Here is a 115,343-nt window from a genome sequence, read left to right on the forward strand (position 1 = left end):
GTGGCTTGCGCCCGCGGTGTGGCTTGCGCCCGCGGTGTGGCTTGCGCCCGCGGTGTGGCTTGCGCCCGCGGTGTGGCTTGCGCCCGCGGTGTGGCTTGCGCCCGCGGTGTGGCTTGCGCCCACGGTGTGGCTTACGCCCGCGGTGCGGTTGCGGCTCGCGCCACGGTTTCGGCTCGCCCTTCGGCCCACGCCCGCGCCGCGATCCTGGCCCGCGCTGCGGCCTTGGCTCGCGGTGCGGCCGTAGCCCACGCTGCGGCCCACCGCCTGCTGCGGCCTTCGCTCAGTGCGCTTCCGCGGGCGGCCCTGGTTCGTGCGCGGCTCATCGCCCGGTGCCGCGCTTGCCCGCGCTGCGGCTCTGGCTCGTGGTGTGCCCCGCGCCAGTCCTGCGGCCACGTCGATGGTGTGGGTCACGCCCGCCGCGTTTCGGTTCACGCCCGCGCTGCGGCCCCCGCCCAGTGCGGCCCACGCGCGGGCGTCCCTGGTTCGTGCGCGGCCCACCGTCCGCTGTGATCCACGCCCCCGCCGCAGCCCTCGCCAGGGCTCTCGCCCCGCTGCGGACCATGCCCGCGGTGCAGCCCTCACCCGCGCCACGGCCCTCACCTCCGCCACGACCCATCCCCCCGGCCACGGCCCTCAGCCCGCCACAGCCCCCGCCACGATCCTCGCCCCGCCACGACCCGCACCCTCGCCACGGCCCCCCGCCACGACCCCCACCCCCCGGCCTCAACCCCCCGCCCCGGCCGTGCGTGCGCGCTGTCGTGCCCAGAGCCGCTTCTGGGTGAGGAGGGTGAGGGTGCCGGCCAGGACGATGCCCAGGAGGTTGAGCAGGAGCTGGTCGGCCGAGCCGATGGTCTGGGCGGTGTCGCCGTAGGCGAGGGCGACGGCCGCATTGGCGGCGGCGGGGACCGTGGTGACGGAGATGGCGACGCCCACCAGCGCGCCCGACTTGGCCGAGGTCAGGGAGAGGGTGCCGGCGATGCCGGCGAGGACGGCCACGATGAAGGAGAAGGCGTCCGGGGCGTACACGAACGCCGTGTTGGGCCGCTTGCCGTCCAGCTGCCAGCGGTGGAACAGGCCGAGGGCGTCCATGAGGACGGTGAAGCCGACCGTCACCGCCATCGCCGCCGCGAAGCCCACCAGCAGGGCGGTCAGCGAGCGCAGCGCGAGCCGGGGATGGCGCTGCACCAGGGCGGTGGACAGGCCGGCCAGCGGGCCGAACTCCGGGCCGACCGCCATCGCGCCGACGATCAGCACGGCATTGTCGAGGACCACACCGCAGGCCGCGATCATCGTGGCGAGCGTGATGAAGGCCAGGTAGGTCACCGACAGCGTCGACTCCTCGTGGGTGGCGTCGGCCAGGCCCTCCCACAGCACCGCGTCCGCGCCCTCGCCCGGGGCCTCCTCCTCGGCCTTCTCGGCGCGCCGGGAGAGGGAGAGGTCGATGCTCTCCACCGCGATGGAGCCGGTCTCCTCGAGTCCGAGGCGGCGCAGCGAGGTGAGGAGTTCGTCGCCCGCCTCCCGGGCCACGTCGCACAGCACGACGTCTCCGGCGGGGTTGCGGGCGGCGCCCGGCAGTACGACGAGATGGGCGGTGCCGACCGTCTTCTCGATCAGCCGCACCACCTCGTCGGTCGTGCCGGGCGGGGTGATCAGGCGAAGATGCAGCATGGCGCCCATCCAACCGGACGGGCTACAGCTTGCGCAGCCTCAGCCGCTGCACCTTGTGGTCCGGGCCCTTGCGCAGCACCAGGGTGGCGCGGCCGCGGGTGGGCGCGATGTTCTCCACGAGGTTCGGCTTGTTGATGGTCCGCCAGAGCGTGCGGGCGTAGTCGAGGGCATCCTCCTCCGACACCTGGGTGTACTTGCGGAAGTAGGAGTCGGGGTTCTGGAAGGCCGTCTGGCGCAGCTTCTTGAAGCGGCTGAGGTACCAGTGCTCGATGTCCTCGGCGCTCGCGTCGACGTACACGCTGAAGTCGAAGTAGTCCGCGAGGCCGACCCGGGTGCGGCCGTCGTTGCCGGGCAGGGCGGGCTGGAGGACGTTCAGGCCCTCGACGATCAGGATGTCGGGGCGGCGGACGGTGAGCTTCTCGCCGGGGACGATGTCGTAGATGAGGTGGGAGTAGACGGGCGCGGTGACCTCGTCCTTGCCCGCCTTGATGTCGGCGACGAAACGGGTGAGGGCGCGGCGGTCGTACGACTCGGGGAAGCCCTTCCGCGACATCAGGCCGCGGGCCTGGAGCTCCCGGGTGGGCAGCAGGAAGCCGTCCGTGGTGACGAGTTCCACGCGCGGGTGCTCCGGCCAGCGGGAGAGCAGGGCCTGCAGCAGCCGGGCGACGGTGGACTTGCCGACGGCCACCGAGCCGGCGACGCCTATGACGAACGGGGTGCCGGACTGGGAGCCCTTCTCCCCGAGGAACGTGTTCAGGGCCCCTCTGAGCCCGTCCGTGGCGCCGACGTAGAGGTTGAGGAGCCGGGAGAGCGGGAGGTAGACGTCCCGCACCTCGTCCAGGTCGATCACGTCGCCCAGGCCGCGCAGCTTCTCCACCTCCTCGGCGGTGAGCGGCAGCGGCGTCTTGTCACGCAGCGCGCTCCACTCGGCGCGGGTGAGGTCGACGTAGGGAGTCGCCTCCGGCCTGTGCCGGTGGACGCTCCGGGGCATCGAGGAGACCGGTGAGATCACATCTCATTGTGAACGGAGTTTGAACGACACGGCGGGTGGGCTCCGTCACGCCCGGCGAGACGGCACGGGCGGCACGGAGCGTGATGTCCGCTGCTGGTCCGGCCGGTGCCGATGCCGGTACCGATGGCGGTTCGGGCGCGGGGTGGGCTTCGTACGACGGTGGGAATTTCCGATTTCGGGCAGACGGCGGCCAGTTCGGGCCGTTCTCGCGCCGTAGGCTGCCGCCCATGTGCGGAATCGTTGGATACGTAGGGTCACAGTCGGCGCTCGAGGTCGTGATGGCCGGGCTGAAGCGGCTGGAGTACCGGGGTTACGACTCGGCGGGCGTCGCCGTACTGGCGGACGGCGGGCTGGCCGCGGCGAAGAGGGCCGGGAAACTGGTCAACCTGGAGAAGGAGCTGGTCGACCGGCCGCTGCCGACCGGCTCGACGGGCATCGGCCACACCCGCTGGGCCACGCACGGCGCGCCGACCGACGCCAATGCCCATCCGCATCTCGACAACGCGGGCCGGGTCGCCGTCGTCCACAACGGCATCATCGAGAACTTCGCGGTGCTGCGGGCCGAACTCGCCGAGCGCGGCCACGAACTGGCGTCCGAGACGGACACCGAGGTCGTCGCGCATCTGCTGGCCGAGGAGTTCTCCTCCTGCGCGGACCTCGCGGAGGCCATGCGGCTGGTGTGCCGGCGGCTGGAGGGCGCGTTCACGCTGGTCGCGGTGCACGCCGACGAGCCGGACGTGGTCGTCGGAGCGCGCCGGAACTCGCCGCTGGTGGTCGGCGTCGGCGAGGGCGAGGCGTTCCTGGCCTCGGACGTGGCCGCGTTCATCGCCCACACGCGCTCCGCGATCGAGCTGGGCCAGGACCAGGTGGTGGAGCTGCGCCGCGACGGCGTGACGGTGACCGGATTCGACGGTCAGCCGGCCGAGGTCCGCTCCTACAACGTCGACTGGGACGCGGCCGCCGCCGAGAAGGGCGGCTACGACTACTTCATGCTCAAGGAGATCGCCGAGCAGCCCCGGGCGGTCGCCGACACCCTGCTGGGCCGTATCGACCCGTCGGGCTCGCTGACCCTGGACGAGGTCCGGATCTCGCCCTCGGAGCTGCGGGAGATCGACAAGGTCGTCATCGTCGCGTGCGGTACGGCCTTCCACGCCGGGCTGATCGCCAAGTACGCCATCGAGCACTGGACGCGCATCCCGTGCGAGGTGGAGCTGGCCAGCGAGTTCCGGTACCGGGACCCGATCCTGGACGGCCGCTCCCTGGTCATCGCCATCTCCCAGTCCGGCGAGACCATGGACACCCTGATGGCGCTCCGGCACGCCCGCGAGCAGGGCTCCAAGGTGCTGGCGATCTGCAACACCAACGGCTCCACGATCCCGCGCGAGTCGGACGCGGTGCTCTACACGCACGCCGGCCCGGAGGTCGCCGTCGCCTCGACCAAGGCGTTCCTGACCCAGCTGGTCGCCTGCTACCTGGTGGCGCTGTACCTGGGCCAGGTGCGCGGCACCAAGTGGGGCGACGAGATCCAGGTCGTGATCAGGGACCTGTCCCGGATCTCGGTCGAGGTGGAGCGTGTCCTGGAGACCATGGAGCCGGTGCGGGCGCTGGCCCGGACGCTGGCGTCGAAGAACACCGTGCTGTTCCTGGGCCGGCACGTGGGCTATCCGGTGGCGCTGGAAGGCGCGCTCAAGCTCAAGGAACTCGCCTACATGCACGCCGAGGGCTTCGCGGCGGGCGAGCTGAAGCACGGCCCGATCGCGCTGATCGAGGAGGACCTGCCGGTGGTGGTCGTGGTGCCCTCCCCGCGCGGCCGCTCGGTGCTGCACGACAAGATCGTCTCCAACATCCAGGAGATCCGGGCCCGCGGGGCGCGCACGATCGTGATCGCGGAGGAGGGCGACGACGCGGTGGTCCCCTACGCCGACCACCTGATCCGCATCCCGGCCACGCCGACGCTGCTGCAGCCGCTGGTGGCGACGGTGCCGTTGCAGGTCTTCGCGTGCGAGCTGGCCACAGCCCGCGGCAACGAGGTGGACCAGCCGCGGAACCTGGCGAAGTCGGTGACGGTGGAGTAGGGGAGCCCGCCACCGGCTCAGTGCACCGAGAAGCCGCCGTCCACGAAGAGGGACTGGCCCGTGACGTAGGCGGAGGCGCGGCTCGCGAGGAAGACGGCCGCGCCCTCGAAGTCCTCGGCGAGGCCGTTGCGGCCGGTCATCGTGCGGGCGGCGAGGGCGGCCACCTTCTCGGGGTCGGACGACAGCCGGGCGTTCAGCGGCGTCATCACGAAGCCCGGCACGAGGGTGTTGACGGTGACGCCGTACGGTGACCAGGCCTCGGCCTGGGAGCGGGCCAGCGACTCCAGCGCGCCCTTGGAGACGCCGTACGCGCCGCTCTGCACGAAGGCGCGGTGGGCCTGCTGGGAGGTGATGTGGATGATCCGGCCGAAGCCGCGCTCGGCCATGCCGGGCCCGAACCGCTGCCCCAGCAGGAAGGGCGCCCGGAGGTTCACGGCCATGGTGGCGTCCCAGACGTCCTCGCCCAGCTCGCCCATCGGCGGACGCAGGTTGATCCCGGCGGAGTTGACGAGGATGTCGGGCTCGCCGAAGACACCGGCCGCCTCCTCGGCCGCCGCGAGCACGCCGTCGCGGCTGCCCAGATCGGCCGCGACCCAGCCGGCCCGGCCGCCGTCGGCCGTCAACTCCTGTGCAGTCCGCTCCAGTTGCTCTTTGGTGCGGGCCACGACCACGACGCTCGCGCCCGCCCGGGCGAGCGCTCCGGCGATGGCCCGGCCGATGCCGGAGGTGCCTCCGGTCACCACGGCGACACGGCCGTCGAGCGAGAACAGTTCGGAGAGGTAGGCCTGGGACGTCATGCGCGGAGCGTAGACGGCGTCCGCGCGGCCCGGCGGGGGATTCCAGCAGGCGGGACCGGTACTGACCGTAGGCTGCGGGCCATGAGCATCATCGGAGTGGGGATCGACGTCGCCGAGATCGACCGGTTCCGCGCGTCGCTGGAGCGGACCCCGGGGCTGGCCGAGAGGCTGTTCCTGGAGCGGGAGTTGCTGCTGCCCGGCGGCGGGCGGCGCGGGATCGCCTCGCTCGCGGCGCGGTTCGCCGCCAAGGAGGCGCTGGCGAAGGCGCTCGGCGCCCCGCCCGGCCTGCACTGGACCGACGCCGAGGTGTACGTCGAGGACAGCGGGCAGCCCCGGCTGCGGGTGACCGGCACCGTGGCCGCCCGCGCCGCCGAGCTGGGCGTCCGGTCCTGGCACGTGTCCCTCAGCCATGACGCGGGCGTCGCCTCGGCCGTGGTGGTCGCCGAGGGCTGAGCGGCCCGGCCCCGGGTGTGGGAGAGGGCGGTTCCGGGGCAGACTCGGTGCCATGCGGAGTGCGTACGGCGTGGAGACGGTGCGGGCGGCCGAACGGGCCCTGATGGCGCGGCTGCCGGAGGGCGCGCTGATGCAGCGGGCGGCGGCCGGGCTGGCAGCGGCCTGCGCCGGGATGCTCGGGCGGGTGTACGGCAGCCGGGTGGTGCTGCTGGTCGGCAGCGGTGACAACGGTGGCGACGCGTTGTACGCGGGGGCGCGGCTGGCCCGGCGCGGGGCCGGGGTCACGGCGGTGCTCCTCGCGCCCGAGCGGGCGCACGCCGGGGGACTCGCGGCGCTGCGCGCGGCCGGGGGATCGGCCGCCGGGACGGCCGGCGCCGAGGGGCTGATCGAGCGGGCCGATCTCGTCGTGGACGGGATCGTGGGGATCGGCGGCAAGGGCGGGCTGCGGCCCGACGCCGAGGCCCTCGCGAGGGCCGTCGAGCGGTCCCGGGCCGCCGTGGTGGCCGTGGACCTGCCCAGCGGGGTGGACGCCGACACCGGCGAGGTGCGCGGGGCCGCGCTGCGGGCCGACCTCACCGTCACCTTCGGCACCCACAAACCGGGGCTGCTGATCGATCCGGCGCGGGAGTACGCCGGGGTGGTGCGGCTCGTCGACATCGGTCTCGAACTGCCCGCCGAGCCCGAGCTCGTGGCCCTGCAACACGCCGACGTGGCACGGCTGTTGCCGGCGCCGGCCGCGGAGAGCGACAAGTACCGGCGCGGGGTCGTCGGGATCGCCGCCGGGTCCGCGCGCTATCCGGGCGCCGCCGTGCTCGCCGTCTCCGGGGCGCTGCGCGGCGGTGCCGGGGCCGTGCGGTACGTCGGGCCCGCCGGGGACGCGGTGATCGCCCGCTTCCCGGAGACGCTGGTGTCCGACCGGGGCCCGGCCAAGGCGGGGCGCGTCCAGGCCTGGGTGGTCGGGCCGGGCGCCGGGGACGACGCGGCGACCGTGGCCGAGGTGCTCGCCGCGGACGTGCCCGTGCTGCTCGACGCGGACGGGCTGCGGCTGGCCGAGCGGGACACGGTGCGCGGCCGCACGGCGCCCACGCTCATGACCCCGCACGCCGGTGAGGCGGCCGCGCTGCTGGGCGTGCGCCGCGAGGAGGTCGAGGAGGCCCGGCTGGCCGCGGTGCGGGAGCTGGCGGCGGCCTACCGGGCGACGGTGCTGCTGAAGGGCTCCACCACGCTCGTCGCCGACGCCGGGGGCGGTGCCGTACGGGTGAACCCCACCGGGACGCCCTGGCTGGCCACGGCCGGCAGCGGTGACGTGCTGTCAGGGCTCGGCGGCTCCCTGCTGGCGGCGGGCCTGGCGGCGCCGGACGCGGGCAGCGCGGCGGCCTATCTGCACGGCCTGGCGGGCCGGTTCGCCTCGGACGGGGCGCCGGTGGGCGCGCACGACGTGGCGGACCGCATCCCGCAGGCGTGGCGGGACGTGCGGCACTGACCCGGACAACACCGGCAAAAGGTGCACCCGGTGCGCCCCTGCGCCCCGCCGCCGCACCCGTACGCGCCGGCGCGGCGTCGCGCGACCGGTGCCCGGGTCTGCGGCCGGAGTCCGCACGGCCCTGATGAGACACTGGGGCGCGATGAGTGAGACTGCCACTGTGCCGACCGCCCCGTTGCGTGCCCGCGCCGAGATCGACCTGGGCGCCCTGCGGGCCAATGTGCGTGCCCTGCGCGCCCGGACGCCCGGTGCGGCCGTGATGGCCGTCGTCAAGTCCGACGCCTACGGCCACGGCGCGGTGCCGTGCGCCCGCGCGGCCCTGGAGGCGGGCGCGACCTGGCTCGGCACGGCCACGCCCGAGGAGGCCCTCGCGCTGCGCGCGGCCGGGCTGCCGGGCCGCATCCTGTGCTGGCTGTGGGTGCCGGGCGGCCCCTGGCGGCAGGCGATCGAGGCCGGCATCGACGTGTCGGTGAGCGGCATGTGGGCGCTGCGGGAGGCCGCCCGGGCGGCCCGCGAGGCCGGTCGTACCGCGCGCGTGCAGCTCAAGGCCGACACCGGGCTGGGCCGCAACGGCTGCCAGCCGGGGGCGGACTGGGAGGAACTGGTCGCCGAGTCGCTGCGCGCCGAGGCCGAGGGGCTGGTGAAGGTCACTGGGCTGTGGTCGCACTTCGCCTGCGCCGACGAGCCGGGGCATCCCTCCATCGCCGCCCAGCTCGACGTCTTCCGCCGGATGCTGGCGTACGCCGAGGAGCAGGGCGTGCGCCCCGAGGTGCGGCACATCGCCAACTCGCCGGCCGCGCTCACCCTGCCCGAGAGCCACTTCGACCTGGTGCGCACCGGCATCGCGACGTACGGCATCTCGCCCAGCCCGGAGCTGGGCACTCCGGCCGACTTCGGACTGCGCCCGGTGATGACGCTGTCCGCCTCGCTGGCCCTGGTCAAGCACGTCCCCGGCGGGCACGGCATCAGCTACGGCCACCACTACGTCACGCCCGGCGAGACCACCCTCGGCCTGGTCCCCGTCGGCTACGCGGACGGCATTCCCCGGCACGCCTCCGGCACCGGTCCGGTGCTGGTCGCCGGCAAGTGGCGCACGGTAGCCGGGCGGGTGGCCATGGACCAGTTCGTGGTGGACCTCGGCGGCGACGAGCCCCCGGTGGGCAGCGAGGCCGTGCTGTTCGGCCCCGGCGACCGCGGTGAGCCCACCGCCGAGGACTGGGCGCAGGCCTGCGGCACGATCGCCTACGAAATCGTCACACGCATCGGCACGCGGGTTCCCCGCGTCTATGTGAACGGGCAAGAACCCGGGTAACCGAGTACTCGGGCAACCGTTCGCCGAACGCGAGCCGTATCACGTGTAACACCGGTCATACCCGTTGCGGCGGCGTCAGCGGCACCATCGGTCGCACCGATGACCGAACTGGAGTACGTCGAAGAGGAGCGGTACGTGAGCGAGAGCAGCGCGGAGGCCGTGGCCGAAGCCGTCGCCTCGGCGGCCGCCGCCTCCGCCGCGGGGGCGGCCGGAAGCTGGCGCAGGGCGACCGGTCTCGCCGGCACCGCGATAGGCGTGCTCGCCGCGGGCGCCGCGGCCGGTGTCGCCCTGGAGCGGATGACGGTGGGCCGCGGCATGCGCAGGAAGGCCCGGCTGGCGCTGGACGCCGCGGGCCCCTACGGCACCCTGCGCGGCACCCCCGGCCACGCGGTCGCCGACGACGGCACCGAGCTGTACTACGAGGTCGACGACGCCGATCCCGATCCGGGGCCGAACGTCTCCCCGCGCCGGCGCCGCCTCTTCGGCCGCAAGGCGCCGGCGCCCGTGACCGTCGTCTTCTGCCACGGCTACTGCCTCAGCCAGGACTCCTGGCACTTCCAGCGCGCCGCCCTGCGCGGCGTCGTCCGCACCGTGCACTGGGACCAGCGCAGCCACGGCCGCTCCGGGCGGGGCGTGGCGCAGATCCGGGACCGGGTGCCGGTCAGCATCGACCAGCTCGGCCGCGATCTGAAGGCCGTCCTCGACGCCGCCGTCCCGGAGGGGCCGATCGTGCTGGTCGGCCACTCGATGGGCGGCATGACCATCATGGCGCTGGCCGCCCAGTACCCCGAGCTGATCCGGGACCGGGTCGTCGCCACCGCCTTCGTCGGCACCTCCTCCGGCCGGCTCGGCGAGGTCAACTTCGGGCTGCCGCTGGCCGGCGTCAACGCGGTGCGCCGGATCCTGCCCGGGGTGCTGAAGGCGCTCGGGCAGCAGGCGGAGCTGGTGGAGAAGGGGCGCCGGGCCACCGCCGACCTGTTCGCCGGGGTCATCAAGCGGTACTCCTTCGCCGGGCGCGACGTCGACCCGGCCGTCGAACGGTTCGCCGAGCGGATGATCGAGTCCACGCCGATCGACGTGGTCGCCGAGTTCTACCCGGCCTTCACCGACCACGACAAGACCGAGGCGCTCGCCTGCTTCCGGGACATACCGGTGCTGGTGCTGGCCGGCGTGCAGGACCTGGTCACGCCCAGCGGGCACAGCGAGGCGATAGCCGACCTGCTCCCGGACGCGGAACTGGTCCTCGTCCCGGACGCCGGACACCTGGTGATGCTGGAGCACCCCGAAGCGGTCACCGACCGCCTCGCCGACCTGCTCACGCGCGCGGGTGCGGTGCCCGCAGGAGCTACGGTTGTGGGCTATGGACGCACCAGCAGCACCGCAGAACCCCGCTGAGACCCGGCTGACGATCACCTCGCCCGAGCAGATGCGGGAACTGGGCCGCAGGCTGGCCAAGCTGCTGCGCGCGGGCGACCTGGTGATGCTCAGCGGCGAGCTCGGCGCGGGGAAGACCACGCTGACCCGGGGGCTCGGCGAGGGGCTCGGCGTGCGCGGCGCGGTCACCTCCCCGACCTTCGTGATCGCCCGGGTGCATCCCTCCCTCGGCGATGGGCCGCCCCTGGTCCACGTGGACGCCTACCGGCTCGGCGGCGGCCTGGACGAGATGGAGGACCTCGACCTCGACGTCAGCCTGCCGGACTCGGTGGTCGTCGTGGAGTGGGGCGAGGGCAAGGTCGAGGAGCTGACCGAGGACCGGCTCCAGGTCGTCATCCACCGCGCGGTCGGGACCGCGACATTTCCGGGGGACACCCCCGGACCCCCGGGCCAGGACGAGGTACGGCACGTCACCCTGACGGGTGTGGGACAGCGCTGGACGGACGCGGGCCTGGAGACGCTCACGGCCTGAGCCCCAGGATTCCGACAAGGCGTCGGCAAGGTGTTGCGCGGCAGGCGGCGAGCGTGGTCACATGGGGTCCAGCCAGTGGTGAGGTCTGCCTAACCGCGCCCGGCTCCGCACCGCAGGAGGCGTCCATGCCCGAGCCCCGTGTCCCTGAGGTGTCGGTGCGCGACCTGCTGGCGGCGTGCGCGGCGGCGGACGCGGTGTCCCGGCCGCCGCAGCCCCCCGAGGCTTCGGGCGAGGGCAGCGCGCACACGGTCACCGCAGCGAACCCGGGGCCGGACGAGACCCCCGCGCCGCACCCCCGTGCCGCCTAGCGGATCACCACCACTTTCACCCCGGCCGTCGCGAAGGCCCACATCGCGTCGCCGTCGGCCCGTGTCTCCCGGATGCCCCCGGTCCGCGCGGCGGAGCCGGCCGTCGTGCGCGGACCGGTCGCCGCGCTGAACCCGATCACCACCCCGCCCACGCTGGTGAACCTCACGACGTGCTCGACCGGCACCCCGTCCGTGCCGAGGACCGCGCTGGAGCGGGACGTCACCCAGTAGGCGCCCGGCGGCGGATCGACCGTGCCGGGGGTGACCCGGAAGCTGCGCTGCACCAGATCCCCGCGCCGGACCAGCCAGACCCGGTCGTCGTCGAGCGAGTACACCACCCGGTCACCCGTGCCGGTCCCGGCCGGCGCCGCGCCCGGGCTGTGCCGCTCCCGGGCTGCCGCCGAGGCGGACGCGCCGGGGCCGGGCCGGCCCAGGCCCGGCGGCACATGCGCCTGGGCCTGGTAAGCGAGGAAACCGACCGCTCCCAGGGCCGCCGCGGTGAGGGCGGCCACGATCCCCGAGCTGGTCCCTGCCACGTGCGCCACCTCTGCCCTGCGCTCAGTCCTGTGCGATATGTCGTACTTCGTACCGACCGTAGCAGCCGGTGACCGAACCACCGGGACGGCGCTGCCCGGGGCGCGAGCGCCGTAGGCTGTTCGCGTGCTCTTGCTCGCTCTGGATACCGCAACACCCGCCGTCACCGTCGCGCTGCACGACGGCACGGACGTCGTCGCCTCGTCGAGCCAGGTGGACGCGCGCCGGCACGGAGAGCTGCTGCTGCCGGCCGTGGACCGTGTGCTCGCCGAGGCCGGGCTCCGGCTGGACGCCGTCACCGGCATCGTCGTCGGCATCGGCCCCGGCCCTTACACCGGGCTGCGCGTCGGCCTGATGACCGCCGACACCTTCGGCCTCGCGCTCGGCGTGCCCGTGCACGGCCTGTGCACGCTGGACGGCCTGGCCTACGCCGCCGACATCGAGAAGGGCCCCTTCGTGGTGGCCACCGACGCCCGGCGCAAGGAGGTCTACTGGGCGACGTACGCCGACTCCCGCACCCGGCTGACCGACCCGGCCGTGGACCGGCCCGCGGACATCGCCGAGCGGGTCGCGGGCCTGCCCGCGGTCGGCGCGGGCGCGCTGTTCTACCCGGACACGTTCCCGAGCGCGCACGAGCCCGAGCACGTCTCCGCAGCCGCCCTCGCCTCGCTCGCCGCCGAGCGGCTGGCCGCCGGCGAGGAGCTGCCCGCACCCCGGCCGCTGTACCTGCGCCGGCCGGACGCCCAGGTCCCCAAGAACTACAAGGTGGTCACCCCGAAGTGACCGTACGACTGCGCGAGATGCGCTGGTGGGACATCGACCCGGTCCTGGAGCTGGAGAAGGACCTGTTCCCCGAGGACGCCTGGTCCCGGGGCATGTTCTGGTCGGAGCTGGCCCACGCCAGGGGCGCCGAGGCGACCCGGCGCTACGTCGTGGCCGAGACCGGCGGCCGGATCGTCGGCTACGCCGGGCTGGCCGCCGCCGGCGAGCTGGGCGACGTCCAGACCATCGCCGTGGCCCGCGACCATCAGGGGACCGGGCTCGGCGCCCGGCTGCTGGCCGAGCTGCTGCGCGCGGCGACCGCGTTCGAGTGCCACGAGGTGATGCTCGAGTGCCGGGTGGACAACGTCCGCGCCCAGAAGCTGTACGAGCGCTTCGGCTTCGAACCGATCGGCTTCCGGCGCGGCTACTACCAGCCGGGCAATGTGGACGCCCTGGTCATGCGTCTGACCGACCCCGCCTCATCTGTACAAGGAACCGAGATCAATGGCTGACGAACCGCTCGTCCTCGGCATCGAGACCTCCTGCGACGAGACCGGCGTCGGCATCGTCCGCGGCACCACCCTGCTGGCGGACGCCGTCGCCTCCAGCGTCGACGAGCACGCCCGCTTCGGCGGCGTCGTCCCGGAGGTGGCCTCCCGCGCGCACCTGGAGGCGATGGTCCCCACCATCGACCGCGCGCTGAAGGAGGCCGGCGTCTCGGCGAGGGACCTCGACGGCATCGCGGTCACCGCGGGCCCCGGCCTCGCGGGCGCCCTGCTCGTCGGCGTCTCGGCGGCCAAGGCGTACGCCTACGCCCTGGGCAAGCCCCTGTACGGCGTCAACCACCTGGCCTCGCACATCTGCGTCGACCAGCTGGAACACGGCCCGCTGCCGGAGCCGACGATGGCCCTGCTGGTCTCCGGCGGCCACTCCTCCCTGCTGCTGTCCGAGGACATCACCTCCGACGTACGGCCGATGGGCTCCACCATCGACGACGCGGCCGGCGAGGCCTTCGACAAGATCGCCCGCGTGCTGAACCTGGGCTTCCCGGGCGGCCCGGTCATCGACCGGTACGCGCGCGAGGGCGACCCGGAGGCGATCGCCTTCCCGCGCGGCCTGACCGGCCCCCGCGACCCCGCCTACGACTTCTCCTTCTCCGGTCTGAAGACGGCCGTGGCCCGCTGGATCGAGGCCAGGCGCGCGGCCGGCGAGGAGGTGCCCGTCCGGGACGTGGCCGCCTCCTTCCAGGAGGCCGTGGTCGACGTGCTGACCCGCAAGGCCGTGCGCGCCTGCAAGGACGAGGGCGTCGACCACCTGATGATCGGCGGCGGCGTCGCGGCCAACTCCCGGCTGCGCTCGCTGGCCCAGGAGCGCTGCGAGAAGGCCGGCATCCGGCTGCGCGTGCCGCGCCCCAAGCTGTGCACCGACAACGGCGCGATGGTGGCCGCGCTCGGCGCCGAGATGGTCGCCCGGAACCGGGCCGCCTCCGGCTGGGACCTGTCGGCCGACTCCTCCCTGCCGGTCACCGACCCGCATGTGCCCGCCGACCACGACCATCTGCACGAAGCCGGCAAGGAGAACCTGTACTCGTGACCGTCGCTCTGATGTGGGAGGCGCGGGCGGCCGGGGGCCGGGGCGCCGAACTGCTCGCCTGGGTGCGCGAACAGCCCCTGAACCCCGAGCCGTTGCGCCGCGAGACCTTCCGCGCCCCGCAGGACCGGGTGCTGGTCATCACCTGGTGGGACGCGCCGTACGACGCCGGGATCCCCGAGCTGCCCGAGCCCGCCCCGGAATTGGTGACCCGGCCGGTGCACCGGTGGCGGTTCGAGGCGGTGGCCGACGGCACGGGTTGAGGTCTGCGGCCCGACTGGGCTATGATCATCACACAGCGAACGGCCGGGACCCGGACCTCGGGAAACGGAACCGGACGCAGTGCGTTGGTGGTCCAAGGAAAGACGCCCCGCTTCCTGCGGGGAGATGCAGGTGCAAGGCCTGCCCGGCGCTCCACACGAAAACCCCGCCCAGGGACCTCCCTGGGCGGGGTTTTTCACGTCACCGTCGGCGCGTCACCGGCGCGCCTCCTCCCGCGCCCCGGCCGTCTCCGCCCCGGACCCGGCGAACTCCGGCGCCGCCGCCCGCCGTTCCTTCAGGTGCGCGTACCCCATCAGGCCGAACAGCACCGTGAGCAGCACCGCCGACGAACCGGCCGTACCCAGGTCCAGACCGCCCTTGGCGGTCGGCTTGGTCAGCAGGTCGCCGGCGGTGGCGCCGAGCGGGCGGGTCAGCACGAACGCGGTCCAGAACAGCAGGACGTTCGGCACCGCCGGGACCCTCGTCAGGGCGAGCAGGACCAGCAGCGCGCCGGACACCAGGGCCGCGCCGCCCAGGTAGCCCAGGCCCGAGCTGTCGGAGAGGAAGTCGCCCATCGAGGTGCCGAGGGTGTTGGAGACCAGGATCGCCGACCAGAACAGGGCCTCGCCGCGGAAGGTGACGATCTCGGTGATCCGGAAGGTCATCCCGCTCAGCTTCCAGCCGAGGAAGATCAGCAGCAGGACCGAGAGCAGGATCGCCGCGCCCTCCGGGTAGCCGAGCCCGAGCCCCTGCGGGCCCCAGCCCAGCCGTGTCGCGCCGCCCGAGAGGTACTGGGCGCCGGCGTCCCGGTTCATGAAGTCGGACAGGGTGGTGCCGGCCATGGAGGTCGACAGGATCACGGTCCAGTAGAAGAACGGGTTGTAGCGCGCGGAGCGCAGCTGGACCACCAGCGTCACCACGAAGACCAGGAACAGGGCGACGGTGGTGAGGAAGTAGCCGATCTTCAGGGTCTGGGAGAACAGGTCGCCCGCGGTCTCGCCCAGGGTCGTCGCCGCGATCTTCATGATCCAGAACGCGAGGGTGACCTCGGGCAGCTTCTTCGTCACGGGCTTCGTCGTCTTCGTCGTCGAGAGCGTCGTCAAGGGTGCTCCTGTGTGGGGGACGGCAGGGCACGACCCTCCCAGGGGCCACCGGGACGCGGCCCGGACGCGCGCCGCACCGGGGATGCTTTTTGCCGTTTCTTCGCGGAGCGCCGAGGAAGCCGCGGAAATCGTTCGAACATTTCGGGTCTACAGCCGAATGTTCCGGAATCGATGTGGGCGGCCGACGCCTTCGCTGCGAGGGTCGGTGGGGATACGATCGCGGGCATGAAGCCTTCGAAGTCCGCAGAGACGCAGACCGCGACCCTCGCCGAGATCGCCCGTGCGGCCGGGGTGTCGGCTCCGACTGTTTCGAAGGTGCTCAACGGCCGCGCCGACGTCGCCCCCGCGACCCGCACCCGGGTCGAGGGGCTGCTGCGCGTCCACGGCTACCGGCGCCGGCGCGCCGAGGCCTCCCGGTCCCCGCTGATCGACCTGATCTTCCACGAGCTGGAGAGCGCCTGGGCGCTGGAGGTCATCCGGGGCGTGGAGAACGTGGCCCGCGACGCCGGGCTGAGCGTGGTGCTGTCCGAGTCGGCCGGCCGGCTCTCCCCGGGCCGCACCTGGGCCGACCAGGTGGCCGCGCGCCGCCCGCACGGCGTGGTGCTGGTGCTGTCCGAACTCGACGAGTCCCAGCGGGCGTTGCTGACCAGCCGCTCCATCCCGTTCGTGGTGATGGACCCGGCCGGCGACCCGGGCCCCGACGTGCCCTCCATCGGCGCCACCAACTGGCAGGGCGGCCTCGCCGCCACCCGCCATCTGGTGGAACTCGGCCACACCCGGATCGGCGCGATCAGCGGCCCGTCGCGGATGATGTGCGCCCGCGCCCGCGTCGACGGCTACCGCGCCGCGCTGGAGACGGCCGGCCTGCCCGTGGACCCCTCGCTGATCGTGGCCGGCGACTTCCATCACGACGCCGGCTACCGCCTGGGCCTGACGCTGCTGCGCCGCCCGGACCGGCCGACGGCCGTGTTCGCGGGCAACGACCTCCAGGCGCTCGGCCTGTACGAGGCCGCCCGCGAGCTGGGCCTGCGCATCCCGGAGGACCTCAGCGTGGTGGGCTTCGACGACCTGCCCGTGGCCCGCTGGGTCGGCCCGCCGCTGACGACCGTACGGCAGCCGCTGACCGAGATGGCCGAGGCCGCCGCCCGGCTGGTGCTGGAGCTGGGGCGCGAGCCGGAGGAGCGCGCCGCGACCCGCATGGAGCTGGCGACCAGCCTGGTGGTGCGGTCCAGCACGGTGGCGCCCGCGAGCGCGTGACGCCGGTGGCCGGAAGTTGACGTATTGACGGGTGGGGTGGACGCCCCCACACTCCTCCGAAGTCAGTCGGTTACCAAACCGAAACTTTCGGAGGCCCGCCATGAGATCTCTCAGACTCGGCTTACCCCTCGCGTCCCTGCTGACCGGTGTCGCGCTGCTGTTCACGGCGTCCGCAGCACACGCCGCCGACACTCCGCTGCGCGACCTCGCCGCCGCCAAGGGCAAGGTCGTCGGCACCGCCGTCACCGGCTCCAAGCTCACCGGCACCTACGGCGACATCACCGGCGCCCAGTTCAGCTCGCTGACCCCCGGCAACGCCATGAAGTGGGAGACCGTCGAGCCCAGCCGGGGCACCTTCAACTGGACCGAGGCCGACCAGATCGTGGCCTTCGCCCAGGCCCACCACCAGCAGGTGCGCGGCCACACCCTGGTCTGGCACAGCCAGAACCCGAGCTGGCTGACGAACGGCAGCTGGACCTCCGCCCAGCTCGGCAGCCTGCTGCAGAACCACATCAGCACCGAGGTCGGCCGCTACAAGGGCAAGATCACCGCCTGGGACGTGGTCAACGAGCCCTTCAACGAGGACGGCAGCTACCGCTCCTCGATCTGGTACAACGGCCTCGGCTCCGGCTATATCGCCAGCGCCCTGACCTGGGCGCACGCCGCCGACCCCGACGCCAAGCTGTACATCAACGACTACAACGTCGAGGGCGTGAACGCGAAGTCGGACGCCCTGTACAACCTGGTCAAGTCCCTCAAGGCGCAGGGTGTCCCGATCGACGGCGTCGGCCTCCAGGCCCATCTGATCCTCGGCCAGGTGCCGAGCACCCTGCAGCAGAACATCCAGCGCTTCGCCGACCTCGGCGTGGACGTGGCGATCACCGAGCTGGACGTCCGCATGCAGCTGCCCGCCGACGCCGCCAAGCTCGCCCAGCAGAAGGCCGACTTCAAGTCCGTCGTGGCCGCCTGCGCTGCCGTGACCCGCTGCGTGAACGTCACCGTGTGGGGCTTCACCGACGCCGACTCCTGGGTGCCGAGCACCTTCCCCGGCTACGGCGCGGCGACCCCGTACGACGAGAACTACCAGCCGAAACCGGCGTACTACGGCATCGCTGAGGCGCTCGGCGGCAGTGGCAGCGGCGGCACCACCCCGCCCCCGAGCGGCGCCTGCACCGCCGCCTACGGGGTGAGCAGCCAGTGGGACACCGGCTTCACCGGCCAGGTCACCATCTCCTGCTCCGGCGCCTCGCTGTCGTCGTGGAAGGTGAACTGGACGTTCGGCGCCGGCCAGCGGATCACCCAGGCCTGGAACGCCACCTGCACCCAGTCCGGCACGGCGGTGTCCTGCGCCAACGCCTCGTACAACGGGACGGTGCCGGACGGCGGTTCGGTGACCTTCGGCTTCAACGGTTCCTGGAGCGGCAGCAATCCGGTGCCCACAGTGACACTCGGATGAGAATTTCCCAAGAAGTCCGGCGTTCGGAAGTTCTGCTAACAGTCCCCTAATAATTCGGACTTACGTTCCTCGCGTGACGCGACACATGGAGCACGACGAGGAGCAGGGCGAAGCGGGCAGACGGGTGGGCCGGCGGTCGGGAGCGCTGCGGATCGTCGGCCTCACCCTGGCGGGCGCCCTGGTGCTGGGCACTGCCGTGGTGGGCTGGGCGTACTGGCATCTCAACCACAACATCAAAAGCGTCGACATCGACAGCGCGCTCGGCGGCGACCGGCCCGCGCGCGCGGAGACCACCCCCTCCGCGAGCGCCCCGGCCGCCGCCCCGCTCCCGGCCGGCTCCCTGAACATCCTGGTCCTCGGCTCGGACTCGCGCAGCGGCAAGGCCAACAAGGAACTGGGCGGCGGCGACAGCTCCGGCGCCCGCTCGGACACGGCGATGGTCGTGCATCTCGACGCCGGCCGGACGAAGGCCACCGTGGTCAGCATCCCGCGCGACACCCTCGTCACCCGCCCGTCCTGCCCGCTCGCCTCCGGCGGCTCGACCGCGGTGGCGTACGGCGCGATGTTCAACAGCGCCTACGCGGTGGGCGGTCCGGTGTGCGCGGTGAAGACCGTCGAGTCGATCACGCACCTGCGCATGGACCACTACCTCGAGATCGACTTCTCCGGCTTCGCGAAGCTGGTCGACGCGCTCGGCGGGGTCGACGTCACCGTCCCGCAGGACATCGACGACGACCAGAGCCATCTGCACGTGAAGGCGGGTCCCCACCACCTCGACGGCAAGCAGGCCCTCGCGCTCGCCCGCACCCGGCACGGCATAGGCGACGGCAGCGACCTCGGCCGCATAGGGCTGCAGCAGATGCTGGTGAAGGACCTGCTGGAGCAGATGAGCAGCACCCGGCTGCTCACCGACCCGGCCCGGCTGTACCGGGTCGCCGACGCGGTCACCTCCGGGCTCACCACGGACACCGGCCTGGACTCGCTGAGCGAGCTGATGCGGCTCGGGCAGAGCCTGAAGGGCCTGAGCGCCGACCGGGTGCGGACGGTGATGATGCCGGTCGTCACCGCCCCGTCCGACCACAACCGGGTGATCGCCGAGGAGCCGGCGGCGCGCGAGCTGTGGGCGTCCCTGGCCGCATAGGACGGCGGCAGAGCGGAAGGCGGAAAAAAACCGGTGACCGTGTCGATCCGGGGCCCGGTCCGTTCGACGCATGGGTGAGCGGCGGGGACAGGCCCCGCCGCCCGGCCGAAGGAGTCACCATGCCCCGTTACCTGTCGATCGTGCGCGTCGACGAGACCACCACGCCGCCCGAGGGCCCCAGCCCCGAGCTGATGGAGCGCATGGGCGCGCTCATCGAGGAGATCACCAAGGCCGGCGTCATGCTCGACACCGCCGGGCTCACCCCGCACACCCAGGGCAAGCGGGTGCGCTGGGAGGGCGGCGACCTCACCGTCACGGACGGGCCGTTCACCGAGTCCAAGGAGGTCATCGGCGGCTACGCCCTGATGCAGTGCAAGGACATGGACGAGGCCCTGGAGTGGACCAAGCGGTTCCTCAGGACCCACGAGGAGTACTGGACCGTGACCTGTGAGGTGCGCGAGATCGCCGAGGGCTGAGATGCCTGGCGCTGTGCCGTACGGGGGTGTTGCATGGTGGGCTGTGGAACAGCAGCCCCCAGCAGCACGGCACAGCGCACCCCCGGCCCGCGGGACACGGGAGGCCGCGACGGCCCGCGGTTCCGCGCACGCCCCGGCGGCCCCCGGGTCCGCCCAGGCCGAGGCACCCGCCGGGACCGGCCCCGGGTCCGCCGCCGCCCATGCCATCGAGACCGTGTTCCGGCTGGAGTCACCCCGGGTCATCGCCGGGGTCGCCCGGATCGTGCGGGACGTCGGGATCGCCGAGGAACTGGCCCAGGACGCGCTGGTCGCCGCCCTGGAGCGGTGGCCGCGCGACGGGGTGCCCGACAACCCCGGCGCCTGGCTCATGGCCACCGCCCGGCACCGCGCCGTCGACCTGGTCCGGCGCCGCGAGACGTACGCCCGCAAGCTCGCCGAGATCGGCCGGGACCTGGAGACGGCGGCGCCGCCGGAGGTTCCCGCCGACCCGGACGACATCGACGACGACCTGCTCCGGCTGGTGTTCACCGCCTGCCACCCGGTGCTGTCCCGCGAGGCCCGCACCGCGCTCACCCTGCGGCTGCTCGGCGGCCTGACCACGGCCGAGATCGCCCGCGCCCACCTGGTCCCGGAGCCCACGGTCGCCCAGCGCATCGTGCGCGCCAAACGCACCCTGGCGAAGAAGAACGTCGCCTTCGAGGTGCCCTACGGCCCCGACCGCGAGGCCCGCCTCGGCTCCGTCCTGGACGTCATCTACCTGATCTTCAACGAGGGGTACGCGGCGACCGCCGGCGACGATCTGCTCCGCCCCGGCCTGTGCGAGGACGCGCTGCGGCTGGCCCGCGTCCTGTCCGCGCTGATGCCGAAGGAGCCGGAGGTGCACGCCCTGACCGCGCTGCTGGAGTTCCAGGCCTCCCGCGCGGCCGCCCGCACCGGCCCGCACGGCGAGCCGGTCCTGCTGAGGGACCAGAACCGCCGCCGCTGGAACCGCCTGCTCATCGCCCGCGGCGTGCGGGCACTGGAACGCGCCGGCGCCACCGCGACCGGCGCCCCCGGCCCCTACGCCCTCCAGGCGGCCATCGCCGCCTGCCACGCGCGCGCGTACACGTACGAGGAGACCGACTGGCGCACCATCGCCACCCTCTACGGCCTGCTGGCCGCCCGCGCCCCCTCGCCCGTGGTCGAGCTGAACCGCGCGGTCGCCGTGTCCATGGCCGACGGCCCCGCCGAGGGCCTGAAACTGGTCGACGCCCTCGCCGCCGAACCCGCCCTGCGCGGCTACCACCTGCTGCCCAGCGTCCGCGGCGACCTCCTCGCCCGCCTGGGCCGCACGGCCGAGGCACGCACGGAGTTCACCCGCGCCGCCGCCCTGGCCCGCAACGGCCCGGAGCGCGACCTGCTGCTGCGTCGCGCGGCCGAGCCCGCACCCGGGCCCTAGACCGGCCGCCCCACGAGCATCGCCGGTGCCCCCGCCACCCGGGTCAGGAACACGGTCGCCGCGTTCGGGCCCTGCGGCTTGACCTTCCGGCGCAGTTCCTCCGGCTCGACGGCCGAACCGCGCTTCTTCACGGTCAGCGTGCCGACCTCCCGCTCCCGCAGCAGCGCCTTCAGCTTCTTGACGTTGAAGGGCAGGTGGTCGGTGATCTCGTAGGCGGAGGCGTACGGCGTCGGGCGCAGCTCGTCGGCGGTGACGTAGGCGATGGTGGGGTCGATCAGCCCGCCGTCCAGTTGCTCGGCCACCTCGGCGACCAGATGGGCGCGGATGACGGCGCCGTCGGGCTCGTACAGATAGCGGCCCACCGGCCGTACCCCGGGATCGGGCAGCCCGGTGCCGCGCAGTGCGCGCGGGCCGGGCAGCAGGGTGGCGCGCACCGCGCCCGGCTCGGTGCCGAACCACAGCACCGCCTCCTTCACGTCCCCGCCGTCCGACACCCACTCGGCCTCGGCGTCGGCGGGCACGGCCTCGTGCGGGATGCCGGGCGCGACCTTCAGCGCGGCACGGGGTGCCCTGCGGGCGGCCCCGACTGCCCAGGACAGGGGAGGGGAGTAGGCCTCGGGGTCGAAGACGCGCCCGCCCGTCGCCCGACCACCACCTCTCACCGACGCGCTGCGCGCGGCCCCTCCGGATCGCCCGCCGCGCCGCGACGGGTCGACGAACACCGCGTCGTACCCGCCCGTCTCCACCTCGGTGACGTCCGCCTCCCGCACCTCGATCAGTTCGGCGAGCCCCAGCGCCTCGGCGTTCGCCCGTGCCGTCGCGGCCGTCAGCGGGTCCCGGTCCACGGCGAGCACCCGGATCCCCGCCCGGGCGAACGCGATCGCGTCCCCGCCGATCCCGCAGCACAGGTCGGCCACCGAGGCCACGCCGAGGCCCGCCAGCCGCTCCGCGCGGTACGCCGCCACGCTCGCCCGCGTCGACTGCTCGACCCCGTTCGGCGTGAAGAACATCCGCCCCGCGTCCGCCGCCCCGAACTTCGCCGCCGCCCGCTGCCGCAGCCGGGCCTGGCCGAGCGCCGCCGACACCAGGGCGGCCGGGTGGTCGCGGCGCAGCCGGGTGGCGACGGCGAGTTCGTCGGCCGGGGCGGTGTCGCGGACCTCGTCGAGGAGGGCACGGCCTTCGGGGGTGAGGAGGAGAGCGAGGTCGTTCACCCGGTCATTGTCGGCCAGTCGGTGGACGGTCCGCCGCCGGCGGCGGTGTCGCCGCGGGTTCCGGGGCGGCGCCTGCGAAGATCCGGCACCATGCGAGCCGTCGTACAAAACGATAAGAACCGGACGCATCTCACGCATCTGGTCCTGGTCTGCGGGGCCGTCGCGCTGGCGGGTTCCGCGCTCCTGTCGGGCTGTACCGGCTCCGGCGCGCCGCGCGTCGAGCCCCGTCCCGCGCCCGGTCAGGGCGGTCCCGCTCACTCCCCGAGCCCCCGGCCCCGGAAAGACGCCGAGAGCGCCCGCCGGGCCGCCGAGCACGCCCGGCTGGTCGCCGCCGCCCGGCGCTGGGGGCTCGACGAGGTCCCGCTGACCCCGCCCCCGCCGCCCGTGCGCAAGCCGCTGATCACCGCGCGCGCCGGGTTCGAGGTGAGCCACCAGGAGGACTGGGACCTGCCCCCGGTCTTCACCAGCGTCCCCACCCGGCAGAAGATCGTCTTCCTCACGATCGACGACGGCTCGGAGAAGGACCCCGACTTCCTGCGGATGATGGAGGACCTGCGGATCCCGTACACCGCGTTCCTCAGCAACTACCTGATCAAGGACGACTACGGCTACTTCCGCAGGATGCAGTCCTACGGCCACACCCTGAACAACCACACCCTGCACCACCCGTACCTGCCGGGCCTGTCCTACGAGCAGCAGAGGACCGAGATCTGCGCCATGCAGGACATCATGGAGCGGCAGTTCGGCAGGCGCCCGACGCTCTTCCGGCCGCCGTACGGCAACTACAACCAGGACACCCTGCGCGCCGCCAAGTCCTGCGGCATCAGGTACGCGCCGATCTGGAACGAGGAGGTCTTCGTCGACCACTGGGAGTACCGCGAGGAGGACCAGCGGATCCACCGCGGCGACATCGTCCTCACCCACTTCCGCGGCCGCTCCGACTGGAACGGCACGATGACCGACGACATGCGCCGCTTCCTGAACAAGGTCACACGCGAGGGCTACGCCGTGGCCCGCCTGGAGGACTACCTGTGAGGCCGGGAGCACGAGACAGGAGGGCCCGTTCCGGCACCGCCCGGCGCGCCCTCGCGCTGCTCGCCTCGGTCCTCCTCCTCGCCGGCTGCGCCCAGTCCGTCGACCCCATCGAGCGGCTCGGCCGGAAGGCCGCCGAGGGGGTACGGCCGCACGGCGCCGCCCCGGACGGGAGTTACCGCCGCTGGGGCCTGGCCGAGCCCCTCGCCCGCCCGCCGCGGCCCGACGCCCGCGCCCTCCTTCTGCCCCCGGATACGGCCGGCCGGTCCCTGCCCCGCGTCGTCGACCACATCCCCACCCAGGACCGGGTCGTCTTCCTCACCTACGACGACGGCGCCGACCGGGACCCCCGCTTCGTCGACATGGTCCGCGAACTCGGCCTGCCGGTCAGCATGTTCCTCACCGACAGCATCGCCGGCCCCGGCTACGGCCACTTCGCCCGCCTGCGCCGGCTGGGCGCCGGCATCGAGAACCACACCGTCGACCACCGCGCGCTGGCCGGGCTGCCGTACCCCGGCCAGCGGAGCGAGATCTGCGGGCAGCAGGACCGGCTCGCCGCCCGCCTCGGCGTACGCCCCCGTCTCTTCCGTCCGCCCTACGGCTCGTACGACGCCACCACCCTGCACGCCGCGTCCGACTGCGGCATCTCCGCGCTCGTCCTGTGGCGCGCCGCGATGACCCCGGCCGACCTCGTCTACCTCCACGGCGAGCACCGCCTGCGCCCCGGCGACATCATCCTGGTCGGCCCCGACGAGACGACGGGCCCGAGCCTGCGCGAGCGCACGGCCCGGCTGCTGCGCAGGGTGCAGCAGCGGGGGCTGACGGTGGGACGGCTGGAGGACTACCTGAACTGACCGGCACGGGGCACACCGGCGCACGAAAAACACCCGGCGCGATCCGGAATTCCGCCGACGCGCCGCACGGCATTGGCACTCCGCTTGACCGAGTGCTAATCGCGGTCATAGTCTCGGCTCTGGCACTCCCCCAGGGAGAGTGCCAACAACGCGACGGGCAGGTCCGGCACCCGCGACGACGGATCGACCTGGTCGCCACCTCAGACAGTTAACCCCGTGAGATCTCCGAAGGGGGAGGTCGGATCGTGACGACCACCAGCTCCAAGGTTGCCATCAAGCCGCTCGAGGACCGCATCGTGGTCCAGCCGCTGGATGCGGAGCAGACCACCGCCTCTGGCCTGGTCATCCCGGACACCGCGAAGGAGAAGCCCCAGGAGGGCGCCGTCCTCGCCGTGGGCCCGGGCCGTTTCGAGAACGGCGAGCGCCTTCCGCTCGACGTCAAGGTCGGCGACGTCGTCCTCTACAGCAAGTACGGCGGCACCGAGGTGAAGTACAACGGCGAGGAGTACCTCGTCCTCTCGGCCCGCGACGTGCTCGCGGTCATCGAGAAGTGATCACCTCGAGCACCTTCTGCTCTTGAGCTGCGCCCCTGGCCCCCGCGACCGATAACGAAGCCGGGCGCCCGGGGCGCAGTTGTCTTACCACCCACAGATTTCCGAGAGGGCTCCCGCTGTCATGGCGAAGATCCTGAAGTTCGACGAGGACGCCCGTCGCGCCCTCGAGCGCGGCGTCAACAAGCTGGCCGACACGGTGAAGGTGACGATCGGCCCGAAGGGCCGCAACGTCGTCATCGACAAGAAGTTCGGCGCCCCCACCATCACCAACGACGGTGTCACGATCGCCCGCGAGGTCGAGATCGAGGACCCGTACGAGAACCTCGGCGCGCAGCTGGTGAAGGAGGTGGCGACCAAGACCAACGACATCGCGGGTGACGGCACCACCACCGCCACCGTGCTCGCCCAGGCGCTGGTCCGCGAGGGCCTGAAGAACGTCGCCGCCGGCGCCTCCCCGGCCGCTCTGAAGAAGGGCATCGACGCCGCGGTCAAGGCCGTCTCCGACGAGCTGCTCGCCTCGGCCCGTCCGATCGACGAGAAGTCCGACATCGCCGCCGTCGCCGCGCTGTCCGCCCAGGACCAGCAGGTCGGCGAGCTGATCGCCGAGGCGATGGACAAGGTCGGCAAGGACGGCGTCATCACCGTCGAGGAGTCCAACACCTTCGGTCTGGAGCTGGACTTCACCGAGGGCATGGCCTTCGACAAGGGCTACCTGTCGCCGTACTTCGTCACGGACCAGGAGCGCATGGAGGCCGTCCTCGACGACCCGTACATCCTGATCCACCAGGGCAAGATCTCCGCCATCGCGGACCTGCTGCCGCTGCTGGAGAAGGTCATCCAGGCCGGCTCCTCCAAGCCGCTGCTGATCATCGCCGAGGACGTCGAGGGCGAGGCCCTGTCGACCCTGGTCGTCAACAAGATCCGCGGCACCTTCAACGCCGTCGCGGTGAAGGCCCCCGGCTTCGGCGACCGCCGCAAGGCGATGCTGCAGGACATGGCCGTCCTCACCGGCGCCACCGTCATCTCCGAGGAGGTCGGCCTCAAGCTCGACCAGGTCGGCCTGGACGTGCTGGGCTCCGCCCGCCGCGTGACGGTCACCAAGGACGACACCACGATCGTCGACGGCGCCGGCAAGTCCGAGGACGTGCAGGGCCGCGTCGCGCAGATCAAGGCCGAGATCGAGAACACCGACTCCGACTGGGACCGCGAGAAGCTCCAGGAGCGCCTTGCGAAGCTGGCCGGCGGCGTGTGCGTGATCAAGGTCGGCGCCGCCACCGAGGTGGAGCTGAAGGAGAAGAAGCACCGCCTGGAGGACGCCATCTCCGCGACCCGCGCCGCGGTCGAGGAGGGCATCGTCTCCGGTGGTGGCTCCGCCCTGGTGCACGCCTCCAAGGTCCTCGACGGCAACCTCGGCAAGGCCGGCGACGAGGCCACCGGTGTCTCGGTCGTCCGCAACGCCGTGGTCGAGCCGCTGCGCTGGATCGGCGAGAACGCCGGCCAGGAGGGCTACGTCATCGTCTCCAAGGTCAAGGACCTGGAGAAGGGCCAGGGGTACAACGCCGCCACCGGCGAGTACGGCGACCTGATCAAGGCCGGCGTCATCGACCCGGTCAAGGTCACCCGCTCCGCCCTGGAGAACGCCGCCTCCATCGCCTCCCTGCTGCTCACGACCGAGACCCTGGTCGTAGAGAAGAAGGAAGAGGAAGAGCCGGCCGCCGCGGGCCACGGCCACGGCCACGCCCACTGAGCGCCGCGCTGAACTCCGGCTGACCTGAGCCGACGGTGCCCGGCCCCCTGCGGGGGGCCGGGCACTGGCGCGTTCGAACCCGCTTTCCGTGCCTTGCCGGGCCGGTCCGCGCCGGCGACGGAAAGCCCCTACGGCCTGCCCGGCCGGCTACTGCTCCAACTCGTCCAGCGCGCCGAGCTGTTGCATCAGCCCCAGCTGGTCGTCCTGCCACCACATCTCCGCGATCTTGCCGTCGGCGGTGAACCGGAACAGCGTCATCCCGGTCATGGCGACCTGCCTGCCGGTGGGCGGGATGCCGAGGAAGTCGCCCTTGTGCGTGGCGTTCCAGGTCCAGCGCGCGCACACCCGGTCGCCCTGGGCGAGCAGGTCGTCGACCGTGAACGTGAAGTCGAAGCCGCCCCGCCACATCCGGAACTCGCTGCGGGCGTTGTCCAGCCCGATGGTGTCCTGCGGGTTCACCGGGTCGTGGCTGTGGACGTCCTCGTCCAGCAGGTCGTTGAGCGGCGGCAGTTCGCCGGGGTCCGCGAGCGCCGCGTAGAACCGGCGCACCGTGTCCTCGGCCGGTGTCTCCCGCAGTACGACGTCCAGATCGATGAACGTCGGCGTCTCGTCGCACAGGGCGGCCATCTGATGGAAGATTCTGTCGGTCTCCGGGAGGCGGGAGTTCCGCAGCGCCTCCTCGTAGGACGGGAACTCCACCACTTCCACGATGTGCGACGCGTCCGACCGGTCCTTGCCGACCAGCGCGTGCGTCGCCGTCCGCTTTCCCCTGGTCTGCGCGACCCAGTCGTCGATGAGCCGGTTCATCTCGTCCAGCCGGCTCGTCCGGCACTCGATGAGCTGCACGAAGGTCATGACGCCGCCTCCCGGACCGGCAGAGAACGCCAACCCAGTTTATTCGCGTACGGCTCGTATGTCCCTTTCAGGGAAGCGCCCGGGAACTCCTACTGCGGCCCGTACTTCCGACCCGTCTTCGACGTGATCCCGCCCAGCAGTCCGCGCGGGGTCACCTTCACCAGGCCCATCAGCGCCTTGTAGCGCGGGTCGGGGATCGACAGGGTCTTGCCGCGGGCCAGGTCGGCCAGGGCCGCCGCGACCAGCTTGTCGGCGTCCAGCCACATCCAGCCCGGGATGTTGTCCGTGCCCATCCCGGCCCGCTGGTGGAACTCGGTGCGCACGAAGCCGGGGCACAGCGCCATCAGCCGGACGCCGCTGCCCGCCAGGTCCTTGGCCGCGCCCTGGGTGAACTGCACGACCCACGCCTTGGACGCGCCGTAGGTGCCGCGCGGCACGAACGCGGCCACGGAGGCGACGTTGACGACTCCGCCCCGGCCGCGCTCGCACATCGCCCCGGCCGCCGCAGAGGTCAGCCGGAGCACCGCCTCGCAGTGCACCTTGAGCATCCTCAGCTCGTCGGCCATGGATACGTCGAGATAGCGGCCCTTGTTGCCGAAGCCGGCGTTGTTGACCAGCAGGTCGACCGGGTTCTTCCGGTCGCCGAGGCGGTCGGCGACCGTGTCGATGCCCTTGTCCTCGGCGAGGTCGGCGGTCAGCACCTCCACCTCGATGCCGTGCCGGTCGTGCAGTTCGGTCGCCTGCTCCCGCAGCCGTTTGGTGTCTCGCGCGACCAGGACCAGGTCGTGCCCGTCAGCCGCCAGCCGCCGCGCGAACGCGGCACCGATTCCCGCGGTCGATCCCGTAATCAGAGCCGTTGTCATGACCCAAGGTTAGTGACCCGGAGCCACCGCGTCCGCCGGCCTCGGCCTGCGGGGGCGACGCGTGCGCGAGCGTGGGTGCGGTCCCGTCCGCGGGTGCCCAGGTCGCCCCCACCCGGCCCTCGCCGCCCCTCGGCTGACGCACCGTCAGTGGGCCTGCTGAGCCACGTACTTGCGTGCCGCCGCCAGGGACTCCGGATGCAGCGCCTCGCCCGCCGCGAGCAGCCGTGGCAGCAGCTCCCGCTCGGTGGTGACCGCGCGGAACTCCAGCGTCGCCGTCACCCCGTGGTCCGGCCGGTGCACGATCTCGATCGGGTCGCCCGCCCGTATCTCGCCCGGCTCGATCACCCGGAGGTAGGCACCGGTTGCGCCCTTCCGTGTGAACCTCCTGACCCAGCCGCGCTCGCCCATGTGGCCCTGGAACGTGCGGCACGGGATACGGCCCGAGGTCACCTCGAGGACCACCTCGGAGCCGATCCGCCAGCGCTCGCCGATCAGGGCGCCGGAGACCTCCAGGCCGTCCGTCGTCAGGTTCTCCCCGAAGCAGCCGTTGGCCAGCGACCGGCCCAGTTCGCGCTCCCAGTCGTCGAGGTCCTCGCGCGCGTAGGCGTACACCGCCTGGTCGTCCCCGCCGTGATGCCGCAGTTCGCACACCGCGTCCCCGGCCAGCCCGCTCCCGCCGACCCCCTTGGGTCCCGGGGCCGCTACCCGCACCGGACCGTCGGCCGGCCTCTTGTCGATGCCCGTCACGCCCTGCCGCTGTTCGGTGTACGGCACCGGCTGCGGGCGGCCCAGATTGACCGAGAGAAGCTTCATGGCCGTGAAGGTACGGGACCGAACCTCAAAGCGTCGAGCGAATATCGCACACCGCCCCCAAGAGTCCCTTATGCTCGAAGGGTGATCGAGGCCCGTCATCTCCGCGTCCTGCGCGCCGTCGCCACCACCGGTTCCTTCTCGGCGGCGGGGCGCGAGCTGGGCTGCACCCAGCCCGCCGTCAGCCAGCAGATGAAGGCCCTGGAAACCTCGGTCGGCACCCCGCTGCTGGTCCGTAGCGGCCGCGAGATGCGCCTGACCCAGGCCGGCGAGGCCCTGGTCAGACACGCCTCCGGCATCCTCGCCGGGCTCACCGCCGCCGAGGAGGAGATCGCCGCCATCGCGGGCCTGAGGGCCGGCCGGGTCCGGCTGGTCTCGTTCCCCAGCGGAAGCTCCACCCTGGTCCCCACCGCCCTGGCCGCCCTGCGCGCCGCCCACCCCGGCACCCGCGTCTCCCTGGAGGAGGCCGAGCCGCCGAGGTCCGTGGAGCTGCTGCGCGACGGCGACTGCGACCTGGCCGTGGCCTTCCGTTACGAGGGCGCGGCCGTCGCCGAGGACTGGGACGACCTGGTCGTACGGCCGCTGCTGATGGACCGCCTGGTGGCCCTGGTGCCGGAGCGGCACCGGCTCGGCCGGGCGGAGAGCGTCGCGATCGGGGAGCTGGCGGGGGAGCCCTGGATCGCGGGCTGCCCGCGCTGCCGCGGCCAGCTGGTCGAGGTGTGCGAGGGTGCGGGCTTCACCCCGCGCATCGACTTCGCCACGGACGACTATCCCGCGGTGGTCGGCCTGGTCGGCGCGGGCCTGGGCGTCGCCGTACTGCCCCAGCTGGCCGTGGAGTCGGTACGGCCCAGGGGCGTGCGCACGGTACGGCTGGAACCGGCGGTACGGCGCGAGATCGTCGCCCTCACCCTGCCCGACCTGGCCCGGGTGCCGGCCGTCGCGGCCACGCTGGAGCAGCTGGCGCGGGCGGCGGGTCGTCCGTCGTAGCGGATCCGGGCGCGGGGCCGGCGCGGGGATCCGGACGCGGGCGCCGGCAGGGGAGCCGGAGGCGGGGTCCGGGCCGCCGGCGCAGCGGGCCCGGGAGCCGAGGCCGGGTGGGGGATCACAGGGCGGGCCCGGGCGTCCGGAAGCGGGGTCGGGCTTCCGAAGCGGGCCGGAGGATCCGGAGGCAGAGTCGAGGGCACGCACGTGACGACGTGACGTGCCCTGGGGGAGGCAAGCGCACCCGGTGATCCACGGGTGCAGAATCGTTCCTTCAGTGATTCCGGGCCGCGTCCGTGCCGGTGGCCGAGGCGGTCACCAGGCGGTTGCGCGCGCGCCCCATCAACTCCTCACGCTCGTCCTCGGTCAGGCCGCCCCAGACGCCGTACGGCTCGCGCACCGCCAGCGCATGCGCCGCGCACTCCGCGCGGACAGGGCACCTCATGCAGACCTCCTTGGCCGAGTTCTCGCGAGCGCTCCGAGCCGCCCCGCGCTCGCCCTCGGGGTGGAAGAAGAGCGAGCTGTCCACGCCGCGGCAGGCAGCCAGCAGCTGCCAGTCCCACAGGTCCGCGTTCGGTCCGGGAAGGCGGGAGAAATCTGCCATTACGTGACCCCTTGTAGCCGTTCTGAGCGGATACGGTGCCATCGACCGTACATCTCCGGTCTAAGGAGATGAAAATATGACTCATTGCGAATCTAGCCGCGGACACCGCGAAACGGGAAGAAATGGATCCAAACGGGGCATAGTTGTGATGAAAAGTTGAGGGTCTGCCGTCCATGTCTGCGCCGTGTCGGAACCCTCACGTAGAGTGCCGAAGACGGCATGTAGCCCCGTAACTCTTTCGAGTGACCGTCGTTGAGAGTGCGGAGGCGGTTGAAAACACAAGCGCTCGGGCAGGCGTCCGAGACGGTCGACCGCACAGGTGAGATTCCGTACCAGCCTGGAGGCTCAAGGTGACGCGCATCAGCTGCGGAGGGCGGTCATGACATCCGTCCTCGTCTGCGACGACTCCCCGCTTGCCCGAGAAGCGCTCCGTCGCGCGGTCGCGACCGTGCCCGGCGTCGAGCGCGTGACGACGGCGGCCAACGGCGAGGAAGTCCTCCGCCGCTGGGGCGCCGACCGCTCCGACCTCATCCTGATGGACGTGCGCATGCCCGGCCTGGGCGGCGTGGAGACCGTGCGCCGGCTGCTGTCCGCCGACCCCGGCGCGCGCATCATCATGCTCACCGTCGCCGAGGACCTGGACGGCGTGGCCCTCGCGGTCGCCGCCGGCGCCCGGGGCTATCTGCACAAGGACGCCTCGCGCGCCGAGCTGCGGGCCACGGTGACGCAGGCCCTCGCCGACCCCACCTGGCGGCTGGCCCCGCGCCGGCTGCGCTCGGCCGAGATGGGCGCCGCGCCCACGCTCACCGCGCGTGAGATCCAGGTGCTGGAAGGCATGAGCCACGGCCGCTCCAACGCCGAGATCGGCCGCGAGCTGTTCCTCTCCGAGGACACCGTCAAGACGCACGCGCGCCGCCTGTTCAAGAAGCTCGGCGCCTCGGACCGGGCCCACGCGGTGGCGCTCGGCTTCCGCTGGGGACTGGTCCGGTAGACAGTGCCCAGCCCTGCGGGGCAGGCGGGACCGCCCGGCACCGGGCGCGCGTCCGCCTCCCCGGCAGCAGCGCATCCGGGCGCGGACCCGTCCGCCGGCGCGACCACGAGGGCGTTACGGCACCGTGCCGGGCGCCCGGGGTGCGCGGGCGTACGCGCCGGGCCCTGGCCGGATGCGGCTGGGCGGACGCACGCGCTCCACGCTTCCGGTGGGCGTCCCGGTGGATCCGGGGCGTGTCCCACGGTGGGCCGACACGCTCGGCAGCGGCGCGGCGGCCCCGATGACGCCCCGAGCCGGCGGCGGCCTCGGCGCCGGTGGCGTGCCGGGGTGTCCCGGACGGGCGGGAGACGGCTGCCCGTCCCGCGGCTCCATGCCCCTGTCGGCCGGTCCCGGGTCTGCGCGGCTCGGGCGGAAGCATGCCCCGCACGGGCGAAGCACGGCCCGGCCAGGGGGCCGTACCGCCACGCGTTCGGGGCACGCGCGCGCCGCGCTTTCTCATGTCCCCCCGCTCCGCCGGCGCACGGGCGCGCTGCGCTCGCGTGCGGCGGCGGGCCGATGACCCCGACGACGGCGCCCTCGTTCCCGGCGGGCGCCGGTGAAATGCCGTACCGGGTGTCGCGGTTGCCCTCGGACGCGCCCGTGAGGCGTCCACGAGGGGCGGACCCGGAGATGGTCCCCGTCACATCCGCGGAACCGCGCGGCAGAGCGCGCGCCGGGCGCGGCGACGGACGCGCGCGCCGTGAACACCCGTGGTCGGCGTGGCCCGGCGGCGGGCCGGGAGGCACAGGGCGGGGCCGTCCGTGCCACCGGCGTGAAAGGGCGCGGGACGCCTCGGCGGGCGCCGCGCAAGGAGGCCCGCCGGACGGGCGCTGCTCGTTTCCGCGCGGATGCCGCATCCTTGAGATGTGGAGTCTCTCGGGGACGAGTCGGTCGAGCGGAAGGGGAGGGCGCAGGGAATGAGTGCCGGCGCACCTGCTCATAACGCTTCGGTGCACAACCACGAGCACAATGCGACGGACCGGACGGCCGCAAGGCACCATGGACCGATGCGCGACGACGAGGCGGGCACGGCCCACGGGGCGATCGGTGCGCTCGTCCATCGCGCCGTCCACGGGGACGAGCAGGCCACGCACGATCTGCTCGCCCACGTCCACCCGCTGGCGCTGCGCTATTGCCGCACCCGGCTGTCCCGGCTCCCGGGCGACGCGCGTCACTTCGTCGAGGACCTCGCCCAGGAGGTCTGTGTCGCCGTCCTGCTCGCGCTGCCCCGCTACCGCGACACCGGCCGCCCCTTCGAGGCGTTCGTCTTCGCCATCGCCTCCCACAAGGTGGCCGACCTGCAGCGCGCCGCCATGCGCCACCCGGGCTCCACGGCCGTCCCCTCCGACGAGATGCCGGAGCGTCCCGACGACTCCCTCGGACCCGAGGAGCGCGCCCTGCTCAGCAGCGACGCCGAGTGGGCCAAGAAGCTGCTGGCCAGCCTCCCCGAGAACCAGCGCGAACTGCTCCTGCTGCGCATCGCCGTGGGCTTGACCGCGGAGGAGACGGGGCAGATGTTGGGAATGTCACCCGGCGCGGTCCGGGTCGCCCAGCACCGGGCGCTGAGCCGTCTGCGCGCGCTCGCCGAGCAGTGACGCCCGTGCGTGGAGCCTGAGCGGCTCCCCTTGTTGAACAGGCCTGCCGTCCGTTTCCGTACGAACATACGAAGCCTGAAGTTACCCCGTACCGTGGAATGTGCTGACGATGCTTCCCGTTAGCATGGACATCCGCACCGATCAAGGCCATTTGGGGAAGGTGTCATGACTGCCAACGTCGACGGAGTGCCCGAGAAATTCGCGACACTCGGGCTGACCTACGACGACGTGCTGCTGTTGCCGGGCGCATCCGAGGTGCTCCCGAGCGCGGTCGACACCTCGTCCCGTATCTCGCGCAACGTCCGCGTCAACATCCCGCTGCTGTCGGCGGCGATGGACAAGGTGACCGAGTCCCGGATGGCGATCGCGATGGCCCGCCTCGGCGGTGTCGGCGTGCTGCACCGCAACCTGTCCATCGAGGACCAGGTCAACCAGGTCGACCTGGTCAAGCGGTCGGAGTCCGGCATGGTCACCGACCCGATCACGGTGCACCCGGACGCGACGCTCGCCGAGGCGGACGCGCTGTGCGCGAAGTTCCGCATCAGCGGCGTCCCGGTCACCGACCCGGCCGGCAAGCTGCTGGGCATCGTGACCAACCGCGACATGGCCTTCGAGAGCGACCGCACCCGCCGGGTGCACGAGGTCATGACCCCGATGCCGCTGGTCACCGGCAAGGTCGGCATCTCCGGCCCGGACGCCATGGAGCTGCTGCGCAAGCACAAGATCGAGAAGCTGCCGCTGGTCGACGACGAGGGTGTCCTGAAGGGCCTGATCACGGTCAAGGACTTCGTCAAGGCCGAGCAGTACCCCAACGCCGCGAAGGACGCCGAGGGCCGGCTGCTCGTCGGCGCCGCGGTCGGCGCCAGCCCCGAGGCGCTGGAGCGCGCCCAGGCGCTCGCCGACGCCGGTGTGGACTTCCTGGTCGTGGACACCTCGCACGGCCACAACAGCAACGCGCTGAGCTGGATGTCCAAGATCAAGTCCAGTGTGTCCGTCGACGTGATCGGCGGCAACGTCGCCACCCGTGACGGCGCCCAGGCGCTGATCGACGCGGGTGTGGACGGCATCAAGGTGGGCGTGGGCCCGGGCTCCATCTGCACCACCCGGGTGGTCGCCGGCATCGGCGTCCCCCAGGTCACCGCCATCTACGAGGCCTCCCTCGCCGCCCGGCCCGCCGGCATCCCGCTGATCGGCGACGGCGGCCTGCAGTACTCCGGCGACATCGGCAAGGCGCTGGCCGCCGGCGCCGACACGGTGATGCTGGGCAGCCTCCTCGCCGGCTGCGAGGAGTCCCCGGGCGAGCTGCTGTTCATCAACGGCAAGCAGTTCAAGTCCTACCGGGGCATGGGCTCGCTCGGCGCCATGCAGTCCCGCGGCCAGGGCAGGTCGTACTCCAAGGACCGCTACTTCCAGGCCGAGGTCGCCTCCGACGACAAGCTCGTCCCCGAGGGCGTCGAGGGCCAGGTGCCCTACCGCGGCCCGCTGGCCAACGTGCTGCACCAGCTCGTCGGCGGCCTGCGCCAGACCATGGGCTACGTCGGCGCCGCCACCATCGCGGAGATGGAGTCCAAGGGCCGCTTCGTGCGGATCACCTCGGCGGGCCTGAAGGAGAGCCACCCGCACGACATCCAGATGACGGTCGAGGCGCCGAACTACAGCAGCAAGGGCTGAGACGGCGTCCCCACGCGCGCGTGACGGGCATCGACGGCGGCTTCCGGAGCATCCGGGGCCGCCGTTGTCGTACCCGTCGGCGATACTGGGAGGCGCTGCAACGCATCAGGGAAAGGCCACAGACGTGACTGAGATCGAGATCGGGCGCGGCAAGCGCGGCCGCCGGGCGTACGCCTTCGACGACATCGCCGTCGTCCCCAGCCGCCGTACGCGGGACCCGAAGGAGGTCTCGATCGCCTGGCAGATCGACGCCTACCGCTTCGAGCTGCCCTTCCTGGCCGCCCCCATGGACTCGGTCGTCTCCCCGGCCACCGCCATCCGCATCGGTGAGCTGGGCGGCCTCGGCGTGCTCAACCTCGAGGGCCTGTGGACGCGGTACGAGGACCCGCAGCCGCTGCTGGACGAGATCGCCGAGCTGCCCGCCGAGCAGGCCACCCGCCGTCTGCAGGAGATCTACGCGGCGCCCATCAAGGAGGAGCTGATCGGCGCGCGCATCAAGGAGGTGCGCGACTCCGGCGTGGTCACCGCCGCCGCGCTCTCCCCGCAGCGCACCGCCCAGTTCTCCAAGGCGGTCGTGGACGCGGGCGTGGACATCTTCGTCATCCGCGGTACGACGGTCTCCGCGGAGCACGTCTCGTCCTCGCACGAGCCGCTGAACCTGAAGCAGTTCATCTACGAGCTGGACGTCCCGGTGATCGTCGGCGGCTGCGCCACCTACACGGCGGCCCTGCACCTGATGCGCACGGGCGCCGCGGGCGTGCTCGTGGGCTTCGGCGGCGGCGCCGCCCACACCACGCGCAACGTCCTCGGCATCCAGGTCCCGATGGCCACGGCCGTCGCCGACGTGGCGGCCGCCCGCCGTGACTACATGGACGAGTCCGGCGGCCGGTACGTGCACGTGATCGCGGACGGCGGCGTCGGCTGGTCCGGCGACCTGCCCAAGGCGATCGCCTGCGGCGCCGACGCGGTGATGATGGGCTCCCCGCTGGCCCGCGCCACGGACGGCCCCGGCAAGGGCAACCACTGGGGCATGGAGGCGGTCAACGAGGAGCTGCCCCGCGGCAAGAAGGTCGACCTGGGTACGGTCGGCACCATCGAGGAGATCCTCACCGGCCCGTCCCACACCCCCGACGGCTCGATGAACTTCTTCGGCGCCCTGCGCCGTGCGATGGCCACCACCGGCTACAGCGAGCTGAAGGAGTTCCAGCGGGTCGAGGTGACGGTCGCCGACAGCCAGCACCGCCGCTGACGCACACGACGCACAGGGGCCCGGTCACCGAGGAGGTGGCCGGGCCCCTGTCGTGTGCGGGCAGGCGTCGCATGCGGGCAGGCGTTACGCGGCGGCCTTCTTGGCGCCGGAGAACGCGGCGAACGCGGCGATGGCGAAGAACAGGAAGGTCAGCGGATCGGCGTCTTCCTTCCACACCTTCTGGACCACGTCGATGTGCTGGAAGAACAGCTCACCGAAGCTCACGTGCAGCTGGTCGGCGCCGATCATGGCTTCGCCCACCAGCTGGCCGACGTACACCGAGCCGAGCGCCAGGATCGCGCTGACGACGGGCAGGACCGGGTTGCGGCCGCCCGCCTTGCCGGCCGCGAGACCGACGACGAAACCGACGCCGACGGCCGCGTAGCCGATCTCGTGCTTGGTGGCGCCGATGACGAGGCCGTAGAGCGCGGCGGTGACCACGGCGGCGATGACCGCGGCGACGATGCCGAGAACGGCGTTGTTCCGGGCCGGGGCGGCCGGCGCCGGCGGGGCGAAGGCGCCCGGCTGGGCGGCGTGGGCGCCGGGCTGCGGCGGGTACGGCGCGCCGGCCGGGGCCTGCTGGGCGTACGGGCTGGCGTCGACCGGACCCGGCTGCGGCGGCTGCGCAGGCGGAACTGACTGGCTCATGACAGAAATCCCCCCGATGTGGATCCGATACGGATCACGACTGACCAAGGAAAACGACGAAACCCCGGCACGCGCGTGTGCCGCGGGTCCGGGGGAGACTAACAGCCGGGGACGACAACGCCCCCGGCCGTTTTCCGTTCGTGACCGGGCGGGGCCCGGCGGCGCGGGGCTCAGAGCCGGTGCGCCGCCCCCGTGGGCGTGGCCCCGCGGGTGTCCAGCAGCAGCTGGGCCTTCACCGACAGCCCCTGCAGGTCGTACGTCCGGTGCTGCTGGAGCAGGATCGTCAGGTCGGCCTCGGCGGCGGCCTCGTAGAACGAGTCCGCGCGCGGGACCGGACGGTCCAGGACGGTCCAGGAGGCCACGTACGGGTCGTGGTAGCTCACCGAGGCGCCCAGCTCCATCAGCCGGACCGCGATCTCCCGGGCCGGAGTGCCCTGCAGGTCGGCGAGGTCGGGCTTGTAGGTGACGCCGAGCAGCAGCACGCGCGCGCCGCGGGCGGACTTGCCGTGCTCGTTGAGCAGGGTGGCGGCGCGCTGCACGACGTACCGGGGCATCCGGCTGTTGACCTGCTGGGCCAGTTCCACCATGCGCAGGGTGCGGGTGGCGTGGCCGGTCAGGTCCTGCGGGACGCCGTGCCCGCCGACGCCGGGTCCGGGGCGGAACGCCTGGAAACCGAAGGGCTTGGTCTCGGCGCACCGGATGACGTCCCACAGGTCGACGCCCAGCTCGTGGCAGAGCACGGCCATCTCGTTGACGAGCGCGATGTTGACGTGCCGGAAGTTGGTCTCCAGCAGCTGGACGGTCTCCGCCTCGCGCAGTCCGCGCGCGCGGACCACCTTGTCGGTGAGCCGGCCGTAGAAGGCGGCGGCCGACTCGGTGCACGCGGGCGTGAGGCCGCCGATGACCTTGGGCGTGCCGGCGGGGGTGTGGTCGCGGTTGCCGGGGTCGACCCGGCTGGGCGAGTAGGCGAGGTGGAAGTCGCGGCCGGCGCGCAGCCCCGAGCCCTTCTCCAGCAGGGGGCGCAGGAAGTCCTCCGTGGTGCCGGGGAGCACCGGCGACTCCAGGATGACCGTCGTGTGCGGGCGCAGCCGCTCGGCGAGGGCGCGGGCGGCCGCCTCCACCTGGCCGAGGTCGAGTCCGCCGTCGGCGTCGCGCGGGGTCGGCGCGCAGATCACCGCGGTGCGCACCCGCCCGAGCTGGGCGGGGTCGGTGCCGGGCCGGAAGCCGCCCGAGTGCATCCGGCGCAGCTCGGCGGGGCTGAGCGAGCCCGTCTCGGGTCCGGTGGCGTAGCCGATGGTGGAGATGCCTGCGGCGACTGCGGCCTGGGCGAGCGGCAAGCCGTAGGGGCCGAGTCCGATGACGGCGAGGTCTGCGGGCATGGCGTGGGCCGTCCTTCCCGATAGCCGAAGCGGGACAGTTGCGCAACCGCTGTGGACGAGATGAGCGCGTGCGATGCCAGGCTAGATACACATATGACTGTTATGTGTGATTGTGTTCGTGTGTCTTCCGAAGGGTTGTGCGCGAGTTGCGTTGGAGTTGTCCACAGGTTCGGCTGCCGTGGTGGCTGAAGTCGGGCAACACGGTCAGAATTTGGGCATGAGGAGGGGATGAACCGGGCTTCGCCCACCGGGTGCGGCCGACGCGAGCGAGTCTGCGACAGCGGGAGGCAGCGTGAGGACAGCGACTCTGGGCCCGGCACAGCGCGCCGAGGCACTGGCGGCGATGGCGGAGCGGGAGCTGGACGTGCTGGTGATCGGCGCGGGAGTCGTCGGCGCCGGCACCGCGCTGGACGCCGTCACCCGCGGTCTGTCCACCGGCCTGGTGGAGGCCCGCGACTGGGCGTCCGGCACCTCCAGCCGGTCCAGCAAGCTGATCCACGGCGGTCTGCGCTATCTGGAGATGCTGGACTTCGCGCTCGTCCGCGAGGCCCTGAAGGAGCGCGGTCTGCTCCTGGAGCGGCTCGCCCCGCACCTGGTCAAGCCGGTGCCGTTCCTGTACCCGCTGCAGCACAAGGGCTGGGAGCGGCTGTACGCGGGCTCGGGCGTCGCCCTGTACGACGCGATGTCCATGGCGCGCGGACACGGCCGGGGCCTGCCCATGCACCGCCATCTGACCCACCGCCAGGCCCTCCGGGTCGCCCCCTGCCTGAAGAAGGACGCCCTGGTCGGAGCCCTGCAGTACTACGACGCCCAGATGGACGACGCCCGTTTCACGGCCACCCTGGTGCGCACGGCGGCGTCGTACGGCGCGAAGGCGGCCAACCGGGCGCGCGTGACCGGATTCCTGCGCGAGGGCGAGCGCGTGGTCGGCGCCCGGGTGCGGGACGTGGAGGGCGGCGGGGAGTACGAGATCCGCGCCAAGCAGGTCGTCAACGCCACCGGCGTGTGGACCGACGACACCCAGGCCATGGTGGGCGAGCGCGGCCAGTTCCACGTCCGCGCGTCCAAGGGCATCCACCTGGTCGTGCCCAAGGACCGCATCCACTCCACGACCGGTCTGATCCTGCGCACAGAGAAGTCCGTCCTCTTCGTGATCCCCTGGGGCCGGCACTGGATCATCGGCACCACCGACACCGACTGGAACCTGGACAAAGCCCACCCGGCCGCGTCCAGCGCCGACATCGACTACCTGCTGGAGCACGTCAACTCGGTGCTCGCGGTGCCCCTCACCCGCGACGACGTCCAGGGTGTGTACGCGGGGCTGCGCCCGCTGCTCGCCGGCGAGTCCGACGCCACCAGCAAGCTGTCCCGCGAGCACACGGTCGCCCACCCGGTGCCGGGACTCGTGGTCGTGGCGGGCGGCAAGTACACCACCTACCGGGTGATGGCCAAGGACGCGGTCGACGAGGCGGTGCACGGCCTGGACATGCGGGTCGCCGACTGCGTGACGGAGGAGACCCCGCTGCTGGGCGCGGAGGGCTACCACGCGCTGTGGAACGCGCGCGCCCGGATAGCCGCCCGCGCCGGACTGCACGTGGCCCGCGTGGAACACCTGCTGAACCGGTACGGCTCCCTGGCCGAGGAGGTCCTGGCCCTCATCGCCGCCGACCCCGCCCTCGGCGAACCACTGCAGGCCGCCGACGACTATCTGCGCGCCGAAGTGGTCTACGCCGCCTCGCACGAGGGCGCCCGGCACCTGGACGACGTCCTCACCCGCCGCACCCGCATCTCCATCGAGACCTTCGACCGGGGCACCCGCAGCGCCCGCGAGGCGGCCGAGCTGATGGCGCCGGTCCTCGGCTGGGACAAGGACCAGACGGAGCGCGAGATCCAGCACTACGAGAAACGGGTCGAGGCCGAGCGCGAGTCCCAGCGCCAGCCCGACGACCTCACGGCGGACGCGGCGCGGCTGGGTGCCCCCGACATCGTGCCGCTGTAGCCGCACCGGGCCGGGCGGGACCCTCGCGGCCCGGCCCCGGCGAAGAGCGCCTGATCCGGCGTCAACCCGCCGATTCCTCCGCTCTTGCAACCCCTCGTCCCGGTAGGCGGAACGGCCGCTTCCGGAGGGTTGCCCGTGCGCGGGGCCGGGGCCGCGATCAGGGGCACCCTGGGCGTTCGGCACTTGGCGGGTGAGAGACAATGGAGGCTCTGTCAGGGCGGGTTGTATGAGGGGACGCATGTCGGAGGCGGAGCGGGCGGGTACATCTCGTCAGGGGACTCGTCAGGACAAGAGCGAGCGCCGTCTTCTCGCCGGGCGGTACCGGCTGGGAGACGTGCTCGGCCGGGGCGGGATGGGCACGGTCTGGCGCGCCGAGGACGAGACCCTGGGCCGGACGGTCGCCGTCAAGGAGCTGCGGTTCCCGTCGAACATCGACGAGGAGGAGAAGCGGCGCCTGATCACGCGCACCCTGCGCGAGGCCAAGGCGATCGCCCGGATCCGCAACAACAGCGCGGTGACGGTGTTCGACGTGGTCGACGAGGACGACCGGCCGTGGATCGTCATGGAGTTGGTGGAGGGCAAGTCCCTCGCCGAGGTCATCCGCGAGGACGGCGTGCTGGAGCCGAAGCGCGCCGCCGAGGTGGGGCTCGCCATCCTGGACGTGCTGCGCTCGGCGCACCGTCAGGGCATCCTGCACCGGGACGTGAAGCCGTCCAACGTGCTCATCGCCGAGGACGGCCGGGTCGTGCTCACCGACTTCGGCATCGCGCAGGTCGAGGGCGACCCCTCCATCACCTCCACCGGCATGCTCGTCGGCGCCCCGTCCTACATCTCCCCCGAGCGCGCCCGCGGCCACAAGCCGGGCCCCGCGGCCGACCTGTGGTCGCTGGGCGGCCTGCTGTACGCGGCGGTCGAGGGCGCCCCGCCGTACGACAAGGGCTCGGCGATCGCCACGCTCACCGCCGTGATGACCGAGCCCCTGGAGGAGCCGAAGAACGCGGGCCCGCTCAGGGACGTCATCTACGGCCTGCTCACCAAGGACCCGGCCAAGCGGCTCGACGACGCCGGGGCCCGGGCGATGCTCAACGCGGTGATCCACGCGCCCGTGCCGGAGCCGCTGGACGCCACGCGGGTGGTTCCGCTGCCGGCGCAGCCCGGGCCGGCCGAGGACGGCCGGGGCGGGGCCGAGCGGGGCGAGGAACCCGCGGAGAAGCTGCGCGGCGCGCTGCGCGCGGTCCGCAAGGCGGCCGGTGCGGCCGGCGCGGCGGCGTCGGCCCGGACGAAGAGCGGCGCGGACCCGGCCGCGGCGCGCGCCGGTGCCGCGGCGGGTCCGGGCGGCGTGGCCGCCGGGGCACGACCGGGCGCCCCGGGCGGGACGCGGCCGGCCTCCTCCGGCAGCCCCGGTGCCGCCGCTGGTGCCGCCGGCCGGCAGGGCGGCCCGGCCTCCGGTGCCGCCGCCGTGCCGAACTCCAGCGCGAACAAGCCCAGTTCGGGCTGGCCGGTGGTGCCGCCGCCGGACCTCGACCTGCCGCCGCGCCCGGTGCCCAGAGCGCCGCTGACCGACGTGGTGCCCCGGCGCACCCTGGTGATCATCGCCGTGCTGATCGTCCTCGCCGTGCTCGGCACCGTCCTGGCCTTCGCCCTCAGCGGCGACGACAAGGCCGGCAAGAACGGCGGGGCCAAGGCGGCGGCGAGCATCAGCGCGTCCACCGAGCGGGACACGAGCGACAAGGCGACGGGCGGCGCGGCCCGCACGGGCGGGGCGAGCCCGTCGGCGGACGGCACCGGTTCCGCGCCGGGCACCGCCGTCGACGCCAGCGCGTCCACCGGCGCCACCGCCTCGGCCGGCGCCTCCGGTTCCCGGGGCGGCACCAGCGCGCCGGTGGTGTCGACCCGCAAGGCCGGCCAGGGGTACTCGATCGGACTGCCCAAGGGATGGTCGTACCGGTCCACGGACAGCGCGGGCGACCGCTACGCGGGCCCCGACGGACAGAAGCTGCTCGTCGGCTGGACCGGCAGCCCCAAGAGCGACCCGGTGGCGGACTGGGAGAACCAGGAGCACGCCATGGTGCGCGCCCAGTACCACCGCATCCGCATCGAGAAGGTGGACTACCGCGGCTGGAACACGGCCGACTGGGAGTTCACCTATGTCGACGGCGGCACCAAGTACCGCACCATCGACCGCGGGTTCGTGGTGAACGGCCGTCTCGGCTACGGACTGATGTACACCGCGAAGGCGGCGGACTGGGACAGCACGCTGCGCAAGGACACCTGGAAGACGCTCACCGGCTCCTTCAAGCCCAAGTCCTAGACGGCCGACGCGTGTTTGCGGCGTGAGAATCCGTCATCCACTCCGTGCGGGTTGCCTCCGGCACGTATCGTGAATGGTTGCGGACCGTACGCAGCCGGAAGCGTGTGCGAAACGGGCCGCGAGGCGAACGGATGTGACCGACCGGGCGGCCGGGGGAGGCAACGTGGAGGACTACGCGGGCCGAGTGCTCGCCGACCGCTACCGCCTGCCGTTGCCGCCCTCCGACGAGTACGAACTCACCGAGACCCGCGCCTTCGACACCTACAGCGGCCAGGAAGTGCTGGTTCGTCAGGTGCCGTTGCCGGAGGTCGTCGAGGCGGAGGTGCTGGACGCCGAGGGGCTGCCCGAGGGCTTCACCTTCACCGCGCGTGAGCGCGGAGCCGGCACCGGGGCAGGGGCTCGGGGGCGGACGGCGGAGGCCCGGACGGCCACCCGGCGGCCCGCCGACCCGGCCGTGCGGCGCGCCGTCGAGGCCGCGCAGGCGGCGGCCCGCATCCCCGACCATCCGCGCCTCGACCAGGTCTTCGACGTGTTCGCCGAGGGCGGGTCGCTGTGGATCGTCAGCGAGCTGGTGTCCGCGCGTCCGCTGGCCGCGCTGCTCGCCGAGCAGCCGCTGTCGCCGTACCGGGCGGCGGAGGTCGCCGCCGACGTGCTCATGGCGCTGCGGGTCCTGCACGCCCACGGCTGGGTGCACCGCAACATCACGCCGCGCACGGTGCTGGTCTGCGACGACGGCCGGGTGATGCTGACCGGCCTCGCCGTCGGCGCCGCGGAGGAGGCGCTGTGCGGGTACGACCCGGTGCCGGACGAGGACGGTACGGCGGACGGCACGACCGGCGCGGACGCGGTGGCCGCGGGACCGGGGCCCGCGCCGCAGGGCATCCGCTCCGGCTCGGGCGGCCGCGGGGAGGCCCCTGACCCGGAGGGTCGGCCGGGCGGTCTGACCGGCGGGGCGAGCGGAGTGCCTTCGGAGGCCCCGACGGCGATCCCTGCCCAAGCCCCCGCCGCAGTCCAGGCCCAGGTCCCTTCCGCGGACGTCGATCCCGAGGCGGCTCGGCGCGCCGCGATCCAGGCGAGGGCGGCCGGCGGGCTGCCGGTGCCGGGGGCCGACGGCGTGTCCGGCCCGGCGGGGCAGGGACAGCCGGCGCACGGCGCGGACATCCGTGCGGCCCGTGCCGGGGCCATCGCCGCGTACCGCGCGGGCGCGCGTGCCGCCGCGCGGGTGCAGGAGGCCCGGCAGAACGGGCGCGCCGCCCTGCCCGGCGCCCGGCCGCCCGCCGAGGGCGACACCGGAGCCGAGGGCACGGCGCGGGCACCGTACCCCGGCCGGACAGACAACCCCGGCCTGCCGGACACCGCCACCCCGCCCGGCCGGATCGCCGACCCCTACGGAGTGCGGGGCGCCCCCTGGCACGGCGCCTCACCGCGCCCCGGTACAGCCGACGCCTCCTCGTGCCCCGGCACCCCCGAGGCGTCCTCGCGCCCTGGCGCGGAGGTCTTCCCGCGTCCGGGTGCCGAGCCTTCGCCGTACCCCGGTGCCGACCCCTCGCCGTACCCCGATGCCAGCGCCTCCCCGCGTCCCGGTGCCGACGCCTACCCGGTACTCCCCGGCGGTCTCCAGCGCTCTCTCGGTGCCCTTGAGCGTGGTGGCCTTCCCGGTGAGGCCCAGGATTTGGGGCCCGGGCATGTGTCCCTCCCCGGTCGGTCCCCGGCGGTGGAGCCCGCGCACGGCCACTGGAACGGCGCCGGAGCCCCCGTGGGCGGTGCCCGGCGTGGTGGTGGGACGGCGCTGGCGGCCGAGCGGGCGCGGCAGGTGCGGATGACCGTGGTGGGCCCGGTGACCGAGCGGTGGGCGCCGGAGCAGGCCGGACCGGTGCACGAGAACTGGCAGTTGGCGGCGCCGGTCGGACCCGCGACCGACCTGTGGGCGCTCGGCGCGCTGCTGTTCCGGGCGGTGCAGGGACACGCGCCGTACCCGGAGGAGTCGACGGCCGAGCTGGTGCAGCTGGTGTGCGCCGAGCCGCCCGCGTTCGCCGAGGAGTGCGGCCCGCTCCGGCCGGTCGTGGAGTCGCTGCTGCGCCAGGACCCCACCGAACGCCCGGACTTCGAGGAGCTGAGCGGCTGGCTGCGCTCGCTGGTGCGCTCCGCGCCCGAGCCGGACGCCGGCGCCCACGTCGTACCGGTGCCGCCCGCCGACCCGAGCCGGCTGCCGGTCGTCCGGCGCCGCGGTGAGCTGGTGCGGTTGCGGCGGAGGCGCGCGCGGCTGCCCGAGGCCCACCCGTCGCACGGCCGGCACAAGCGGGCCCCGGAACGCGCCGGGCGGGAGGCCCGCTCACCGCGCAGTCTCGGCCGGACCCTGCTCGTGCTGATCCTGCTGTTGCTGGCCGGCGCGATCGCGTACGCGCTGCTGTTCATGCCCAAGCAGGGCGAGAGCGGGGCCGCGGGCAGCGACCGTACCGGCAGCGCCGGCGAGGCGGGCCCCGTGCCCTCGGCCACGCACGGGCCCTCCCCGCAGCAGGACGGCACCCCCTCAGCCTCCGCCCCCGCCACCGAACCGCAGACCGGCGGCGACCCGTCCGCCGCCGACGGGTTCACCCTGCGCAAGGACCCCGAGGGCTTCACGGTCGCCGTCGCCAAGGGCTGGGCCCGCACTCCGAAGAACGGCAGCGGCGAAGTCGTCTACGCGCACGGGGACTTCGAGCTGCTCGTCGTCCCCGGACGGGACGGCGCGTCCGCCTACGGCAGCGACCCGATGGCCTATCAGCGCGACAAGGAGCGCGAACTCCAGCCGTACCGCGACTCCAGCTGGGCCACGGCCACCGGACTGCGCACCATCGAGGTGGGCGGACGGACCATGGCCGAGGGGCAGTTCACGTGGACCGACGGCCAGGGACGCGACCTGTTCGTGCGGAACATGGCGATCCTGCTGAACGGCCGCTACCACGTCATCCAGGTGCGCGGCCCGGAGGCCCAGCGGGACCAGGTGACCCGGCTGTACGAGCAGGCGACGGCGACGTACCGCTACACCGGTTGAGCGCCGCGTATACCGGTGGTCCGGTCTCGGCCGGTTCGTGCGGCGACAAGCGTCACAGTGCTGTCACCTTGGCACCCCGCTGGTTCCCAGCGGGTGGGCCGGTCCTTAGTCTGACCCTGTCAAAAGCATTGCGGGGCAACGTGAATCAGATGCAGGGCCTGCTGATAGCGGGCCGCTACCGGCTCGCCGATTCCATCGGCAGCGGCGGCATGGGCCGGGTGTGGCGCGCCCACGACGAGGTGCTGCACCGGACGGTCGCCGTCAAGGAGCTGACCGCCGCGCTGTACGTCTCCGACAGCGACCGGGCCGTGCTGCTCGCCCGCACCCGGGCGGAGGCCCGCGCCGCGGCGCGCATCAACCACTCCGCCGTCGTCACGGTGCACGACGTCCTCGAGCACGACGGCCGCCCGTGGATCGTCATGGAGCTGGTCGAGGGCCACTCGCTGGCCGACGCCGTCAAGGAGCGGGGCCGCATCGAGCCGCAGGAGGCGGCGCGCATCGGGCTGTGGGTGCTGCGGGCGCTGCGCGCCGCGCACGCCGCCGGCGTGCTGCACCGGGACGTCAAGCCCGGCAACGTGCTGCTCGGCCGCGACGGCCGGGTGCTGCTCACCGACTTCGGCATCGCCCAGATCGAGGGCGACTCCACCATCACCCGCACCGGAGAGGTCGTCGGCTCGGTCGACTACCTCGCCCCCGAGCGGGTGCGCGGCCACGACCCCGGGCCGGCCTCGGACTTGTGGGCGCTCGGCGCCACGCTCTACACGGCGGTCGAGGGCCGGTCGCCGTTCCGCCGCACCTCACCGCTGAGCACCATGCAGGCGGTCGTCGAGGAGGAGGCCGACGAGCCGCGCCACGCCGGTGCGCTCGGCCCCGTCATAGCCGCCCTGCTGCGCAAGGAACCGGAGCGCAGGCCGAGCGTGGAGGAGGCGGAGCAGATGCTCGCCGAGGCGGCGGAGGGCCGCCGCCCGCACACGGCCCAGGCGTTCATCCCGACCCAGGGCTCGGGCCTGCACGCAGCGGGCGCCGGTCACCCGTCCGCCCCGGGCTACGGCACCACCCCCGGTGCCGCGTTCCACACCGGCCCAGCCGTCCAGCCGCCCGGCTACCCGCCCGCCGCGAGCGTCTCGGGCCACGGTCCGGGAGCGGCCGAGCCGGGCCGCTCCACGACCGGACCGACGGCCGTGGCACCCGCCCCGCACCACCCGGCCCCGGTACGGCGCCGGCGCCGGCTGCGCACCCTCGCCCTCGTCGTCGCGTTCGCGGCCGTCCTCGGCGGTGGCGCGGCGGTGGCCTTCCAGGAGTGGGGCGGCGCGCGGCAGCACAGCGGGACGGGCGGCGACGCGAGTCCGGCCACCACCTCGCCCTCGGCGAGCGGCAGCGCCACGCCGGGCGGTGATCAGGGAACGCTTCCGGCGGGGTGGGAGCGGCGCGACGACCCGGTGGGCTTCAGCATCCCTTTGCCCAAAGGGTGGAAGCGGTCCGTCTCCATCGACCAGGACGGCCTCCGGCAGGTCGACTACTCGCCCGACAAGGGCAAGCACCTTGTGCGGGTCGCCGTCGACACCGCGCCGGACTTCAGCACCGCGTACGAGCACATGGTCGACCTGGACCAGCGGGTCTCACGGCGCCTGCAGAACTACCAGCGGCTGAGCCTCAGGAAGGCGCTCTTCCGCGACCTGCCGGGCGTCCGCTGGGAGTACACCTGGGACGCGCTGGCCAAGGACCCGCCCCACTACTTCCCCGGGCCCTACCGGGCGATCGACGTCGCGTACATGGAAAGTGACGGCACCGAGTACGCCATCTACGCGGCCTCACCGGCCGATGACTGGCCCACCACCGCGAAGCAGTTCGACCGGATCCTGCGGGGCTTCCAGGAGCGGAACCGGCCGGGAGCCTCGTGAACTGCCCGGCCGGCGAGCCGCGGCGAGGACGACCTCACGCATAGTCCGTGCAGGAACGGACGACCGTACTCCCCTCGATGACCGCCACCTCGGCGCCGATGTAGTCGAGGTGGTCAGCGGTGGGTGACGCGTACGTGGCGAAGGAGAGCGTCGATCCGTTTCCGTCGTAGTCGGAATGCCACGGCCACTCCGTCACCCAGCCGGTGGATTCGTCTATGGAGACGAGCCGGATGGCCACGTGGTGACCGTCGGCGGCGGTGTCCTTGACCCAGCCGCTGATGTCGACGTGCGTGGCCGACCAGTTGGTGAACGTGAGACTTCCCGAGGCGCCGGTCACCGAGCACGCGGCTCCGCCGCTCGCCGCGCTGGCGTTGGTCACCGTGGGCGCGGCGAATATCGCCACCGCCGCGACACCCGTCACGGCAAGACGCTTCCCTGCGTTTTTCGTGAGGAGAAGGTAAGGGTTTCATGATTCGCGGGACAGCATGATTCAAGCCACCCGTTTTACTCGGATGTGGGAGATTTGCTCGGCGATTTGCCGCACTTTGTATTCCTCTCAAAGCGGGTTGTGGCTGAAAACAATCGCCTCGGGTTGAACGGACCGGTTGGTCACGCCGGGTGAGCGTCGGGTCTTCCGGGTGGCGCCATACTTGGCCGACCGCCGTCCCGGAAGGGGTGCGTCCGATGCGGCAAGATGAGGCGCATGGGGACCGAGGGCGCCGACTTCCGGATGATCGCGGGCCGTTACCGTCTGGAGGCACGCATCGGGCGCGGCGGCATGGGCGTCGTGTGGCGGGCGGTCGACCAGGTGCTGGGCCGGCGCGTCGCGGTCAAGGAACTGCTTCCGGACGACTCCCTCGCCGAGGAGGACGCGCGGCGCCGCCGGGACCGCACCTTTCGTGAGGCGCGGGCCGTGGCCCAGCTGCGGCATCCGCACATCATCGTCGTGCACGACGTGGTGGAGCAGGACGAACGGCCGTACCTCGTCATGGAGTTGATCGAGGGCACCTCGCTCGCCGACCGGATCGCCCGGGACGGCCCCGTCGACGCCGCCGAGGCCGCGCGGATCGGCATCGCCCTGCTCAGCGCGGTGCGCACCGCCCACGAGGCGGGGGTGCTGCACCGGGACATCAAACCCGCGAACGTCCTCATCGAGTCCGACACCGGCCGGGTCGTGCTCACCGACTTCGGCATCGCGCAGGTCGCGGGCGCCACCACGCTCACCGAGACCGGCTCCTTCGTCGGCTCGCCCGAATACACCGCGCCGGAGCGGATGTCGGGGCTGCGCACCGGCCCGGAGTCCGACCTGTGGTCGGTGGGCGCGCTGCTGTGCACGGTGCTCAGCGGCGAGTCGCCGTTCCGGCGCGACTCGCTCGGCGGCATCCTGCACGCCGTGGTCACCGCCGAGATCCGGCCACCCGCCGAGGCCGAGCCGCTGCTGCCGGTCGTACGGGGGCTGCTGGAACGCGACCCCGACCGGCGGCTCGGCGCGGCACAGGCCGAGCGGATGCTGCGCACCTACCTGGAGACGGGCCGGACCCCTCCGGCGGGGCCGTCGCCCGGCGCCGCCACCGCCTCCGGCCTGATGCACCGGATCGGCGGCGGTCTCACCCCGAGGTCCGCGGCGGCGAGCCGGGCGCAGAGCGCCGGTACGCCGTACTCGCCGACCCAGCAGGACGTTCCGCACGGTACGGCGCAGCCGCCGGCCGGCCCCGGCACGGCCGCGCAGCCCGCCCCGGCCCGCACCCCTGCCACGCGCGGGGTGCTGATCGCGGCCCTGCTGATCGCCGCGCTCGCCGGGGCCGGCGTGTCGGCGGCGACCCTGCTGCTGCACCGGGACGGCGGCGGGCGCGGCGGCACCCCGGGCGGCACGCCGGCCTCCCCGACGGCGGCCACGGCGACCGGAACCGGGACGAGCGCCACCGCGCCCACGTCACCCGCCGCCTCCGGCCCGGCGTCCACCCCGGCACGCCCGACCGCCACCGGCCCCGGCCGAACCGGCTCGCCGGCCGCGCCCTCCGGTTACCGCACGGCCCGCGACCCGGCCGGCTTCTCCCTGGCCGTACCGGACGACTTCACCCGCAGCCCGCAGGGCGAGCGCGTCTTCTATCTCTCACCGGGCAGCACCTTCCGGCTCGGCGTCAGGGTCACCGACCCCCAGCCCGGCGGTCCGCGGGCCGTGATGGAGCGCTCGGCCGCGGCCGGCCCGTCCACCAACCCGGGCTACCACGACGGCCAGGTCACCCGCACCACCCACGGCGGACACCCCGCCGCCCTCTGGGAGTTCACCTGGAACGGCTTCAGCGCCGCCGAGGGCCCGCGCCACACCTACGACCTGTGCTGGGAGGAGGCCGGGCGGATGTACGACCTGTGGGTGTCGGCGCCGGTGGGCAAGGTCCGCGAGGCGAAGGAGTACTTCGACGTGGCCGTCGACACCTTCCGGGCCGGTTCCTGAACGGCCGCTCGGTCACGGGTCTGTGACCGGTTCGCCTTCCCTGTGGCTGCGGCGGCCGATGGCGCGATATGGATGAATCATGAGCAGTGACGGGGGAGTCGGCCACGGGACCGACGACACGACGAGTTTTGTTCTGCAACCGCCGCAGCCGCGCACGCACCCGATCCCGCCGCCGATCCCGCAGCCGGCTCCGGAGCCGCACCCGGCCGGGGAACCCGGCGCCGGACGGCTCATCGCCGGGCGGTACCGGCTGCTCGGCAGGCTGGGCCACGGCGGGATGGGGACCGTGTGGCGGGCCAAGGACGAGGTGGTGGACCGTGAGGTCGCCGTCAAGGAGCCCCGCATCCCCGACGACCTTCCCGAACAGGAACGCGCCAACGCCTTCGAGCGCATGCGCCGCGAGGCCCGCGCGGCGGCCCGGCTCGACCACCCGGCGGTGGTGAACGTCCACGACGTCGCGGTCGTCGACGGCCGGCCCTGGATCGTGATGGAGCTGGTGCACGGCCGCACCCTCGGCGACGTCCTGCGCGAGGGCACCCTCGACGCGCGGGAGGCCGCCCGGATCGGCCTGAAGGTGCTCGGCGCGCTCCAGGCGGCGCACGCCGCGGGCGTCCTGCACCGGGACGTCAAGCCCGACAACGTCCTGCTCGGCCGGCACGACCGGGTCGTCCTCACCGACTTCGGGATCGCCCAAATCGAGGGCGACACCCGGCTCACGGACACCGGCGGGTTCGTCGGCTCCCCCGAGTACATCGCGCCGGAGCGGGTGCTGGGCAGGCGGCCCGGACCGGCGAGCGACCTGTGGTCCCTGGGCGTGCTGCTCTACACGGCCACCGAGGGCGTCTCCCCGTTCCGCCGCAGCAACACCCCGGCCACCCTCCAGTCGGTCCTCAACTCCACCCCGGCGCCGCCCGCCGCCTCCGGCCCCCTGGCCGAGGTCATCGACGGACTGCTCCGCAAGGATCCCGAGCACCGGCCGGCGGCGGACCGGGTGAAGGCGCTGCTGGAGGAGGCGGCGAGACCCCCGGCGCCGCCGGTGCCGACCCTCGCCGTCCCGGCGGCCGCTCCCGCCGTCCGGCCCCGGCGCCTCGGGCCCAGGGCGTGGCTGGGCGTGGGCGCGGCACTGGTCGCCGCCGCGGTGGCGGCGTACCTGGTGCTCGCCGACCCGTTCGCGGGCCCGCTGCCCGACGGCTGGACGCGGCACCAGGTGACGAGGCTCGGCGCCACCGTCGCCGCGCCCGCGAGCTACCAGGAGATCAGGCCCGCGAAGAACGACTCCGACCAGAACTGGGTGACGTACGAGGACTTCAGCGGCGCCGTGTGGATCACGCTGGAGCTGGCCAGGAAGTCGCAGGACGCCCTGGGCGAGATCAAGAACACCGCGCGGTCCCAGATGTACGACGACGACGAGAAGTTCCGCGGCGACGGCGCGTACGACCTCGACATGCCGGGCGGCGCGAAGACCCACCCGGACGACACCGCGACGTACCACGGCAGGGAGGCCGCGAAGAACACCGTCGTGTACAGGACCAGCAACGGCGACCGCCCCAGCCCGCGCGAACTGCAGATCTTCTACCACCGCACGAGCGGCGGAGACCTGTACAAGCTCACCGTCGGCTATCCGAACAAGGGCGACGTCACGGCGCGCGGCCGGCAGGTGGCCGACGCGGCGATCGCGAACCTGGACATCGACAGGCGGTGACCCGCTGCGGCCGGACGTGGCGGGTCGGCCGTGTCCCCCTTCGACAAGGGCATGGTGCTCACGGTACTCATGTGACATGAGTGGAGACGGCGAACACCCGCCCGACGCACGACTGATCGGGGGCCGCTACCGGCTGGCCGAATGCATCGGCTCCGGTCCCACCGGAACGGTCTGGCGGGGCCGGGACGTACAGCACGAAAACGTCCACGTCGCCCTCAAGGAGCCATCGCTGCCCGGCGATCCGGCCGACGACGAGGACAGCCGCCGTATCGCGCACCGCCTGTACCGCGAGGCCCGCGCCGCCGCCCGGGTGCGCCATCCCTGCGCCGTCACGGTGTACGACGTCGTCACCGAGGGCCAAGTCCCGTGGATCGTCATGGAGTTGGTGGCGGGGGAGTCGCTGCGGGAGGTCCTGCGGCGCGGCCCGCTCCCGGTCCCGGAGGCCGCCCGGATCGGGCTCGCCGTCCTCGGTGCGCTGCGCGCCGCCCACGCGGTCGGGATCGTGCACCGGGACGTCAAACCGGCCAACGTGCTGCTGGAGTCCGGCACCGGGCGGGTCGTCGTCACCGACTTCGGCACCGGCGACGGGCACCCGGGAGACGTGCCAGCCGGTTTCGTCGCCCCCGAGCGGGCGGCCGGGCCTGGCGCCGGACCCCCCTCCGACCTGTGGTCCCTCGGCGCCCTGCTGCGCGCCGCCCTCGCGGACACGGACCCCGGCCCGCTGGGCCCCCTGCTGGACCGGCTCCAGGCCGACGAGCCCGAGGCTCGGCCGGGAGCGGAGGAGGTGACGGCGGCGCTGCGGGCGTACCTGGACGGCACCCCCGACGACCCGCCGGACGCGACGCCCACAGCAGCAGTCCCGACACCCGCTCCACCCGGCACAGCGCTTCCCACCCCCGACCACCGACCGGCCCACCCACCGACCTCCGCGTCTGGCCACTCACCGGCCCCCGCGCCGACCCTCGCCCCCGGTCACCCGTCGGCAGCCCCTTCCGCCCCCGCCCACCCATCGACCGCCCCTCCCACCCCCGGCGACCCGCCCGCCGCCCCTCCCGACCCCGGTCCGGATGTCTCGCGGGTGCCCGCGTCCGCCCCAGCCCCGCCGTCCGCGCCTCGCCGCCGTACCCCCCTTGCCGCGCTCGGGATGCTCCTGGCGAGAAAAGCCGGGCTCGACTGATCCTTCTGCTCGTCGCCGCGTCAACGCGCTGATCAGCACATTCGCCGCCAGTGATCACTGGCAGCATGTGAGTACTCGGTGAATCCCCGTTACCGACGGGTACACAAAGGCGGTGACGCGGCATACCCTGCGCGTCATGACGGACACGCAGGCCCCGGACAGCACCGGCACCAACCCGCTCGCGCCCGCCCCCGAAGGCGTGCGCACCGCCGCCGACGTGGTCACCCCGGAACTGGTGGCCCAGCTCACCAAGGGCGTCACCGGCTCCGGCCGGACCGCCAACCACACCCCGTTCACCGGCGAGAAGCTGGCCGACCTGCCCGAGTCCACCCCCGAGGACGTACAGAAGGCCTTCGAGGCCGCCCGCGCCGCCCAGACCGTGTGGGAGAAGACCCCGGTACGGCAGCGGGCCGCCGTCCTGCTGCGCTTCCACGACCTGGTGCTCGAGCGGCAGGCCGAGGTGCTCGACCTGATCCAGCTGGAGACCGGCAAGGCCCGGCTGCACGCCCACGAGGAGGTGCAGGCCGTCGCCGTCGCGGCCCGCCACTACGGCCGCAAGGCCCCCGCCTACCTGCGGCCCAAGCGGCACACCGGCGCCGTCCCCACGCTCACGAAGGTCACCGAGATCCGCCACCCGCGCGGCGTCGTGGGCCAGATCGCCCCCTGGAACTACCCGCTGGAGCTGTCCGTCGGCGACGCGCTGCCCGCGTTCGTGGCCGGCAACGCGGTCGTGATGAAGCCGGACACCGAGACCTGCCTGACCGCGCTGTGGGCGCGCGACCTGCTGATCGAGGCCGGGCTGCCCGAGGGCGTCTTCCAGGTGGTGCTCGGCGACGGCCCGGTCGTCGGGCCCGAGGTCGTCAGGCACGCCGACTACGTCTCCTTCACCGGCTCCACCCGCACGGGGCGCGAGGTCGCGCAGGGTGCGGCGGCCCGTCTGGTCGGCGTGTCCCTCGAACTCGGCGGCAAGAACGCCATGCTGGTCCTCAACGACGCCGACATCGAGAAGGCCGCCGCCGGCGCCGTACGCGCCTGCTTCTCCTCCGCCGGACAGCTCTGCATCTCCATCGAGCGGCTCTACGTCCACGAGTCGGTCGCCGACGCCTTCCTGGAGCGCTTCGCCGCCCGCACGAAGGCCATGCGGCTCGGCAACTCCCTCGCCTACGGCGCCGACATGGGCTCACTGGTCGGCGAGCGCCAGCTGAAGACGGTCCAGCGGCATGTCGAGGAGGCCGTCGCCAAGGGCGCGAAGGTGATCGCGGGCGGGGTGGCCCGGCCGGACATCGGCCCGTACTTCTTCGAGCCGACCATCCTGGACGGCGTCGAGAGCTCCATGTCCGTGTGCGAGGAGGAGACCTTCGGACCGGTCGTCTCCGTCTACCGCTTCAAGAGCGACGACGAGGCGGTCGAGCGCGCCAACGCCACGCCGTACGGCCTCAACGCCTCCGTCTGGACGAAGAACGCCCGGCGCGGCCGGGAGGTCGCCGCCCGGCTGCGCACCGGCACGGTCAACGTCAACGAGGGCTACGCGCCCGCCTACGGCAGCGTGCAGTCCCCGATGGGCGGCATGAAGGACTCCGGCCTCGGCCGCCGCCACGGCTCCGAGGGCATCCTCAAGTACACGGAGGCGCAGACGGTGGCCCAGCAGCGGCTGCTGCCGATGGCGCCCTCCCTGGGCATGACGGACGAGGGCTACGCCCGCTTCATGAGCACGAGTCTGCGGCTGATGAAGGCGTTCCGCTTCCGCTAGAAGCCCGTCGGAAGCGCTGTTTCCCCGGTCCGCCTACCCGTTCGGAAAACCCCCCGTTCTCAACGAGGAGAGCACGTGTCGCAGGAGAAGTCTGTCCAGACCCGGGACGAGGACGGGTACGACTACGACGTCATCGTGGTCGGTTCGGGGTTCGGCGGTTCGGTGTCCGCCCTGCGCCTGACCGAGAAGGGATACCGGGTCGGCGTGCTCGAAGCGGGCCGCCGTTTCACCCGCGACTCCCTGCCGAAGAACTCGTGGGACCTGAAGAACTACCTGTGGGCCCCGAAGCTCGGCATGTTCGGCATCCAGCGCATCCATCTGCTGGGCAACGTGATGGTGCTGGCCGGCGCGGGCGTCGGCGGCGGCTCGCTCAACTACGCCAACACCCTCTACGTCCCGCCGAAGGCCTTCTTCGACGACCCCCAGTGGCGCGGCATCACCGACTGGCAGGAGGAGCTGAAGCCGTACTACGACCAGGCCCAGCGCATGCTCGGGGTCCGGATCAACCCGACGATGACACCCTCCGACGTGCATCTGAAGGCGGCGGCCGAGCGGATGGGCGTCGGCGACACCTTCCATCTCGCCCCGGTCGGCGTCTTCTTCGGCGACGGCAAGGACGCGGACGGCAAGGCGAAGGCCCGGCCCGGCGAGCAGGTGAACGACCCGTACTTCGGCGGCGCGGGCCCGGCCCGCAACGCCTGCACCGAGTGCGGCGAGTGCATGACCGGCTGCCGGCACGGCGCGAAGAACACCCTGAACGAGAACTACCTCTACCTCGCCGAGAAGGCGGGCGCGGTGGTCCACCCCATGACGACGGTGGTGTCCGTCACGGACGACTCGCGGGGCGGGTACGCGGTGGCGACCCTGCCGACGGACCGGAAGAAGAAGGGCGAGGGCCGGCTCTTCACCGCCCGCCGGGTCGTCCTCGCGGCCGGCACCTACGGCACGCAGACCCTGCTGCACCGGATGAAGGCGGGCGGCCAGCTGCCGTACCTGTCCCCGCGGCTCGGCGACCTGACCCGCACCAACTCCGAGGCGCTGGTCGGCGCGCAGACCGACAACCGCCGCTACCGCAAGGCGACCGGCGAGCCGCGGGCCGACTTCACGCGCGGCGTCGCGATCACGTCGTCCATCCACCCCGACGAGAACACCCACATCGAGCCGGTCCGCTACGGCAAGGGCTCGAACTCCATGGGCGGTCTGTCGATCCTCCAGGTGCCCTACGCCGAGGGCTCCTCCCGCGCGCTGGCCTGGCTGGCGAACGCGGCCCGGCACCCGATGCTGGTCCTGCGCTCGCTGTCCAACCGGCGCTGGTCCGAGCGGACCATCATCGGCCTGGTCATGCAGTCGCTGGACAACTCCCTCACGACGTACCTGAAGCCGGCCGGCGTCGGCAAGGGCCTGCTGACCGCCCGCCAGGGCCACGGCGCCCCGAACCCCAAGCAGATCAAGGCCGCGACCGAGGCCGCCTCCGCGCTGGCCGCCGAGATCAACGGCTTCGCCGGCAGCAACGTCGGCGAGCTGATGGGCACCCCGCTCACCGCGCACTTCCTCGGCGGCTGCCCCATCGGCGACTCCCCGGAGACCGGCGTGATCGACCCGTACCACCGGCTGTACGGCCACCCCGGCATCTCCGTCGTGGACGGCGCCGCCGTCTCGGCGAACCTGGGCGTGAACCCGTCGCTGACGATCACCGCGCAGGCCGAGCGCGCGATGTCCTTCTGGCCGAACAAGGGGGAGGAGGACCCGCGGCCGGTGCAGGGCGCGGCGTACGAGCGGCTGAAGCCGGTGGAGCCGCAGGCCCCGGCGGTTCCCGCGGAGGCGTTCGGCGCGCTGCGGCTGCCGTTCCTGGGGATGCCGGCCGTACCGCCGAAGAAGTGAGGAGCCGCATCACCGAAGAAGTGAAGCGGTGACGAGGAGCGCAGAAGAGGCAGAAGAGGCAGAAGAGGCAGAGGGACCTGCATCCCCCTCCGAAAGCAGGTCCCTCTCGCCGGTCTGTCGATCCGGCCCGGTCTCGCTCGGGATCCGGCCGAATTGTTGATTCGGCAGGTTTGATCGGCGAGGGCCGCCAAGGGTTGCCCCGGCGCACGGAATATTCGTGTGGCGTGAGTCACAGGCACACGGGTCGACCGCCGGCCCGGCATGACGAAGGGCCCCGCGGGACGGAGAGACCGCGGGGCCCTTCTGTTGGTCAGCACCGGCGTCAGGGCAGCGCCGGTGCCTCGGGGAGCGGCGCCGGGGGGAAGCGCCGCTGGTTCATTGGTCCCGCCCCCGGGGAGGCGGACGGTGCAGCAGTGCCGTGGCCGGCGCGGGGACCCGGCGGGTGACCCGGTACTGGTGCGTCTGTGCGGTTTTCCGCCGGCCGGCCCCGGGCGTCCCCGGAGCCGGCCGTTCTCTGGGTGACCGGGCTGCTGTCCCCTGCCGTCCGGTCACTTCCCTGGAGCGAGGTCCCACGGCGTACGGCACGACCCGTACGCCTCATCGCTCCAGCGAGCCACGCGTGGTTCTGTCGGGCCCGCCCCTGGCTGGCACGGACACCCCGCTCAACGAAGCGCCGCGGGGGCCGGTCACGCGCCGTACGGGTGAGGCGGCGCTCGAACTCGGGTACGACCCGGATGCGGCTGCGATGCGGCGGCGATGCCGCCCGGACGCGGCGGCGGCCCGGTTCAGACGCGGCCCCGGCACAGCTCCAGCAGAGTCATGGCGAGGGTCGTGCCCGGCTTGCCCAGGGCCTCCCGGTAGCGGCCGAGGATCTCCATCTCGCGGGAGAGGTTCACCCGGCGTCCGCCGGCGGCGATGCGGGTCTGCTGGACGACGGCGGAGACGGCCATCCGCTCCTGGATGAGGCCGATGATCCGGTCGTCGAGCACGTCGATGCGCTCACGGGCGCCGGCGATGGTCTGCTCCGGAGTGGTGGTCTCTTCCGGGGTCGTGGTGGTCATGTCGGGGCTCCTGGTGAAGGTGGCGGGGACGCCCCGGAACGGCAGGACCCGGAAACGACAGGCGCCCCGGGCCTTGTCGGCCCGGGGCGCCTGGGAAGTCGCTCGGCTGTTCGCTCAAGCAGCACGACCATGGCAGCCGGCGGGCCGGTTGCCATAGGTAAAGACGAAGGTCGTGTGCTGAAGCATGGGCCCAGTATGCCACGGCGATGTCCGGGCCGGTGCCGTGGCCCTGGCGGCGCGCTCCGGGCTTCCGGGCCGGTGCCGTGGCCCGCACCCCCGGCGTCCGGGCCGGTGCCAAGTCCAGGGAAAGGCTTCCCCGGCCACCCCGCTAAACTCGTTAGCACAGACCCCCGCCCGACCACCAGAAGGCACCCCGTGTCATCAGCGACTCCCACTGCCGCCACCCCGGACACCGTCCTGGTCGTCGACTTCGGCGCGCAGTACGCCCAGCTCATCGCCCGTCGCGTCCGCGAGGCGCGGGTCTACAGCGAGATCGTGCCGAGCACCATGCCGGTGAAGGAGATGCTCGCCAGGAAGCCCGCGGCGATCATCCTCTCCGGCGGCCCCTCGTCCGTGTACGAGGAGGGCGCCCCCCGCCTCGACCGCGAGCTCTTCGAGGCCGGCGTCCCCGTGTTCGGCATGTGCTACGGCTTCCAGCTGATGGCGCAGGTCCTCGGCGGCACGGTCGACAACACCGGGGCCCGCGAGTACGGCCGTACCGACCTGCACGTCTCCAAGACGTCCTCCACCCTCTTCGAGGGCACCCCGGACGAGCAGCACGTGTGGATGTCGCACGGCGACGCCTGCTCCGCCGCCCCCGGGGGCTTCACCGTCACCGCGTCCACGGACGTCGTCCCGGTCGCCGCCTTCGAGAACGACGAGAAGAAGCTGTACGGCGTCCAGTACCACCCCGAGGTCATGCACTCCACGCACGGCCAGCAGGTGCTGGAGCACTTCCTGTACCGCGGCGCGGGCCTGAAGCCGACCTGGACCACCGGCAACGTGATCGAGGAGCAGGTCGAGGCCATCCGCGCGCAGGTCGGCGACAAGCGCGCGATCTGCGGCCTGTCCGGCGGCGTGGACTCCGCCGTGGCCGCCGCGCTCGTGGCGCGCGCCATCGGCGACCAGCTGACCTGCGTGTACGTCGACCACGGCCTGATGCGCAAGGGCGAGACCGAGCAGGTCGAGAAGGACTTCGTGGCCGCGACCGGCGTCAAGCTGGTCGTCGTGGATGCCGAGGAGCGCTTCCTGACCGCCCTCAAGGGCGTCTCGGACCCCGAGGAGAAGCGCAAGATCATCGGCCGTGAGTTCATCCGCGTCTTCGAGCAGGCGCAGGCGGACATCATCGCCGACGAGGGGCCGGCCGTGGAGTTCCTGGTCCAGGGCACCCTCTACCCGGACGTGGTCGAGTCCGGCGGCGGCACCGGCACCGCCAACATCAAGTCGCACCACAACGTCGGCGGCCTGCCCGAGGACCTCGAGTTCAAGCTGATCGAGCCGCTGCGCAAGCTGTTCAAGGACGAGGTCCGGATGGTCGGCCAGGAGCTGGGCCTGCCGGAGGAGATCGTCCAGCGCCAGCCGTTCCCGGGCCCGGGTCTCGGCATCCGCATCGTCGGCGAGGTCACCAAGGAGCGCCTGGACCTGCTGCGGGAGGCCGACGCGATCGCCCGCGAGGAGCTGACCGCGGCCGGCCTCGACCGGGACATCTGGCAGTGCCCGGTGGTCCTGCTCGCCGACGTCCGCTCGGTCGGAGTCCAGGGCGACGGCCGTACCTACGGCCACCCGATCGTGCTGCGCCCGGTGTCCTCCGAGGACGCCATGACCGCCGACTGGTCCCGGCTGCCGTACGACGTCCTGGCCCGCATCTCGACCCGGATCACCAACGAGGTCCGGGACGTCAACCGCGTCGTCCTCGACGTGACCTCCAAGCCGCCGGGGACCATCGAGTGGGAGTAGGCCCCGGGCGCGTGTGATCAGGTGCGCCTGATCGTGCGCAGGGGCTCGCCGGGCGTCCAGACCTGGACGACCAGATACCGGTCGTCCTCGACGCGGGTCCGCACGACCTCCGTCAGCTCGGCACGGAAGAGGTGGAACGGCTCCGGCGGTTCCACCTCTTTCGCGTAACGGGACTTCCGCTCGCCCTCGACCTCGTGCACCCGCCCCGCGATGCGCACGTCACCGCCGCCCATGTCGGTGCCCTCGCCCGGATTCGCCTGCAGTGCGAAGCGCGGATCGCGGCGCAGGTCGAGGGCCTTGAGCGAGTCCGGCATCATGCCGAGCCACAGCTCGCCGTCGCGGAAGTCGGCCTCGAGGCCGCTGGTGCGCGGCGAGCCGTCCTTGCGGAGGGTGGCGAGGACATGGTGGCGGAACGCGCGGAAGCGCTGCTCGACGAGCGTGGCCAGCTCGGGTTCGGCGGTGGTGAAGAACGCCCAGTTCGCAGGAATCATGGGAGCAGTGTCCACAGCAAACCGGACATCCTCTGTCGTGTATTCGTCGCGTACGTCATCTTTACAAAAGAGACCTGCCCTTTCGCGCTGACCGACGGTAACTTCCGGCGCGTACAGCAATCCCAGCGCTGGAGGACCTATGCACGGGCCCAACCCGCCCCTGCCGCTGCCCACCGACCAGCTGCGGTTCGCCATGCCGCCGATGTTCGAGTCGGTCGAGGACGAGCGACGGCACCGCAAGGAGCGGCTCGCCGGCGCCCTGCGGATCTTCGGGCGCGCCGGGCTCGAGGACGGGGTCTCCGGGCACATCACCGCCCGCGACCCGGAGTTCTCCGACTGCTTCTGGGTCAACCCGTTCGGCATGCCGTTCCGGCACGTCACCGTCAGCGATCTCGTCCTCGCCAACCAGGACGGGCAGGTCGTCGAGGGCCGCTACCACATCAACCAGGCCGCCTTCACCGTGCACGCCCAGGTGCACGCCGCACGCCCGGACGTCGTCGCCGTCGCCCACTGCCACTCCGTGCACGGCCGCGCCCTCGCCGCCCTCGGCGAGCTGATCGACCCCATCACCCAGGAGAGCTGCGCCTTCTACGAGGACGTGGCCCTCTACGACGCCTACTCCGGCGTCACCGTCGACGTCGAGGAGGGCCGCCGGATCGCCGGGGCGCTCGGCTCGCGCAAGGCGCTCGTGCTGCGCAACCACGGGCTGCTCACCGTCGGCGACTCGGTGGACGCCGCCGCCTGGTGGTTCCTGTCCATGGAGCGCTCCTGCCAGGTCCAGCTGACGGCGAAGGCGGCCGGCCGCCCCGTCCTCATCGACCACAGGCTGGCCGTCGCCACCCGGGAACAACTCGGCGGCGACCTGGTGGCCTGGATCAACTACCAGCCCCTGTGGCAGGACATCAGCCGCAGCGAACCGGACCTGCTCAGCTGAACCCCGCCGGCCCGCACCCGGGAGCCGTCGAGGGTCCGTGCGTCGAAGGCCCGTGCCCCGTCCGGCTGGATGATCTCGGCAGTACCGGAAGTTCTCGCAGCCGGGTCAACACCGCGGCCCGCACTTCACCCGCCGTGACCCGGCCCGGACGCCGTGGGCGCCCCGCCGTAGGGCACAATGCGCTCTCAGCGCAGGGGAGTCGCACGGGCGGCTGGACCCTCCACCGAGGGGCCGCCGGCCGTGCCGGACGGTTGTGGGGAAGGCGGGCGCCGGTCGTGGCGGTGCAGGACGCGAGACAGGGCATGGACACCGAGGGTGTCCACGAGGGCGGCTGCACCTGCGGGGACTGTCCGCACGGCGTCCGTGAGGGACATCGGCGGGCCGTCGCCGCGTTCCTGCGCCGACGCGACGAGTTCGCAGCCGGGCAGGGCCTGCCCGCGGCGGTGGCGCACTCGGCCTCGGCATCCCGCCAGTGGGTCTCCGAGGAACTGACCCAGCGCGCGGAGACCGTCGCCGAACGCGGCCGCGCCCAGGGCGAGGCCTGGCTCGCCCGGCTGTGGCTGCGCACGGTGTACGTCGTGTGGGGAGCCGTTCTCGCGCTGCTGCTCGGCGAGGTGCTCACCGCGGCCGGCGCCGGCTGGTCGGGTGCCCGCACCGCGGCTCTGGCCGCCGCGCTCGTCGTCGCCTGTGTGCTCACTGCCGCCTCCTGGTTCCACCGGGCCCGTGGCGGGGCGCTGGCCCCGGTGATCGGCGAGGACAACCGCATGTCCACCTCCCGTACCGTCGCCGCCTGCTGGGTGCTGTTCGTCGGCTACGCCGTCCTGCTCCTGGCCGCCCGGCTGGCCGCCGCCTCCGGCCACGCCGAACGCGACGCGCTGATCGCGGGCCTCGGCCTCGCGCGCGGCGCGGGCGTCGTGACCGTCCTCGCCGTGGTGTGCGGCATCGCCGTCGTGGTCCGCCGGGTGGTCGGCCTGCGCATCCAGGCCCAGCGGCTGCAGAAGCTCCCGGCACACCGGCCGCGCGCCGCCGACCTGCTCACCGACGACTCCGGCCGGGGCGCCTTCACCGACATCCAGTACGTCGCGATCAGCGCCGTCGCCCTGCTGTTCGCCGCCGTACGGCTGGCCCGCCGCCCCGACCAGCTGCCCGACCTGCCCTGGGGGCCGGCCGTGGTGATGCTGATCTCGGCCGCGACCTATCTGGCCGGCAAGTACGCCGAGGGCGGCCGCCCGGTCGTCCTCTCCGTCGTGCGCGCCCGCGAACCCGGCGACCTGGACGGGCCCATCCGCACCGGCGACGACATCGAGATCCGCGGCGCCGGTTTCGTGCCGCCCGGCGCCCACACCGCCGACCGGCTCTCCCGCATGGTGGTCCGCATCGGCACCGTCGACGTCCATGTCCCCCTGGTCCCCGTCACCGGCGGCTTCCGCAATCCCACCGACACCGTCCTCACCGTCCCCGTCCCCGCCGAGGTCGAACCGGGCGCCGTGGAGGTACAGGTCGTCACGGCGGCGGGGGTGGCCAGCAATCGGTGCGTCGTCCAGGTGACGGAGTGAGGGGTGACCGGGGCGACCGCCGGGGTGACGGGGTGACCGGGGTGACGAGGTGACCGGAGTGATGGAGTGAGCGGGGCGGCTGGGTGACGGAAGCGGTGTCCGCTGCCTCCCTTCTCCGTTCGGCGCCTCCTCTGAGGAGCCGATATCCGGAAAAACGCCTGGGTTCGGATTGAACTGCGCCGCGTCGTCGTACGTATCGTCAAAGAAGGGGCGGCACGGCGGGCGAGAGGCGGCGGGCGACGATGACTCACGGTATGCGGACGGACACCGACATGGACCGGCTGAACGGCCGCGGTGTGCGGGACACGGCCACCCACTACGCGCTGCTTCCGCTGCGGATCTTCCTCGGCGTCACCTTCATCTACGCCAGTCTGGACAAACTCACCAGCAGCTCCTTCCTGCAGTCCGGCGGCGCCGGATCCATCGGCGACACCATGCGCTCGGCCCGTGACTCCGCCGCCATCCCGGCCCTGGTCGACCTGGCCCTGAAGGCCCCGGTCGGCTTCGGGTACGCCATCGCCCTCGGTGAACTGGCTGTCGGCATCGGCACGCTGCTCGGTCTGCTCGGCCGGCTGTCGGCGCTCGGCGGAGCGCTGATCTCGTTCAGCCTGTGGATGACGGTCAGCTGGGCGACGACCCCCTACTACTACGGCAACGACCTCGCCTATTTCATGGCCTGGATCCCTCTGATCCTCGCCGGTGCCCCCTATCTCTCGGTGGACGCGGCCCTGCGCGCCCGCCGCCGGCGGCATCTGGGCGGCTACTGACAGCCGACGGCCTGCCGACCCGGCCCCGTCGCCCCCGCACCGGACACGCCGCCCGCTCCTCACGACGCCGGGCCCATGGCCCGCTCGCCGGTGCCGGCCGCCGGAGCGGACCCGTGCGGCAGGGGGCGCGGCGCCGCCCTGAGCCGCACCTCGCTACCTCGCCGCGGCGGCGGCCGCATGCCGCCGTGCGCCTGCGCTCCGGGGCGCTCGCCGTCACGGTGCCCCCGTCACGGCCCGGCGCCCTGCACCGCCGCCGACCTCGCACCCCGGGCCGAGCGCCTACCCGCTCTCGGTGTCGCCCCGTCTGCGTATGCCCCGGGCCACCGCCGCTGTCGCACCGGCGAGGAACAGGCCGCCCACGACCAGCGGAACCCCCGCGAACCACGGCGTCTCCCACAGACCGCCCGCGTCCCCCGCGTAGAGCACGCCGGTGGCGGTGAGGAAGAGCCCGGCGACCAGCTTCCCGGGCTGGAACTCATGACGCAGCACGGCTGACCTCCACCTGTCCCAGACCGACCTTGAGCGTCAGGTCCAGCGTGCCGGTGTCCTTGGCGCCCTTGGCCGGCGTCAGCGTCACGTTCCTGAGCCTGCGCGGCTGCACGTCCACGTCCTTCCTGTTGTCCCCCGGCAACCGGATGTCGCCGACACCCACCTCGATGCTCATCCGCACGGTCACGTCCGCCGGGACGACCACCTTCAACTGCCCGGCGCCCACATGGGCGTCCGTCGCGACCGTCCGGTCCCGGCCCGGACGCACCCGGCTCAGGTCCAGCGTCCCGCGGCCGGTGCCGAGGTCGTACGCCGGCCGTACCTGTGCCGCCGCGGAGGGAGTCCAGGAGGTGTCTCTCCAGTGGGTGGTGATGTCCTTCGGCAGGGCGGCCGTCCCGGCGAGCAGGGCCGCCGTGACGATCGCCAGGAACACCGTCCCGGCTCCCGTACGCCCCAGGAACGCGCTGACCACGAGGCCCAGGCCGAACACCGCCAGCGCGCAGGCCAGGCCGGTCTGCAGACTGGTGCCCAGCGGGTGCGTGTCCCAGGTCAGCCCGGTGCCCAGGCCGCCCGCCACCAGGGCGAGCAGGAACACCCAGCCGCCTATCCAGCGCGGTCCGCGCGGTCTCGGGGGCGCCGGGGGCCTCGGCTGTACGGGGCCCTGGTGGCCGTGGTGCGTCCAAGGGGTGGCGATGCCGACGTCGAGCACCGAGGTGACATCCCGGGCGCGGGCGTCGTCGGGTCCCCACAGATATCCGGTGCCGCCGACATGCGTGCCGTCCTTGACGATCGGGTCCCGCCACCAGGAGGGATAGATGTCGACGACCGGCGGCGGTGCCTGCGCCTCCGGCGGGGCGTCGGCGGCGGCCTGGGCGGCGAGCGGATCGGGGTCGGGGGCGCCGCGGCGCCGCGACCAGTACCCGGCGGCCGCCAGCAGCAGGGAGAGCACCACGGCGAAGGCCAGCACCCCGCCGTTTCTCAGCATGGTCAGGAAGATTCCGCAGCCGACCAGGGCGAACAGCACGGCGGCGAGGGCCTGGCCGTCGACCCGGCCGGTCAGCAGCTTGCGGACCTCGTTCTCCTCCTCGTCCTCGTACGGCACCAGCAGCCAGGCGAAGCCGTAGAAGATGAGGCCGATGCCGCCGGTCGCGGACAGCACGGCCAGAGTGATCCGGAAGATCACCGGGTCCATGTCCGTGTGCCGGCCGAGACCCGCGCACACGCCCGCGATCATCTTGTGCCGGCGGTCGCGCCGGAACCGCCCGGGGGCGTCGGCGGCGGTCCGCTCCTGCCTCGCGCCCGTGCCCGTTCCCTTGTCCTCGTCGTTGTTGTTCTCGTCCTGGTTGTTCCTGTCCTGCTGCGGTGCGTCGGTGCGCGGGCCGGCGCCGGCCGCTCCCGATGTCCTCGTCGCGGCGGACGCGGCATCCGTCGGCCCGGTGCCCGGGTCCGGGCGCGGGCCGGAGCCGGGTCCCGGACCCGTCGCGGCGTGCTCGTGATCCGTCATGCGTCCATGGTGACGGGCCGGGCGCCGCCGCGGCAGTCGGGACGACCCTGGGCGAACCCTGAAATCGGCCCCGAGACGGTCAGGGGAACCGTTCGAGCAGCGCCGGCCGCCCCGGCGGACGTGCCCCGGCCCGCCCCCGAGGAAGATCAGGGGCGTCTAGGGGCCGACCCTGATGCCTGGCCCAGCCGGGCATGTGACCATCGTTGGCATGCCGGAAGCCGCAAGCCTCCCAGTCGACGACCCGCGGCCACCGCGCAAGCTCTACCGCAGCAGCGACGGACGCTGGCTCGGCGGAGTGGCGCGGGGCCTCGCCGGGCATCTCGGACTGCCCGTGATCTGGGTGCGGCTCGCCTTCGTCGGCCTGTTCATGGCCAACGGTCTGGGCGCGTTGCTGTACGCGGCGTTCTGGTTCTTCGTCCCGCTCGGCATCGGCGGCGTCGGCGCCCACAAGCCGCCGGCAGCCGCGGAGACCGTGCCCGGCGGACGGCGCAGACTCGTGGCCCGCAAGCCGGACCGCGGGCAGATCGTCGCGCTGCTCCTCATGGTCATCGTGTCCGTCGTGTTCGTGGGCAGCGTGAACCTGACCAGCGCGGCCAAGGCGTATCTGCTGCCCGCCGTCCTCGTGGCGGCCGGTGTCGCCCTCGTCTGGCGTCAGGCGGACAACGCCCGCCGGGCGCGCTGGGTCGAGGTCGGCCGCCGGCGGCGCACCCTCACCCTGGTGCGCGCGGCCGCCGGCGTCGTCCTCGTCACGGCCGGCGTCTCCGCCGTGTTCTGGCTCCAGGGCTCGGCCGCCCACCTCGGCGCCGTGCTCCAGGCCGCACTCGCCGTCCTCGTCGGCATCACCCTGCTCGCCGGCCCCTATCTGGTCCGGATGACACAGGACCTCTCCGAGGAACGCCTGATGCGCATCCGCGCCCAGGAGCGCGCGGAGGTCGCCGCGCATGTGCACGACTCGGTGCTGCACACCCTGACCCTGATACAGCGCAACGCCGACAACGCGAACGAGGTGCGCCGTCTCGCCCGCGCCCAGGAGCGTGATCTGCGCACCTGGCTGTACAAGCCGGAGGGCACCGGCAAGGACGAGGCCGACGAGCCGGACACGGTCGCCGAGGCGGTGCGGCGCAACGCCGCCGAGGTGGAGGACAAGCACGGCGTGCCCATCGAGGTCGTCGTGGTCGGCGACTGCCCGCTGGACGAGAGGACCGGCGCGCAGATGCAGGCGGCGCGCGAGGCGATGGTGAACGCCGCCAAGTACGGTGGCGAGGGCGGCGCCGTACAGGTGTATGCCGAAGTCGAGGGGAGGACGGTCTTCGTGTCCGTGCGCGACCGGGGTCCCGGCTTCGACCTCGACTCGATACCCGCCGACCGCATGGGCGTCAGAGAATCGATCATCGGCCGCATGGAGCGCAACGGCGGCACGGCCCGGCTGCGGCCGGTGCCGGGCGGCGGCACGGAGGTCGAGCTGGAGATGGAGAGGGCGGAGAAGACGTCATGAGCGACGCGACCGAGGCGAACGGCACGGCAGGAGCCCCCGAGGCCCCCGGGACCGCCGACGGCGGCGCGGGAGGACGGCGTGTGCGGGTGGTGCTGGTGGACGACCACCGGATGTTCCGCACCGGCGTCCAGGCCGAGATCGGGCAGACCGCCGAGACCGGCGTCGAGGTGGTCGGAGAGGCCGCGGACGTCGACCAGGCGGTCACGGTCATCACCGCGACCCGGCCCGAGGTGGTTCTCCTCGACGTCCATCTGCCGGGTGGCGGCGGCGTCGAAGTGCTGCGCCGGTGCGCGCCGTTGATGGCCGACCCGGAGCGGCCGGTGCGCTTCCTCGCGCTGTCGGTGTCGGACGCGGCGGAGGACGTGATCGGGGTGATCCGCGGCGGCGCCCGCGGCTATGTCACCAAGACCATCACCGGCACCGACCTGGTCGACTCCATCTTCCGGGTGCAGGAGGGCGACGCCGTCTTCTCCCCGCGGCTGGCCGGGTTCGTCCTGGACGCCTTCGCCTCCACCGACGCCCCGCCCGTGGACGAGGACCTGGACCGCCTCACCCAGCGAGAGCGGGAGGTGCTGCGGCTGATCGCCCGCGGCTACGCCTACAAGGAGATCGCCAAGCAGCTGTTCATCTCGGTGAAGACGGTCGAGTCCCATGTCTCGGCGGTGCTGCGCAAGCTCCAGCTGTCCAACCGGCACGAGCTGACCCGCTGGGCGACGGCCCGCCGGCTGGTCTGACCTCGCCGGGCCCCTACGGGGTCGCCCTCAGGCCACCCGGGTCGCCCCCGCGAACGGCATCAGGTCGACCGGGGCGAGCCGGACCGGCGCCGAGGGGTTCGGGGCGTGGATGATCTGCCCGTTGCCCACGTAGATGCCGACGTGGCTGATCCCGGAGTAGTAGAACACCAGGTCTCCTGGCTGGAGTTCGGAGCGGGAGACGCGCCGGCCCGCGTTGATCTGGGCGTAGGTGGTGCGGGGCAGGGAGATGCCGGCGGAACGGTAGGCGGCCTGGACCAGGCCCGAGCAGTCGAAGGCGTTCGGGCCGGCCGCGCCCCACACATAGGGGCTGCCGAGCTTGGCGTAGGCGTAGGCGATGGCCTCGGCGGCGCGCGCGTTGGGCGCCGCGGCCGACCCGGCCCGGTCCAGTGCGTCCCGGGCGTCCGACGCCGAGCGGGAGGTACGCCCCGGTGCGGCGCCGCCCCCGCCGGTGACCTCGGTGCGCTCGCGCGGGGTGAGCCGAGCCAGCAGCCGCCGGGCCTCCGCCAGCTTGCCGGTGACGGTCTGCTTCTGCCGCCGCAGTTCGGCCTGCCGGGAGCGCAGCGACGCCAGCTCGACGCGGGCGGCGCCGCGCAACTGCTCGATCTCCCGGAGCTGTTCGCGCACCCGGGACACGGCGGCGGACTCGCGGTCACCGGCCCGCTCGGCGAACGCGGCGTTGTCCAGGTACCGGTCGGGGTCGCCGGACAGGGCCAGCTGCCAGGCCGGGGAGAATCCGCCCTCTCGGTACTGCGCCGCCGCGATCGAACCGAGCGCGTCCCGGGCCGTGTTGAGTCTCTGCTGCTTGCGCGCGGTCTCGTCGCGCAGCGCGTTCAGCCGCCGCTGCGCGGTGTCCGCCTGCTCCTTGGCGCCGTCGTACTTCTCGGTCGCGGCCTCCGCCTCCTGGTACAGCTTGTCGACCCTGGCCTTCACCTGCGCCGGCGTCAGCTGCGGCTCGGCGTGTCCGGTGCCGTCGAACCCCGTCGCGGTGGCCGCGCCGGCCAGGGCGAGGGTGGCGGCCGTCCGGGCCGTGTGGCCGCCGATCGAGCGTTGCCGGGGCTTGCGGTGCGCTGCCACCTGGACCGTCACGTCCTTCCGTACGACTCGCAGGACCGAGAGGCCGTGCGTCCGGCGGCGGCCCGTACAGGGGGAGCGGGCCACCGCCGGACCTTCTCGGCGGTGGTGGCCGACGGCCGCCCCTGGCCCGGGCGGCGGTGGGGAGTCGGTCACCTGGGGGAGGACGCTAGGCCTGTCTGTGACGAGTTGGTAACGCGGTGTACGGAACTGGCCTCGACGGATCGGGAAGCGACCGTACGTGACCGCATCGCCGTGTCACACCGGTCGCCTTCACGGAGCGTGGTGACCGAAGCGCGGAAAGCGGGACGGACGGGAGACGTGGGGTGCTATGGGGCGCATATATGCAAGATCGTTCGTGCGGCGTCCGGTCCCTCGGGCCGGGGGCCGGTGACAGGGCGCTTCCGGGCCCCTGGCTAGGCTCCGGCCCATGGACGCACTCATCCATCTCTTCGTCGGCCTGCACATCATCGGCATCGCCGCGCTGCTCGGCGGTTTTCTCACCCAGATGAAGGCGATGGGCCAGGGCACCGCCCGGTTCGTGCCCGGGATGCTGCACGGGGCGCTGACCATGCTGGTCACCGGCGTGGCGCTGGTCGGTCTCAACCAGGCCGACGACCACCACGTCAACACCATCAAGATCGGCGTCAAGCTGGCGCTGCTGATCGTGATCCTCGGCCTGGTCTATGTGAAGCGCGACGAGGAGCGGATCGACAAGGGAGCGTTCGGGCTGGTCGGCGCCCTCACCATGGCGAACGTCTTCATCGCCGTCCTGTGGACCTGACGCCCGTCCCGCCGCCGGCGCCACGGGCCGCGAGCAGCGCGCCGGCGGCGACCACGAGCCACGCCGCCACCGCGACCCACAGCAGCAACCGTCCCGGCCAGGTGAGCCAGGTGACGCCGACCGCGCTCGCCACGGACAGCACGGCCACCGCCGTCATCCCCATCGGGAACACCGTCGCCCAGCGCAGCACGTGATAGCCGCGCCGGGGCCGCACCGCCTCGGCGGCCACCAGCACGGCGTACCAGGCCACGTCCAGCACCAGCAGGATCACCGTCACGGTGCGCAGCACGTCGCGGTCGTCGGCGTTCCAGAGGTACAGGCCCGTGTCCCCGGCCATGAGCAGTCTCGCCCCGGCCAGCGCCGAGATCCCCAGTGCCCCGCCCGCGACCCAGTGGTCGCCCGCCCCCTGGAGCACCTGCCGTGTGTCGAAGCGGGTCAGCGCGACGCCGTAGAGCACCAGACCCAGCCAGAACACCACCAGCGCCGTGTGCGCCAGCCAGGCCGCGCGCTCGGCCGCGGCCAGGTCCGCGGCCAGTACGGCGAGCCCCTGCGTGGCCACACAGCACAGGAACACCGAGCCCGGCATGCGCGGCCCCCAGCGCCGTACGACCAGCAACAGCAGCACCGGGCAGAGCAGCGCGGCGAGGGCGAGCAGGGCCTCGGCGGTGGTCCTGGCGCCCGCGGCCGACGTCCGGGTGCCGAGCACCGTGGTCGCGGCGACGGAGGTGAGCGCGCCCGGACTCTCCGCCTCGGCCATCCACTGCCGCGGCTCGGCGACCAGCCGCAGCACGAAGGCGGCGGCCAGCGCGACCCAGGTGACCCAGGCCAGCGCGAACGCCGCCCGGGACAGGGTCCCGGCACCGGTCAGACCCAGGCCGATCGACAGGATGCCGGTCGCCATCACCGCGGACCCGGCCGCGGGGGACCGTTCCGCCCACCACGCACGCAGACCTGAAATGCCGGGCATGTGCCGATGCTAGGGAGGCGGCGGGCCTCTGCCCGGCAAGGGCACGCGTGCGCGGCCGAGGGAAACGCCGGCACCGCCCGCACGCGCGCGTGGACGTGAAGGCCCGCACGCGCGCGTGGCGTGAACCGGACCGGCGGAACCGGACCTGCCGGTCAGCCGGGGCGGACCACGCTGTGGATGATCGACTCGCCGCCGTAGTAGATGGACTCCTCGCGGACGTACGCGCCCGGCTTCGGGGCGTGGATCATCATGCCGTTGCCCATGTAGACGCCGACGTGGCTGATGTCGTCGTAGAAGAAGATCAGGTCACCCGGCCGCGCGTCGGCCAGCGAGACGGTGGTGCCCGCGTCGACCTGGTCGTACGTGGTGCGCGGAAGCGTGACGCCGGCGGCCTTCCAGGCGGCCTGGGTGAGGCCCGAGCAGTCGTAGGAGTCCGGGCCGGTCGCGCCCCACACATAGGGCTTGCCGATCTGCGCACGGGCGAAGGCGACGGCCTTCTCGGCCTTCGTGTCGTACGAGCTGGACTCCGTGGACCCCGCCGAGCCGGAGGCGGATGCCGTGGACGAGGACGAGTCGGCCTGCTGCCGGGCCGCCTGCTGCTTCGCCAGCTCCGCCGCCCTGCGGGCCGCCTCCTGCTGCTTCTCCCGTTCGATGGCGGCCAGCCGCGCCTTCTCCTGGGCCGTCAGCGTGGACAGCAACTCGCGCGCGGAGGCCAGTTTCCGCTGCACGGCGGCCTTGGCGGCCCGCAGGTCCTGCTGTGACGCGTCCAGCGTGCGCAGGCTCTCGGAGGCCTGCCGCCGGTCCTTCATGGCCGCGGCCTGCTCGCCGACGTAGGCGTCGACCGCGCGCTTCTCCCGCGCGGTCAGCCGGTTCATCAGCTGGCTCTGGTCGAAGTAGTCCTGCGGATTGTTCGCGAGCAGGAAGGTGGCCGTGCCGGGAGCGGCGGCGCCGGTGCGGTACTGGGCGGCCGCGAAGGAACCCAGCTCCTCGCGGGCCTTGTCGAGGCGCTCGGTGCGCCGGGCGAGCTCGTCGCGCAGGGCGTCGACGCGTCCCCGCTGTCTGCCGGTACGCTCCTTGGCCGCGTTGTACTTCTCGGTCGCCGACTCCGCCTGGCGGTACAGGTCGTCGACCTTCTTCTCGACCTCCTCCAGGCTGGGCTTGGCGTGATCGGTTCCCGGGGCGGCCTCGGCGGTCTGCGAGAACACGGCCATGGAGGTGAGGGCTGCGGTGGCGAGGGCGGGGGTGCGAAGGCCCGCGCCAGTGGTTCCGCCGGGGCGCGGCTTGCGGTGCGACGCCAAGGGAGGCGACTCCTTCCAATGGGCCGCCTACCGGGTTAGCTGTCGGGTTCGGGCGGTGGTTCGGAAGGGTTGCCCTACGGCGTCGTCCCCTCGGGAGTCGGCCGATTCACCCCGGGATCGGTTGGGTCCCCGGCTCCGCGCGCGGAGGGGCGCGCCGGACTCGGCGGAGGCCGCGCACGCGGCCTGACGGCAACCTAGCCAACTCGTGTGACTAGTGTGAAGGTTGGTGCGTGATATGTCCGATACATTTTTGTGATCTGCCACCGGGATCACCGCCCCGTCATCGGGTGATTCCGCAGCGTGAGCGGCTTGCCGTACCGCCTGTGACGGTCGTCTTTCCGGGACGGCGACCGGTTGTCGGTGGCGCGCCCTAGACTCGTAGAGCGATGAGCAGCCTCTTTGACGACAGCTTCCTGGCGGACCTCCAGACCCCTCGCGGGCACGAGGAGGAACCCCCGCCGCCGCCCGAGGACGATCACGCTCCGGAGCCGCTTCCGGACGATCTGTTCGGCGGGAAGTTCGACGTGCCGCCGGACCGGGACACCCACTACCGCGACGGCGCCCCCCGTCCCGCCCTCGACTCGGCCGCCCTGCTGGAGGGGCTGAACGACAACCAGCGCGCCGCCGTCGTCCACGCCGGCTCCCCGCTGCTCATCGTCGCCGGCGCCGGCTCCGGCAAGACCCGCGTGCTGACCCACCGCATCGCCTACCTGCTCGCCGAGCGGCACGTGCACCCGGGCCAGATCCTCGCGATCACCTTCACCAACAAGGCCGCGGGCGAGATGAAGGAGCGCGTCGAGCAGCTCGTCGGCCCGCGCGCGAACGCGATGTGGGTGATGACCTTCCACAGCGCCTGCGTGCGCATCCTGCGCCGCGAGAGCAAGAAGCTCGGTTTCACCTCCAGCTTCTCCATCTACGACGCCGCCGACAGCAAGCGCCTGATGGCCCTGGTCTGCCGCGACCTGGACCTCGACCCCAAGCGCTTCCCGCCGAAGTCGTTCAGCGCGAAGATCAGCAACCTGAAGAACGAGCTGATCGACGAGGAGGACTTCGCCGCCCAGGCCACCGACGGCTTCGAGAAGACCCTCGCCCAGGCCTACGCGCTCTACCAGTCGCGGCTGCGCGAGGCGAACGCGCTCGACTTCGACGACCTGATCATGACGACGGTCAACCTGCTGCGCGCCTTCCCGGACGTCGCCGAGCACTACCGCCGCCGATTCCGCCACGTCCTGGTCGACGAGTACCAGGACACCAACCACGCCCAGTACGCGCTCGTCCGCGAACTGGTGGGCACGGCCGAGCACGACGAGGCCACCCCGCCCGGCGAGTACGACATCCCGCCCGCCGAACTGTGCGTCGTCGGTGACGCGGACCAGTCGATCTACGCCTTCCGCGGCGCGACGATCCGCAACATCCTCCAGTTCGAGGAGGACTACCCGGACGCGACGACGATCCTGCTGGAGCAGAACTACCGCTCCACGCAGACCATCCTGTCCGCCGCCAACGCGGTCATCGAGCGCAACGAGTCCCGCCGCCCGAAGAACCTGTGGACCAACGCCGGCCAGGGCGCCCGCATCACCGGCTATGTCGCCGACAACGAGCACGACGAGGCGCAGTTCGTCGCCGACGAGATAGACCGCCTGGTCGACGCGGGCGAGGCCAAGGCCGGCGACGTCGCCGTCTTCTACCGGACCAACGCCCAGTCCCGTGTCTTCGAAGAGGTCTTCATCCGTGTCGGCCTGCCCTACAAGGTCGTCGGCGGCGTCCGCTTCTACGAGCGCAAGGAGGTCCGGGACGTCCTCGCCTACCTGCGCGTCCTCGCCAACCCCGAGGACTCGGTGCCGCTGCGCCGCATCCTGAACGTGCCCAAGCGGGGCATCGGCGAGCGCGCCGAGGCGATGATCGACGCCCTCGCCCAGCGCGAGAAGATCAGCTTCCCGCAGGCGCTCAAGCGCGTGGACGAGGCGTACGGCATGGCCGCGCGCTCCACCAACGCCGTCAAGCGGTTCAACACGCTCATGGAGGACCTGCGCACGATCGTGGAGTCCGGCGCCGGTCCCGCGACCGTCCTGGAAGCCGTCCTCGAACGCACCGGCTATCTCGCCGAGTTGCAGGCCTCCACCGACCCGCAGGACGAGACCCGCATCGAGAACCTCCAGGAACTCGCGGCCGTGGCCCTGGAGTTCGAGCAGGAGCGCGGCGAGGGAGAGGCCGGCACACTCGCCGACTTCCTGGAGCAGGTCGCCCTGGTCGCCGACTCCGACCAGATCCCGGACGGCGAGGAGGGCGAGGGCGTCATCACCCTCATGACCCTGCACACCGCCAAGGGCCTGGAGTTCCCGGTCGTCTTCCTCACCGGCATGGAGGACGGCGTCTTCCCGCACATGCGCGCCCTCGGCCAGACCAAGGAGCTGGAGGAGGAGCGCCGCCTGGCGTACGTCGGCATCACGCGCGCGCGTGAGCGGCTCTACCTCACGCGCTCGGCGATGCGCAGCGCCTGGGGGCAGCCGTCGTACAACCCGCCCTCCCGCTTCCTGGAGGAGATCCCGGCCACCCATGTGGACTGGAAGCGGACAGGAGCGGCGGCGCCGGTGTCCTCCGGCCCCGCCGCCGGGATCGCGGCCTCGCTGTCCTCGTCCCGCTCGCGTTCGTCCGCGTCGGGCGCGTCCGGGTTCGCCACCCGGCGCACCGCGGAGAAGCCGGTGGTCGCGCTGGCCGTCGGCGACCGGGTCACGCACGACCAGTTCGGGCTCGGCACGGTCGTCGCCGTGAAGGGCACGGGCGCCAACGCCGAGGCGACGATCGACTTCGGCGACGCCAAGCCCAAGCGGCTGCTGCTGCGGTACGCGCCGGTGGAGAAGCTCTAGAGACGCGTGAGCCCCGCCGGTCGGGCGGGGCTCGGCCGTGCGACCCGGGCCGGGTGGCTCAGGTCGGGTCCAGGCCGTGGCTGCGCAGCCAGGGCAGCGGGTCGATGGCCGCCCCGCCCGCGGGCCGCACCTCGAAGTGCAGGTGGGGTCCGGTGGAGTTGCCGGAGTTGCCGGAGTAGGCGATCGGCTGGCCGGCCTTGACGGACGTCCCGGCGGGGACCCGGTAGCTGGACAGGTGGCAGTACCAGGTCTGCGTGCCGTCCTTCGCCGTCACTATCATCATGTTGCCGTAGGCGCTGTTCCACTTGGTGGAGACGACGCCGTCGGTCGCGGCCATCACCGTGGTGCCGTACGAGACCGGGAAGTCGATGCCCGTGTGCACGGACATCCAGTTCACGCCGGCCTGGCCGAAGTAGGCGCTCAGCCCCTTCTGCAGGACCGGCAGCGCGAACTTGGGGCGCAGCCGCTCCTTGAGCGCGGCCGCCGCGGCCGCCTTCTTCTGCTCCAGCTCCTGCTGGTTCTTCAGGTCGATCCGCTCCTGGGTCCGGCTGGCCCGGCCGGCGAAGTCGTGGGCGCCCGCGGACAGCGTCGTCAGCTGGCTGTCCAGCCTGCTGTTGGCGACCGACGGCTTGACCGCGTGCGTGTCCGAGGCGGAGGCGGTGGTGTCGTGGCCGCCGTCGGTCAGCGCGCCGACCGAGGCGGCGGCGATCCCGGCGACCCCCATCACACAGGCCGAGGGCACGGCGACGGTCAGCAGCGCCGAGCGCTTGGCGGGTGTACGGCGGCGGGAGCGCGCGGCGCTCCGCGAGCCGCCGCGGGGCGCCGGCCGCGTACCGGCCTCCTCCTCGTCCTCCAGCAGACCGGTCGCGGCGGGCAGTTCACCGGTGGTGCCCGGCTCGTCGTCGACGGAGTGCTGTTCGCCGAACGCGGTGTCCTCGTACGACGTGTCGTCCTCGTACGGCGGCTGCGGGAAGGCCGCGGTCTCCTGCGGGTCGCCGGCCTGGCCGTAAGCGGCGGTGGCCTGCAGACCGAACGGTTCGGCAGTGTGCTCGGGCTCGGCCGGTACGGCGTGCCCGCCGGAGTTCCAGTGCGTGGCGTCGTACACGCCCGACTCGAAGGTCTGGGTGTCCCACGCCCACTGCTGGGTCGGCTCGGCGACACCGGACTGGCCGGGCTGCAGCCAGGCACTCGCGTCCCACTGGCCGCTGATGTCGTTGCCCGTGGCCTGCGCGGGCACCGTCCAGGCGGTGGTGTCGTAGCCGCCGGTGTCGTAGGCGATGTGCTGCTGGGCCGCGTACGGGTCGACGCCCAGGCCCTGGCCGGTCTGCCACTGGGTGCTGTCGTAGGCGCCGGTGGTGTGCTCGCCGGGCATGCTGCCGAACAGCGGGTCCGTGGAGAAGGTGCCGGTGCCGCCGGCAAAACCGGTGGCGTCGTACCCGCCGTACGTGGTGAAGTCGCCGTAAGGGGGCTGCTGGGTGCCGTACGGGGTGTCGTAGTGCGCGGCTGAGGCGTCGGAAGCCGGGGCCGGGGTGGTCATGGTCCCCGACGGGTGACGGTCGTTCACCAACTTCTCTTTCGCCTCGACAACAGGGGCTGCCAGAGCAGTGCGGCGACTGTACCCGCCGGTACCTGGGCGCGACAATCTTCAGCTGGTTTCGCGCCCGCCGGAAACGGGCATTCGGCGGTGTTTCGGGGGTGCCGGACACGAGTTTGGCCGAGAGTTCGATTGCTGTTCGACGTCTGGTGGCCGTTCGTCACCTGTCCGTCACGCGCCGGTCGCCGTTCGTTCCGACCGCTGCCGCGTCAGGCCGTCGCGTCACGCCACCGTCAGGCCGTCGGTGATCCGGTCCCCGGGAGCCGGGGTCTCGAGGGCTTCGCGTATCCCGGCCGCCACGGCGGGGTGCACGGGCAGGGCGAGATGCCCGATGCCGGTCACCCGGACGTTCTGCGCGTCGAGGTCGGGGTGCTCCAGGCAGGCCGTCTCCAGCGGCACCATCACGGAGTCCAGGTCGCTCCAGAAGCTGACGAACCGTGTACGGCAGCCGGGCGCGGGCCGGGCCAGCTCCTCGATGACCTGTGAACCGGGCCGCATCTGGCGGACGATCGGATGGGCGTTGGCCAACGGCGCCGCGCTGGTTCCCGAGTGCGGGGTGCCCAGCGTGACCAGGGTGCGCACCCGCAGGTCACCGCCCAGGCACTGCACGTAGTAGCGCGCGATCAGCCCGCCGAGGCTGTGTCCCACGATGTCGACCCGGTCGCTGCCGGTGCGCTCGCAGATCTCCTCGACATGCCGGCCGAGCAGTTCGGCGGCGGCGCGGATGTCGCAGGTCAGCGGGGAGTAGTTGAGCGAGATTATGCGCTGCCTGCCGTGCTGGGTGAGATTGCGGCGCAGGAACACGAACACCGAGCGGTTGTCGATGAAACCGTGCAGCAGCACCACCGGCGGACCCGAGCGGACCGGCAGCTGGGCGGTGCCGTCCTGGGCCGGCAGGGCCGGGGTGCGGCACTCCTGGGTGAGACCGGTCGGATACAGCAGGAGATGGCCGGCGAGGATCGCGGCCTCCAGGGCGGTCGCCTTCAGCAGCGCCACGGAGATTCCAGCGAGTCTGCCGGGCCACAGGCGCCGGCAGAGCGGGAGGAAGAGTGGCAGTACCCCGGTGACCTTCATGGGCCGACCTCCTGTCGGCACGCCGGGGACGGCTCTATCCCCCGTGTGCCCTCATGTCCCACCATGTGATTTCCCCCTCGCTGCGCACCGTAAAACTGCCGGTTGCGGGATGCTGGAGATAACGTTCGTTCACTTGACGACGGGTGGCGGAACGCGCCAAAAGTGCGGTACTTGTCGTTACGGACGGAAGCGATCGCTTCCGTGGTCGTTTGATGGAGGCAGTGATGGGTGTGGCAGCCGGTCCGATCCGCGTGGTGGTGGCCAAGCCGGGGCTCGACGGCCACGATCGCGGGGCCAAGGTCATCGCGCGTGCCCTGCGCGACGCCGGTATGGAGGTCATCTACACCGGGCTCCACCAGACGCCGGAGCAGATCGTGGACACCGCCATCCAGGAGGACGCCGACGCGATCGGCCTGTCCATCCTGTCCGGCGCGCACAACACGCTGTTCGCCGCGGTGATCGACCTGCTCAAGGAGCGCGACGCCGAGGACATCCTCGTCTTCGGCGGCGGCATCATCCCGGACGAGGACATCCCGCCGCTGAAGGAGAAGGGCGTCGCGGAGATCTTCACGCCGGGCGCGACGACCGCGTCGATCGTGGAGTGGGTACGGGAGAACGTACGCCAGCCGGCCGCCTCCGGCGGCTGAGAGGGCTCCTGCGGCGGCGGTTGAGCGGGTGCTCGGGGCGCTGCGCCGGGTCGCGGGGCGCCGTGCTGCGGGCAGTTCGGTGTCGGGCCCCGTCCAACGGGTGCCCCCGGTGGTCGGGCGGAGGCCCGTGGCGGCGGTTGAGCGGGTGCCCATGGCGATCGAGCGGGTGCGTCCGGCGGGTGAGCCCGTGGTTCGGTGAGCGGGGGCAGAGGTGCCCGGGGATGCCGGTCCGAGGCTCCCGTACGGCCCGTACGGCCCGGTCCTCAGCCCTCGGGCGGGTCGTCGGCGCCGACCGGCGCTAGTTCGGCGGCCATCTCCGCCCTGAGCCGCAAGGTGGTCACCAGCCGCTGGAACGCCTCCGCCCAGTAACCGCCGGCGCCCGGCGCCGCGTCCTCCCGCTCGTCGGGCATCGCCAGCAGCGCCTCCAGCCGGCCGGCCTCCGCGGGATCCAGGCAGCGTTCGGCCAGACCCATCACCCCGCTGAAGCTCCACGGGTAACTGCCCGCGTCCCGCGCGATGTTGAGCGCGTCCACGACTGCGCGGCCCAGCGGCGCGGACCAGGGCACCGCGCACACCCCGAGCAGCTGGAAGGCCTCCGACAGGCCGTGCGTGGCGATGAACCCGGCCACCCACGCGGCCCGCTCCTCCGGCTCCAGGGCCGCCAGCAGCTTCGCGCGCTCCGCCAGCGACACCGCGCCCGGCCCGCCGGCCTCCGGCGCCGACGGCGAACCCAGCAGCGCCCTCGACCACTCGGCGTCCCGCTGCCGTACCGCCGCCCGGCACCAGGCCGCGTGCAGCTCGTCCTGCCAGCCGTCCGCAACCGGCAGCGCCACGATCTCCCGCGCCGTCCGCCCGCCGAGCCGTACCGGCCATGTGCTCAGCGGCGCCGCCTCCACCAACTGCCCCAGCCACCATGACCGTTCCCCTCTGCCCGCGGGAGGTGTGGCCACCACACCGTCGCGCTCCATGCCGGAGTCGCACTCGAGCGGCGCTTCCACCGCGATCGCGGGCGACGGCCCGGTACGGTCGAGAGCCACACACGCCTGGGCCCGCACGGCCATGCGCTCGGCGAGCGCGGAAACGGGCAGCGCCGACAGCAACTCGGCCGCCGTCGCCCGCACATTGCGGCTGCGGTCGCCCAGCGCCTGCTCCAGGAACGGCTCGTCGGCGGCGGACAGGCCGGTGCGCAGCGAGTCGAGGAACATCAGCCGGTCCTCCGCCCGCTCCGTCGGCCAGGTCGAGGCCAGCAGTTCCCGGGCGAGCGCGGGCGTACGGCTGCGCAGCGCGCCCAGCAGGGCCACGCGCTCGGCGAACAGCCCCTCCTGCCACAGCCGGCGCACCCCTTCGGTGTCCTCGGGGCCGGGCAGTGCGGCGCCGCCGCCCGGTGAGGCGCGCAGTGCGAAGCGCCAGTCCGGGTTCAGCCGGGCCAGCCACAGGGCGCGGGGGCCCGCGAACGCCAGCGCGGCCGGGCGCAGGTCCGTACGGCCGCGGGCCGCGTCCAGCAGGGCGGGCAGCGCCTGCGGCGGAGCCGCGTACCCGTGCGCGTTGGCCGCCGCGAGCCACTGCGGGAGCAGCTCCACGAGGTCCGGTGTGCTGCCCCGGCGGCCGGCTGGTCCGCCGCCGGAACGGTCGGCGAGCAGCAGGGCGAGTCTGCGGGCCGCCGCGGCCGGCAGGGCCGGGCGCGGGTCCTCGGGCGCCGGTTCGGGCCGGTGCGCGGCTCGCGCGGGCCGCAGCCCGGCACGCCGCCGTACGGTCGCCACGGCGGCCGCGTCCAGCAGCGCCAGGGGCGCCTCCCGCTTCGACCCGGCGTACGCCACCGGGCGCCGGTCGGTACCCAGGAGGGCGGTGGTGACCAGGTCCTCCCAGGAGCTCGCCGGGGCCGTGGCCGCCACGTCGGCCGAGGCCGTCCTGTCCGTCCCGTGCATCTCCGTCCCGTGCATCTCGTTCCCTTCCTTGCGCGCGTCCGAGGGGAGGCGCCGGTGCCGTCGTCCGGGGGCAGAGCGGTCGCCTTCCCCGGTGTGTCCCAGGGGGCCGGTGGTGTTCGCTCGCGACGGAGCGGTCAGCACAGCGGCACCGGCTCGCCCGGGCCCTCCGGCCAGGCCGTGAGGGGGGTGAAGCCCCGGTGGCCGCACTCGCCGAAGACCTTGAGCGGGGCACCGCCGGACAGGGCGACCAGCCGCCACAGGCCGGGGCGGGAGCGGGCGGCCCGGGTCAGCGGCAGGGCGCAGTCCGTGTCGGCGTCGGCCAGTTGCCACAGGTCGCCGTCCGGGACCGGTACGACCCGGTCCAGCGTCACCGGGACCGACTCCAGCCAGGGGTCGTCGCGCAGGGCCGCGCCGTAGCGTGCCGCCGCCTCGGCCGTGCCGGTGCCCGGTGGGCGGAACGCGGCCGGTGCGGGCGGGGCGAACCGCTCACCCAGCGCGGAGCGGGACTGACCGGCGCCCGGATAGGCGGTCAGCTCGGCGTCCAGGGCCAGTCCGACCGGCAGGTGCAGCTCCGGAGCCCGGCCAACCGCGCCGTAGGAGAGCAGCAGCCGGGTGTGGCCCGAGGCAGCGCCGTGCAGCCATATGCGGCGGGTCGTCAGCTTCGCGTCCACCGTGTCGTACTGGCCGAGGACCAGCCAGCGGTCGCGCACCGGCGCACCGTCCGCCGCGGTGGGCAGGCCGAGCCGGGAGCGGACCGTGGCCGCGAGAGCGTCCGGCAGCTCCGCGCGGCGCAGCCAGCCCTGGTCGAGCAGGTGCAGCAGGGCGCACTCCTCCAGCAGCCGGCCCGGCCAGCCCGCGCCGGACGCCGGGACCGCACCCAACTCCCTCACCCGCGCGGCCAGTCCGGGCGCCTGCGCGTCGACCATGCGGGCCGCCGTCTCGTCCCACAGGCCGTACCCCGCATGCTCGGCCGCGGCCAGCCCGCCGCGCAGCAGGTCCGCGAGGCGCTGCTCCAGCTCGGTCGCGCCCCCGGTGACCCGCTCGGCCCGGCGCTCGGCCCGCCGCCGCGCCGCCTCGGGACCGGCCTGCCCGCCGCTTCCCGAACCCCCGTCGGTGCGGGCCTGCTCGGCCTCGGAGCGGCCGCGTCTGCCCGCGAGCCACTGCTGGGCCCACTCCGGCGGCTCGGCGGACGCCGGCACCATGCCGTCGCCGCCCGCCCACAGCAGAAGCAGTCCGAGCGCGTGCTTGCACGGGAACTTACGGCTCGGGCAGCTGCACCTGTACGCAGGGCCGGCCGGATCGGCGAGATCGACCACCGTCTGGTACGGCCTGCTGCCGCTTCCCTTGCACAGCCCCCACACCGTCCCCTCTCCGCTGCCCGCCTCGGACCACGGCCGGGACGTGGCCAGCTTGCCTCCCGCCGTGCGTGACGCGGCGTCAGGCGCCAGTGCCAGCACCTGCTCCGCGGTCCAGCGCACCCCCTGCTCAGTCATGTCTCCGACGGTAGGTCCCGCCACTGACAATCCGTCCGGCGTAGGCGTTTGCACAGGTCAGAGCGATTGTCAGTGGCGTGGTGCACGGTGGATGCCAGATCCGAACCGGCCGAGCTGGTAGGGGGCCTCAGCCATGACCGTGTCCATGGACGCCACGTCCGTCGAACAGCACAGTGACGCCTTGCGTCCGCACGCCGAACACGCCTTCGCCGACGAACTCGCCGCGCTCGCCGCGCAGGACGATCGTCCGCGCCCGGCGCGCTGGAAGCTGTCGCCGTGGGCCGTTGCGACGTACCTGCTCGGCGGCACCCTGCCGGACGGCACGGTGATCACACCGAAGTACGTGGGCCCGCGCCGGATCATCGAGGTCGCCGTCACCACGCTCGCCACCGACCGCGCCCTGCTCCTGCTCGGCGTGCCCGGCACCGCCAAGACCTGGGTGTCGGAGCATCTGGCGGCCGCGGTCAGCGGCGACTCCACCCTGCTGGTGCAGGGCACGGCCGGCACGCCGGAGGAGGCCATCCGCTACGGCTGGAACTACGCGCAGCTGCTGGCGCACGGACCGAGCCGGGACGCCCTGGTGCCCAGCCCCGTCATGCGCGCCATGGCGGAGGGCATGACGGCCCGCGTCGAGGAGCTGACGCGTATCCCGGCCGACGTGCAGGACACGCTGATCACGATCCTTTCCGAGAAGACCCTGCCCATTCCCGAGCTGGGCCAGGAGGTGCAGGCGGTCCGCGGGTTCAACCTGATCGCCACCGCCAACGACCGGGACAGAGGGGTCAACGATCTCTCCAGCGCCCTGCGCCGCCGCTTCAACACGGTGGTGCTGCCGCTGCCGGAGAGCGCCGACGCCGAGGTCGACATCGTCACCCGGCGGGTCGAGCAGATCGGCCGCTCCCTCGACCTGCCGGCCGCGCCCGACGGCATCGAGGAGATCCGCCGGGTCGTGACCGTCTTCCGCGAGCTGCGCGACGGCGTCACCGCCGACGGCCGCACCAAACTGAAGTCGCCCAGCGGCACGTTGTCCACGGCCGAGGCGATCTCCGTCGTCACCAACGGACTCGCCCTGTCCGCGCACTTCGGCGACGGCGTGCTGCGGCCGGGCGATGTCGCCGCCGGCATCCTCGGCGCCGTGGTGCGCGATCCGGCGGCCGACCGGGTCGTCTGGCAGGAGTACCTGGAGACCGTCGTCCGCGAGCGCGAGGGCTGGACGGACTTCTACCGCGCGTGCCGGGAGGCCGGCGCATGACCGACGACGCTCGCCGGCCCGGGATCCGCCACTCCGGGCCGCTCCTGCTGGGCGTGCGGCACCACGGACCCGGTTCCGCGCGAGCGGTGCGCGGCGCCCTGGACGCCGCCCGGCCCGCCGCCGTCCTCGTCGAGGGGCCGCCCGATGCCGACGCCCTGATCCCGCTCGCCGCCGGCCCCGGCCTGCGGCCCCCGGTCGCTCTCCTCGCCCACGCCGTGGACGAGCCGGGCCGCTCGGCGTTCTGGCCGTTCGCCGAGTTCAGCCCCGAATGGGTCGCGATCCGCTGGGCCGTGGAACACGGCGTCCCGGCCCGCTTCATCGACCTTCCGGCCACCCACACGCTGGCCTGGGGGCCGGAGGACGCCGAGGGCGGGCTCCCCGCCGACCCCGGCCCGCCCGCCGGACCCGCGGCACAGGGGACCGGCCCGCAGCCGCGGCACGCCGATGCCGGGCCGGGCGGCGAGGAGAGCGGGGAGGCCGGTGCGGAGCGGGAGGGCGACACCGACCGGGGCTCCGCGGCCGGACGGGAGGGTCATGCCGACCGGGATGCCGTGGCCGGGCGAGAGGACGGCGCCGATCCGGATACCGGCGGCGGCCGGAGCCCCGCTGAGCAGGTGCGGGTCGACCCGTTGGCCGTGCTCGCCGAGGCCGCAGGCTACGACGATCCCGAACGCTGGTGGGAGGACGTCGTCGAGCACCGGGGCCCGGCAGATCGGGACCCCTTCGCCCCCTTCGCCGCCCTGGAAGACGCCATGGGCGCGCTCCGCGAGCGGTACGGCGCCGGCGGGCACACCCGGGACCTGGTCCGCGAGGCCCACATGCGGCTCAGGCTGCGGGCCGCGCGCAAGGAGTTCGGCGGGGAGGTGGCCGTCGTCTGCGGGGCATGGCACGTGCCCGCGCTGCGCAGGAGGACCACCGTCACCGCCGACCGGGCGCTGCTGAAGGGGCTACCCAAGGTCAAGGCCGACCTGACCTGGGTGCCCTGGACCCACCGCAGGCTCGCCCGGTCCAGCGGGTACGGCGCGGGCATCGACTCGCCGGGCTGGTACGGCCATCTGTTCCACGCGCCCGACCGGCCGGTCGAGCGGTGGCTGACCAAGGTGGCGCGGCTGCTCCGGGAGGAGGACCGGATCGTGTCCTCCGCCCATGTCATCGAGGCCGTCCGGCTCGCCGGGACTCTGGCGGCGCTGCGCGGCCGGCCGTTGCCGGGGCTGAGCGAGACCACCGATGCCGTGCGCGCGGTGATGTGCGACGGCTCGGACCTGCCGCTGGCGCTGGTGCACGACCGGCTGGTGGTCGGGGACGTCCTCGGCGAGGTCCCGGAGTCGGCCCCCGCGGTGCCGCTGCAGCGCGACCTGGCCCGGCAGCAGCGTTCGCTGCGCCTCAAACCCGAGGCGCAGGAGCGGGAGTTGGAGCTGGACCTGCGCGGCGACACCGACGCCGCCCGCAGCAGGCTGCTGCACCGGCTCCGGCTGCTCGGTGTCGGCTGGGGCGAGCCCGCGCGGTCCCGGGGGAGCACGGGCACCTTCCGGGAGACCTGGCGGCTGCGCTGGGAGCCGGAGCTGTCGGTGCGGGTCGCCGAGGCGGGAGTGTGGGGGACGACCGTGCTGGGCGCGGCGCAGGCCAAGGCCGAGGCGGACGCGACGGCCGCACGTACCCTCGCGGACGTCACCGCGCTCGCCGAGCAGTGCCTGCTCGCCGGGCTGCCGGACGCCCTGCCCGTGGTCATGCGGGTCCTCGCCGACCGGGCCGCGCTCGACACCGACGTCGGCCATCTCGCCCGGGCCCTGCCCGCCCTGGTCCGCGCCCTGCGCTACGGCGACGTGCGCGGCACCGACACCGGCGCGCTGACCGGCGTCGCCGCGGGCCTCGCCGAACGGGTCTTCGTCGGCCTGCCCCCAGCCTGTACCTCGCTCGACACGGACGCGGCACAGGAGATGCGCGCCCACCTGGACGCCGTGCACACGGCGGTGAGCCTGCTGTCGGAGACGGCCGCCGGGGCACGCGGCGGTGCGGAGCAGAGCAGAGGAACAGGTGCGGGTGCCGGCGCGAGGACGGATGCCGGCTCGGGGGCGGATGCCGGTGCGGATGCTCTCTTCGGTCCCGGTGCTGGGCCGGTTGCCGGTGGTGCCGGTCGTGGTGCCGGGTGGGGGGATCTGCGGGACCGGTGGCGGGGAGTGCTGCGGACCTTGTCACTGCGCGACACCGTGCCCGGATTGCTGCGGGGACGGGCGGTGCGGTTGTTGCTGGACGACGGTGCGTTGGGGCCCGAGGAGGCGGCGCGGCTCATGGGCCTGGCGCTGTCGCCGGGGACGCCGCCCGCCGACGCGGCCGCCTGGATCGAGGGGTTCGTCGGCGGCGGGGGCGGGTTGCTGCTGGTGCACGACGAGCGGCTGCTCGGGCTGGTGGACAGCTGGCTGACCGGGGTGCCGACGGAGGCGTTCACCGACGTATTGCCGCTGCTGCGCCGCACGTTCGCGGCGTACGACCCGGGGGTGCGCAGAACGCTCGGCGAACTGGTCCGGCGCGGGCCCGGCTTCCGGGCGTCCGGCGGGGCAGCCCACGGCGCGGTCACATCCGGCTTCGCCACCGAACCGGACGCCGAACGCGCCGACGCCGTACTCCCGGTGCTGCGCCTGCTGCTCGGGCTGGAGGACCCGGCTGCGTCCGAGCCGGCGCAGCGAGACGCCGGCGAGCGCACTCGGGTCCTGCGTGACTCGGCTCTTCGTGACTCGGCTCTTCACGAAACAGGCTTGCGGGGGTGAGGGCATGACGGACGAGGTGATGGCGGTGGGCGGCGCCGATGCGGCGGTGGAGCGGCTGCGGCGGTGGCGGCTGGTGCTCGGCGGGGACCAGGCCGACGGCACCGGATGCGAGCTGTCCGGCAGGGACGCGGCGATGGACGGCGCGCTCGCCTCGCTCTACGGCAGAGGCGAGAAGCCGCAGGCGGGACGGGACCGTTCGGCGGGGCTCGGCGCCTCCGCGCCGTCCGTGGCGCGCTGGCTCGGGGACATCCGCACCTATTTCCCGTCCTCCGTGGTCCAGGTCATGCAGCGCGACGCCATCGACCGGCTCGGCCTCGCCTCCCTGTTGCTGGAACCGGAGATGCTCGAGGCGGTGGAAGCGGACGTACATCTGGTCGGCACGCTGCTGTCGCTGAACAAGGCGATGCCGGAGACGACGAGGGAGACGGCGCGCGTGGTCGTGCGCAGGGTCGTCGACGACCTGGAGAAGCGGCTCGCGAACCGCACCCGGGCCACGCTCACCGGTGCCCTCGACCGCAGCGCGCGGATCGCCCGCCCGCGCCACCACGACATCGACTGGAACCGCACCATCGCGGCCAACCTCAAGCACTACCTGCCCGAGTACCGCACGGTGGTGCCCGAACGGCTCGTCGGATACGGGCGGGCCGCGCGGTCCGTGAAGAAGGAGGTCGTGCTCTGCATCGACCAGTCGGGGTCGATGGCGGCGTCCGTGGTCCACGCGTCCGTGTTCGGCGCGGTCCTCGCCTCCATGCGGTCGATCAGCACCCGGCTGGTCGTCTTCGACACGGCGGTCGTCGACCTCACCGACCAGCTCGACGACCCTGTCGACGTCCTGTTCGGCACCCAACTGGGCGGCGGCACGGACATCAACCGGGCGCTGGCCTACTGCCAGTCGCAGATCACCCGGCCCGCCGAGACCGTGGTCGTGCTGATCAGCGACCTCTACGAGGGCGGCATCCGCGACGAGATGCTCAAGCGGGTGGCGGCGATGAAGGCGTCGGGCGTGCAGTTCGTGGCGCTGCTCGCCCTGTCGGACGAGGGCGCGCCGGCGTACGACAAGGAGCACGCGGCCGCACTCGCCGCGCTGGGCGCACCCGCCTTCGTCTGTACGCCCGACCTGTTCCCCGAGGTCATGGCGGCCGCACTGGAGAAGCGACCGCTGCCGATACCGGACACGGCGTGACTCCGGCCATGAAAGAGGAGGGAAAGGGGACATGACTACCCATCGGTAACAGGGGGCTTGCGCGGCGTCGGGCGGGCCGTGCGAGGATCGGCGGAGCCCGTGTCGTACCGAGCCAGGATGTCCAGCTCCTTGACCTTCCCAGCAGCCCTCCTCGGCACCACCGTGCGCCTGCTGCGTACGGCGGCCGGGCGGCGTGCGCTCCAGCTGGTGCTGCTGGTCGGCGGACTGTTCACGCTGGGCTTCGTCTGCGGCGAGCAGGCACACGCGGCCGACGGAAACCCGCTTCCGGCGCTGGTGACTTCGACTGCGGGACGGCCCGGGCCGGGCGGATACACGGACCCGGCGAGGGCGGCACAGGCCGTCCGTGCGGCAGACCCGCAACCGGCCTTCCATGGCGCAGGTCCGCAACAGGCCTTCCATGGCGCGGGCGAGGAACAGACCGTCCAGGGCACGGGTGCGGCGCAGGCCGTCCAGACCGTCCATGGCGCTGGTGCTGCGCAGGTCGTCCATGCCGTACCTGCGGTGCCGTCGGTGCGCGCGGTGCGGACGGTCGGCGGGCGGCTCGCCGGTCCTGTCGTCCGCGGCGTCGACGGGCGGGCAGCCATCCCCGTGCAGGTCGTCGGCTCGGTGGGTGACTCCGTGCGCGACGTGCTCACCGTCGTCTCCCGGCCCGTCCTGGAGACGGCCGGACGCGCCGTCTCCGGGCGGTCCCCGTCCACCGCGCCCCCGCTGCCCCTGCCCGACCTCGCTCCCGTCACGGACGTGCCCGTCCAGATGGTGCCGGAGCCGGCGTCCGTGCCGCCCGGCAAGCAGTGGGACGCCGGCGCGGTGGCGGCCGCTCCGACGGAGGAGAGGGAGCGGCACGCCGGTGCCGTAGGACGTGCGGTCGTCGGCGCACCGGTACCGGCCGTCGTGTACGGCCCGGACGCGGAGGTGCGGCGGTCGGTGGCGTACGCCGGCGCGTGGCACGCCGCCGCTGTCGCCGTCACCGCCGCGGGCGTCCCCGAGCGGCCCGTGCCGACCGGTGACCCGGACGGCGTGCTGGGCAAGCAGGCAGCCGACGGCAGCGCGTCCCGGCACGGGGACGCGCACGCGGTGGCCCTCGGCGACCGGGCGTCCGTGCGGCTGGCGCCCGGCGCCACCGCGGGCGTCGACGCGCCCCGCACCCGGGAACGGCACCGGGACATCCCGGTCTTCCCCGGCTAGGCAGCAGGGCCGGCCTCCCCGCCACACGCCGTGGTGCGGGACGGCGCAGGCCCGCCGGCCGTCCGGCCCACCTCGCTGATGCGGGTGATCCGTGGCCACGGCAGCCCTTCATCACGGCGCCCGTGCTCACGCCACCCGGCTCACGCCACCCGGCTCACGCCACCCGGCTCACGCCACCCGGCTCACGCCATCCGTGTTCGGGTCATGCGTGTTCCGCGCTCTGCGTCCACACCAGGCGATCAGCGCCCAGCGGGCTCCGGACGGCCCAGCCGATTCCAGCCGATTCCAGCCGTTTCCGGCGTTCTTCAAAGGACTTGACGCACGCAATGAACAAGAACATCCGCCGTTCGATCGTGATAGCCGCCGGTGTGACCGGTGCGTGGGCGCTCGGCTCGGCCGCCGCCAGCGCCGACGAACTGCCCGCCGGCTCCGTGTCCGTTCCGGATGCGGGGAGCGACTCGGTCGCCGGCACGGTCGACGGCGTCCTCACCGGCGTCCACGACACCGTCTCCGGCGTCCGGAACACCGTCGGGCAGACGGTCTCCGGCCTGACCGGCGCGTATGACACGTCCGGCGGGTCCGGTACCTCGGGCTCGGTCGCCTCCCTCGCGTCCACCGCGTCGAGCACCGCCGCCCAGGCCACGCAGCCCGCCAAGACGGCGACGCACACCGCGACCGGTGTCACCGGCACCGGCGCGCAGGCCCGCCGCTCCGCCGGCGCCGGGGTGCCGGCCGCCGCGAAGATCCGGGGCGCCGAGGCCGTCCGGGGCGCTCAGGCGGCCCGCAGGGCGCAAGCCCGGGTCCAGGCCGACGGTACGCAGGTCACGGTTCACGCCGACCGGGTCTCCGGCAACGCCGCGCAGGCCGCCTCGGGCGCGGCCCGACCGGTCCTCCGCGATGCCCAGGACGCGATCGACTATCTCTTCGGCCCGCTGTCCTCCTTCGCCCCGGAGGTGGAGGAGGCCCTGGCCGCCGCCCAGACCAAGCTCCAGGCCACGCAGGCGGCCGCCCGCCTGAAGGCGCGGGGTGTCGGGGGCGCCGTACGGACGACGGCGCAGCGGACCGTCGCGGGTGCGCAGGGCCGGACCGCCGGGGCCGCGAACACCGTCGGCGGCACCGCCACCGAGGCTGCCGGTGCGGGGGAGGCCTCGGTCGCCGGTGTGCCCGGGCGGATCACCGGTACGGCCACGGGCGTCGAGGAGCGGGTAGTCGGCACGGTGCGGGCGGTGCCCGGCGCGGTCACCCCGGTGGTGGACGCGGCGGTGGACGAGACGGCCACCGAGACTGTCCCGCCGGTGGCCGCCACGGCGGTGAACGGCGCGGTGCCGGTCGCCGGGCAGACGGTGACGGGCACGCGGGGCACGGCCGTGCACGCGGTGGCGGGCGCGCACGACGCGGCCCAGGGCGCCGTCTCCGGCGTGCGCGCGGTGGCCCGGGCCGCTGCGGGCGGGGTGCTGGGCGTGGCGGCGGACGCGGTGTCGGGTGGCTACGGAACCGCGCAGGCCGTCGTGGCCGGCGGCTACGGGACCGCCGAGGGTGTCGGCCACCGGGTGCACGGGACCGCCGAGGGTGTCGGCCACCGGGTGCACGGGACCGCCGAGGGTGTCGGCCACCGGGTGCACGGGACCGCCGAGGATGCCGTCGGTGGCGCGCGGCCGGTGGCCGCCGGTGCCGGGGTGTACGCCGACGGGCTCGCCGGGCAGGTCGCGCACGACGCGGCGGACGCCGTGCTGCCGCCGGCGGCCTCCGACGCCGTGCACGGAGTGGTGCCGGTCGCCGGCCGGGCCGGCGCCGACGCGGGCGCCCTCGGTCACGGCGCGGGCGACGACATCCGCACCTTCACGACCGGCACCGCCACCGCCGCGGCGCCGCTCGCGCAGGGCGTGACCGCGCGGGCCGACGCCTTCGCGGACGGAGTGACCCCCCAGACCGGCACCTTGGCGCACGGGGTGACCGCGGAGACCACCGCCTTCGCGCAGGCCCTGACTCCCCGGACCGGCACCTTGGCGCACGGGGTGACCGCGGAGACCACCGCCTTCGCGGACGGCCTGACCGCGCGGACCGGTGCCTTCGCGCACGGGGTGACCGCGCAGGCCACCGTCTTCGCGGACGGCGTGACCAGCCAGACCGCCCCCTTCGCGCAGGGCGTGACCAGCCAGACCACCCCCTTCACCGAAGGCCTCGCCGGTCAGGTTCCGCCCTTCGCCGCCGGAGTCGCCGATGCGGCGGGGCCGGTCGAGCAGGGGGCCGGGGGCTTCGCGTACGGCCTCGGCGGGACGGTCCGGGATGCCGGCGTTCCGCTTGCCGAGCACGCCGTGGGCGGGGCCGAGGGGGTCGCCCGTGCGGCCGTACCGGCGTATCTCCGTGAGGTGTCCCAGGACGTCCACGTGGCCGTGCCCGCGTCCCTCCGAGAGGCGTACCAGGACATCCACGCTGACGTGCCCGCGTACTTCCGTGAGGCGTCCCAGGACGTCCGCGCGGACCTGCCCGCGGGGCACCCGCACCGCGTGCAGGATCCCGTGCGGGGCATGTGACAGCAGGGCTGAGCTGACGCCCTCAACCGCTCCGCGGGGTGTCCGGACCCGGACGGCCGAATGCCGTCGGTGCGTCCGGCCGGGGCCCCGCGGCACGGGCGGGTGGTCCCCATTGGGGTGGGGATCAACCGCCCCGGCCCCGGATCCACCGGGGCCGCCCAGAGGCCTCACCGGGTCAACCCCAGCCCGGTGAGGCCTCGCACACCCGCCGATTGCGGCACGCCGTGCCAGGAAAACCGGCATCATGTGACAGGTATCACCGCTCGGGTGTGACCCTCGATTTAGGGAGCCCCCGCAAGCGGCGATAACCTGCGAGACGGACATGCCGCGCGCTCGGACACCGTGTGCGCCTCCCTTGTGACAAGCGGACGTCACGTTGCCCTTCGCGGCACGCCCACGCATCCAACGAACCGCGAGATCACTGATAGGGACGGAAGCGCGTGGACCTGTTCGAGTACCAGGCGAGGGACCTCTTCGCCAAGCACGATGTACCGGTGCTGGCCGGTGAAGTCATCGACACGCCTGAGGCGGCGCGCGAGATCACCGAGCGTCTGGGCGGCAAGTCCGTCGTCAAGGCGCAGGTGAAGGTCGGTGGCCGCGGTAAGGCCGGTGGCGTGAAGCTGGCCGCCAGCCCGGACGAGGCCGTCGCCCGCGCGACCGACATCCTCGGCATGGACATCAAGGGCCACACGGTCCACAAGGTCATGATCGCGGAGACGGCCCCCGAGATCCTCGAGGAGTACTACGTCTCCTTCCTCCTCGACCGTGCCAACCGCACCTTCCTCTCCATCGCCTCCGTCGAGGGCGGCATGGAGATCGAGGAGGTCGCGGCCACCCGCCCCGAGGCCGTCGCCAAGGTCGCGATCGACGCCATCGACGGTGTGGACAAGGCCAAGGCGCAGGAGATCGTGGCCGCCGCCAAGTTCCCGGCCGAGGTCGCGGACAAGGTCGCGGACGTCCTCGTGAAGCTGTGGGACACCTTCATCAAGGAGGACGCCCTCCTGGTCGAGGTCAACCCGCTGGCCAAGGTCGCCTCCGGTGACGTCATCGCCCTCGACGGCAAGGTGTCGCTCGACGACAACGCCGAGTTCCGTCACCCCGAGTTCGAGGCGCTCCACGACAAGGCCGCGGCCAACCCGCTCGAGGCCGCCGCCAAGGAGAAGAACCTCAACTACGTCAAGCTCGACGGCGAGGTCGGCATCATCGGCAACGGCGCCGGTCTCGTCATGAGCACCCTGGACGTCGTCGCGTACGCCGGTGAGAAGCACGGTGGCGTCAAGCCCGCCAACTTCCTGGACATCGGCGGCGGCGCCTCCGCCCAGGTGATGGCGAACGGCCTGGAGATCATCCTGGGCGACCCGGACGTCAAGTCCGTCTTCGTGAACGTCTTCGGCGGCATCACCGCCTGCGACGAGGTCGCCAACGGCATCGTGCAGGCCCTGAAGCTGCTGGAGGACCGCGGCGAGAAGGTCGAGAAGCCGCTCGTCGTCCGTCTCGACGGCAACAACGCCGAGCTGGGCCGGAAGATCCTCACGGACGCCAACCACCCGCTGGTGCAGCGCGTCGACACCATGGACGGCGCGGCCGACAAGGCCGCCGAGCTGGCCGCCGCCAAGTAAGCACGAGGACGAGGACTCAACACCACCATGGCTATCTGGCTCAACAAGGACAGCAAGGTCATCGTCCAGGGCATGACCGGCGCCACCGGCATGAAGCACACCAAGCTCATGCTCGGTGACGGCACGAACGTCGTGGGCGGCGTGAACCCGCGCAAGGCGGGTCAGACCGTGGACTTCGACGGCACCGAGGTACCCGTCTTCGGCACCGTCAAGGAGGCCATCGAGAAGACCGGCGCCAACGTCTCCGTCATCTTCGTGCCGGAGAAGTTCACCAAGGACGCGGTCGTCGAGGCCATCGACGCCGAGATCCCGCTCGCCGTCGTCATCACCGAGGGCATCGCCGTGCACGACACGGCGTCCTTCTGGGCGTACGCCGGCAAGAAGGGCAACAAGACCCGCATCATCGGCCCGAACTGCCCCGGCATCATCACCCCGGGCCAGTCGAACGTCGGCATCATCCCGGGCGACATCACCAAGCCGGGCCGCATCGGCCTGGTCTCGAAGTCCGGCACGCTGACGTACCAGATGATGTACGAGCTGCGGGACATCGGCTTCTCCACGGCCGTCGGCATCGGTGGCGACCCGATCATCGGCACCACCCACATCGACGCGCTCGCGGCCTTCCAGGAGGACCCCGAGACCGAGCTGATCGTGATGATCGGTGAGATCGGTGGTGACGCCGAGGAGCGTGCGGCCGCGTTCATCAAGGAGAACGTGACCAAGCCGGTCGTCGGCTACGTCGCGGGCTTCACCGCGCCCGAGGGCAAGACCATGGGTCACGCCGGCGCCATCGTCTCCGGCTCCTCCGGCACCGCACAGGCCAAGAAGGAGGCCCTGGAGGCCGCGGGCGTCAAGGTCGGCAAGACCCCGACCGAGACGGCGAAGCTGGCCCGCGAGATCCTGGGCGGCTGAGCTTCCCGACAGCGCTCGGCTTCTGACCCGTTCGGCTTCTGATCCGTTCGGTCTCTGACCGAGGCCCGGCAGGCCCGTTCCCCGAGGTGGGGGCGGGCCTGCCGCCGTTCGCTCCCGGGCCGCAGCGGGCCGCACCGGCCCCCCGAGCCGTCCCCCAGCCGCACCGGGCCGCCCCGGGCCGTACCGAGCCCCCGGGCCGCCCCCCGAAGGCCCCGAGCCGCCGCCGGGCCATCCCCGGGCCGCCCCTCGGCCGCACCGGGCCGTCTCCGAGCCGCCCCCGGGCCGCACCCCCCGGGCCGCCCCTCGAACGCCCCCGAGCCGCCGCCGGAAAGCACCAGACCACCCCCGAGCCACCCCCCGGAGGGAGCGGGGAAGCTCGCCGGAAGTCTCCGTCCCCGGCGGCGAACTCCCGCTCGGTCACCGCGGCTCCGGTTCCAGTCTCTCCGGGCCCCTCGTCGCCGCGTGCCGCAGTGCCACCTCCACCGTCTGTTCCCGAGGGGACAACGGCCCCGGCACTCCGGGCGACGGCACCCCCTGGACCGCCTGCGCCGGGGCGATCGGCGCCTCGTAGTGGGTCGGCGCCGTCTCCAGCGTGAGCGCCGTCGCGCCGGCGATCGCCGCCGTGAACGCGAGCGCCGCCCGAGTCCAGAACCGGCTTCGCCGCTCGCCCTCCCGGCGCACGGGCTCCGCCTCGGCCGCGCGCAGCCGCCCGGCCGAGGCGAGCACCAGCAGCCGGCGGTGCAGCTCGGCGGGGTCGGCCAGTTCCGGCAGCCGCGCGGCCAGCGCCTCGCGGGCGTGGGCCAGCCGGTTCGCGGCGGCCGACGGGCCGGCCTCCGTCTCCGCCGCGATCTCCGGCAGGCCGAGGCCCACGCCGTCGAACAGGACGACCGTGCGCCGGTACGACGGCGGCAGCTCCAGCAGGGCCCGCAGCAGCGCCCGGTCGGCCGGGTCGGCGGGTGGCGGTTCCGGACGCCGGTACCGGGGCCGGAGGCGGTGCCAGGGCGAGAGCGCGCAGTCGTGCGCCGCCGCCCGCACCCAGCCGCCCGGATCCCGGTCCCGGGCCACCTCGGGCCAGCGCTGCCAGGCCAGCTGGAAGGCCCCGCGCCACCGCCTCCCTGGCCAGTTCCCGGCGCCCGGTGAGCAGATACGCCTGGCGGACCAGGGCGGGAGCGCAGAAGGCGTACAGATCGTCGAAGGCCTGAACGGCCGCCGGTACTCCGGTGGTTCCGGTGGTTCCGGTGGTTCCGGACTGAGCCTGCGTCAGCGGACGGGCTCGACAACGGCGTCGGCGTTCACCCTTCCGTGTCAAATGGAACATGAACGTATATTGAGCGACACTTCGGAAGTTCGCCTGTTACCACGGGATATCGCGTGTCATTGGGACCATGGCGTGCGTGATCCTGAAGACCGCTGGCCGACCGTCGCTGTCACCTCTGCTGACCCGCATGCGGGACCGCGAGCCCGGGCTGGCCGCGAGCCTGCTGGGCGGTGCCGTCGCGGCCGGGCTCGGGTTCGGCTCGTTCGCCGTGCTGGTGATGGTGCTGTGGGTCAGCTCGCCATATCCCGACAGCGGACCCAGCGGCGCGCTGCACATCGCCGCCGCCCTGTGGCTGCTGGCCCACGGCGTCGAACTCCTGCGCACCGACACGCTCTCCGGCACCCCCATGCCGGTCGGGGTGACCCCGCTGCTGCTGATGCTGCTGCCCGTGTGGCTGGTGTACCGGGCGGCCCGGGTCGCGGTGGACGCGCCCGAGGACGCCGACGGCCCGCCGCCGGTGCCGGCGCGGACGGCGTGCACGGGCGTCGTCCTCGGCTACCTCGGCGTCGGCTGCGCGATCGCGCTGTACTGCTCGGGCGGCGAACTGCGGCCCCAGTGGCTCTGGGTGACAGCCTGTCTGCCCCTGGTCGCGACCGGCGCGGCGGCGGCCGGGGTGTGGGCGGCGTACGGCTGTCCGCGCGAGCCGGTGCTCGGCGCGCTGGCGGTGCTGCCGGGGTCGGTGCGGCGGCTGGTGTTCGGCGGGGACGAACGGGCCCGGCTCGGTACGGCCGTACGGGCCACCGGCGCCGCCGGCGCGGTGCTCCTCGGCGGCGGGGCGCTGCTGCTCGGGGTGTCGCTGGTGTGGCACGGCGGCGCGGCGCGGGCGTCCTTCCTCCAGCTGACGGAGGGGTGGACCGGACGGTTCGCCGTCCTGCTGCTCGGCGTCGCGCTGATCCCCAACGCGGCGGTCTGGGCGGCGTCCTACGGGCTGGGCCCCGGCTTCTTCCTCGGCGCGGCACACCCGGTGGACCCGTTCGCCTCCGATCCGGCTCCGCTGCTGCCGCCGTTCCCGCTGCTGGCGGCGGTGCCGGACGCCGGCGCCGGGACACCGCTGAACTGGGCGGCGGGGCTGGTGCCGGTGGCGGCCGGGGTGACGGCGGGGTGGTTCGTGGCGCGGGGCGCGGTGAAGCGGCCGGCGCCGGGCGCGGCGGCGCCGGCCCGCTGGTCCGTCGCCCGCACCGCCGGGGTCATGCTGCTCACGGCCACGCTCTGCGCCGCGACCCTCGCCCTGCTCGCCTGCATGGCCGGCGGCCCACTGGGCGTCTCGGCGCTGGCCCGCTTCGGGCCGGTGTGGTGGCAGGCCGGGGGAGCGGTGGGGGCCTGGACGGCACTGTCCGGGATGCCGGTGGCGCTGACCGTACGGCTGTGGCGCCTGTGGAGGCTGCGGAAACCGAGTGGGGACGACGTCCCCACGCAGGGGGCGCGGACGGGGACGGCGGCGAGCGCCCGGAACCCGAAGGGCTACGGGAAGACCGGTGATGCGGCGAAGACCGGTGATGCGGCGAAGGCCGTTGACGCGGCGAAGGCCAGGGACGCGGGGAAGTCCAAGGACCCGGCGAAGGGCGAGGACGCGGTGAAGTCCAAGGACGCCGTGCCGGCCGAGGAACCGGCGACGGCGGACGACGCGGCGACGGCGGAGAACGGGGCCGAGCCGGGGAGCGCTGCCGAGCCCGGGCGCGACACCGGGCCGGCGGGCCCGGGCGAGGCCGGGGAGGCGGGCCGGGCGGCCACCGGCAGCGGCAAGCCCAAGGGCACCCACGCGGACAGCGGCACACAGGGTAAGGGCACGCGGACGGGCGGCGGCAAGGAAGCGGACACGGGCAGCGTCTCCACCGCCCGGCCGCAGACCATGACCGAGGACGACGAGTCGTACGACGCCCTCCCGGCCGACGACGCATTCCCCTCGGACTGGCACGACGACCTGGCCCGCGCCTCGCGCTGGGCGGCCCTGCGGGAGGCCGCGGCCCCACCCGAGCCGCCGGCCCCCTGGGCAGGCCCCGACGTCACCGAGCCCTCGCCGGGCGCCCCGGAACCTCCTGACACGGCCGGCTGACCAGCCGCAAGACCTCGGGCGCCGGCACGGGTGCGACCACCCCGCCACGCGCCCCCTACCCGCACCTCACGGCACCGACGAGCGGCCCGGTGGCGCCCCGGGGCGCGCGCTCCCTGCCAGCACCTCACGGCCACGCGCACCTCACGGCACCGACGCGCGGCCCCGCGCCCCGCGGGCCTCAGCTGTTCCCGGTTCCCAGGACTCCGCGCAGCTCCTGCGGCAGCAGCCGGTCGCAGGACTGTTTGGCCTCGTGGGTGAGGGCGTCGTTCACGCAGGTGTAGTAGTCGCGGTAGACGAACTGGACCGTGAAGGTCGACGCCACCAGGACCAGGGCCAGACCCGCGGTGACCAGCCCGCCGACCGCCGCCGTCACCTGAGGCCGGGCCGGGGTCGCCCCCGGCGCCGGTGACGGGGCGTCCGGGTCGGACCGGCGCGGCTTGGCGCGCAGGGCGCTGGCGCCCCAGTACACGGCCAGCGCGCCCAGCAGCAGGGCCACGTACGGCCAGCTGAACAGGGCGAAGAAGACGGCCCACATGCCGGAAAGCAGTGCGTAGCGCGCGCGGCGCTGCGCGGGGTCGGTCGGGTCCCAGCGCATGCCGGAGCCGGCCGGTCCGCCGGGGCCGCCCTGCGGACCGCCGCCGGGCCGCTCGCCGAGGCCACCCGGCCGCTCACCGAAGCCGCCGGGGGAGCGGCCGGGCTGGCGGTCGCTCCACTGGCTGCCCCACGCGGAGCCGCCGTGTCCCTGGCCGGAGCCCTGCGGCCCCTCGGGGTGGCGGGGCCGCCACGGCTGGTCCGGGGTGCCCTCGGGCGGCGGCGCGAAGGGGTTGTCGTCCTGAGATCCACCGGGCCCGCCGGACCCGCCCGGCCCACCGAAGCCGCCACCAGAACCCGGACGCCCGCCGGCCCCACCGTGCCCGCCGGGACCACCAGGCCCCCCATGCCCACCGGAACCCCCATGCCCGCTGGGACTCCCGTGTCCACCCTGCCCGGCACCCGGACCACCGCCCTGGCCGGCGCCTCCCTGTGCCCCCGCTCCCGCCTGCGTCGGCGGCGCCGGGCGCTCTCGCAGCAGCGCGGAGCCGCGCTCGCCTCCCCGGTACGGAGTCGGAGGGAACGTGCGGAGTCGCAGGCTGCGATCGGGCATGAAAAGAGCGTCTTCCCCTAGGCGAATACGGCTGTGAACACGGCAGTCCTCTATGGGCCCCACCCCGACAACGTGTCGTACCACCACCGCGTTCCCGAGGCCGCCCTCCGTGATTCCCTGCGAACGCTACCTTCCGGCCACGCCCCCGTCCCGTGGGGGTCTTCTCGTGTGCCGGTATCGTTGCTGACGGTCGGCCGCTTCGTAGACTTCCCTGTATCGAGGGGCGCGAAGCATTCGTATGAATGCACAATGCGAGGAGTCGGGCGCCGGCCGGTACCGTCGCCACCCGAGAAAGGGCCCCACAGTGGCCGCCACCCCCGCTGGCCCAGCGGTCAAGCGCCTCGTCGTGCTGGTCTCCGGATCCGGCACCAACCTGCAGGCGCTCCTGGACGAGATCGAGCGCACCGGAGCCGAGCAGTACGGCGCCCGGATCGTCGCCGTAGGGGCCGACCGAGAGGGCGTCGAGGGGCTCGCCCGCGCCGAGCGGGCCGGGCTGCCGACCTTCGTCCGCAAGGTCAAGGACTACGACAGCAGGGAGGCGTGGGACGCCGCCCTCGCCGAGGCCGTGGCCGGGTACGCACCCGACCTCGTGGTCTCGGCCGGGTTCATGAAGATCGTGGGCAAGGAGTTCCTCGCGCGCTTCGGCGGGCGGTTCGTGAACACCCACCCCGCCCTGCTCCCCAGTTTTCCCGGCGCCCACGGCGTCCGCGACGCGCTCGCGTACGGCGCCAAGGTCACCGGCTGCACCGTCCACTTCGTCGACGACGGCGTCGACACCGGCCCGATCATCGCCCAGGGCGTGGTCGAGGTCCGGGACGAGGACGACGAGAGCGCGCTGCACGAGCGCATCAAGGAAGTCGAGCGAAGGCTGCTCGTCGAGGTCGTGGGGCGGCTCGCCCGCAACGGCTATCGCATTGAGGGACGAAAGGTAGTTATCCAGTGACCGCCACCGCCGAGAGCAACAAGCGGCCGATTCGCCGGGCGCTCGTCAGCGTCTACGACAAGACCGGGCTGGAAGACCTCGCGCGCGGCCTGCACGAGGCCGGCGTGGAGCTGGTCTCCACCGGGTCCACGGCCGGCCGGATCGCCGCCGCCGGCGTCCCCGTCACCAAGGTCGAGGAGCTGACCGGCTTCCCCGAGTGCCTGGACGGCCGGGTGAAGACCCTGCACCCGAGGGTGCACGCCGGCATCCTCGCCGACCTGCGCCTGGACAGCCACCGCGAGCAGCTCGCCGAGCTGGGCGTGGAGCCGTTCGACCTCGTCGTCGTCAACCTCTACCCCTTCCGCGAGACCGTCGCCTCCGGCGCGAGCGACGACGAGTGCGTGGAGCAGATCGACATCGGCGGCCCGTCGATGGTCCGCGCCGCCGCCAAGAACCACCCCTCCGTGGCCGTGGTCACCAGCCCCGAGCGGTACGCCGACGTGCTCGCGGCCGTGAAGGACGGCGGGTTCGACCTCGCCGCCCGCAAGCGCCTGGCCGCCGAGGCCTTCCGGCACACCGCCGCCTACGACGTGGCCGTGGCCTCCTGGTTCGCCTCCTCCTACGCGCCCGTCGACGAGTCGGGCTTCCCCGGCTTCCTGGGCGCCACCTACGAGCGCAAGAACACCCTGCGCTACGGCGAGAACCCGCACCAGGGCGCCGCGCTGTACGTGGACGGCACCGGCGGCCTCGCCGAGGCCGAGCAGCTGCACGGCAAGGAGATGTCGTACAACAACTACACGGACACGGACGCCGCGCGCCGTGCCGCGTACGACCACGACGAGCCCTGCGTCGCGATCATCAAGCACGCCAACCCCTGCGGTATCGCGGTCGGTTCGGACGTCGCCGAGGCCCATCGCAAGGCGCACGCCTGCGACCCGGTCTCCGCGTACGGCGGTGTCATCGCCGTCAACCGGCCGGTCAGCAAGGAGATGGCCGAGCAGGTCGCGGAGATCTTCACCGAGGTCATCGTCGCCCCGGACTACGAGGAGGGGGCCCTGGAGGCCCTCACCAAGAAGAAGAACATCCGCGTCCTGAGGGCGCCGGGCGCGCCCTGCAACCGGGTCGAGGCCAAGCAGGTCGACGGCGGGGTGCTGCTGCAGGTCACCGACCGCCTCCAGGCCGACGGCGACGACCCGGCCGCCTGGACGCTGGCCAGCGGCGAGGCGCTGAGCGAGGACGAGCTGAAGGAGCTGGCCTTCGCCTGGAAGGCGTGCCGGGCCGTCAAGTCCAACGCCATCCTGCTCGCCAAGGACGGCGCCTCGGTCGGCGTCGGCATGGGCCAGGTCAACCGCGTCGACTCCTGCAAGCTGGCCGTCGAGCGGGCGGGCGAGGAGCGCGCCCGGGGCTCCTACGCGGCCTCCGACGCCTTCTTCCCCTTCCCGGACGGCCCGCAGATCCTGATCGACGCCGGCGTCCGGGCGATCGTCCAGCCGGGCGGTTCGATCCGTGACGAGCAGGTCGTCGAGGCCGCCCGGAAGGCGGGCGTCACCATGTACTTCACGGGCACCCGCCACTTCTTCCACTGAGCACCGCCCGCACGGCGCGGCGGCGGCCTCCGGCCCTCCCCCGAGGGGGCCGGAGGCCGCCGAGCCGTGCGGGTCAGCAGGGGCGCAGCGACCAGATCGGGTCCCACGTCGCGGTGCCCGCGTCGTAGGCCGTCGAGGTCCAGCGCACGCTGCCGTCGCGGTTGTAGAAGCGGGCGACCGTGCCCGGCGTCTGGTTGTTGGTGTAGGGGCCGTCGCCGGTCCAGTTGGACAGGGTCCAGGTCTGGCACTTGTAGAAGTCGAACTTGGTGCCCCGGACGATCATGCACAGGTGGCCGTAGGCGCAGTCCAGGTCCTTCTTGGCGGCCAGCTTCGGGGCCTTGGTCAGGGTGAGGCCGTCGTAGCGGACCTGGCCGGCGGAGACCGAGAGCGGCTTCGGGTGGCCCGCGAGGACCTGGTCGGCGACCTGCTGGACGCCGGTGACCCGGGTGCCGTCCGGCACGGCGGCGGTCGCCGCGACCGTGGAGCCGGCGAGCAGGGCGGTGGCCGCGACGAGCAGCGCGGCGGGCTTGACGATGTTCACGTGTTCCCCCATGTGAACGAAGGTGTCGGTCGCCCCGCCGGGACGCCGTCGCCTGCCCGGCGTTACCGGTGTTCCCCGCGGAGTGGTCCCACCGTCCCAGCCGTGCCCGTGCGCCGGTACCTCGGAAGTCTCAGGGTCACTTCCTGCCCGGCGGCGTGTACTCCTTCAGGTAGTGGGCGACACGGGCGCAGTAGGCGCGGTACTTCGGGGGGATGCCGCCCGTGGCGTTCACCTTCGCGTACGACGTCCGGTAGGCGGCGGCGACCAGGACCCGCTTGTCGCCGGGCAGGCCGGGTTTCAGCCGGGCGTCCATGAAGCACAGGTAGCGGCCCATGGCCGGGATGGAGACGGAGGGCGACAGCGGCGGCGTGGGGGTAGCGGACGCGGGTACGCCGTTGTCCTGGATCCACCAGCGCAGCACGGACGGGGTCCAGCGGGCGATGCCGTACTCCTGGTTCTCGGGGTCGGAGAGGTCCGGGTCGAAGTTGCTCTCGGCCTTCAGCATCGCGGCGATGAGCGCGGGGCTGACCTCGGGCTGGGAGCAGCCGTGGGCGGCGTCGACGATGAGCTTGCGGTAGGCGGCCGGTACGCCCTTGTCGGTGCGCAGTTCGGAGGCGCCGTACGAGGCCAGGGCCTTGCCGTCCGTGCCGCCGGGGTCGGGCCACGCGCCGATGCCGTAGCCGAGGGCCGCGACGGCGGCGAGCGTCAGCGCCGCGCCCGCGACGAGCGTCCGCCGGCGTCCGCGCCTCGGGAACAGCCGGGGCAGGCGGGGCGGGCGGCCCGTGCCGGCGGCCGCCTGGACCCGGCGCAGCAGCTCCTCGGTGCCGATGCGCGTCTCGTGGGTACGGGCCAGGCAGTCCCGCACGATGTCCCGCCAGACGTCCGGGAGTTCGGGGGACAGGCGTAGTTCGTCCGTGCCGCGCGCGTAGGCGGCGGCCGCGTCCCGGCGGGCGGTCGGGGTGGCGCCGGACAGCGGGAAGGAGCCGGTGAGGACGAGATGGGCGAGCACGCCGAAGGCCCAGACGTCGGCGGACGGCCGGATGCGGCGGCCGCGTTCGCCGATCTCCGACCAGAGCAGCTCGGGCGGGGTGTAGTCGGGGGTGGAGAAGGCGGGCGTGTAGGCGTGGGTGCCCTCCAGTTCGGCGGCCATGTTGAAGTCGGCGAGCCGGGCCGAACCGTCCGCCATCAGCAGCACGTTGGCCGGTTTCAGGTCCCCGTGCACCCAGCCCGCCCGGTGCAGCTGGGCCAGCCCCTCGCCGATCTGGGCGAGCAGGGCGGGCCCGGCCTCGGGGCGGGGCGCGGCGGCGAGCAGCGCCGCCAGGGAACTCCCGGCCCGCTCCAGCACCAGCACGGTGGCGCCGTCGAGTTCGGGGCGGCCCGGGTCGTCGACGACGAGGGACTCGTACATCCGGATCAGCCGCGGCCGGCTCAGCCGGCGCAGCAGGCCGACCTCGCGCTCGACGAGGTCGCGCAGATGGGCCAGCTGGCGCGGGGTGCCGGTGCCGGTGGGCAGGAACTTCAGCGCGGCGGTCGCCGGCAGCTCCCCGGAGTCCTCGGTGCGCCGGCCCGCGTACACGCTGCCGAAGGCGCCGGTCGCGATCGGTTCGCGCACCTCCCACACGCCGACCCGGTAGCCCCGGGGCACCGGCACGGCGTACGGCTCGGTCACCGGGCCGCCCGGCTCGCGGACCCGGACGCGGACCCGGACAGCACGACCAGGTCGTCCTCCCGTACGAGGTCGAAGCGGAGCGCCAGGGACACCAGGGACTCCTTCTTGCCGTTGAGGCGCGGACCGGTCTCCGCGGTCTCCGGGCCGGGCTTGAGCCGCAGCTTCACCGCGAGATAGTCGATGTTCCACTGCACCGAGGCGCGCGAGGCGGCCGGCCAGGCGGGGCGCAGGCGGTCGACGACCTGGTCGACGGTGGGCAGCGGGGCGTGCGGGTCACCGCGCAGCCGGGGCTCGCACAGGGCGGCCAGGACGGCGAAGTAGCGCTTGGTGCGGTCGACGGAGAAGGCGGGCGCGGTGGTGTCGCCGTCCGGTCCGGCGCCCCCGCGCAGATAGTCGTGGCGCGGCGCCCACACCTCGACGGTCAGCAGGTCCCCGGCGGCCGGCAGCACGATCCGGGAGAACTCGAACGGGACGGGCGCGTCCAGCCGGCCGGGCCCGACCTTGATGTGCTCCCCGGCGCCCTCGGGGTTCTCCACGACGTACGTCTGCCGGGCGGAGAGGTTGCTCAGTATCCAGAACGCGCCCTGCGCGCACAGTTCGCCGGCCCGGCGCGAGACGCCGTCGTGCGGGATCGTCAGACCGTTCTCCGGCGCCCGCCCGAAGCTGAGGCGTTCACCGGGGGCGAGCCGGATCTGGGCGGTGCGGTCCTGTCGGTCCCCCGTGGTCGGCGGAGGTACGACGATGATGCTGTACAAGGTGCCACTCCCCGTCCCTGACGGCCCCCCGGGCCGGCCCAAACGGCCACCGCAGTCAGGTTAGGGGGACACACCGGGGCCGTGCCTCCCCTGGACGGGTGAGACACGGCCCTCGGTGGTGAAATGGCGCGAACTGTGCCGTCGCGCGTGGGCTCACTGGTCCTTGACGACGATCGAGCCGCACACCTTGTCGGCGAACGTCTGCCGCTTGGCGTCCCACGCCGGCCACAGGTAGCCCAGGTAGCAGGGCAGGCCGTCCAGGATGTGGGCCAGCTGCCGCACGAACGCCATGCCGGCGCCGAGCGGCTGACCGGTGTCCTCCTTGAGCGTGCGGGTGCCGATGGCCTTCTTGCCGATGGTCTGGCCGGTCTTGCCCTCCTGGACCACCTGGTAGACGAACACGGCGATCAGGCCCAGGAAGCCGACGATCGACAGGATCGGCGTGGCCTTGGCACCGAGGATGATCACGACGTACGGCACCGCGAACACGAGGGTGTCGAGCAGCCTGCTGAGGAAGCGCTGCCCCCAGTTCGCGTACGTCGGCTGCATGCCGTAACCGGGGTGACCGGGGTATCCGGCCTGCTGCGGGAAGCCGGGGTAGCCGGCCTGCGGCGCCTGCGGGTAGCCGTAGCCCTGCTGCGGCGGCACGCCGGGCGCCTGCGGGGCGCCGTAGCCGGGCTGGCCCTGCTGCGGGTAGCCGTAGGGCTGCTGGGGCTCCTGGGGCTGGCCGTAGGGGTTGGGTGAGCCGAAACTCATGGCGTGTTTCCTCCGTTGCTCTGCGGGGACGACGCGGAAGGAGCGGAGGAACATCAGGATCTGAGCGGTTTGCCCCCCAACCAGACCGCGGTACTGCGCCGCTCATCGTCACGGCAAAGGCCGAATCTTGTCCAGTTGACGGCGTGAGCTGTTGTGCAAGTGCAACATCCTTGATCACGCGGCGGGGTGCCGGGAGGGCGTCGGGCCACCCGGATTGGAACCGTGAGGCGGTCATCCGCGAGGATGGGGGTATGACCGCCCAGATTCTCGATGGCAAGGCCACCGCAGCCGCGATCAAGTCCGATCTGACCGCCCGCGTGGCGGCGCTGAAGGAGAAGGGCGTCACGCCCGGCCTCGGCACGATCCTTGTCGGGGACGACCCCGGCAGCCAGAAGTACGTCGCCGGCAAGCACCGCGACTGCGCGCAGGTCGGCATCGCCTCCATCCAGCGCGAGCTGCCCGCCACCGCCACCCAGGAGGAGATCGAGGCGGTCGTCCGGGAGCTGAACGAGGACCCGGCCTGCACCGGCTACATCGTCCAGCTGCCGCTGCCCAGGGGCATCGACGAGAACCGCATCCTGGAGCTGATGGACCCGGCCAAGGACGCCGACGGCCTGCACCCGATGAACCTCGGCCGGCTCGTGCTGAACGAGCCCGCGCCGCTGCCCTGCACCCCGAACGGCATCCTCTCCCTGCTGCGCGCCCACGGCGTGGAGATCAAGGGCGCCGAGGTCGTCGTGGTCGGCCGCGGCGTGACCATCGGCCGTCCGATGCCGCTGCTGCTCACCCGGCGCAGCGAGAACGCCACCGTCACCCAGTGCCACACCGGCACCCGGGACCTGTCCGCGCACCTGAAGCGGGCCGACATCATCATCGCGGCGGCCGGCTCCCCGCACCTGATCCGCGCCGAGGACGTCAAGCCGGGCGCCGCCGTCCTGGACGTCGGCGTCTCCCGCAACGCCGAGGGCAAGATCGTCGGCGACGTCCACCCGGACGTCGCCGAGGTGGCCGGCTGGATCTCCCCGAACCCCGGCGGCGTGGGCCCGATGACCCGGGCGCAGCTGCTGGTCAACGTGGTCGAGGCGGCGGAGCGCAGTGCCGGCTGAGGGCGCCCGGGCGGGGGCGTTCACCCGCGGTACGCACGGCGCAGAGGAGCGGCCGGAGCGGACCAGCCGCCGCTTTCCGCGGATCACCAGGGACACCGCGCGGCCGGAGGGCGGCGGCCGGGCCGCCTCCGGTGACGCCCCGGCCCCGGCGCGGCAGTGGCCCCTGCTGGTCGTGCTCATCGGGGTGGCGGCCGGCCTGCTGCTGACCGCCCTCGACCTGTTCCGCGCCGGCACCCTGCTGGCGGGCGCCGCCCTGCTGGCCGGGGCCGTGATGCGCTGGACGCTGCCGAGCGTCGGCATGCTCGCGGTCCGCTCCCGGTTCACGGACATCGCCACCTACGGCATCCTCGGCCTCGCGATCGTCCTGCTCGCGATGATGGCCCAGCCGAACCCGTGGCTGCAGATCCCGTTCCTGAAGGATCTCCTGCACGTCACGCTCAGCAACAGCAGATAGCGCACGCTCGCACCGGTGGCCCGCGCCTCCCCCAGGGACGCGGGCCACCGGTGCACCCCCGTACCCCCGCTGCCGCCGACGGTACGGCCGACCGCCCCGCCGGCGCCTCCACCGGCGGTCTGAACCGCCGTACCACCCGGGGTCGTAGTCCGCCGGTTCCTGCAACTTCCGCGGTACCGCACGGGGTTGACTCCCGCCTGTGGCCTCGGGCGTTACCCTGCGGCGGTGCGACCGACGACCCTCCGCCCGATCCTGGTGGACACGCTGATCGCGGTCGCCATGACCGTGGTCGCGGTCCTGCTCGGGCAGGAGTCCCGGTCGCAGGGCTGGCCGGAACTCGACGCCCGTGCCTACGTCCTGGTCGCCCTCTCCCATCTGCCGGTCGCGCTGCGCGGCCGCCGGCCGCTCGCCGTCTTCGCCGCCGTCCAGACCGCCCTGACCGCCTACGTCACCCTCGGCTACTGGCCGGTGGTGTGCACCTTCGGCTCCATGCTCGCCCTCTACACCGTGGCCTCCGTACGGCCCGTGCGCACCGCCCTGGTCTGCGCGGCCTGCATGGCCGCGGTGTGGGTGTACGCCGGGGTGGTCAGCGACACCCCGTCCATGGCGTCCGTGCTCGGGCAGGCGCTGCTGTACTGCTCGGTGCTCGTCTGGTTCGGGCACCTGGCCCGCCGCTCCGCAGAGCTCACCCGGCGGCTGCGCGCCGAGCAGGCCGAGCGGGCCCGGCGCGCGGTCGCCGAGGAGCGCGGCCGCATCGCCCGCGAACTGCACGACGTGGTCGCCCACCACATGTCCGTCATCTCGGTGCAGGCCGGGCTCGCCCGCTTCGTGTTCGACTCCCACCCCGACCGGGCCCGCGGTGCGCTCGGCACCATCGCCGACACCAGCGGCGAGGCCCTGGAGGAGCTGCGCCGCATGCTGCAGGTGCTGCGCGAGGAGGACCCCGAGGCGCCCGAGCGTGCCCCCATGCCCACGCTGGCCCGGCTCGGCGAACTCGCCGCCCGGGTACGGGCCGGCGGACTGCCCGTGGACCTCGCCGTGACCGGCGCCGAGCGCCCGCTGCCGCCCGGCGTCGAGCTGTGCGCCTACCGGGTCGTCCAGGAGGCCCTCACCAACGCCCTGAAACACGCGGGCCCGGCGCACGCGCGCGTGGAACTCCGGTACGGTGCCCACGAGCTGACCGTCCGGATCACCGACGACGGGCAGGGGGCGGATCCGGCCAGAGTGCCCGCCGGCGGCGGGCACGGCTTGATCGGCATGCGTGAGCGGGCCAAGCTCTACGGGGGGACGATCACGGCCGGCCCGCGCTCCGAGGGCGGCTACGAGGTCCGTCTCACCCTGCCCACCTCGGCCGCCGAGCGCGGCGGCACCGGCGCGGCGGAGGCGGAGCGGTAGGGACGGCGCCGGCAACGGGACGGCGCACGGCGAGGGGACGACCGTACGGCATGATCAGAGTGCTCGTCGTGGACGACCAGTTCCTCATCCGCGCCGGCCTCGTGGGCCTGCTGGAGGCCGCGCCCGGTTTCGAGGTGGCCGGCGAGGCAGCCGACGGCGCGGAGGCCGTGCGGCTGGCCGCCGAGACCCGCCCCGACGTGGTCCTCATGGACATCCGGATGCCCGGCACCAACGGCATCGAGGCCACCGAGCGGATCCTCGCCGACGCCGACGGCCGCCCGCCCCGGGTGCTGGTGCTGACCACCTTCGACCTCGACGAGTACGTGTACGGGGCACTGCGCGCCGGTGCCTCCGGGTTCCTGCTGAAGGACTCCGGGCCCGAGCGGCTGCTCGCCGCGATCACCGCGGTCGACGGCGGCGACGCGCTGTTCGCGCCCAGCGTCACCCGGCGCCTGGTGGAGGCCTTCGCCCGGCAGCAGGCCCCGGACCGGGCCGCCGTCACCTCGCCCGACCTGGACGTGCTCACCTCCCGCGAGCGGGAGGTCCTCCAGCTCACCGCGCGCGGGCTGTCCAACGTGGAGATCGCCGACCGCCTCTTCATCAGCGAGGCCACCGTCAAGACCCACCTCAACCGCACGATGAGCAAGCTCGACCTGGGCAGCCGGGCCCAGGCGGTCGTGCTGGCCTACGAGACGGGACTGGTGACCCCGGGCGGCTGACGCGGCGGCTCGCCCTCTCCCCCGAGGAAGGGCGAACCGCCGCCGGGAGACAGCCTTCCGCCCAGGAACCGCCTGTTCAACGCCTGTCCTGGCGCTGTGGCACGGAAGTGACCGTTCCGCTACGGTGTCCGCGCGCTCCGTCCGTGCACCCGCGCGCCCCCGTCCGGGGAACTGGGTTCCTTGGGCGGTGCATCCTTGTGGGTAGCCAGGACGGGGAAAGCCGGGGGGAGAGCAGGGGGGAAGCGATGCCTCGTTGGAAAGACCTGCCCGAGGAACTGGATCCGCAGATCAGGGAGTTCACCAGCCAGATGCGGCGGCTCGTGGACCGCGGCGGGCTGAGCGTCGCGGCACTGGCCGACCGCACGGGCTACAGCAAGACGTCCTGGGAGCGTTACCTGGGCGGCCGGCTCCTCGCGCCCAAGGGCGCGGTCGTGGCGCTCGCCGAGGTCACCGGCGCCAGTCCCGTGCATCTGACGACGATGTGGGAGCTGGCCGAACGCGCCTGGAGCCGGGCCGAGATGCGGCACGACCGCACGATGGAGGCCATCCGCATCGCCCAGGCGCGCGCCGCGCTCGGGGAGTTCGGCGCGGCGGAGGCGACCGGCGGCCCCTCCGGCCGCAGGCCCGACGGCGCCGGCCCGTTCCCGGGCGTCGCCGGCCCGTCCGGCATCTCCCCGACCATCCCCACCCAGCCGACGGCCCCCGACGCCGATGCCCGGGACCCGGGGGCGCGCGACCGCACGAGGCCGGGCGGCCAGGGCGCGAGCACGGACTCGGGGGCGGGCGGCCAGGGCGCGAGCACCGACTCGGGTCCGGGCGGCCAGGGCGCGAGCACCGGCCCGGGGTGGCCCGCGGACGCCGGGGCGGCCCGGGGCACGGCTGACGGGTCCGGACGTGGCGAGGGCTATGGCTCGGGGCGGGGTGACGGGTTCGGTTCGGGGTGCAAGGCGAGCGAGGGCTCCGGGCGCGGGTCGGCCGAGGGCTCGGGGCGTGGGGCTGGTGAGGTTTCCGACTCAGAGGGCAACTCCTGGGGGCTGGCCGGGTATCGGGGGCCGTCCACGGCGAGCGGCCGATCGGGCGCCGACGCGGCTGGGGGTGCGGGGGCCGGCGCCGTCACCGTGAACGGTGTGCCGTCCGGCGGTCCGGGCCGGACCCCGACCGTCTCGACGCCGTACGACGGCGGGACCGAGGCGCCCGGCGCCGCCGGAGGCCCCCCGGCCCCGGGGAACGCCGTACGGCAGCGGGTGATCATGTTCCTCGCCGGGCTGGTCGGTGTCGCCGTCGTCATCGGCGCCGTCTTCTTCCTCACCGACCGGGGCGGCACGAAGCACGGGAGCGCCGCCAAGTCGCCGGCCCCGACAGCCGCCGCCACGCACACGAGCCCGCCGCCCGGCGTCCGGTGCACCGGCGCCGCCTGCGACGGCAAGGACGCCGAGGCCATGGGGTGCAGCGGCGAACTGGTGACCACCGCAAAGACCGCCGTTCTCGGCACCACCACCCTGGAGGTCCGCTACAGCAAGGCCTGCGGCACCGCCTGGGGCCGGATCACCGGAGCCGCCGCGGGCGACCAGGTGCAGGTCGTGGCCGGGAAGGCACGGCAGAGCGGACAGACCTCCGGGGCCGGCGACACCATCGCGTACACCCCGATGGTCGCCGTGAAGAACGCGGCGGAGGCGAAGGCCTGCGCCACGCTGGCCTCGGGCCGGACGGGCTGCACGAAGTAGCGCCGGCCGGGTGCCGGGTGCCGGGGGAGTGGCGCGCGCCGGGTTCCAGGTGCCGGACCGGGAGTGGCCGTACCGGAAGCGGTGAGTGCGGGGCGCGCTGCGGGGGCCGGGTGCCGGGTGCCGGCCGAGCGTGCCGAGAGTTGGGAGTCGGGCGCCGGGGGCGGGGCGTGGCTGGTGCCGGAAACCGGCCGGGTGCGCCGCGGCGGGCGCGGTGGGTGTCCGGCGCTGCTGGCCCCGGGTGCCGGGCCGGGGGCGGAGTGTGCCAAGGGACGGAAGCCGGGAGCGGCGCATAGCGGTGCCAAGAGCCGAGTGCCGGGCCGGGCCTCGCGGGTGCCGAGGGTCGGGAGGCAGGAGCCGGGCGCGCGGAACCGGTGCCGGGTGCGGCGGAAGCCCGGCGTTGGCGATCGTCCGGGTGAATTTCGTGTGGGACGTGCATGGCGGGGCGGATTCTGGGCACGCGGCCTCTAACCCCCCACGGGAGTCCGGTCATCCGGTACCCCCCACCTGGCGGCCGTCTCCGTCCTCTCCCCCTCTCCCGGACGGGCGGCCGCCCGTCGGTTTCGGTGCGTGTCCGACTTGTGGGGTGATCCACACGGCCCCGGACGTCTCGCATGCCGGATGCGCGATAGCCTGACCGCTGGATCGATCTCTTGACGCCAAGAGATCGATCATCCGCCCGGGGCAGGGACGCCCCACCGCCAGCTGTCATACGGAGAACGCCATGACCCGCACTCCCGTGAACGTCACCGTCACCGGCGCGGCCGGCCAGATCGGTTACGCCCTGCTCTTCCGCATCGCCTCCGGCCAGCTGCTCGGCGCGGACGTGCCGGTCAAGCTGCGCCTGCTGGAGATCACCCCGGCCCTGAAGGCCGCCGAGGGCACGGCCATGGAGCTCGACGACTGCGCTTTCCCGCTGCTTCAGGGCATCGACATCACCGACGACCCGAACGTCGCCTTCGACGGCGCCAACGTGGCCCTCCTGGTCGGCGCCCGCCCCCGCACCAAGGGCATGGAGCGCGGTGACCTCCTCGAGGCCAACGGCGGCATCTTCAAGCCGCAGGGCAAGGCCATCAACGACCACGCCGCGGACGACATCAAGGTCCTCGTCGTCGGCAACCCGGCCAACACCAACGCGCTCATCGCGCAGGCCGCCGCCCCGGACGTACCGGCCGAGCGCTTCACCGCGATGACCCGCCTGGACCACAACCGCGCGCTCACGCAGCTCGCGAAGAAGACGGGTTCGACGGTCGCCGACATCAAGCGGCTGACCATCTGGGGCAACCACTCCGCCACCCAGTACCCGGACATCTTCCACGCCACGGTCGCCGGCAAGAACGCCGCCGAGGTCGTGAACGACGAGAAGTGGCTCGCCGAGGACTTCATCCCGACCGTCGCCAAGCGCGGCGCGGCCATCATCGAGGCCCGCGGCGCGTCGTCGGCCGCCTCCGCCGCGAACGCCGCGATCGACCACGTGTACACCTGGGTCAACGGCACCGTCGAGGGCGACTGGACTTCCATGGGCATCCCGTCCGACGGCTCCTACGGCGTTCCGGAGGGCCTGATCTCCTCCTTCCCGGTCACCTGCAAGGACGGCAAGTACGAGATCGTCCAGGGCCTGGACGTCAACGAGTTCTCCCGTGCCCGCATCGACGCGTCGGTGAAGGAACTGGAGGAGGAGCGCGAGGCGGTGCGTTCGCTGGGTCTCATCTAAGAGTTCCGCATCTAAGAGTTCCGCAGGTCGGGCAGACGCTCGGCATCCCCTCGCCGGGGGTGCCGGGCGTTGTCGTGTGCGGCCCTCTGGTGGGGCACTTCCGCCGTGCCCCGCGTCTGTGCGGGACGCCTTCCGTACCCGGCCACCACCAGCGCCGTGGCCGCCAGCACCACCGCGCCCACCGTCCGCAGCGCGGGCCCCATGCCGTGCGGCAGGTCGGTGTGGGCCGACAGGACCGTGCCCGTGACGGCGACGCCCAGGGCCGCGCCCGTCTCCCTCGCCGTCGTGCCGAGGCCGGAGCCGAGGCCGGCCTGGTGCGGCGGCAGCGAGGTGACCACGCCGATCGTCAGGGCCGGCATGGACAGTCCGGCGCCGGCCGAGATGACCAGCAGCCAGCAGACGAACACCGGGTAGGGCGTGCCCGCGTCGGCGGTGGACGCGCCCAGCAGGCCCAGGCCGATCAGGGCGAGACCGGCGCCGATGACCGCGCGGGGGCGGCCGGCCCAGCGGGTGGCCAGCTTCTGGGCCGCGGCCATCCCGACGATCAAGGGCATGATCGCCACCCCGGTGACCGCCACTCCGAAGCCTTTGATCTCCTGCAGATACTGCGAGTTGACGAAGAACAGGGCGAACAGGCCGAAGAAGCAGGTGACCGTGCCGAGGGAGGCCGCCCTCAGACGCGGGGAGCCGAAGACGCGCGGGTCGAACAGCGGCGAGGACGCGCGCAGGGCGTGCCCGGTGAAACCGGCGATCAGCAGGGCGCCCGCGGCGAAGGCGCCGACGATGCGTGCGGAGCTCCAGCCGTACGTCGGGCCCTCGATGATGCCGAACAGCACCGCGGCCAGGCCCGCGGTGAGCAGCAGCGTGCCGAGCGGGTCGGGGTTGCCGGCGGTGCGTTCGGTGCGGGGAACGGCGCGGGCGACGGCCACGGCGAGGACGGCGGCCAGCGGGATCATCCCCGCGAACAGGGCGCGCCAGCTGAGGAACTGCCCGGCCAGGCCGCCGCCCAGGTTGCCCGCCGCACCGCCCAGACCGATCGACAGCGTCCAGGCGCCCATCGCGCGGGCCCGGTGCTCGGGCGCGGACAGCCGCATGAGCAGGGAGAGGGTGGCCGGGGTGATCAGGGCGGCTCCGGCGCCGGACAGGCCCCGGCCGGCTATCAGCACCGGCGCTGCGGAGGCGAGCGCGCTGGTGGCGGCGCCCGCCGCGAACAGGGCGAGCCCGGCGAGCAGGGCCCCCTTGCGGCCGTACCGGTCGCCGAGCGCGCCGGCCGGGACGAGCAGGCCCGCGAAGACGATGACGTAGGCGTCGACGGTCCACAGGACCTCGGTGTGCGAGGGGTGCAGTGCGGACGAACTCAGCTGCGGGATCAGCAGGTTGACGGCGGCGACCATGCTCTGCGCGACCAGGACGCAGGCGCACAGCGTGAGCAGGGTGGAGCGTTTCAGGGCATGCGGGGGCACGGCTCCTCCGGGAGCTGGACGGTGGTGGGAGGGTGCGCCGTCGAGCGGATGCGCTCGGGCGCGCTCTCACCGTAGGCTCGCCCCCGACCTGCATTCCAGTGCAACCTTCGCAAGGGACGCCTGCACATGACGCAATCCACCGGGCTGGACCTGAATCTGCTGCTCGCGCTGGACGTGCTGCTGGAGGAGCAGAGCGTGCAGGGCGCCGCCCGGCGGCTGCATCTGTCGGAGCCCGCGATGAGCCGGACCCTCGGCCGGATCCGCAGGGCGCTCGGCGATCCGATCCTGGTGCGCGCCGGCCGGCGGATGGTGCCCACCCCGCACGCGCTGGCGGTGCGGGCCGAGGTGAGCGCGGTGGTGGAGCGGGCGCGGGCCCTGTTCGCGCCGGGCCGGGACGCCGACCTGCGCACGGTGACCCGCACCTTCACGGTCCTCGGTCAGGACGCGATGGCCGCCACGCACGGCGCCGCCCTCTTCGCCCGCGCCGCCCGCGAGGCGCCCGGGATCCGGCTGCGCTTTCTCACCGAGAGCCACGTGGACGCGCCGTTCCTGCGCCAGGGCACCGCCGACCTGGAGATCGGGGTGATCGACACGACCTCGCCCGAGGTGCACGTGGAGACGGTGTACGAAGAGCGCATGCTGGGCGTCGTACGGCCCGGACACCCGCTGCTGGAGGGGGAGTTGACGCCCGAGCGGTTCGCCGGTGCGGCGGGGCACCTCGTCGTCTCCCGGCGCGGCAGGCAGCGCGGGCCGATCGACGACGCCCTTGCCGAACTCGGCCTCGCCCGCCGGGTGGTGGGCACCGTCGGCAGCTTCCCGGCCTCACTGTTCGTGCTGCGCGAGACCGACCTGATCGGGCTGATCACGTCCTACGGCCGCTCGATGGCCGAGACCCTCGGCCTGGTCGTCTTCGGCATCCCCCTGCGGCTGCCCCTCGCCGAGGTGGGCTTCGCCTGGCACCCCCGGCACGACGCCGACCCCGCCCACGCCTGGCTGCGGCAGTGCGTACGGGAGCTGATGACCGAGGCATCGCGCAACGTCCCCCCAACCGGGTCCGCGCGCGCCGTCCCGGAGCAGCACACCTAGCTTCTCCTGGCGGCGCGCGCGGCTCCGGTCAGCGGTTGGTGTCCTTGGACGGCGGTCCCGGATCCGGGCGGGTGGCATGCCGCGGCCGGCTCTTGGTCGAGATCTGGCCGACCAGTTCCCAGAAGCACACCAGCGCGGTGACCGGCGGAATCCCGAAGATCACTAACGAGAGCAGCGCATGGGACGAGTGGCTGACGCACAACGCCACGGCCATCGCGGAAGCGGCCAGCACGATGCACCAGGACCGCCGCGCGCTCCGGCGCTGGGCGGTGGCCCGCACGACCGACAGCGCCGCCACGAACCACGGTCCGTACACCGTCAGCGGCCAGCACTGCGCCAGACGCGTGGGCAGCACCGACGAGGCGATTCCGCGCAGCTGCCCGTAGGAGTAGCAGACGGACCAGGCCAGCATGCCCACCGCGCACAGGGTGACCGTCATGATCAGCAGCGTGATGTGGGTGAAACGCCGGCCGCCGTCGAGCAGGTGCGACTCCTGGCGCATCCGGCGCCGGCTGCTCCTGCGCGGGGCGGGGATGTCCAGCGGGGTGGTGACGGGGTTCACCGTGGTCGGCGCGGACAGCATCTGGGCCAGTTCCTCGACCGGGTCCCAGTCGTTCTGCGCGATGCCCGGATCCGGGACGGTGTTCCAGGCGTGATCGTACAGACCGGCGTCCTGCTGAATTCTGTCCATCGGTAAATCCTTCCGCGCCTGACTCAGGATGCCGTGTACAGATCTGTCATGGTCCGCCGATATTCCTTTTCCATCGTATTGATTCTCTTCAGGAAATCGTCGAGCAGGTCCGAGCAGGACAGGGGATCGGCTTCGCCGCCCCAGCGCAGCGGGGTCGTCCGGTGATCCTCGCTCGGGTGCCAGTCCAATCGCATCACGGTCGCTTAACGATGATCGACGGGGGAGGGCTTTGGGGCATTCGGGGGAATGCGGGTAACCCGGAAGGGGGGTGATCGCATTCCGTGAACATTCCGGGAGAGGTGAAATCAAATGCCCGGTCCGTCGATGATCGGGGCATGCGCTGATGTGATGCCGCGCACTTTTGACCGTCGATTGCGCATGCGGCGCGCCGGTCCTGGGCAGGCGGCGACGGTCCCCGAGCGTGACACCCCTGTCACCCAGGGGCACCGATCAGGAACGGAAGGCAACACCGAGCAATGGCGGACAGAACCGAACGACACCCCCAGGCGACCATCCACGCGGGAGGCGAGTGGCTGCCGGCGATCTCCGGCGCCACCCGCGAGATCCTCGACCCCGCGGACGCCCGGCCGTTCGCCGTGGTCGCCGAGGGCGACGAGAAGGACGCCGAGCGTGCGGTCGCCGCCGCCCGGCAGGCCTTCGACCACGGCCCCTGGCCCCGCACCCCGGTCGCCGAACGCGCCGCCCTGCTGCGCCGCGTCGCCGGCCTCCTCCTGCGCGACCGCGAGGTACTCGGCCTGCTGGAGAGCCGGGACGCGGGCAAGACCGTGGAGGAGGGCCGGATCGACATCGACTGCGTCGCCGACGCCTTCCGCTACTTCGCCGACCTGGTCGCCGCCGAGGCGCCCGGCCGGGTCGTGGACGCGGGCTCCCCCGACATCCACAGCGTCGTCGTGCACGAGCCGGTCGGCGTCTGCGCGCTGATCACCCCCTGGAACTACCCGCTCCTCCAGGCCAGCTGGAAGATCGCCCCGGCCCTCGCCGCCGGCAACACCTTCGTGATCAAGCCCAGCGAGATCACTCCGCTGACCACCGTCGCGCTGATCGAGCTGCTGCAGGAGGCAGGCCTGCCCGCGGGCGTCGTCAACATCGTCACCGGCCCCGGCCACACCGTCGGCGCCCGCCTCGCCGAGCACCCCGGCGTCGACCTGGTCTCCTTCACCGGCGGCCTGGTCAGCGGCACCAAGGTGGCCCAGGCCGCCGCCCCCACCGTGAAGAAGGTCGCCCTCGAACTCGGCGGCAAGAACCCCAACGTGGTCTTCGCCGACGCCTGCGCCACCGACGAGGGCTTCGACACCGCCGTCGACCAGGCCCTCAACGCCGCCTTCATCCACAGCGGCCAGGTCTGCTCGGCGGGCTCCCGGCTCATCGTCGAGGAGCCGGTCCGGGACCGCTTCGTCGCCGAACTCGCCCGCCGCGCCCAGCGGATCAGGCTCGGCCGCGGCACCGAGGACGGCGTGGAGTGCGGCCCGCTCGTCTCCGAGCAGCAGCGCGCCAAGGTCGAGGCGTACGTCGCCTCCGCGCTCACCGAGGGCGCCGTACTGCGCTGCGGCGGCACCCGCCCGGAGCCGTCACCCGAGCGCCCCGCGGCCGGCTACTTCTACGAGCCGACCGTCCTCGACGCCTGCCACCGCGAGATGAAGGTCGTCCGGGAGGAGGTCTTCGGCCCGGTCCTCACCGTGGAGACCTTCCGCACCGAGGACGAGGC

The 115,343-nt window shown here is 73.3% G+C and carries 93 protein-coding genes, 1 pseudogene and 1 riboswitch (1 of these 95 only partly in view); of the genes and pseudogenes, 61 read left to right on the top strand and 33 right to left on the bottom strand.

The genetic code is table 11. The features are described 5' to 3' along the window. Positions 1-723: 723 nt before the first annotated feature. Both ACGFZN_RS28455 and coaA read right to left on the bottom strand, forming a co-directional pair. On the bottom strand, positions 724-1,668 hold the full coding sequence (locus ACGFZN_RS28455) for a DUF389 domain-containing protein (RefSeq protein WP_393861319.1): 945 nt from the start codon (positions 1,666-1,668) through the stop codon (positions 724-726). Between the two features lie 22 nt (positions 1,669-1,690). After that, positions 1,691-2,659 carry a type I pantothenate kinase gene (coaA, locus tag ACGFZN_RS28460; RefSeq protein ID WP_393861443.1) on the bottom strand — a complete coding sequence of 323 codons (969 nt, stop codon included), beginning with the start codon at positions 2,657-2,659 and terminating at the stop codon, positions 1,691-1,693. Positions 2,660-2,907: 248 nt separating this feature from the next. Here coaA and glmS point away from each other — a divergent pair, with 248 nt between their 5' ends. Next, positions 2,908-4,755, top strand: a complete 1,848-nt coding sequence (gene glmS, locus ACGFZN_RS28465) for a glutamine--fructose-6-phosphate transaminase (isomerizing) (protein WP_393861320.1) — start codon at positions 2,908-2,910, stop codon at positions 4,753-4,755. A 17-nt stretch (positions 4,756-4,772) separates the two neighbouring features. Here glmS and ACGFZN_RS28470 read toward each other — a convergent pair whose 3' ends face one another. Next, positions 4,773-5,552, bottom strand: coding sequence for an SDR family NAD(P)-dependent oxidoreductase (locus ACGFZN_RS28470; protein ID WP_393861321.1), 780 nt, complete (start codon positions 5,550-5,552; stop codon positions 4,773-4,775). A gap of 81 nt (positions 5,553-5,633) precedes the next feature. On the opposite strand from ACGFZN_RS28470, the gene ACGFZN_RS28475 reads away from it, so the two are divergent. The 6 genes from ACGFZN_RS28475 to ACGFZN_RS28500 all read left to right on the top strand — a co-directional run bounded on the left by ACGFZN_RS28475 (position 5,634) and on the right by ACGFZN_RS28500 (position 11,014). Next, positions 5,634-6,005: a holo-ACP synthase gene (locus tag ACGFZN_RS28475; RefSeq protein ID WP_393861322.1), complete on the top strand. Its 372-nt coding sequence runs from the start codon at positions 5,634-5,636 to the stop codon at positions 6,003-6,005. Positions 6,006-6,057: 52 nt separating this feature from the next. Further along, positions 6,058-7,488: an NAD(P)H-hydrate dehydratase gene (locus tag ACGFZN_RS28480; RefSeq protein WP_393861323.1), complete on the top strand. Its 1,431-nt coding sequence runs from the start codon at positions 6,058-6,060 to the stop codon at positions 7,486-7,488. Positions 7,489-7,630: 142 nt separating this feature from the next. Next, entirely contained in the window at positions 7,631-8,800 is a 1,170-nt protein-coding gene (gene alr, locus ACGFZN_RS28485) for an alanine racemase (RefSeq protein ID WP_393861324.1), read from the top strand. Between the two features lie 135 nt (positions 8,801-8,935). Further along, positions 8,936-10,195, top strand: coding sequence for an alpha/beta fold hydrolase (locus ACGFZN_RS28490; RefSeq protein ID WP_393861444.1), 1,260 nt, complete (start codon positions 8,936-8,938; stop codon positions 10,193-10,195). Beyond that, a complete protein-coding gene (tsaE, locus tag ACGFZN_RS28495) occupies positions 10,161-10,706 on the top strand; it encodes a tRNA (adenosine(37)-N6)-threonylcarbamoyltransferase complex ATPase subunit type 1 TsaE (protein WP_393861325.1) in 546 nt (181 codons plus the stop codon). Before ACGFZN_RS28490 ends, tsaE begins: the two co-directional genes overlap by 35 nt. A 125-nt stretch (positions 10,707-10,831) precedes the next feature. Next, a complete protein-coding gene (locus tag ACGFZN_RS28500) occupies positions 10,832-11,014 on the top strand; it encodes a hypothetical protein (RefSeq protein ID WP_393861326.1) in 183 nt (60 codons plus the stop codon). Here the strand turns inward: ACGFZN_RS28500 and ACGFZN_RS28505 are convergent. Continuing rightward, positions 11,011-11,550, bottom strand: a complete 540-nt coding sequence (locus ACGFZN_RS28505) for a hypothetical protein (RefSeq protein ID WP_393861327.1) — start codon at positions 11,548-11,550, stop codon at positions 11,011-11,013. The genes ACGFZN_RS28500 and ACGFZN_RS28505 overlap by 4 nt on opposite strands. A gap of 124 nt (positions 11,551-11,674) precedes the next feature. Here ACGFZN_RS28505 and tsaB point away from each other — a divergent pair, with 124 nt between their 5' ends. Genes tsaB through ACGFZN_RS28525 form a run of 4 tightly spaced genes read left to right on the top strand, consistent with a single transcriptional unit; the run spans position 11,675 to position 14,163 of the window. After that, entirely contained in the window at positions 11,675-12,331 is a 657-nt protein-coding gene (gene tsaB, locus ACGFZN_RS28510) for a tRNA (adenosine(37)-N6)-threonylcarbamoyltransferase complex dimerization subunit type 1 TsaB (protein WP_393861328.1), read from the top strand. A 17-nt stretch (positions 12,332-12,348) separates the two neighbouring features. Continuing rightward, entirely contained in the window at positions 12,349-12,822 is a 474-nt protein-coding gene (rimI, locus tag ACGFZN_RS28515) for a ribosomal protein S18-alanine N-acetyltransferase (protein ID WP_393861445.1), read from the top strand. After that, positions 12,815-13,903 carry a tRNA (adenosine(37)-N6)-threonylcarbamoyltransferase complex transferase subunit TsaD gene (gene tsaD / locus ACGFZN_RS28520; protein WP_393861329.1) on the top strand — a complete coding sequence of 363 codons (1,089 nt, stop codon included), beginning with the start codon at positions 12,815-12,817 and terminating at the stop codon, positions 13,901-13,903. Before rimI ends, tsaD begins: the two co-directional genes overlap by 8 nt. Next, positions 13,900-14,163 (top strand): hypothetical protein, encoded by a 264-nt coding sequence (locus ACGFZN_RS28525; RefSeq protein ID WP_393861330.1) that lies wholly within the window; start codon positions 13,900-13,902, stop codon positions 14,161-14,163. The genes tsaD and ACGFZN_RS28525 overlap by 4 nt, the downstream gene beginning before the upstream one ends. Before the next feature lie 213 nt (positions 14,164-14,376). Here the strand turns inward: ACGFZN_RS28525 and ACGFZN_RS28530 are convergent, their stop codons facing one another. Next, complete coding sequence (locus ACGFZN_RS28530; protein WP_393861331.1) at positions 14,377-15,264, bottom strand: hypothetical protein; 888 nt, start codon at positions 15,262-15,264, stop codon at positions 14,377-14,379. A 225-nt stretch (positions 15,265-15,489) separates the two neighbouring features. Here ACGFZN_RS28530 and ACGFZN_RS28535 point away from each other — a divergent pair, with 225 nt between their 5' ends. The 5 genes from ACGFZN_RS28535 (at position 15,490) to ACGFZN_RS28555 (ending at position 21,032) form a co-directional block, all read left to right on the top strand. Further along, positions 15,490-16,521: a LacI family DNA-binding transcriptional regulator gene (locus ACGFZN_RS28535; RefSeq protein WP_393861332.1), complete on the top strand. Its 1,032-nt coding sequence runs from the start codon at positions 15,490-15,492 to the stop codon at positions 16,519-16,521. Positions 16,522-16,621: 100 nt separating this feature from the next. Continuing rightward, positions 16,622-17,977 carry an endo-1,4-beta-xylanase gene (locus tag ACGFZN_RS28540; RefSeq protein WP_393861333.1) on the top strand — a complete coding sequence of 452 codons (1,356 nt, stop codon included), beginning with the start codon at positions 16,622-16,624 and terminating at the stop codon, positions 17,975-17,977. An 85-nt stretch (positions 17,978-18,062) separates the two neighbouring features. Next, positions 18,063-19,118 carry an LCP family protein gene (locus ACGFZN_RS28545; RefSeq protein ID WP_393861446.1) on the top strand — a complete coding sequence of 352 codons (1,056 nt, stop codon included), beginning with the start codon at positions 18,063-18,065 and terminating at the stop codon, positions 19,116-19,118. Positions 19,119-19,237: 119 nt separating this feature from the next. Continuing rightward, positions 19,238-19,594 carry a YciI family protein gene (locus ACGFZN_RS28550; protein ID WP_393861334.1) on the top strand — a complete coding sequence of 119 codons (357 nt, stop codon included), beginning with the start codon at positions 19,238-19,240 and terminating at the stop codon, positions 19,592-19,594. Positions 19,595-19,799: 205 nt separating this feature from the next. Further along, on the top strand, positions 19,800-21,032 hold the full coding sequence (locus ACGFZN_RS28555; protein WP_393861447.1) for an RNA polymerase sigma factor: 1,233 nt from the start codon (positions 19,800-19,802) through the stop codon (positions 21,030-21,032). Here ACGFZN_RS28555 and ACGFZN_RS28560 read toward each other — a convergent pair. Continuing rightward, a complete protein-coding gene (locus ACGFZN_RS28560) occupies positions 21,029-22,243 on the bottom strand; it encodes a methyltransferase domain-containing protein (protein ID WP_393861335.1) in 1,215 nt (404 codons plus the stop codon). The genes ACGFZN_RS28555 and ACGFZN_RS28560 overlap by 4 nt on opposite strands. Positions 22,244-22,333: 90 nt before the next feature. Here ACGFZN_RS28560 and ACGFZN_RS28565 point away from each other — a divergent pair, with 90 nt between their 5' ends. From ACGFZN_RS28565 to groL, 4 genes are all read left to right on the top strand, one after another. Continuing rightward, positions 22,334-23,278 carry a polysaccharide deacetylase family protein gene (locus tag ACGFZN_RS28565; RefSeq protein ID WP_393861336.1) on the top strand — a complete coding sequence of 315 codons (945 nt, stop codon included), beginning with the start codon at positions 22,334-22,336 and terminating at the stop codon, positions 23,276-23,278. Further along, positions 23,275-24,129 carry a polysaccharide deacetylase family protein gene (locus tag ACGFZN_RS28570; RefSeq protein WP_393861337.1) on the top strand — a complete coding sequence of 285 codons (855 nt, stop codon included), beginning with the start codon at positions 23,275-23,277 and terminating at the stop codon, positions 24,127-24,129. The genes ACGFZN_RS28565 and ACGFZN_RS28570 overlap by 4 nt, the downstream gene beginning before the upstream one ends. Positions 24,130-24,374: 245 nt before the next feature. Then, entirely contained in the window at positions 24,375-24,683 is a 309-nt protein-coding gene (groES, locus tag ACGFZN_RS28575) for a co-chaperone GroES (RefSeq protein WP_067050959.1), read from the top strand. Positions 24,684-24,804: 121 nt separating this feature from the next. Then, positions 24,805-26,430 carry a chaperonin GroEL gene (groL, locus tag ACGFZN_RS28580; RefSeq protein ID WP_330338285.1) on the top strand — a complete coding sequence of 542 codons (1,626 nt, stop codon included), beginning with the start codon at positions 24,805-24,807 and terminating at the stop codon, positions 26,428-26,430. A 147-nt stretch (positions 26,431-26,577) separates the two neighbouring features. Here groL and ACGFZN_RS28585 read toward each other — a convergent pair whose 3' ends face one another. From ACGFZN_RS28585 to ACGFZN_RS28595, 3 genes are all read right to left on the bottom strand, one after another. Further along, complete coding sequence (locus ACGFZN_RS28585; protein ID WP_393861338.1) at positions 26,578-27,285, bottom strand: ester cyclase; 708 nt, start codon at positions 27,283-27,285, stop codon at positions 26,578-26,580. A gap of 89 nt (positions 27,286-27,374) precedes the next feature. Then, positions 27,375-28,148: an SDR family NAD(P)-dependent oxidoreductase gene (locus ACGFZN_RS28590; protein ID WP_393861339.1), complete on the bottom strand. Its 774-nt coding sequence runs from the start codon at positions 28,146-28,148 to the stop codon at positions 27,375-27,377. 144 nt (positions 28,149-28,292) lie between these two features. Beyond that, positions 28,293-28,961, bottom strand: coding sequence for an MOSC domain-containing protein (locus ACGFZN_RS28595; RefSeq protein ID WP_393861340.1), 669 nt, complete (start codon positions 28,959-28,961; stop codon positions 28,293-28,295). Between the two features lie 81 nt (positions 28,962-29,042). On the opposite strand from ACGFZN_RS28595, the gene ACGFZN_RS28600 reads away from it, so the two are divergent. After that, the gene (locus tag ACGFZN_RS28600; RefSeq protein WP_393861341.1) at positions 29,043-29,945 is read left to right on the top strand and encodes a LysR family transcriptional regulator; all 903 of its coding nucleotides are present in this window, start codon (positions 29,043-29,045) and stop codon (positions 29,943-29,945) included. A gap of 268 nt (positions 29,946-30,213) precedes the next feature. Here ACGFZN_RS28600 and ACGFZN_RS28605 read toward each other — a convergent pair whose 3' ends face one another. After that, positions 30,214-30,543 (bottom strand): WhiB family transcriptional regulator, encoded by a 330-nt coding sequence (locus tag ACGFZN_RS28605; protein WP_393861342.1) that lies wholly within the window; start codon positions 30,541-30,543, stop codon positions 30,214-30,216. Positions 30,544-30,922: 379 nt separating this feature from the next. Here ACGFZN_RS28605 and ACGFZN_RS28610 point away from each other — a divergent pair, with 379 nt between their 5' ends. The 4 genes from ACGFZN_RS28610 to ACGFZN_RS28625 all read left to right on the top strand — a co-directional run bounded on the left by ACGFZN_RS28610 (position 30,923) and on the right by ACGFZN_RS28625 (position 36,088). Continuing rightward, entirely contained in the window at positions 30,923-31,534 is a 612-nt protein-coding gene (locus ACGFZN_RS28610) for a response regulator transcription factor (protein WP_003948568.1), read from the top strand. 1,046 nt (positions 31,535-32,580) lie between these two features. Continuing rightward, positions 32,581-33,168: a sigma-70 family RNA polymerase sigma factor gene (locus ACGFZN_RS28615; protein ID WP_393861343.1), complete on the top strand. Its 588-nt coding sequence runs from the start codon at positions 32,581-32,583 to the stop codon at positions 33,166-33,168. Between the two features lie 165 nt (positions 33,169-33,333). Then, positions 33,334-34,839 (top strand): IMP dehydrogenase, encoded by a 1,506-nt coding sequence (guaB, locus tag ACGFZN_RS28620; protein ID WP_393861344.1) that lies wholly within the window; start codon positions 33,334-33,336, stop codon positions 34,837-34,839. Positions 34,840-34,963: 124 nt separating this feature from the next. After that, entirely contained in the window at positions 34,964-36,088 is a 1,125-nt protein-coding gene (locus tag ACGFZN_RS28625) for a GuaB3 family IMP dehydrogenase-related protein (RefSeq protein WP_393861345.1), read from the top strand. Between the two features lie 84 nt (positions 36,089-36,172). Here ACGFZN_RS28625 and ACGFZN_RS28630 read toward each other — a convergent pair whose 3' ends face one another. Both ACGFZN_RS28630 and ACGFZN_RS28635 read right to left on the bottom strand, forming a co-directional pair. After that, positions 36,173-36,736 (bottom strand): hypothetical protein, encoded by a 564-nt coding sequence (locus ACGFZN_RS28630; RefSeq protein ID WP_393861346.1) that lies wholly within the window; start codon positions 36,734-36,736, stop codon positions 36,173-36,175. Positions 36,737-36,906: 170 nt separating this feature from the next. Further along, the gene (locus ACGFZN_RS28635) at positions 36,907-38,115 is read right to left on the bottom strand and encodes a nucleotide sugar dehydrogenase (protein ID WP_393861347.1); all 1,209 of its coding nucleotides are present in this window, start codon (positions 38,113-38,115) and stop codon (positions 36,907-36,909) included. A gap of 292 nt (positions 38,116-38,407) precedes the next feature. Here ACGFZN_RS28635 and ACGFZN_RS28640 point away from each other — a divergent pair, with 292 nt between their 5' ends. From ACGFZN_RS28640 to ACGFZN_RS28655, 4 genes are all read left to right on the top strand, one after another. Further along, entirely contained in the window at positions 38,408-40,114 is a 1,707-nt protein-coding gene (locus ACGFZN_RS28640) for an FAD-dependent oxidoreductase (RefSeq protein WP_393861348.1), read from the top strand. Between the two features lie 238 nt (positions 40,115-40,352). After that, positions 40,353-42,425: a serine/threonine-protein kinase gene (locus ACGFZN_RS28645; RefSeq protein WP_393861349.1), complete on the top strand. Its 2,073-nt coding sequence runs from the start codon at positions 40,353-40,355 to the stop codon at positions 42,423-42,425. A 163-nt stretch (positions 42,426-42,588) separates the two neighbouring features. Beyond that, entirely contained in the window at positions 42,589-45,459 is a 2,871-nt protein-coding gene (locus ACGFZN_RS28650) for a protein kinase (RefSeq protein WP_393861350.1), read from the top strand. 149 nt (positions 45,460-45,608) lie between these two features. Continuing rightward, entirely contained in the window at positions 45,609-47,360 is a 1,752-nt protein-coding gene (locus ACGFZN_RS28655; protein ID WP_393861351.1) for a protein kinase, read from the top strand. A gap of 34 nt (positions 47,361-47,394) precedes the next feature. Here ACGFZN_RS28655 and ACGFZN_RS28660 read toward each other — a convergent pair whose 3' ends face one another. Further along, the gene (locus tag ACGFZN_RS28660; protein ID WP_393861352.1) at positions 47,395-47,781 is read right to left on the bottom strand and encodes a hypothetical protein; all 387 of its coding nucleotides are present in this window, start codon (positions 47,779-47,781) and stop codon (positions 47,395-47,397) included. Positions 47,782-48,063: 282 nt separating this feature from the next. On the opposite strand from ACGFZN_RS28660, the gene ACGFZN_RS28665 reads away from it, so the two are divergent. The 5 genes from ACGFZN_RS28665 (at position 48,064) to ACGFZN_RS28685 (ending at position 56,325) form a co-directional block, all read left to right on the top strand. Next, complete coding sequence (locus ACGFZN_RS28665) at positions 48,064-49,815, top strand: protein kinase (protein WP_393861353.1); 1,752 nt, start codon at positions 48,064-48,066, stop codon at positions 49,813-49,815. A gap of 79 nt (positions 49,816-49,894) precedes the next feature. Next, entirely contained in the window at positions 49,895-51,517 is a 1,623-nt protein-coding gene (locus ACGFZN_RS28670) for a serine/threonine-protein kinase (protein WP_393861354.1), read from the top strand. Between the two features lie 76 nt (positions 51,518-51,593). Next, entirely contained in the window at positions 51,594-52,694 is a 1,101-nt protein-coding gene (locus ACGFZN_RS28675) for a protein kinase (RefSeq protein ID WP_393861355.1), read from the top strand. Positions 52,695-52,830: 136 nt separating this feature from the next. Continuing rightward, positions 52,831-54,444, top strand: coding sequence for a succinic semialdehyde dehydrogenase (locus ACGFZN_RS28680; RefSeq protein WP_393861356.1), 1,614 nt, complete (start codon positions 52,831-52,833; stop codon positions 54,442-54,444). Between the two features lie 75 nt (positions 54,445-54,519). Beyond that, complete coding sequence (locus tag ACGFZN_RS28685) at positions 54,520-56,325, top strand: GMC family oxidoreductase N-terminal domain-containing protein (RefSeq protein WP_393861357.1); 1,806 nt, start codon at positions 54,520-54,522, stop codon at positions 56,323-56,325. Between the two features lie 785 nt (positions 56,326-57,110). Here the strand turns inward: ACGFZN_RS28685 and ACGFZN_RS28690 are convergent. Beyond that, positions 57,111-57,386 carry a chorismate mutase gene (locus ACGFZN_RS28690; protein WP_393861358.1) on the bottom strand — a complete coding sequence of 92 codons (276 nt, stop codon included), beginning with the start codon at positions 57,384-57,386 and terminating at the stop codon, positions 57,111-57,113. 375 nt (positions 57,387-57,761) lie between these two features. On the opposite strand from ACGFZN_RS28690, the gene guaA reads away from it, so the two are divergent. Then, a complete protein-coding gene (gene guaA / locus ACGFZN_RS28695) occupies positions 57,762-59,342 on the top strand; it encodes a glutamine-hydrolyzing GMP synthase (RefSeq protein WP_393861359.1) in 1,581 nt (526 codons plus the stop codon). A 17-nt stretch (positions 59,343-59,359) separates the two neighbouring features. On the opposite strand, the gene ACGFZN_RS28700 is transcribed toward guaA, so the two are convergent. Beyond that, the gene (locus ACGFZN_RS28700) at positions 59,360-59,833 is read right to left on the bottom strand and encodes a pyridoxamine 5'-phosphate oxidase family protein (protein WP_393861360.1); all 474 of its coding nucleotides are present in this window, start codon (positions 59,831-59,833) and stop codon (positions 59,360-59,362) included. 139 nt (positions 59,834-59,972) lie between these two features. Between ACGFZN_RS28700 and ACGFZN_RS28705 the strand changes: the two genes are divergently transcribed. The 3 genes from ACGFZN_RS28705 to ACGFZN_RS28715 all read left to right on the top strand — a co-directional run bounded on the left by ACGFZN_RS28705 (position 59,973) and on the right by ACGFZN_RS28715 (position 63,090). Next, the gene (locus tag ACGFZN_RS28705; RefSeq protein ID WP_393861361.1) at positions 59,973-60,767 is read left to right on the top strand and encodes a class II aldolase/adducin family protein; all 795 of its coding nucleotides are present in this window, start codon (positions 59,973-59,975) and stop codon (positions 60,765-60,767) included. Positions 60,768-61,042: 275 nt separating this feature from the next. Next, positions 61,043-62,323 carry a hypothetical protein gene (locus ACGFZN_RS28710; protein WP_393861362.1) on the top strand — a complete coding sequence of 427 codons (1,281 nt, stop codon included), beginning with the start codon at positions 61,043-61,045 and terminating at the stop codon, positions 62,321-62,323. Between the two features lie 242 nt (positions 62,324-62,565). Further along, a complete protein-coding gene (locus ACGFZN_RS28715; protein WP_393861363.1) occupies positions 62,566-63,090 on the top strand; it encodes a TQO small subunit DoxD in 525 nt (174 codons plus the stop codon). A 279-nt stretch (positions 63,091-63,369) separates the two neighbouring features. Here ACGFZN_RS28715 and ACGFZN_RS28720 read toward each other — a convergent pair whose 3' ends face one another. Continuing rightward, the gene (locus ACGFZN_RS28720) at positions 63,370-63,579 is read right to left on the bottom strand and encodes a hypothetical protein (RefSeq protein ID WP_393861364.1); all 210 of its coding nucleotides are present in this window, start codon (positions 63,577-63,579) and stop codon (positions 63,370-63,372) included. Then, entirely contained in the window at positions 63,566-65,083 is a 1,518-nt protein-coding gene (locus ACGFZN_RS28725) for a PspC domain-containing protein (RefSeq protein ID WP_393861365.1), read from the bottom strand. The genes ACGFZN_RS28720 and ACGFZN_RS28725 overlap by 14 nt, the downstream gene beginning before the upstream one ends. A 172-nt stretch (positions 65,084-65,255) precedes the next feature. On the opposite strand from ACGFZN_RS28725, the gene ACGFZN_RS28730 reads away from it, so the two are divergent. Further along, positions 65,256-66,578: a PspC domain-containing protein gene (locus tag ACGFZN_RS28730; protein ID WP_393861366.1), complete on the top strand. Its 1,323-nt coding sequence runs from the start codon at positions 65,256-65,258 to the stop codon at positions 66,576-66,578. Further along, a complete protein-coding gene (locus tag ACGFZN_RS28735) occupies positions 66,575-67,312 on the top strand; it encodes a LuxR C-terminal-related transcriptional regulator (RefSeq protein WP_393861367.1) in 738 nt (245 codons plus the stop codon). The genes ACGFZN_RS28730 and ACGFZN_RS28735 overlap by 4 nt, the downstream gene beginning before the upstream one ends. Positions 67,313-67,339: 27 nt before the next feature. Here ACGFZN_RS28735 and ACGFZN_RS28740 read toward each other — a convergent pair whose 3' ends face one another. Next, positions 67,340-68,407 (bottom strand): NlpC/P60 family protein, encoded by a 1,068-nt coding sequence (locus tag ACGFZN_RS28740; RefSeq protein ID WP_393861368.1) that lies wholly within the window; start codon positions 68,405-68,407, stop codon positions 67,340-67,342. Positions 68,408-68,834: 427 nt separating this feature from the next. Here ACGFZN_RS28740 and ACGFZN_RS28745 point away from each other — a divergent pair, with 427 nt between their 5' ends. Further along, positions 68,835-69,188 (top strand): hypothetical protein, encoded by a 354-nt coding sequence (locus ACGFZN_RS28745; RefSeq protein ID WP_393861369.1) that lies wholly within the window; start codon positions 68,835-68,837, stop codon positions 69,186-69,188. Here ACGFZN_RS28745 and ACGFZN_RS28750 read toward each other — a convergent pair. Continuing rightward, positions 69,166-70,155 carry a tellurite resistance/C4-dicarboxylate transporter family protein gene (locus tag ACGFZN_RS28750; protein WP_393861370.1) on the bottom strand — a complete coding sequence of 330 codons (990 nt, stop codon included), beginning with the start codon at positions 70,153-70,155 and terminating at the stop codon, positions 69,166-69,168. The genes ACGFZN_RS28745 and ACGFZN_RS28750 overlap by 23 nt on opposite strands. Positions 70,156-70,307: 152 nt before the next feature. Beyond that, positions 70,308-71,453 carry an NlpC/P60 family protein gene (locus ACGFZN_RS28755; protein WP_393861371.1) on the bottom strand — a complete coding sequence of 382 codons (1,146 nt, stop codon included), beginning with the start codon at positions 71,451-71,453 and terminating at the stop codon, positions 70,308-70,310. Between the two features lie 7 nt (positions 71,454-71,460). Further along, a riboswitch (cyclic di-AMP (ydaO/yuaA leader) is annotated at positions 71,461-71,615 on the bottom strand. Between the two features lie 224 nt (positions 71,616-71,839). Between ACGFZN_RS28755 and pcrA the strand changes: the two genes are divergently transcribed. Further along, positions 71,840-74,320, top strand: coding sequence for a DNA helicase PcrA (gene pcrA / locus ACGFZN_RS28760; protein WP_393861372.1), 2,481 nt, complete (start codon positions 71,840-71,842; stop codon positions 74,318-74,320). Between the two features lie 58 nt (positions 74,321-74,378). Here the strand turns inward: pcrA and ACGFZN_RS28765 are convergent, their stop codons facing one another. Both ACGFZN_RS28765 and ACGFZN_RS28770 read right to left on the bottom strand, forming a co-directional pair. After that, positions 74,379-75,884 carry a M23 family metallopeptidase gene (locus ACGFZN_RS28765; protein ID WP_393861373.1) on the bottom strand — a complete coding sequence of 502 codons (1,506 nt, stop codon included), beginning with the start codon at positions 75,882-75,884 and terminating at the stop codon, positions 74,379-74,381. A gap of 252 nt (positions 75,885-76,136) precedes the next feature. Further along, positions 76,137-76,988: an esterase/lipase family protein gene (locus ACGFZN_RS28770; protein ID WP_393861374.1), complete on the bottom strand. Its 852-nt coding sequence runs from the start codon at positions 76,986-76,988 to the stop codon at positions 76,137-76,139. A 224-nt stretch (positions 76,989-77,212) separates the two neighbouring features. On the opposite strand from ACGFZN_RS28770, the gene ACGFZN_RS28775 reads away from it, so the two are divergent. After that, on the top strand, positions 77,213-77,635 hold the full coding sequence (locus ACGFZN_RS28775; RefSeq protein ID WP_330338250.1) for a cobalamin B12-binding domain-containing protein: 423 nt from the start codon (positions 77,213-77,215) through the stop codon (positions 77,633-77,635). A gap of 263 nt (positions 77,636-77,898) precedes the next feature. Here the strand turns inward: ACGFZN_RS28775 and ACGFZN_RS28780 are convergent, their stop codons facing one another. Together ACGFZN_RS28780 and ACGFZN_RS28785 are read right to left on the bottom strand one after the other, a co-directional pair. Continuing rightward, positions 77,899-79,560 (bottom strand): DUF5691 domain-containing protein, encoded by a 1,662-nt coding sequence (locus ACGFZN_RS28780; protein WP_393861448.1) that lies wholly within the window; start codon positions 79,558-79,560, stop codon positions 77,899-77,901. A gap of 134 nt (positions 79,561-79,694) precedes the next feature. Continuing rightward, on the bottom strand, positions 79,695-81,053 hold the full coding sequence (locus tag ACGFZN_RS28785) for an SWIM zinc finger family protein (RefSeq protein ID WP_393861375.1): 1,359 nt from the start codon (positions 81,051-81,053) through the stop codon (positions 79,695-79,697). Between the two features lie 133 nt (positions 81,054-81,186). On the opposite strand from ACGFZN_RS28785, the gene ACGFZN_RS28790 reads away from it, so the two are divergent. The 7 genes from ACGFZN_RS28790 to sucD all read left to right on the top strand — a co-directional run bounded on the left by ACGFZN_RS28790 (position 81,187) and on the right by sucD (position 92,524). Then, positions 81,187-82,305 carry an AAA family ATPase gene (locus tag ACGFZN_RS28790; RefSeq protein WP_393861376.1) on the top strand — a complete coding sequence of 373 codons (1,119 nt, stop codon included), beginning with the start codon at positions 81,187-81,189 and terminating at the stop codon, positions 82,303-82,305. Next, on the top strand, positions 82,302-85,070 hold the full coding sequence (locus tag ACGFZN_RS28795; RefSeq protein WP_393861377.1) for a DUF5682 family protein: 2,769 nt from the start codon (positions 82,302-82,304) through the stop codon (positions 85,068-85,070). Before ACGFZN_RS28790 ends, ACGFZN_RS28795 begins: the two co-directional genes overlap by 4 nt. A gap of 19 nt (positions 85,071-85,089) precedes the next feature. After that, positions 85,090-86,253: a VWA domain-containing protein gene (locus ACGFZN_RS28800; protein ID WP_393861449.1), complete on the top strand. Its 1,164-nt coding sequence runs from the start codon at positions 85,090-85,092 to the stop codon at positions 86,251-86,253. Positions 86,254-86,370: 117 nt separating this feature from the next. Continuing rightward, positions 86,371-87,459 (top strand): hypothetical protein, encoded by a 1,089-nt coding sequence (locus tag ACGFZN_RS28805; RefSeq protein ID WP_393861378.1) that lies wholly within the window; start codon positions 86,371-86,373, stop codon positions 87,457-87,459. A 326-nt stretch (positions 87,460-87,785) separates the two neighbouring features. After that, positions 87,786-89,993: a hypothetical protein gene (locus tag ACGFZN_RS28810; RefSeq protein ID WP_393861379.1), complete on the top strand. Its 2,208-nt coding sequence runs from the start codon at positions 87,786-87,788 to the stop codon at positions 89,991-89,993. A gap of 440 nt (positions 89,994-90,433) precedes the next feature. Then, complete coding sequence (gene sucC / locus ACGFZN_RS28815; RefSeq protein WP_393861380.1) at positions 90,434-91,612, top strand: ADP-forming succinate--CoA ligase subunit beta; 1,179 nt, start codon at positions 90,434-90,436, stop codon at positions 91,610-91,612. Between the two features lie 27 nt (positions 91,613-91,639). Further along, positions 91,640-92,524, top strand: coding sequence for a succinate--CoA ligase subunit alpha (sucD, locus tag ACGFZN_RS28820; RefSeq protein WP_393861381.1), 885 nt, complete (start codon positions 91,640-91,642; stop codon positions 92,522-92,524). Between the two features lie 417 nt (positions 92,525-92,941). Here sucD and ACGFZN_RS28825 read toward each other — a convergent pair. Further along, positions 92,942-93,772, bottom strand: a pseudogene (locus tag ACGFZN_RS28825) (RNA polymerase sigma factor); the annotation flags it as partial. A 137-nt stretch (positions 93,773-93,909) separates the two neighbouring features. On the opposite strand from ACGFZN_RS28825, the gene ACGFZN_RS28830 reads away from it, so the two are divergent. Further along, positions 93,910-95,895: a DUF6350 family protein gene (locus tag ACGFZN_RS28830; RefSeq protein ID WP_393861382.1), complete on the top strand. Its 1,986-nt coding sequence runs from the start codon at positions 93,910-93,912 to the stop codon at positions 95,893-95,895. A gap of 178 nt (positions 95,896-96,073) precedes the next feature. Here the strand turns inward: ACGFZN_RS28830 and ACGFZN_RS28835 are convergent, their stop codons facing one another. Then, entirely contained in the window at positions 96,074-97,039 is a 966-nt protein-coding gene (locus ACGFZN_RS28835) for a hypothetical protein (protein WP_393861383.1), read from the bottom strand. 304 nt (positions 97,040-97,343) lie between these two features. Here ACGFZN_RS28835 and purN point away from each other — a divergent pair, with 304 nt between their 5' ends. Further along, on the top strand, positions 97,344-97,982 hold the full coding sequence (gene purN / locus ACGFZN_RS28840; RefSeq protein ID WP_393861384.1) for a phosphoribosylglycinamide formyltransferase: 639 nt from the start codon (positions 97,344-97,346) through the stop codon (positions 97,980-97,982). Continuing rightward, the gene (gene purH / locus ACGFZN_RS28845; protein WP_393861385.1) at positions 97,979-99,547 is read left to right on the top strand and encodes a bifunctional phosphoribosylaminoimidazolecarboxamide formyltransferase/IMP cyclohydrolase; all 1,569 of its coding nucleotides are present in this window, start codon (positions 97,979-97,981) and stop codon (positions 99,545-99,547) included. The genes purN and purH overlap by 4 nt, the downstream gene beginning before the upstream one ends. Before the next feature lie 73 nt (positions 99,548-99,620). Here purH and ACGFZN_RS28850 read toward each other — a convergent pair whose 3' ends face one another. From ACGFZN_RS28850 to ACGFZN_RS28865, 4 genes are all read right to left on the bottom strand, one after another. Beyond that, positions 99,621-100,100 (bottom strand): hypothetical protein, encoded by a 480-nt coding sequence (locus ACGFZN_RS28850; RefSeq protein WP_393861386.1) that lies wholly within the window; start codon positions 100,098-100,100, stop codon positions 99,621-99,623. Positions 100,101-100,224: 124 nt separating this feature from the next. Beyond that, positions 100,225-101,757, bottom strand: coding sequence for a protein kinase (locus ACGFZN_RS28855; RefSeq protein ID WP_393861387.1), 1,533 nt, complete (start codon positions 101,755-101,757; stop codon positions 100,225-100,227). Next, positions 101,754-102,512 (bottom strand): FHA domain-containing protein, encoded by a 759-nt coding sequence (locus ACGFZN_RS28860; protein ID WP_393861388.1) that lies wholly within the window; start codon positions 102,510-102,512, stop codon positions 101,754-101,756. Before ACGFZN_RS28860 ends, ACGFZN_RS28855 begins: the two co-directional genes overlap by 4 nt. 153 nt (positions 102,513-102,665) lie before the next feature. Further along, positions 102,666-103,268, bottom strand: a complete 603-nt coding sequence (locus ACGFZN_RS28865) for an RDD family protein (protein WP_393861389.1) — start codon at positions 103,266-103,268, stop codon at positions 102,666-102,668. A 251-nt stretch (positions 103,269-103,519) separates the two neighbouring features. Between ACGFZN_RS28865 and ACGFZN_RS28870 the strand changes: the two genes are divergently transcribed. From ACGFZN_RS28870 to ACGFZN_RS28895, 6 genes are all read left to right on the top strand, one after another. Further along, entirely contained in the window at positions 103,520-104,374 is an 855-nt protein-coding gene (locus ACGFZN_RS28870; RefSeq protein WP_393861390.1) for a bifunctional methylenetetrahydrofolate dehydrogenase/methenyltetrahydrofolate cyclohydrolase, read from the top strand. Next, positions 104,364-104,828: a DUF3017 domain-containing protein gene (locus tag ACGFZN_RS28875; protein ID WP_393861391.1), complete on the top strand. Its 465-nt coding sequence runs from the start codon at positions 104,364-104,366 to the stop codon at positions 104,826-104,828. The genes ACGFZN_RS28870 and ACGFZN_RS28875 overlap by 11 nt, the downstream gene beginning before the upstream one ends. A 279-nt stretch (positions 104,829-105,107) precedes the next feature. Beyond that, a complete protein-coding gene (locus tag ACGFZN_RS28880; protein ID WP_393861450.1) occupies positions 105,108-106,223 on the top strand; it encodes a sensor histidine kinase in 1,116 nt (371 codons plus the stop codon). Between the two features lie 50 nt (positions 106,224-106,273). Beyond that, entirely contained in the window at positions 106,274-106,942 is a 669-nt protein-coding gene (locus ACGFZN_RS28885; protein WP_393861392.1) for a response regulator, read from the top strand. A 245-nt stretch (positions 106,943-107,187) separates the two neighbouring features. Continuing rightward, complete coding sequence (locus ACGFZN_RS28890) at positions 107,188-108,666, top strand: DUF2690 domain-containing protein (protein ID WP_393861393.1); 1,479 nt, start codon at positions 107,188-107,190, stop codon at positions 108,664-108,666. Positions 108,667-109,387: 721 nt separating this feature from the next. Beyond that, positions 109,388-110,377, top strand: coding sequence for a malate dehydrogenase (locus ACGFZN_RS28895; RefSeq protein ID WP_393861394.1), 990 nt, complete (start codon positions 109,388-109,390; stop codon positions 110,375-110,377). Positions 110,378-110,388: 11 nt separating this feature from the next. Here ACGFZN_RS28895 and ACGFZN_RS28900 read toward each other — a convergent pair whose 3' ends face one another. Then, positions 110,389-111,840: an MFS transporter gene (locus tag ACGFZN_RS28900; RefSeq protein WP_393861395.1), complete on the bottom strand. Its 1,452-nt coding sequence runs from the start codon at positions 111,838-111,840 to the stop codon at positions 110,389-110,391. A 126-nt stretch (positions 111,841-111,966) separates the two neighbouring features. Between ACGFZN_RS28900 and ACGFZN_RS28905 the strand changes: the two genes are divergently transcribed. Beyond that, the gene (locus ACGFZN_RS28905) at positions 111,967-112,926 is read left to right on the top strand and encodes a LysR family transcriptional regulator (RefSeq protein ID WP_393861396.1); all 960 of its coding nucleotides are present in this window, start codon (positions 111,967-111,969) and stop codon (positions 112,924-112,926) included. 28 nt (positions 112,927-112,954) lie between these two features. Here the strand turns inward: ACGFZN_RS28905 and ACGFZN_RS28910 are convergent, their stop codons facing one another. Both ACGFZN_RS28910 and ACGFZN_RS28915 read right to left on the bottom strand, forming a co-directional pair. Beyond that, positions 112,955-113,617 (bottom strand): DUF2637 domain-containing protein, encoded by a 663-nt coding sequence (locus ACGFZN_RS28910; protein ID WP_393861397.1) that lies wholly within the window; start codon positions 113,615-113,617, stop codon positions 112,955-112,957. A 23-nt stretch (positions 113,618-113,640) separates the two neighbouring features. Beyond that, entirely contained in the window at positions 113,641-113,805 is a 165-nt protein-coding gene (locus tag ACGFZN_RS28915; RefSeq protein WP_393861398.1) for a hypothetical protein, read from the bottom strand. A 288-nt stretch (positions 113,806-114,093) separates the two neighbouring features. Between ACGFZN_RS28915 and ACGFZN_RS28920 the strand changes: the two genes are divergently transcribed. Next, positions 114,094-115,343 carry the 5' portion of an aldehyde dehydrogenase family protein gene (locus ACGFZN_RS28920; protein WP_393861399.1) on the top strand. The gene runs 271 nt beyond the window's last position, so the window shows 1,250 of its 1,521 coding nt (coding positions 1-1,250); the start codon lies at positions 114,094-114,096; the stop codon falls past the right edge of the window.

This window comes from Streptomyces sp. NPDC048192, assembly GCF_043202415.1.
Lineage (GTDB): Bacteria > Actinomycetota > Actinomycetes > Streptomycetales > Streptomycetaceae > Streptomyces.

Coding starts and splice junctions, on each gene's coding strand:
- ACGFZN_RS28455 (WP_393861319.1), bottom strand. CDS start 1,668: ATGCTGCATCTTCGCCTGATCACCCCGCCCGGCACGACCGACGAGGTG.
- coaA (WP_393861443.1), bottom strand. CDS start 2,659: ATGCCCCGGAGCGTCCACCGGCACAGGCCGGAGGCGACTCCCTACGTC.
- glmS (WP_393861320.1), top strand. CDS start 2,908: ATGTGCGGAATCGTTGGATACGTAGGGTCACAGTCGGCGCTCGAGGTC.
- ACGFZN_RS28470 (WP_393861321.1), bottom strand. CDS start 5,552: ATGACGTCCCAGGCCTACCTCTCCGAACTGTTCTCGCTCGACGGCCGT.
- ACGFZN_RS28475 (WP_393861322.1), top strand. CDS start 5,634: ATGAGCATCATCGGAGTGGGGATCGACGTCGCCGAGATCGACCGGTTC.
- ACGFZN_RS28480 (WP_393861323.1), top strand. CDS start 6,058: ATGCGGAGTGCGTACGGCGTGGAGACGGTGCGGGCGGCCGAACGGGCC.
- alr (WP_393861324.1), top strand. CDS start 7,631: ATGAGTGAGACTGCCACTGTGCCGACCGCCCCGTTGCGTGCCCGCGCC.
- tsaE (WP_393861325.1), top strand. CDS start 10,161: ATGGACGCACCAGCAGCACCGCAGAACCCCGCTGAGACCCGGCTGACG.
- ACGFZN_RS28500 (WP_393861326.1), top strand. CDS start 10,832: ATGCCCGAGCCCCGTGTCCCTGAGGTGTCGGTGCGCGACCTGCTGGCG.
- rimI (WP_393861445.1), top strand. CDS start 12,349: ATGCGCTGGTGGGACATCGACCCGGTCCTGGAGCTGGAGAAGGACCTG.
- tsaD (WP_393861329.1), top strand. CDS start 12,815: ATGGCTGACGAACCGCTCGTCCTCGGCATCGAGACCTCCTGCGACGAG.
- ACGFZN_RS28535 (WP_393861332.1), top strand. CDS start 15,490: ATGAAGCCTTCGAAGTCCGCAGAGACGCAGACCGCGACCCTCGCCGAG.
- ACGFZN_RS28540 (WP_393861333.1), top strand. CDS start 16,622: ATGAGATCTCTCAGACTCGGCTTACCCCTCGCGTCCCTGCTGACCGGT.
- ACGFZN_RS28545 (WP_393861446.1), top strand. CDS start 18,063: ATGGAGCACGACGAGGAGCAGGGCGAAGCGGGCAGACGGGTGGGCCGG.
- ACGFZN_RS28550 (WP_393861334.1), top strand. CDS start 19,238: ATGCCCCGTTACCTGTCGATCGTGCGCGTCGACGAGACCACCACGCCG.
- ACGFZN_RS28565 (WP_393861336.1), top strand. CDS start 22,334: ATGCGAGCCGTCGTACAAAACGATAAGAACCGGACGCATCTCACGCAT.
- groL (WP_330338285.1), top strand. CDS start 24,805: ATGGCGAAGATCCTGAAGTTCGACGAGGACGCCCGTCGCGCCCTCGAG.
- ACGFZN_RS28585 (WP_393861338.1), bottom strand. CDS start 27,285: ATGACCTTCGTGCAGCTCATCGAGTGCCGGACGAGCCGGCTGGACGAG.
- ACGFZN_RS28590 (WP_393861339.1), bottom strand. CDS start 28,148: ATGACAACGGCTCTGATTACGGGATCGACCGCGGGAATCGGTGCCGCG.
- ACGFZN_RS28595 (WP_393861340.1), bottom strand. CDS start 28,961: ATGAAGCTTCTCTCGGTCAATCTGGGCCGCCCGCAGCCGGTGCCGTAC.
- ACGFZN_RS28605 (WP_393861342.1), bottom strand. CDS start 30,543: ATGGCAGATTTCTCCCGCCTTCCCGGACCGAACGCGGACCTGTGGGAC.
- ACGFZN_RS28610 (WP_003948568.1), top strand. CDS start 30,923: ATGACATCCGTCCTCGTCTGCGACGACTCCCCGCTTGCCCGAGAAGCG.
- ACGFZN_RS28615 (WP_393861343.1), top strand. CDS start 32,581: ATGCGCGACGACGAGGCGGGCACGGCCCACGGGGCGATCGGTGCGCTC.
- guaB (WP_393861344.1), top strand. CDS start 33,334: ATGACTGCCAACGTCGACGGAGTGCCCGAGAAATTCGCGACACTCGGG.
- ACGFZN_RS28630 (WP_393861346.1), bottom strand. CDS start 36,736: ATGAGCCAGTCAGTTCCGCCTGCGCAGCCGCCGCAGCCGGGTCCGGTC.
- ACGFZN_RS28635 (WP_393861347.1), bottom strand. CDS start 38,115: ATGCCCGCAGACCTCGCCGTCATCGGACTCGGCCCCTACGGCTTGCCG.
- ACGFZN_RS28645 (WP_393861349.1), top strand. CDS start 40,353: ATGTCGGAGGCGGAGCGGGCGGGTACATCTCGTCAGGGGACTCGTCAG.
- ACGFZN_RS28655 (WP_393861351.1), top strand. CDS start 45,609: ATGCAGGGCCTGCTGATAGCGGGCCGCTACCGGCTCGCCGATTCCATC.
- ACGFZN_RS28665 (WP_393861353.1), top strand. CDS start 48,064: ATGGGGACCGAGGGCGCCGACTTCCGGATGATCGCGGGCCGTTACCGT.
- ACGFZN_RS28670 (WP_393861354.1), top strand. CDS start 49,895: ATGAGCAGTGACGGGGGAGTCGGCCACGGGACCGACGACACGACGAGT.
- ACGFZN_RS28675 (WP_393861355.1), top strand. CDS start 51,594: ATGAGTGGAGACGGCGAACACCCGCCCGACGCACGACTGATCGGGGGC.
- ACGFZN_RS28680 (WP_393861356.1), top strand. CDS start 52,831: ATGACGGACACGCAGGCCCCGGACAGCACCGGCACCAACCCGCTCGCG.
- ACGFZN_RS28690 (WP_393861358.1), bottom strand. CDS start 57,386: ATGACCACCACGACCCCGGAAGAGACCACCACTCCGGAGCAGACCATC.
- ACGFZN_RS28700 (WP_393861360.1), bottom strand. CDS start 59,833: ATGATTCCTGCGAACTGGGCGTTCTTCACCACCGCCGAACCCGAGCTG.
- ACGFZN_RS28705 (WP_393861361.1), top strand. CDS start 59,973: ATGCACGGGCCCAACCCGCCCCTGCCGCTGCCCACCGACCAGCTGCGG.
- ACGFZN_RS28715 (WP_393861363.1), top strand. CDS start 62,566: ATGACTCACGGTATGCGGACGGACACCGACATGGACCGGCTGAACGGC.
- ACGFZN_RS28725 (WP_393861365.1), bottom strand. CDS start 65,083: ATGACGGATCACGAGCACGCCGCGACGGGTCCGGGACCCGGCTCCGGC.
- ACGFZN_RS28730 (WP_393861366.1), top strand. CDS start 65,256: ATGCCTGGCCCAGCCGGGCATGTGACCATCGTTGGCATGCCGGAAGCC.
- ACGFZN_RS28735 (WP_393861367.1), top strand. CDS start 66,575: ATGAGCGACGCGACCGAGGCGAACGGCACGGCAGGAGCCCCCGAGGCC.
- ACGFZN_RS28745 (WP_393861369.1), top strand. CDS start 68,835: ATGGACGCACTCATCCATCTCTTCGTCGGCCTGCACATCATCGGCATC.
- ACGFZN_RS28750 (WP_393861370.1), bottom strand. CDS start 70,155: ATGCCCGGCATTTCAGGTCTGCGTGCGTGGTGGGCGGAACGGTCCCCC.
- pcrA (WP_393861372.1), top strand. CDS start 71,840: ATGAGCAGCCTCTTTGACGACAGCTTCCTGGCGGACCTCCAGACCCCT.
- ACGFZN_RS28770 (WP_393861374.1), bottom strand. CDS start 76,988: ATGAAGGTCACCGGGGTACTGCCACTCTTCCTCCCGCTCTGCCGGCGC.
- ACGFZN_RS28775 (WP_330338250.1), top strand. CDS start 77,213: ATGGGTGTGGCAGCCGGTCCGATCCGCGTGGTGGTGGCCAAGCCGGGG.
- ACGFZN_RS28780 (WP_393861448.1), bottom strand. CDS start 79,560: ATGCACGGGACGGACAGGACGGCCTCGGCCGACGTGGCGGCCACGGCC.
- ACGFZN_RS28785 (WP_393861375.1), bottom strand. CDS start 81,053: ATGACTGAGCAGGGGGTGCGCTGGACCGCGGAGCAGGTGCTGGCACTG.
- ACGFZN_RS28790 (WP_393861376.1), top strand. CDS start 81,187: ATGACCGTGTCCATGGACGCCACGTCCGTCGAACAGCACAGTGACGCC.
- ACGFZN_RS28795 (WP_393861377.1), top strand. CDS start 82,302: ATGACCGACGACGCTCGCCGGCCCGGGATCCGCCACTCCGGGCCGCTC.
- ACGFZN_RS28800 (WP_393861449.1), top strand. CDS start 85,090: ATGGCGGTGGGCGGCGCCGATGCGGCGGTGGAGCGGCTGCGGCGGTGG.
- ACGFZN_RS28805 (WP_393861378.1), top strand. CDS start 86,371: ATGTCCAGCTCCTTGACCTTCCCAGCAGCCCTCCTCGGCACCACCGTG.
- ACGFZN_RS28810 (WP_393861379.1), top strand. CDS start 87,786: ATGAACAAGAACATCCGCCGTTCGATCGTGATAGCCGCCGGTGTGACC.
- sucD (WP_393861381.1), top strand. CDS start 91,640: ATGGCTATCTGGCTCAACAAGGACAGCAAGGTCATCGTCCAGGGCATG.
- ACGFZN_RS28830 (WP_393861382.1), top strand. CDS start 93,910: ATGGCGTGCGTGATCCTGAAGACCGCTGGCCGACCGTCGCTGTCACCT.
- ACGFZN_RS28835 (WP_393861383.1), bottom strand. CDS start 97,039: ATGCCCGATCGCAGCCTGCGACTCCGCACGTTCCCTCCGACTCCGTAC.
- ACGFZN_RS28850 (WP_393861386.1), bottom strand. CDS start 100,100: ATGGGGGAACACGTGAACATCGTCAAGCCCGCCGCGCTGCTCGTCGCG.
- ACGFZN_RS28865 (WP_393861389.1), bottom strand. CDS start 103,268: ATGAGTTTCGGCTCACCCAACCCCTACGGCCAGCCCCAGGAGCCCCAG.
- ACGFZN_RS28870 (WP_393861390.1), top strand. CDS start 103,520: ATGACCGCCCAGATTCTCGATGGCAAGGCCACCGCAGCCGCGATCAAG.
- ACGFZN_RS28880 (WP_393861450.1), top strand. CDS start 105,108: ATGACCGTGGTCGCGGTCCTGCTCGGGCAGGAGTCCCGGTCGCAGGGC.
- ACGFZN_RS28885 (WP_393861392.1), top strand. CDS start 106,274: ATGATCAGAGTGCTCGTCGTGGACGACCAGTTCCTCATCCGCGCCGGC.
- ACGFZN_RS28890 (WP_393861393.1), top strand. CDS start 107,188: ATGCCTCGTTGGAAAGACCTGCCCGAGGAACTGGATCCGCAGATCAGG.
- ACGFZN_RS28895 (WP_393861394.1), top strand. CDS start 109,388: ATGACCCGCACTCCCGTGAACGTCACCGTCACCGGCGCGGCCGGCCAG.
- ACGFZN_RS28905 (WP_393861396.1), top strand. CDS start 111,967: ATGACGCAATCCACCGGGCTGGACCTGAATCTGCTGCTCGCGCTGGAC.
- ACGFZN_RS28910 (WP_393861397.1), bottom strand. CDS start 113,617: ATGGACAGAATTCAGCAGGACGCCGGTCTGTACGATCACGCCTGGAAC.